The organism is Streptomyces sp. NPDC006134 (genome assembly GCF_040628835.1).
GTDB lineage: Bacteria > Actinomycetota > Actinomycetes > Streptomycetales > Streptomycetaceae > Streptomyces.
In genome coordinates this window covers 58,294-154,233 of sequence record NZ_JBEXTV010000013.1, presented here as the reverse complement: position 1 = coordinate 154,233, position 95,940 = coordinate 58,294, and the positions used below count along the sequence as shown (strand labels likewise).

Here is a 95,940-nt window from a genome sequence, read left to right as displayed (position 1 = left end):
GTTGATAGGCCGGATCTGGAAGCCAGGCAACTGGTGGAGGTGACCGGTACTAATAGGCCGAGGGCTTGTCCTCAGTTGCTCGCGTCCACTGTGTTGGTTCTGAAACCACGAACAGCCGTGTTGGTTGTTGTCTGTTTCATAGTGTTTCGGTGGTTATAGCGTAGGGGAAACGCCCGGTTACATTCCGAACCCGGAAGCTAAGCTCTACAGCGCCGATGGTACTGCAGGGGGGACCCTGTGGGAGAGTAGGACGCCGCCGAACAATTATTCCGGGGAACCCCGCATCGTATGATGCGGGGTTTTCCGCATTTATAGGGAGAAATAGAGAGAACGGGGCCTTGCGGCCTTGATTCCCTCCAGGTCATAGGCGGCCTGCTGCCTTCAGGGACAGGTAGGCGTCGGACAGTGCTGGGGCCAGGTCGTCCGGCAGGGCATCGACGACCGTGACGCCGTGGCGGCGGAGTTGCTCCGTGGTGCGGTGCCGTTCGGCTTGAGCCTGGGCGGCGGCTGCGGCCTCGTATACCGCCTCTGTGTTTCCCCGGGCCTTGGACATGGCCGCGACGTGCGGGTCTGCCACGGATGCCAGCAGAACCGTATGGCGCTGCGTGAGTTGGGCGAGGACAGGGAGGAGGCCCTCTTCGATCGGGGCCGCGTCGAGTGCGGTGAAGAGAACGATCAGCGAGCGGCGGGGTGCTGTGCGCAGGGCCGTGGCGGTGAGGCCCCGGGCGTCCGTTTCGACCAGCTCCGGTTCCAGCGTTGCCATCGCGTTGACCAGGGAGGGGAGGACGTCAGCTGCCGCGCGGCCCTGGACGAGGGCGCGGATGCGGCGGTCGTAGGCGAGGAGGTCGACGCGGTCGCCGGCGCGGGAGGCGAGGGCCGCCAGCAGCAGAGCCGCGTCCAGGGAAGCGTCGAGGCGGGGCGCGTCGCCCACGCGGCCGGCGGAAGTCCGGCCGGTGTCGAGGACCAGCAGGATGTGACGGTCGCGTTCGGGGCGCCAGGTGCGTACCGCGACCGTGGAGTGGCGGGCCGTGGCGCGCCAGTCGATGGAGCGGGTGTCGTCGCCCGGGACGTACTCGCGCAAGCTGTCGAATTCCGTTCCCTCGCCGCGGGTCAGGACGCTTGTGCGGCCGTCGAGTTCGCGGAGGCGGGCCAGTTTCGAGGGGAGATGCTTGCGGCTGGTGAAGGGAGGCAGGACGCGGAGTGTCCAGGGGACCTGGTGGGTGCCCTGGCGGGAGATCAGGCCCAAGGGGCCGTAGGAGCGGATGGTGACGCGGTCGGCCTGGCGGTCGCCGCGGCGGGTGGGGCGCAGCCGGGTGGTGAGGCGGCGGCGTTCGCCGGGAGGGATCGTCACGCGGTGGCGGGAGACCGCCGGTTCCGTGCCGGGCTGCCAGCTGCTGGGGGGCCAGGCGTCGCGGAGGTGGGCGCGGAGCGGGCGGCGGGACGGGTTGGTGACCGTGAGGGTGACGTCGGCGGTGTCGCCCAGGCGGACGGAGGTGTCGCCGGAGCGGGACAGGCGCAGGCGCCGTACGGGGGCCGCCAGGGCGTAGTCGCAGGCGCAGGCGAGGGCCAGGGGGGCGTTGACCGCGAGGATGCCCGTCCAGCTCGGTTCCCAGATGCCGACGGGGAGCGAGCCCAGGGCTGCGAGGAGTGCGGTGCGTCCGGTGAGTGCCATCAGCGGGGGACCGGGACGTGGGCCAGGACCGCGTTGATGACCGAGTCGGCCGTCACGCCCTCCATCTCGGCTTCCGGGCGGAGCTGGACGCGGTGGCGCAGGGTGGGCAGGGCGAGGGCTTTGACGTCGTCGGGGATGACGTAGTCGCGGCCGGTGAGCCAGGCCCAGGCGCGGGAGGTGGAGAGGAGGGCGGTCGCGCCGCGCGGGGAGACGCCGAGGGTGAGGGAGGGGGATTCGCGGGTGGCGCGGCAGATGTCGACGACGTAGGCGGTGATCTCCGGGGAGACCGTGGTCTTGGCGATCGCGGTGCGGGCCGCTTCCAGGTCGGCGGCGTTCGCCACCGGGCGTACGCCGGCGGCGCGCAGGTCGCGTGGGTCGAAGCCGGCGGCGTGGCGGGTGAGGACGTCGATCTCGTCCTGGCGGGAGGGGAGAGGGATGGTGAGCTTGAGGAGGAAGCGGTCCAGCTGGGCTTCCGGGAGGGGGTAGGTGCCTTCGTACTCGACCGGGTTCTGGGTGGCCGCGACCAGGAACGGGTCGGGGAGGGGGCGTGGGGTGCCGTCGACCGTGACCTGGCGTTCCTCCATGGCTTCGAGGAGGGACGACTGGGTCTTGGGGGGCGTGCGGTTGATCTCGTCGGCGAGGAGGAGGTGGGTGAAGACCGGGCCGGGCTGGAAGGAGAACTCGGCGGTGCGGGTGTCGTAGACGAGGGAGCCCGTCACGTCGCTCGGCATGAGGTCGGGGGTGAACTGGACGCGTTTGGTGTCGAGTTCGAGGGCGGAGGCGAGGGCGCGGACGAGGAGGGTCTTGGCGACGCCGGGGACGCCTTCGAGGAGGACGTGGCCGCGGCAGAGCAGGGCCACGACGAGGCCGGTCACCGCGGGGTCCTGGCCGACCACGGCCTTGGCGATCTCGGCGCGCAGGGCCTCCAGGGCGGCGCGGGCGGTCTCCGCGTTCCCGGCCGGCCCGGCGTTGTCAGTGGTCGGGTCCATCATGGACGGCGTACCTCACTTTCGAGGGCGTCGAGTTGGTCGGCGAGGGTGATCAGGGCCGCGTCGTCGCCGGGCGGCGGGCCGAAGAGGAGGGTGTGCAGCCCGGGTCCGTCGCCGGGTTCGCCGCGCAGGTGGGCGGAGAGGGCGGGGAGCAGGGCCTCGGGCGTGTGCGCCTGGGATGCGGGGATGCCTACGAGAGGGGCGAGGCGCGTGCGGGTGGCGGAGCGAAGAGCGGCGGCGGCGCGGTCGCGGGCGTCGGCGGCGCGGTAGAGGCGGGCGCGGCCTTCGACGGTCTCGGAGGCGCGGATCGCGACGGGGAGTTTCTCGGGCACCAGGGGGCCCAGTCGGCGTGCCCGCCACAGGGCGGCCAGGGCTGCCGCGACGAAGAGTTGCAGGGTACCCCAGAGCCAGCCCGGGGGGAGCAGGTCGAAGAAGTCGCGTTCGTCGTCGGGGGTGACGGCCGACGTGTCGGAGGGGGAGGGGAGGTACCAGACCAGATGGGGGCGGGAGCCGAGGAGCTGGAGGGCGAGCGAGGCGTTGCCCTGCTCGTCGAGGCGGTCGTTGAGGAGGATGTCGGGCGCGCCGAGGACGACGGTGTCGCCGCTTCCGGTGGCGTCGGGGAGGCGCAGCAGGGTGGCCAGGCGCCGGCTGGGGTAGCAGGCGTCGGCGTCGGGGCGGGTGGTGGTGTAGCGGATGCCGCCGGTGTCGGCGGTGCCGGCGCGGCGGGCGGCGGGCAGGTCGCAGTCGGGGGACAGCGTCGAGTCAGGGCTGGTGGCGGGGGCGGCGGTGACGCCGGGGGCGAGCCGTTCGACGGACGGGCTGCCGGGGGCGACGAGGACGGTACGGCCGCCGGAGCCGGTGGTCGCCGAACGCAGCTCGTTCTGCCGGCGTTCGGTCAGGAGGTCGGGGACGGCGACCAGGAGGGTGGTGTCGCGGCCGGTCGCGGCGCGGGCCTCGGCGAGCGTGGTGACCACGCGGGTGGTGACGCCGCGGTCGGCGAGGAGTTCGGCGACGGCGCGGCTGCCGTGGGGGTCGGCGGAGCGCGGGTCGAGCTCGCCGTGCCGGGCGTCGGAGCGGACCACGGCGATCGCGACGGCCCCGGCGAGCAGCAGGAGGAGGGCGAGGGCGACGCCTCGCGTGCGGGTCCACACCTGGCGCGCGGTGGGCGGGGCCGAGGTGGTCGGGAGCGTGGCCTCGGTGGTCATCCGGCGGCTCCCTGGCGGGTGGGGCGGTCCGCGCTGTGGGCGCTGTCGCTCGTGAGCCGGGGTTTGGTGTGTTCCAGGTCGCGGTCGAGGGCGGCGAGGTGCCGGTACGACTGCTCCGTCGCCGTTCGGCCGCCGTACGTCACGTCGTCGAAGGCGCGGGCGGCGGCGCGCAGCCGGTCGGTGTGGGCGGGCAGGGCGCGGCCTGCTTCCTTGGCTGCCTCGTCGGCGGTGCGGCCGGGGTGGATGTCGAGGAGGGCGCGTTCCTCCAAGGCGCGGACGACGGCCCGCATGCGTTCCTGGACGGCCTGGTTCCAGTGTCCCTGGGCGGCGTGTGCCTCGGCGGCGGCGCGGTGCTCGGCGGCGCTGCGGGGGCGGTCGTCGAACACGGTGGCGGAGAGGGCGGGCCGGCGGCGGGGGGTGCCCAGACGCCACCACAGGGCGCCCAGCACCGCCCCGATGGCCAGGACGACGACGATCAGGCCGAGTGTGCCTCCGGGGGTCGCGCCGGAGGCGGCGCGGAACAGGTCGTCGACCCAGTCCCAGAAGGCGTCGAGGGCCCGCTGGAACCAGCTGGGGTCGTTCTCGTGGTACATGCGCTTGGTCAGCTCGCGTCGCGCCGCCTCCCGCGCGGGGTCGCGCGGGATCGTCAGCGGCGGCTCGTCGCCGGAGTGCGGCAGCGCTCGTACGGAGGTGTCGCCGGCGCGCAGCGACGTCCGTACGGCGGTGCGCGGCAACGCCTCGGTGAGAACTCCCCCCGCCCGGATCACCGCATCAGCCTCCCGGGGTGGCGCCGGGGGCGCCGGAGCCGTGGCCCTGGACACCGGCGGCGCGGGCCAGTTCGAGGTCGAGTGCCTCGCGGCGGATGCGCTGGTCGATGTAGAGGAGCACGGTGACGCCGGCCGTGATCGGCATGGTGATCACGGAGCCGATCACCGCGCCGATGCCGGTGATGACGAGGAACGTCCAGTCGTAGGTGCCGGCGCCCTCGATGAAGCCGGAGAGCCCGTCGCCGTCGAGGGCGGCGGCGAGGAAGGTGAAGGGGACGACGATGATCGACGCGACGATGTTCGTGATGACCACCGCGAGCAGCTGGATGCCGAAGACGCGCCACCAGGATCCCCGCACCAGTTTGACGGAGCGGCTCAGTGCCTTCTTGACGCCCTGCTTCTCCAGCATCAGCGCCGGCGAGGCGAGGGAGAAGCGGACCATCAGCCACAGGGAGAGCACGGCGGCGCCGAGCAGGCCCAGGAGGGTGAGGGCGACGCCCGGTGCGCCGCCCGCCGTGACGGTCACGAGGATGCCGGGCAGGGAACCGGCGGCGACGACGCCGGCGGTGATGAGCATCAGCAGGAGGATCAGGCCGAACAGCTTCGGTATCCGGGGGCGGGCGTCCCGCCATGCCTCGCCGGTGGTCACGGGCTTGCCGAGCACGGCGCGGCTGGTGACGGTCGTGAGCAGGGCGGTCGCCACGACCGTGCCGATGAGGGTGATCAGGGACACGACGCCCGCGCCGAGCATGGCGTCGGTCATGGCGCGCGTCAGTTCGTCGAGCGTGGCGCTCGGGTCGTCGAGGACCTGGGTGCCGGTGTCGTCCAGGACCAGGCCCTGGAGGAGCACGACGACGATCTCGGTGACGACGGCGACGGTCAGGGCGATGCCGAGGACGGTGCGCCAGTAGGTGCGCATGGTGGAGACGGCGCCGTCGAGGATCTCGCCGACGCCGAGCGGGCGGAGCGGGATCACGCCGGGCTTGGCCGCGGGCGGGGGACCGCCCCAGCCTCCCCAGCCGCCGTAAGGGCCGTAGGGGCCGGGGGCTCCGTATCCGCCGCCGGGCGGGCCGTATCCGCCGGGGCCGGGGTGACCGCCTCCGCCGTGTCCGCCCGCGGGGCCGCCGGGGGGCGGGGTGCCCCAGCCGGGGCCGGGCGGCGGGGGCGGCGGGGACTGGTCCGGGGCGGCCTGGCCGACGGGCGCGGACCACTGGCCCGGTGGCGGCTGTTCCTTGGACCACTTGGTGCCCGGGTCCGCCGGCTGCTCGTCCGGCCGGCCGGCGGGCTGCGTGGGCTGGTCGGGGCCGGGGCGGTCGGCGGGTGCGGACGCGCCGGGGTCCCGTCCGTCGGACGGGGTGGATCCGGGCGAGGCCCAGCCCGGAGTGTCGTTCATCGTCGCTCCTTCACGATGCCCGTCCGCGGTCGCGGCGGCAGGTTGGCAGCCATCGTGCCATGGGGTGGTCCGGTGAGGATCGGCCGCGGTAGGGGCCGTGCACCTTCAATTGTCCGCCGGACAGCGGGCAGACTGACGGCATGGCTGATCAGTACGCGCACAGCGGCGAGGACAAGCGGCCGACCGAGACCCCGGCGATCCGCTGGGAGGAACCCCCCGAAGGACCGGTGCTGGTCCTGCTGGACCAGACCAGACTGCCGGCCGAGGAGGTGGAACTGGTCTGCACGGACGCGTCGGCACTGGTGGAGGCGATCCGCTCGCTCGCCGTGCGCGGGGCGCCGCTGCTCGGCATCGCGGGAGCGTACGGCGTCGCGCTCGCCGCCGTGCGGGGCTTCGACGTGGACGAGGCCGCGACGGCCCTGGCGGGGGCCCGGCCCACCGCGGTGAACCTCGCCGTCGGGGTGCGCCGTGCCCGGTCCGCGTACCGGGCCGCGCTCGCCGAGGGGGGCGACGGGCGGCGGGCCGCCGAGGCCGCGCTGGCCGCGGCGCGGGCGCTGCACCGGGAGGATGCCGAGGCCAGCGCCCGCATGGCGGAGCACGGGCTGGCCCTGCTGGACGAGTTGCTGCCCGGCGGCGGGCACCGGATCCTCACCCACTGCAACACCGGTGCGCTGGTGTCCGGCGGTGAGGGGACGGCGTTCGCGGTGGCGCTGGCGGCGCACCGGGCGGGGCGGCTCAGGCGCCTGTGGGTGGACGAGACGCGTCCGCTGCTGCAGGGCGCCCGCCTGACGGCGTACGAGGCGGCCCGCAGCGGCATGGCGTACACCCTGCTCACCGACAACGCGGCGGGTTCGCTGTTCGCGGCCGGGGAGGTGGACGCGGTGCTGATCGGGGCGGACCGCATCGCGGCCGACGGTTCGGTGGCGAACAAGGTGGGGAGCTACCCGCTGGCGGTGCTTGCGCGGTACCACCATGTGCCGTTCGTCGTGGTGGCGCCGGTGACGACGGTGGACCCGGACACGCCCGACGGCGCGTCCGTCGAGGTGGAGCAGCGCGCCGGGCACGAGGTGACGGAGGTCATGGCGCCGCAGGTGCCGGCGGCGGGAGCGGGGGGCGGGATCCCGGTGGCGCCCCTGGGGACCCAGGCGTACAACCCGGCGTTCGACGTGACACCGCCGGAGCTGGTGACGGCGATCGTCACCGAGGAGGGGGTCGTCTCGCCCGTGACGGGAGAGGCACTCGCCGCGCTGTGTGCCAGGTCACGCCGGGTAACGATTTAGCTAATGGGATGATGTCGTTTATGAAGGGACGAGTCCTTGTCGTCGACGACGACACCGCACTGGCCGAGATGCTCGGCATTGTGCTGCGTGGTGAGGGTTTTGAGCCGTCTTTCGTAGCCGACGGCGACAAGGCGCTGGCCGCCTTCCGTGAGGCCAAGCCGGATCTGGTGCTGCTCGACCTGATGCTGCCCGGCCGGGACGGCATCGAGGTGTGCCGCCTGATCAGGGCGGAGTCCGGGGTGCCGATCGTGATGCTGACGGCCAAGAGCGACACCGTCGACGTCGTCGTGGGCCTGGAGTCGGGCGCCGACGACTACATCGTGAAGCCGTTCAAGCCGAAGGAGCTGGTGGCCCGTATCCGGGCGCGGCTGCGCAGGTCGGAGGAGCCGGCGCCGGAGCAGCTCGCCATCGGCGACCTGGTCATCGACGTGGCCGGGCACTCCGTGAAGCGGGACGGGCAGTCGATCGCGCTGACGCCGCTGGAGTTCGATCTGCTGGTGGCGCTGGCGCGCAAGCCGTGGCAGGTGTTCACGCGTGAGGTGCTGCTGGAGCAGGTGTGGGGCTACCGGCACGCGGCCGACACCCGGCTGGTCAACGTCCATGTGCAGCGGCTGCGCTCCAAGGTCGAGAAGGACCCGGAGAAGCCGGAGATCGTGGTGACCGTCCGTGGCGTCGGTTACAAGGCCGGGCCGAGCTGACATGTCCGGGGACAGCGCCGCTCCGGCGCCCGGCCGGTCCGGGACCCGCGCCGGGCGGCCTGTCGGCCGGAAGGGGCCCGGTTCCCGCTGGGGCCGTCTCCTGGAGGGCGGGCTGCTGCACGGCGGGGTGCAGGGCAGCCCGGTGCTCCGTCTGTTCATGCGCTGGGTGCGCCGCCCGCTGCTGCCCGTCATCCGGCTGTGGCGGCGCAACCTCCAGCTGAAGGTCGTCGTCACCACGCTGCTGATGTCGCTGGGCGTGGTGCTGCTGCTGGGCTTCGTCGTGATCGGGCAGGTCCGCAACGGCCTGCTGGACGCCAAGGTGAAGGCGTCGCAGAGCCAGGCCACAGGTGGTTTCGCGGCGGCCAAGCAGCGGGCCGACGAGGCGGCGGCCGCGGCCGGCGACCCCGGCACGCCGGTCGGCGACCGTCCCTCGCAGAACGTCATCCAGTGGATGAGCGACCTGGTGTACTCGCTCTCCAGCGGCGGCCAGGGCGCGTTCGACGTGGTCACCCTTCCCGTGGGCGGTGACAGCGGCGGCGGGCGCGGTCCGCGCTCCTCCGGCGACGTCGCCCCGTCGGCCAGCATCCCCGAGAGCCTGCGGGAGCGGGTCGACAGCAGTACGGCCGCGGCCCAGAGCTACACCCGCATCTTCTACAACTCCTCCGAGGATTCCCAGCCGGCGCTGGTCATCGGCAAGCGGGTCAACGATCCCAACGGGGACCCGTACCAGCTGTACTACCTCTTCCCGCTGGCGCAGGAGGAGAAGTCGCTCAGCCTGGTCAAGGGGACGCTGGCGACGGCCGGGCTCTTCGTCGTCGTCCTGTTCGGGGCGATCGCGTGGCTGGTCGTGCGGCAGGTCGTCACGCCGGTGCGGATGGCGGCGGGGGTCGCCGAGCGGCTGTCCGCCGGGCGGTTGCAGGAGCGGATGAAGGTCACCGGCGAGGACGACATCGCGCGGCTCGGCGAGGCCTTCAACAAGATGGCGCAGAACCTGCAGCTGAAGATCAGTCAGCTGGAGGACCTGTCGCGGATGCAGCGGCGGTTCGTGTCCGACGTCTCCCACGAGCTGCGGACGCCGCTGACGACCGTGCGGATGGCCGCCGACGTCATCCACGAGGCGCGCGAGGACTTCGACCCGGTCACCGCCCGGTCGGCGGAGCTGCTCGCCGACCAGCTGGACCGGTTCGAGTCGCTGCTGGCGGACCTGCTGGAGATCAGCCGGTTCGACGCGGGCGCGGCGGCGCTGGAGGCGGAGCCGATCGACCTGAGGGAGGTCGTCCGGCGTGTCGTCGGCGGTGCCGAGCCGCTCGCCGAGCGCAAGGGCACGCGGATACGCGTCGTCGGCGACCAGCAGCCCGTGGTCGCCGAGGCCGACGCCCGGCGCGTGGAGCGCATCCTGCGCAACCTCGTCGTCAACGCCGTCGAGCACGGCGAGGGCAAGGACGTCGTGGTCAGGCTGGCCGCGGCGGGCGGCGCGGTCGCGGTCGCGGTGCGCGACTACGGTGTCGGGCTCAAGCCGGGCGAGGCGACCCGGGTCTTCAGCCGTTTCTGGCGGGCCGACCCGGCCCGCGCGCGGACCACCGGCGGGACGGGCCTGGGGCTGTCGATCGCCCTGGAGGACGCCCGGCTGCACGGGGGCTGGCTGCAGGCGTGGGGCGAGCCGGGTGGCGGCTCGCAGTTCCGGCTGACGCTGCCGAGGACCGCGGACGAGCCGCTGCGGGGCTCCCCGATACCGCTGGAGCCCGCGGACTCGCGGCGCCGTGGCGGGGCGGACGGGCCGGATGGGACGGATGGGCGGGACGGGACCGCGGTGCCGCACGGCGGGGAGAAAACCGTCACCGTTCCGGCGCAGCAGACGGCCGGCCGGGCGGACGCGAGACCGGTCCGGGGCCCGATCCCGCCGCGGCCGGCCGCGGCGGCGCCCGCGGCGGACCCGACGGCGCTGCCCGGCAGCGGCGCGCGCGTGGTGCCGCGGCCCGTGCCGGTGACCCGGCGCCAGGACGGTCCGGCCGCCGACGGCCCGGTCACCGCGCAGAGCGACGGACGCCCGGCCGGCCGGCCGGAGGAGGACCCGAACAGCCAAGGGGAGGCATGTCGTGGCCGCTGACCGCGAGGGGAGCCGTCGGCGGGCGCCGGTGCGCGCGGTGGCGTACGCCGCCGTCGGGGCCGTCCTGCTGGCGGGGTGCGCCACCATGCCCGACAGCGGGGATCTGCGGGGCGTGGAGTCCACGCCCCGCCAGGACACGCAGGTGCGGGTGTTCGCCATGCCGCCGGCCGAGGACGCCCCGCCCTCGGAGATCGTGCAGGGCTTCCTGGAGGCGCTCACCAGCGACGACCCCCACTACGAGACGGCGCGGGAATACCTGACGGAGGCGGCGCGCAAGACGTGGCGGCCCGAGCTGGCCACCACGGTGCTCGCCGACGGGCCGGGCACCGAGCCGGGCCGCACGGGCGACCGGGAGGACACCGACGCCTACTCGCTCACCCTGACCGGCACCAAGGTCGCCACGGTCGACGCGCAGCAGTCGTACGCGCCCGCCGACGGGCAGTACCGGGCGCCGGTGCACCTCAAGCGGGACGGCAAGAGCGGGCAGTGGCGGATCGACACGGTGCCGCAGGGCGTCGTGATGGGCAAGTCGGACTTCCAGCGCAACTACATGTCCGTCAACAAGTACTACTTCGCCTCGAACCACACCCCGGACGCCGGGAGCGGGGCGGGCGGGCAGCCGATGGCCGTCGCCGACCCCGTCTATGTGCGCAAGCGCGTGGATCCCCTGACGCAGGCGGTGCGTTCCCTGCTCAACGGGCCGACGCGGCTGCTCGGACGTGTGGTCAGATCCAGCTTCCCCAGTGGTACGGCGCTGGCGAAGGGCGTCTCCTCGCTGACGCCCGACGACCGCAACCGGCTGACGGTGCCGCTGAACGACCGGGCTGCCCGGGCCGGTTCGGACACGTGCGAGGAGATGGCGGCCCAGCTGCTGTTCACGTTGCGCAACCTCACTCCCGCGGTGGATGAGGTCGATCTGCGGGCGGGTGACGAGCGGGTGTGCTCGCTCACCGAGGACCGGGCCGCGGTGGTCGCGGCGCGCGGTTCGGCGCAGCACCCCGACTACCTGTACTTCGTCGACGGCGAGAAGCGCCTGGTGCGGCTCCCCGCCGGCAGCAGCGCCACCCGGGCCGAACCCGTGCCCGGGGCGCTGGGCTCCGGTGAGGTCGGGCTGCGGTCGGCGGCCGTGTCGCGCGACGAGCACAGCGCGGCCGGGGTCGGCCCGGACGGCAGTGCGCTGTATGTCGCCTCACTGGTCTCGGGCGGTTCGCTCGGGGAGCCGGTGCTGGTCAGCCGGGGCCGGACGGAGCAGGAGCGGCTGGCGACGCCCAGCTGGGACGCGCAGGGGGACCTGTGGGTCGTCGACCGCGACCCGGCCCGCCCCCGGCTGCTGGTGCTGGAGCAGGGCAGGGGCGAACCGGTGACGGTGCAGACCCCGGGGCTGGAAGGCCGGGTCCAGGACGTGCGGGTGGCCGCCGACGGGGTGCGCATCGCGCTCGTCGTGCGCGACGAGGACGGACAGCGGTCGCTGCTCATCGGGCGGATCGAACGCGACGGGAAGGCGCAGGGACGGCCGGTGGTCACCGTCCGCGAGCTGCGCTCCGCGACGCCGGGGCTGGAGGAGGTCACGGCGATGTCCTGGGCCGGGGACAGCCGGCTCGTGGTGGTGGGGCGCGAGCACGGGGGCGTGCAGCAGATCGGGTACGTCCAGGTCGACGGGTCCACGCCGGAGACGCAGGCGCCCGCGGCCCTCACGGGCGTGCAGGAGATCGCCGCGTCCGAGGACGAGCGGCTGCCGCTGGTGGCGTACTCGGAGGACGGGATCGTGCGGCTGCCGTCCGGGACGCAGTGGCAGAAGGTGACGGACGGGACGGCGCCGGTCTATCCGGGGTGAGGGCGGCCGTGGCCTGCGGCGGCCGGGGTTTCCCGGTTCTGCGGTGTCCGGGTGCCCAGGTGTCCGGGCGCCAGGTGTCCGGGTTTCCGGGTTTCCGGGTTTCCGGTTGTGCGGGCTCCGGGTTTTCCACAGGCGGTGACGGGCGGTGGCCGCCGGTTGTCCACAGGGCTGGCCGGGCGGTGCCGGTGTCGGCACAGTGGTGGGCATGCGGGGGTGGTGGCAGGACCTGGCCGACTTGGTGCTGCCGGCCGAGTGCGGAGGCTGCGGCAGGGCGCGCACGGTGCTCTGCCCGCGGTGCCGTGCCGCTCTGAGCGGGGCAGCGCCGCGCCGGGTGCGGCCGGCGCCGGAGCCGCCCGGGCTGCCGGCGGTGCACGCGGCGGCCCGGTACGCGGACGAGGTGCGGGCGGTGCTGCTCGCCCACAAGGAGCGGGGCGTGCTGGCGCTCGCGGGACCGCTCGGCACGGCGCTGGCGGGAGCCGTGCGCGCCGGGCTGCGGGACGCCGTGCGGGAGGGGATGTACGGGGCTGGGGACGCCGGGTGGGAAGGGGGGCACCGGGCCGGGGGCACCGGATTCCGGGAGGCCGGGATCGGTAGGGGGAGCGGGGGCGGGGCGGGGGCCGTGCTGCTCGTTCCCGTCCCCTCCGCCCGGCGGGCGGTGCGGGCGCGGGGGCACGATCCGGCGCGGCGGATCGCCCTCGCCGCTGCGGGAGAGCTGCGGAGGACCGGGACGCCCGCCCGGGTGCTCGCGGCGCTGCGGCAGCGGCGTGCCGTGGCCGACCAGTCGGGGCTCGACTCCAGGCGGCGACGGGACAACCTCGCGGGCGCCCTCGCGGTGGTGCCGGGGGCCGGGCGGCTGCTGCGCGGCGCCGGTGCCGTCGTACTCGTGGACGACCTGATGACGACCGGGGCGTCCCTGGCGGAGGCGGCGCGTGCCGTGCGGGCGTCGGCGGGCGGACCGGAGGGGGCGGCGGGAGAGGACGCGGCCCCGTGCGCACGGGCCCCGGGGCCGGACCCGTACCCGGCGGAGACGGCGGCCGTGTATTCGCGAGCCATGGGGGAAGGCAGAGGGGAACGGAGGGACATGGCGCCGGGAGAGAGGACGAGCCGGTGGCCCACCGGACCGGAAAGGGCGGGCGTGAACGGGGACGGCGAGACGGCCCGCCGTGTCATGTATGCGGCCGTGGTCGCGTCGTCACCGGATTCTTTCGAAATGAACTGGAACTGATCGACTGGTGTTGTCGTTGCAGGTAATGACGGGGAGAATTCGCCTGAACGGAGGTATGTCGAGGTAGAGGGTGACGACATCCGTCCGGGCGAGATATGTTCGGGTGAGAGGGAAAGCCGCAGGCCACACCTCTCATATCGGAATGCCGGCCGCGGGAATTTTTCATCATCACCCGCACCGGTGGAATGCAGATCTTGCCCACGGGGGAGGAGGTGGAAGTCACCGAGTCCGAGGTCCCGGGGCTCACCGGGACCTGGTGCAAAAGGGAGATGCTCCGCCGTCGGAGCGGAGTGATCCGGGAACGGAGTTCTGCGTGGACATCGTCGTCAAGGGCCGCAAGACCGAGGTGCCCGAGCGGTTCCGGAAGCACGTGGCCGAGAAGCTGAAGCTGGACAAGATCCAGAAGCTCGATGGCAAGGTGATCAGCCTCGACGTCGAGGTGTCCAAGGAGCCCAACCCCCGACAGGCCGACCGCTGCGACCGGGTGGAGATCACCCTCCGCTCCCGCGGTCCGGTGATCCGGGCGGAGGCAGCGGCGAGCGATCCGTACGCGGCGCTCGACCTGGCGGCGGAGAAGCTGGACGCGCGGCTGCGCAAGCAGCACGACAAGCGCTTCTCGCGGCGTGGCGCGCGCCGCATCTCGGCGGCCGAGGTCGCCGACCACGTCCCGGACGCGGCGACGCTCAACGGGGCGGGTGCCGTCGTCCCGCAGGAGGACCAGGACAGCGTGCCCACCAAGAAGATCGGCTCGCTGGAGATCCAGGGCGAAGGCCCTCTCGTCGTCCGTGAGAAGACCCATGTGGCCGCGCCGATGACCCTCGACCAGGCGCTCTACGAGATGGAGCTGGTCGGGCACGACTTCTACCTGTTCGTCGACTCCGAGACCAAGGAACCCAGCGTCGTCTACCGGCGGCACGCGTACGACTACGGCGTGATCCACCTCAGGACGGACACGATGGTCACCCAGGCGCCCTCCCCCGAGGCGGGCGGAGCGCTCGGCGGCTGACCGCGCCGGGTGACCCGAGGGCCGGTGCCCCTGGAGCGCGTGTGCGCCCCCAGGGGCACCCGTGTGCGCCCCCGTCGCGCACCGCTGAGTCACCCCGGTGCCGTCCGGGCATGAAATCATGGCCGCAACGGCTCAACCGGTGGGTCGTTGCCTTGCGTTGGCGATGGCTCACGACCACAGGCCACAGCCTTCAGGGGGAGGAACGATGGCGGACAGCTTCGGACCGATGCGGGACGAGGACGCGGGCGAAGGCGTCGTCGGCATGGGCCCGGAGGCGGGCTCTGCGCGCGAGGAGCCGATCAGGGTCCTGGTCGTCGACGACCACGCCCTGTTCCGCCGTGGCCTGGAGATCGTGCTCGCGGCCGAGGAGGACATCCAGGTCGTCGGGGAGGCCGGCGACGGCGCCGAGGCCGTCGAGAAGGCCGCCGACCTGCTGCCCGACATCGTGCTGATGGACGTGCGGATGCCGAAGCGGGGCGGGATCGAGGCCTGCACCTCCATCAAGGAGGTGGCTCCCAGCGCCAGGATCATCATGCTGACGATCAGCGACGAGGAAGCCGACCTCTACGACGCGATCAAGGCGGGCGCGACCGGTTACCTCCTCAAGGAGATCTCCACCGACGAGGTGGCCACCGCCATTCGCGCGGTGGCCGACGGACAGTCGCAGATCAGCCCGTCCATGGCGTCGAAGCTGCTCACCGAGTTCAAGTCGATGATCCAGCGGACCGACGAGCGCCGGCTGGTGCCCGCCCCGCGGCTGACCGACCGCGAGCTGGAGGTCCTGAAACTGGTGGCCACCGGGATGAACAACCGGGACATCGCCAAGGAACTGTTCATCTCCGAGAACACCGTCAAGAACCACGTGCGCAACATCCTGGAGAAGCTGCAGCTGCACTCCAGGATGGAGGCCGTCGTGTACGCGATGCGGGAGAAGATCCTCGAGATCCGCTGATCCGGGTGATCCGAGTGATCCGGGTGATCCAAGTGATCCGCTGATCCGGGTGATCTGCTGATCCAAGTGATCCGCTTGTCCGGGTGTTCTGAGCGATCCGGGCGATCCAGGTGATCCAGGTGATTCAGACCAGGAGGCGGGCCAGCTCCCGTACCAGGGAATCGCGCAGATCCGGAGCGTCGACCCGCTCCACGCGGACGTTCGTGCAGTCCACCCAGCCCGCCGCTTCGACCAGGGCCTGCGCCACCGCCGGGACCGCCTTCGGGCCGTCCAGCGTGACCTGCCTGGCCACCAGGGTCCGTCCCTCACGGGCCGGGTCCACCCGGCCGACGAGACGGCCACCGGCGAGGACCGGCATCGCGAAGTAGCCGTACACCCGCTTGTGCTTGGGGACGTATGCCTCCAGGCGGTGGGTGAACCCGAAAACGCGTTCCGTGCGCGCCCGCTCCCACACGAGGGAGTCGAACGGCGACAGCAGCGTCGTGCGGTGCCGGCCGCGCGGGGGAGCCGCCAGAGCCGCGGGGTCGGCCCAGGCCGGTCTGCCCCAGCCCTCCACCGTGACCGGGACCAGCCCCGAGTCGGCGATCACCGCGTCGACCTGCTCCCCCTTGAGCCGGTGATAGTCCGCGATGTCGGAGCGGGTACCGACGCCCAGGGCCTGTCCGGCCAGCCGGACCAGCCGGCGCAGGCACTCGGCGTCGTCCAGCTCGTCGTGCAGCAGGTGCTCCGGAACCGCGCGTTCTGCGAGGTCGTACACCCGCTTCCAGCCGCGGCGTTCGACGCACACCACCTCGCCGTACATCAGGGCGCGTTCGACGGCGATCTTGGAGCTGGACCAGTCCCACCACTCGCCGGTCCGCTTGGCGCCGCCCAACTCGGTCGCCGTGAGCGGCCCTTCGGCGCGCAGCTGCTTGACGACCTGGTCGTAGGTGCCCTCCGGGAGCTCGTGGTTCCAGTGCGGGCGGTCCCGGTAGGCGCGGCGGCGGAAGGCGAAGTACGGCCACTCCTCGATGGGCAGGATGCAGGCGGCGTGCGACCAGTACTCGAAGGCGTGCGTGTCCTTCCAGTAGGCGTCCTCGACGGTCTCGCGGCCCACCGCGCCCAGGCGGGCGTACGGGACGAGTTCGTGGGAGCGGGCGAGGACCGAGATGGTGTCGAGCTGGACCGCGCCCAGCCGGCGCAGGACGCCGCGGACACCCGAGCGGCGGTCGGGGGCACCGAGGAAACCTTGGGCCCGCAGGGCTATGCGGCGGGCCTCGTCTGCGGAGAGCTCTGCGGTGGGGCGCGGGGTCGTCATGCCTTCGCACGATAGGGGGTGGGACTGACAGCGGGGGCGCGTTCGGCCGGACGGCGGCGGCACCGCCCGAGGTCACCGGGAAGGTGCGGGCACGTACGGCGCCGTCGACGGCAGGCCGAGGTCCGAGGGCAGCAGGGAACCCACCCAGCAGTCCCGGCGTACGCCCTTGTTGTCGATCGCGCAGCGCAGGGTGCCCTCCAGGGTGAAGCCCGCGCGTTCGGCCACCGCGCGTGAGGGCGTGTTGCCGACCTCGGCGCGCCACTCCACGCGGTCTACCGCGGCCTCGGTGAAGGCCCAGCGGCTGACGGCGAGCACCGCCTCGGTGACGTAGCCCCGGCCGCGGTGCTCCTTGGCGCCCCAGAAGCCGATCTCCGCCGTGCCCGGGGAGAGCACGGTCAGGCCGAGCATGGCCACCAGGTCGCCGGTGGGCAGGAAGACGCCGAAGGTGAACGCCGTGCCGGCGGCCCAGCCGGACGGGACGATCTGTTCGGTGAAGCCCCGCGCGTGTTCGGGCAGGTACGGGGAGGGGACGACGGTCCAGCGCTGGATGTCGGGGTCCTGGCAGGCGGCGTACACGGCGTCGGTGTCCTGCGGGCCGACGGCGCGCAGCAGGAGACGGCCGGTGGTGAGCGTGACGGGTTCCATCGGCCGATTCTGCTCGCAGGTCCGGGTGGGGCACCATCGGTTTGCGCTCCGTGGAGCCGTGGTCACGTTTCACGATTCGCCGGACGGCGGCGGCACCATCCGGGGGCGCCGGGCGTTGTCCTGGATGGAAGCGCAGCGCGGCTGACGGGAGGAGACATGCGGCGGACGGTCGTCGCGGCAGCCCTCCCGGGGCGACGGGGTCCTCGCATACGATGGCCGTTGCTCACTCACGTCAAACGGAAACCGACCGTCCCAGGCCCGACCGGCAAGGAGACCAACCCCCGTGTCCGTCCTCTCGAAGATCATGCGTGCAGGCGAAGGCAAGATCCTGCGCAAGCTGCACCGCATCGCGGACCAGGTCAACTCCATCGAAGAGGACTTCGTCGACCTCTCCGACGCCGAGCTGCGGGCCCTCACCGACGAGTACAGGCAGCGCTACGCCGACGGTGAGAGCCTGGACGACCTGCTGCCCGAGGCGTTCGCCACCGTCCGCGAGGCCGCCAAGCGCGTCCTGGGCCAGCGCCACTACGACGTGCAGCTGATGGGCGGCGCCGCCCTGCACATGGGCTACGTGGCCGAGATGAAGACCGGTGAGGGCAAGACCCTCGTCGGCACGCTGCCCGCCTACCTCAACGCCCTCTCCGGCGACGGCGTGCACATCGTCACGGTCAACGACTACCTGGCCGAGCGCGACTCCGAGATGATGGGCCGCGTCCACAAGTTCCTGGGCCTCGACGTCGGCTGCATCCTCGCCAGCATGACGCCGGCCCAGCGCCGCGAGATGTACGCGTGCGACATCACGTACGGCACGAACAACGAGTTCGGCTTCGACTACCTGCGCGACAACATGGCGTGGTCCAAGGACGAGCTCGTCCAGCGCGGCCACAACTTCGCCATCGTCGACGAGGTCGACTCCATCCTCATCGACGAGGCCCGTACGCCGCTGATCATCTCCGGCCCGGCCGACCAGGCCACCAAGTGGTACGGCGACTTCGCCAAGCTGGTCAAGCGCCTCAAGCGCGGCGAGCCCGGCAACCCCCTCAAGGGCCTGGAGGAGACCGGCGACTACGACGTCGACGAGAAGAAGCGCACGGTCGCCATCCACGAGGCCGGTGTCGCCAAGGTCGAGGACTGGCTGGGCATCGACAACCTCTACGAGTCGGTGAACACCCCGCTGGTCGGTTACCTGAACAACGCCATCAAGGCCAAGGAGCTCTTCAAGAAGGACAAGGACTACGTCGTCATCGACGGCGAAGTCATGATCGTCGACGAGCACACCGGCCGTATCCTCGCCGGCCGCCGCTACAACGAGGGCATGCACCAGGCGATCGAGGCGAAGGAAGGGGTGGAGATCAAGGACGAGAACCAGACGCTCGCCACGATCACCCTCCAGAACTTCTTCCGCCTCTACAACAAGCTCTCCGGCATGACCGGTACGGCGATGACCGAGGCCGCCGAGTTCCACCAGATCTACAAGCTCGGCGTGGTCCCGATCCCGACCAACAAGCCGATGATCCGCAAGGACCAGTCGGACCTGATCTACCGCACCGAGGTCGCCAAGTTCGAGGCGGTCGTCGACGACATCGAGGAGAAGCACCGCAAGGGCCAGCCGATCCTCGTCGGCACGACGTCGGTCGAGAAGTCCGAGTACCTCTCGCAGCAGCTCTCCAAGCGCGGCATCCAGCACGAGGTGCTCAACGCCAAGCAGCACGACCGGGAGGCGTCGATCGTCGCCCAGGCCGGCCGCAAGGGCGCCGTGACGGTGGCCACCAACATGGCCGGCCGCGGTACGGACATCAAGCTCGGCGGCAACCCCGAGGACCTCGCCGAGGCGGAGCTGCGCCAGCGCGGCCTCGACCCCGAGGAGCACATCGAGGAGTGGGCCGCCGCCCTGCCCGAGGCGCTCAAGCGCGCCGAGGAGGCCGTGAAGGCCGAGAAGGAGGAGGTCGAGCGCCTCGGCGGCCTCTACGTGCTGGGTACCGAGCGGCACGAGTCCCGCCGGATCGACAACCAGCTGCGCGGCCGCTCCGGCCGTCAGGGCGACCCCGGCGAGTCCCGTTTCTACCTCTCCCTCGGCGACGACCTGATGCGCCTGTTCAAGGCCCAGATGGTCGAGCGCGTGATGTCGATGGCGAACGTCCCCGACGACGTGCCGATCGAGAACAAGATGGTCACGCGCGCCATCGCGTCCGCCCAGTCGCAGGTCGAGCAGCAGAACTTCGAGACCCGCAAGAACGTCCTGAAGTACGACGAGGTCCTCAACCGGCAGCGCGAGGTCATCTACGGCGAGCGGCGCCGCGTCCTGGAGGGCGAGGACCTGCACGAGCAGATCCAGCACTTCATGAACGACACCATCGACGCCTACGTCCAGGCCGAGACCTCCGAGGGCTTCCCGGAGGACTGGGACCTGGACCGGCTGTGGGGCGCGTTCAAGCAGCTGTACCCGGTGAGCGTGACCATCGAGGAGCTGGAGGAGGCGGCCGGCGACCGGGCCGGCCTGACCGCCGAGTTCATCGCCGAGTCCATCAAGGACGACATCCAGCGGCAGTACGAGGCGCGTGAGGAGCAGCTCGGCTCCGAGATCATGCGGGAGCTGGAGCGCCGGGTCGTGCTGTCGGTCCTGGACCGCAAGTGGCGCGAGCACCTCTACGAGATGGACTACCTCCAGGAGGGCATCGGCCTGCGCGCGATGGCGCAGAAGGACCCGCTGGTCGAGTACCAGCGCGAGGGCTTCGACATGTTCCAGGCCATGATGGACGGCATCAAGGAGGAGTCCGTCGGCTACCTGTTCAACCTGGAGGTCCAGGTCGAGCAGCAGGTCGAGGAGGTCCCGGTCGAGGACGCGAAGCCGTCGCCGTCCCTGGAGAAGGCCCCGCAGGACGCGGTGCCGGCCCAGGCGGGCACCCGCCCGGAGATCCGTGCCAAGGGGCTCGACGCCCCGCAGCGGCGGAACCTGCACCTGACCGCGCCGACCGTGGACGGCGAGGGCGGCGTCATCGAGCGTGACGTCAGCCCCGAGGACGAGCCGGTGCGCTCCCCGGCCGACGGCCTCACGCGCGCGGAGCGCCGCAAGCAGGCCAAGGGAGGCGGCCGGCGCCGCAAGAAGTGACGGCGGCGACGGCGCCGTGGAGCGGGCAAGGGCCGGGTCCCCTCGGGGCGCCCGGCCCTTCGGCCTGTCCGGGGTCGGCTCGGGGGCCGTCCGGGGCTGTCCGATGCCTGTTCGAGATGGTCCGATGCCTGTTCGGGGCGGTCCGGGACTCGCCCGGGACCCGTCCGGGCCGGTCCGGGACTCGCCCGGGACCCGTCCGGGCCGGTTCGGGATCCGTTCCGGGTGGTCCGGTGCCGGGTCAGGCGTCGTCGGTGCGGGGCATGCGGGGGCCGCCCAGTTCGACGGCCGTGCAGCGCCAGCGCAGGTCCCGGCCGCGTTCCAGACGGAAGGCCAGGGCGCGCAGCCGGTCACCGGCGCCGATGCGGGCGAAGACCTCCACGGCACCCGGGCGGGGCTCGAACCAGCCGATGTCCCGGACCACGGGGTGGGTGCCGCGCGTGCGCAACGGGTGGTGTTCGGCGAGCCACACCAGTTCGTCGTAGGCGCGTCCGGCGGTGTGCCGGAGCATCGAGTGGACGGGACGCCGGCCGCTGAGGACACCGAGGAGCCGCTCGGCGAACATGTCGGTGGGCCGGGGCTGCGGAAGAGGGCCGTGGGGGAGCCGGACGGGGACGGCCGGGCCCGCTTCCCGGGCCGTCGGCGGACGGGTGTCCAGGGGCCTCACACGGGCGCGCGGCGGCTCGCCGGGGGAGCCCGGCCGACGGCCGCCGGGGGCGGCGGTGCGGAGGGCGCCTCCGCCCGGCGTGCGGGGCGGGGAGCCAGAGCCGGGCGTACGGGACGGAGCGGTCCCCGGACGGCGGGAGTCGTGGCGGTTGGACGGACGGGTGCTGCCGGGGCGCTGATGGGCCCTGGTCATGACCTTGTGCATGGGGAGTCCCCGTTCGGCGGCCCGGTGGATACCGAGCAGTAACTTCGTGGTGTGGATCTTGTACGGGGTGGTGCGGCGCGGCGGCAAGGAGGCGGGCGGCCGGGCCGGGGCGGGGGAGGGATTCACCTATCCGGGGGAACGGCCGCCGGGAGGCGCCCGGCGCCGCACGGCCGGACCGGGTGAATCCCGGGCCGGGGGTGGACGTCCCGGGCGTCACGGCCACGGACCCGAAAGGGGACACCCGCACGTATCCTGAAGTCCCTTGCAGCGGAGCCCCGACCACGAAAGCGGCCACTCATGCGCGTCTACGTCCCCCTGACCCTCCCCGGTCTCGCCGAGGCGTACAGGACGGGCGAGCTGGGGGCCGCGCCGCTCGTGGCGTACGCCGTCACGCCCGCCCTGCGCGAGTGGTACCTGTCCGACGACATCGAGGAACTGGAGTACGCGGCGCTGAGCCGCGCCGCGCTGGCCTCGCTGCGGCTGCTGGCGGCCGACCCCGGGGCGCCGCGGCGCCGCGTCGTGGTCGCCGTCGACGTGCCCGACAAGGCGGCGAGCGCCGACCCCGACCGGGGGCTCGACCCGGCCGCGCTCGGCGAGGTACGGGTCGTCGGCGCCGTACCCCTGGCGAAGGCCGCCTCGGTGCACGTCGACGCGGACGACGCGGAGGCCGACGTGGCCGCCGCCGCCGAGGCGCTGAAGGCGGCGGACGCCGGGGACGACGACGCACAGTTCGTCGTGGACGGTGCCGAGGACCACGAGCTGCTGTGGTACGCGACGCAGGAGATCCCGAACCTGGTGGGGAACGCGGGCTGACCCGTTCCGGCCCGCGGCCCGCGCCCCGGGCGACCTGGTGATCCCTTGACTGTCGGTGGCGGCGGGTACGTTGTCGGACATGGGGATGCAGACAGCCGCGCACATCGTGTGGGACTGGAACGGGACGCTGTTCCACGACAACGACGCGGTCATCGGGGCGACGAACGCGGCCTTCGCCGAGCTGGGCCTGGAGCCGATCACACTGGAGCAGTACCGGGCCATGTACTGCGTGCCGGTGCCGAAGTTCTACGAGCGGCTGCTGGGGCGGCTGCCCAGTGACGCCGAGTGGGAGGTCATGGACCGGGCCTTCCACCGGCACTACGCCGAGCACCGGGTGCGCTGCGGGCTGGCCGAGGGCGCGGCGGAGCTGCTCACGGCCTGGCGGTCGGCGGGGCGCAGCCAGTCGATCCTCAGCATGTACGGGCACGAGGAGCTGGTCCCGCTGGTGCGCGGATTCGGCATCGAGGCACACTTCATACGGGTCGACGGGCGGACCGGTCCCTCCGGCGGCAGCAAGGCCGAGCACATGGTGCGGCACCTGGCGGCCCTGGCCGGGGCGCACCGTGTGAACCCCGCGCGGACGGTGGTGATCGGGGACGCCGCCGACGACGCGGTGGCCGCCCGGCACGTGGGGGCGCGGGCCGTGCTGTACACCGGGGGCTCGCACAGCCGGGCCAGCCTGGAGTCGGTGGGGGTGCCGGTGGTGGACACGCTGCGGGAGGCGGTCGCGGAGGCGGAGCGGCTGGCGGCGTGACGTCCGGACAGTGTGACGCCTGGGTGGTGCGGCGTCCGGGCGGTGAGGGGCGTCACCGTCCGGACCCTCGCGAATACGCCGAACCGGCCCGCCGCGTCCCTGTGCAGAACGTCAAACTTCCCCCCTCTGTTTTGTACACATACGGCTCATGACGGGCCCCCCGCCAAGAGCGATAGCCTTGTGGCGTGATCAGCGCGATAGTCCGCGGGGGCACCGGCGCCCCTGCCCTGCGCCCGGTGAGCACGGTGAGCATCCGTGACCGGGCGGCACTCGCTGGTCTTCGCGGGCGGGACGGGGCACCGAGGGTCCCCCGGACGCCGAGCACTCCCCGGACGACGACGGCGCCGTGTGCGGTGTCCTCTCCGGCGAGCGTGTCGAAAATGGCTGATACGCCCCCGCTCATCTCACCTTGCGGCATAGCGTCTGAGCAGACCGGAAACCCCGGGTCGAGGCGTTACGCCGGAAGGCAGGAGACCGTACTTCCTTCTACGTCACGCAACGGCGCGCGACAGGAGCCAGAGGACAATGCAGACCAAGCTGGACGAAGCCAAGGCCGAGCTGCTCGAAAGGGCCGCCCGGGTAGCTGAGAACAGCCCGGTCGGGGGGCACCTACCGACTGGGACGACGAGCGAGGGCACCCCGGACACCCCGGACCGCGAATCCGTGCTCGCGTTCCTCCAGCGCTACTACCTGCACACCGCTCCGGAGGACCTCACCGACCGCGACCCGGTCGACGTCTTCGGAGCCGCCGTCTCGCACTACCGGCTGGCGGAGAACCGCCCGCAGGGCACCGCCAACGTGCGGGTCCACACCCCGACGGTGGAGGAGAACGGCTGGACCTGCAGCCACACCGTCGTGGAGGCGGTGACGGACGACATGCCGTTCCTCGTCGACTCCGTGACCAACGAGCTGACCCGGCAGGGACGCGGCATCCACGTCGTCGTCCACCCGCAGTTCGTGGTGCGGCGCGACGTCACCGGCAAGCTGATCGAGGTGCTCACCACCCCGCCCACCGGCGACCTCCCGCACGACGCGCACATCGAGTCCTGGATCCACGTCGAGATCGACCGCGAGACCGACCGCGCCGACCTGAAGCAGATCACCGCCGACCTGCTGCGCGTCCTGTCCGACGTCCGCGAGGCCGTCGAGGACTGGGGCAAGATGCGGGAGGCCGCGACGCGCCTGGCCGGCTCGCTGCCCGAGGAGCCCCTCCCCGGCGACCTGCCGGCGGCGGAGGTCGAGGAGGCCGCCGAGCTGCTGGACTGGCTGGCGGACGATCACTTCACGTTCCTGGGATACCGGGAGTACCAGCTGCGCGACGACGACTCCCTCGCCGCCGTCCCCGGCACCGGCCTCGGCATCCTGCGCGCCGACCCCCACCACGCCGGTGAGGACGACCACCCGGTCAGCTCCTCCTTCGAACGGCTCTCCGCCGACGCCCGCGCCAAGGCCCGCGAGCACCGGCTGCTGGTGCTGACCAAGGCCAACAGCCGCGCGACCGTGCACCGGCCGTCGTACCTGGACTACGTCGGCGTCAAGAAGTTCGACGAGAACGGCAACGTCGTCGGCGAGCGGCGCTTCCTCGGCCTGTTCTCCTCCGCCGCCTACACCGAGTCCGTCCGCCGCGTGCCCGTCATCCGGCGCAAGGTGCAGGAGGTGCTGGACCGGGCCGGTTTCTCGCCCAACAGCCACGACGGGCGGGACCTGCTCCAGATCCTGGAGACCTACCCGCGCGACGAGCTGTTCCAGACCCCGGCCGACGAGCTCCAGGCCATCGTCACCTCCGTGCTGTACCTCCAGGAGCGCCGCCGGCTGCGGCTCTACCTGCGCCAGGACGAGTACGGCCGCTACTACTCCGCCCTCGTCTACCTGCCCCGCGACCGCTACACCACCGGCGTGCGGCTGCGGATCATCGACATCCTGAAGGAGGAGCTCGGCGGCACCAGCGTCGACTTCACCGCCTGGAACACCGAGTCGATCCTGTCCCGGCTGCACTTCGTCGTCCGCGTTCCGCAGGGCACCGAGCTGCCCGAGCTGTCCGACGCCGACAAGGAGCGCATCGAGGCCCGCCTCGTCGAGGCCGCCCGCTCCTGGGCCGACGGGTTCGCCGAGGCGCTGAACGCCGAGTTCGGCGAGGAGCGCGCCGCCGAGCTGTCGCGCCGGTACGGCAACGCCTTCCCCGAGGGCTACAAGGCCGACCACAGCCCGCGCGCCGCGGTCGCCGACCTCGCCCACCTGGAGCAGCTCGACGAGGACCGGACGTTCGCGCTCAGCCTGTACGAGCCGGTGGGCGCCGCGCCCGAGGAACGCCGCTTCAAGATCTACCAGAAGGGCGGTTCGGTCTCCCTGTCCGCCGTGCTGCCGGTGCTCAGCCGGCTCGGCGTGGAGGTCACCGACGAGCGGCCCTACGAGCTGCGCTGCGCGGACCGCACGACGGCGTGGATCTACGACTTCGGCCTGCGCATGCCCAAGGCGGTCACCGGCAACGGCGACTACCTCGGCGACGACGCCCGCGAGCGGTTCCAGGACGCCTTCGCCGCCACCTGGACCGGCAAGGCGGAGAACGACGGCTTCAACGCCCTCGTCCTGAGCGCCGGGCTGACCTGGCGCCAGGCGATGGTGCTGCGCGCCTACGCCAAGTACCTGCGCCAGGCCGGTTCCACCTTCAGCCAGGACTACATGGAGGACACCCTCCGCAACAACGTCCACACCACCCGGCTGCTCGTCTCCCTGTTCGAGGCGCGGATGTCGCCGGAGCGGCAGCGCGCCGGACGGGAGATCGTCGACGCCCTGCTGGAGGAGCTGGACGCCGCCCTCGACCAGGTGGCGAGCCTGGACGAGGACCGCATCCTGCGGTCCTTCCTCACGGTCATCAAGGCGACGCTGCGCACCAACTTCTTCCAGGAGGCGGCGCCCGGCCGGCCGCACGACTACGTCTCCATGAAGTTCGACCCGCAGGCCATCCCCGACCTGCCGGCGCCCCGCCCGGCGTTCGAGATCTGGGTGTACTCGCCGCGCGTGGAGGGCGTGCACCTGCGCTTCGGCAAGGTCGCGCGCGGCGGCCTGCGCTGGTCCGACCGGCGCGAGGACTTCCGCACCGAGATCCTCGGCCTGGTCAAGGCGCAGATGGTGAAGAACACCGTCATCGTGCCGGTCGGCGCCAAGGGCGGCTTCGTCGCCAAGCAGCTCCCGGACCCGTCCGTGGACCGCGACGCCTGGATGGCGGAGGGCATCGCCAGCTACAAGACGTTCATCTCGGCGCTGCTCGACATCACCGACAACATGGTCGCCGGCGAGGTCGTGCCCCCGAAGGACGTCGTCCGCCACGACGAGGACGACACCTACCTCGTCGTCGCCGCCGACAAGGGCACCGCGACGTTCTCGGACATCGCCAACGAGGTCGCCGGGAAGTACGACTTCTGGCTGGGCGACGCCTTCGCCTCCGGCGGCTCCGCCGGCTACGACCACAAGGGCATGGGCATCACCGCCCGCGGTGCCTGGGAGTCCGTCAAGCGGCACTTCCGCGAGCTGGGCGTGGACACCCAGAGCCAGGACTTCACGGTCGTCGGCATCGGCGACATGTCCGGTGACGTGTTCGGCAACGGCATGCTGCTGTCCGAGCACATCCGCCTGGTCGCCGCCTTCGACCACCGGCACATCTTCATCGACCCGGCCCCGGACGCGGCCGTCTCCTACGCCGAGCGCCGCCGCCTGTTCGAGCTGCCCCGCTCCTCCTGGGCGGACTACAACACCGAGCTGCTGTCGGCGGGCGGCGGGATCTTCCCCCGTACGGCCAAGGCGATCCCGGTCAACGCGCACATCCGCGAGGCCCTGGGCATCGAGGAGAAGGTCTCCAAGATGACCCCGGCCGACCTGATGAAGGCGATCCTCAGGGCGCCGGTGGACCTGCTGTGGAACGGCGGCATCGGCACGTACGTCAAGGCGTCCGCCGAGTCCCACGGCGACGTCGGCGACAAGGCCAACGACGCCATCCGCGTCGACGGCGCCGACCTGCGGGTCAAGGTCGTCGGCGAGGGCGGCAACCTGGGCCTGACCCAGCTCGGCCGGATCGAGTTCGCGATGCACGGCGGCCGGGTCAACACCGACGCCATCGACAACAGCGCGGGCGTGGACACCTCCGACCACGAGGTGAACATCAAGATCCTGCTCAACGGGCTCGTGGCCGACGGCGACATGACCGTCAAGCAGCGCAACAAGCTGCTCGCCGAGATGACCGACGAGGTCGGCCGGCTGGTGCTGCGCAACAACTACGCGCAGAACACGGCGATCGCCAACGCGCTCGCCCAGTCCAAGGACATGCTCCACGCCCAGCAGCGCTTCATGCGGCACCTGGTGCGCGAGGGCCACCTGGACCGGGCCCTGGAGTTCCTGCCCACGGACCGCCAGATCCGCGAGCGGCTCAGCTCCGGACAGGGCCTGACCGGCCCGGAGACGGCCGTCCTGCTGGCCTACACGAAGATCACGGTCGCCGAGGAGCTGCTGCACACCTCGCTGCCCGACGACCCGTACCTGAAGGGCCTGCTGCACGCCTACTTCCCGGCCCCGCTGCGCGAGCGGTTCGGCGACCGGATCGACACCCACCCGCTGCGCCGCGAGATCACCACGACCGTGCTGGTCAACGACACGGTCAACACGGGCGGTACGACGTACCTGCACCGGCTGCGGGAGGAGACCGGCGCGTCCCTGGAGGAGATCGTCCGGGCGCAGACCGCGGCCCGCGCGATCTTCCGCGCCTACCCGGTGTGGGACGCGGTGGAGAGCCTGGACAACAAGGTCGAGGCGGAGGTCCAGACCCGGATCCGGCTGCACTCGCGCCGCCTGGTCGAGCGCGGCACGCGCTGGCTGCTCAACAACCGGCCGCAGCCGCTCCAGCTCGCCGAGACGGTCGACTTCTTCGCCGACCGCGTCGAGCAGGTCTGGCAGGAGCTGCCGAAGCTGCTGCGCGGCGCGGACCTGGAGTGGTACCAGCACATCTACGACGAGCTGACCGGCGCCGGCGTCCCGGACGAGCTGGCCACCCGCGTGGCCGGGTTCTCCTCCGCCTTCCCGACGCTCGACATCGTCTCGGTGGCCGACCGCATGGGCAAGGAACCGCTGGACGTCGCCGAGGTCTACTACGACCTCGCCGACCGGCTGACCATCACCCAGATGATGGACCGCATCAGCGCCCTGCCCCGCGCCGACCGCTGGCAGTCCATGGCCCGCGCGGCGATCCGCGAGGACCTGTACGCGGCCCACGCGGCGCTCACGGCCGACGTCCTGGCGGTGGGCAACGGCGGCTCGACGCCCGAGCAGCGCTTCAAGGTGTGGGAGCAGAAGAACGCGGCGATCCTCAGCCGGGCCCGCGCCACCCTGGAGGAGATCCAGAGCTCCGACACGTTCGACCTCGCCAACCTGTCGGTGGCGATGCGGACCATGCGGACGCTGCTGCGAACGCATTCGTAACGCCGTACCGACTCGTACGTACGCATCGATTCGCATGCACTGATTCGTACGCACTGATTCGTACGTGCCGACTCGTACATGCCGACTCGTACGGGGCTGAGGGCGCCCCGGGCCATCGCGGCCCGGGGCGCCCTGCCGTCGCGGCCACGGATCGGAGCTGTCCTGGCATATCCGGCGTTATCCCGATATGGCGGATAAAGTGACCGCGTGATGGGGCGTTCCGGCGCGACGCGCACCACGCTGCCGCGCGCGGCGGCCCTTCCCCGGGCGGCCGCCGCGCTCGTCTTCTGCCTCCTGCTGCTCCTGCTGCTTCTGCTGCTCTTGGTGATCGCGCGGCTGCCGTGGGCGGGTGACCTCGGCATGCACGCGGCGACCGTGGAACGGCTGCGGCACAGCCTCCGCGATCCCGGCAACCCGCTGGTCGACGCGGACACGCCGAGCCCCTACTACTCGCCCTGGACGCTGCTGCTCGGCGTCGTGGCCCGGATGAGCGGCTGGTCGGTCTTCGTCGTGCTGCGCCTCGGCGCGCTGGCCGGGCTCGGGCTGCTGGTGACGGGCGTGTGGCGGTACACGCGCACCCTCAGCGCCCACCGGGCCGCCCCCGCGCTCGCTCTGCTGAGCCTGCTGCTGCTCTGGGGCACGGCCCCGTTCGCCTGGAGCGGCTTCCTGGGGCTGCACTCGCTGGCGCTGACCGTGGCGTACCCGAGCGTGCTCGCCCTCGGGCTCGCCTTCCACCTCTGGGCCTGGCTCGCGCGGGCCCTGCGCGACGGCGAGCGGGCCGGGTGGGGGACGTGGCCCGGGCTCGGGGTGCTGTGGGCGGTGATCCTGCTGTGCCACCAGTTCTCCGGGATCGTCGCCTCGCTGGGCGCCCTCGCCGCCGTACTCGCCGCGCGGCCCTCGCGGGCGGTGGGAGTGAGGATCGGCGCCGGACTGCTGACGGGCGGGGCGGTCCTGTGGCTGTGGCCGTACTACGACTTCTTCGCGCTGTCCGGGGCCGGGGACGGGCTGGAGGCGGTGCACCGGCCGCTGTACTCCGGCCTGCCCGGCCGGTTCGGGCTGGTGCTGCTCGGGGTGGCCGCCCTCGTCCCGCGGTGGCGGCGGGACCGGCGCGACCCGCTCGTGCCGTTCTTCGCCCTCGGCCTGCTGGTGTTCGCGGCGGGCGGGCTGAGCAGCCACCACTCCTGGGGGCGCGCGCTGCCCGCCGCGCTGATCCCGGCGCAGCTCGCCGCCGCGCTGGAGGCGGTGGAGGCCGGCCGGCGCGCGGTGCGGGCCGGGTGGGCGTGCCTGCTCGCCGGGGCGCTGGCCGTCGGCGCGTGGGCGCAGGCGGGCACGCTCGGGTACGTCGTCGCGCGGGACGCGCTGCCGGGAGCGGTCGCGGCCAAGTACCGGCAGCCGTGGGCGGGGTACCACTGGATCACGCCGTGGGTGCGCTACGGGGACGTCGTCATGGCCCGCACCTTCCCGTCCCGGCAGATCCCCGCCTACGGGGCGTACACCGTGGCCCCCGGCTACCCCGACTTCTTCCTGCCGGACGAGGAGCGGCGGGCGGCGGCGGTGCGGCGGTACTTCGCGGCGGGCACGCCGGCCGGCGAGCGGCGGGAGATCGCGCGGGAGTACGGCGTGCGGTGGGTGGTGGACCGTGGGACGGCGCTGCGGGCGGCGCCCGGACTGCGGGAGGTGGCCCGGGGGCCGGGCGGGCAGGTGCTGTACGAGGTCGTCGGCGCCGGGTGAGGGTGCGCGGCGCAGCGACTCCGGCGGGGCGGGCGGCGCCGGGACTTCGGCGGGGGCGGCGCCGAGGGGTCAGCGCAGCACGCTGCGCACCAGCCGGACCACCCGCCTCACCCGCGGCCGCGCGAGGTGCCGTACCGCCGGCCGCAGGATCCGCGCCGCCGTCCCCGTCGGCTGCCACCGCACCTGGAGCCGGCCCGGGGCGTGTCCCTCCGGCTCGACGGTGACCCGGTGCGGGGCGGCGCCGGAGCGCTGGGCCACGCGGGTGGTGAACGACGGGAAGGCGGGCGGCGCCAGCAGGATGCCCGTGTGGCTTTGGCCCTGGTGGCGCAGGCGGAGCACGGGATGGCGTACGCCGCCGAACCCGTGCAGGGGGAGCCGGGCCGCCGCCAGGTCCAGGCGGACCCGGCCCTCGAAGACGCCGGGGCGGACCGGGGACAGCCGGAAGCCGGCCGCCAGCCGGTGCCGGCCGGGCGTCAGGAGCAGGGTCGCGCGCTGGGGGCCGACGGGGAGGCACAGCCCGGGGTCGTAGGTGCGGACGGTCAGGTCGAGCGAGGCGCCGGGCCCCCGGGTGAGCTCCGTGATCTCGTGCCGGAACCAGGCGGCGAAGAACGGGCGGGTGTCCGGCTCCAGGTCGGTGACGTCCAGTTCGCGGCGGGCCCGCTCGGTTTCGGGGACGTGGTCGCCCCAGTACGTCCGGCCGTCCGCGCCCGTCGTCACCCGCGGGGGCGCGACGTCGTGGCCCAGGCCGCGGGCGGCCGTCCGCGCGTCGGCCAGGCGGCGGTCGCGGACCAGCTCCACCACGACCCGCTCGGCGCGCGGCAGCCGGGCGTACGCCCCCTCGGACAGCGTGTCGAGGTAGGGGTTCACCGTGTCCGCGAAGGACGCCAGCCACGCCTCGTCGCGCAGTGGCAGGTCACCGGCGTACATCCGGAAGTCGTGCTTGAGGAACTTGTAGTCCTTGTCCTCGCGCAGCGACTCGTGCCCGCTCTCGGCCAGGAAGGCGTCGATGAGCCGCTGCACGTGGATCCGGTCGCGGACGTTGGCGATCTTGTGCCGCTGGTTGGAGATGGAGGCCGCGCCGGAGGCGGCGTACGGGGTCACGTACCAGCGGTAGACCGGCTCGGGGACGATGGTGAACGCCTTCGCCAGGCAGTACGCCTGTGCGGAGAAGAGCTGGTCCTCGTAGTGGATGCCCTCGGGGAAGCGCAGGCGGTGCCGGTCGAGGAAGGCGCGGGCGTACATCTTGCCGGTCGACAGGTGCTCGAAGAACAGGCGCGGGTCGGCCTCGATGCCCTCCAGGGTGCGGCGCTCGGCCACCAGGTGCGGCATCCACGTCGAGCGGCGCCCGGTGTCCGTCCGGACACGCTGCACCGCGCCCATCGCGAAGTCGATCTCCCGTTCGCGGTGGGCGGCGAGCAGTACCTCGACCGCGCGCTCGGGCAGCTCGTCGTCGCTGTCCAGGAACATCAGGTACGGCGCCCGCGCGATCTCCACGGCGCGGTTGCGGGGGGCGCTGCACCCGCCGCTGTTCTCCGCCAGGCGCAGGTACCGGATCCGGGGGTCGCGGGCGGCCAGGTCCCGCGCCACCCGCGGCGTCGCGTCCGTGGAGTGGTCGTCGCTGACGACGATCTCCAGGTTCGCGTGGGTCTGGCGGCGGACGGACTCCACGGCGCGGGGCAGCCGCTCGGCGTCGTTGTAGACGATGACGGTGACGGTGACGTCGGGGGCCGCCGGGCCGGGGGCCGCCGGAGAGGTGCCGGGGTTCACGAGACCTCCTCGGGGCGCGGCGCCGGGGTGCGCTCCTCCAGGGGGAGCACCGGCGGCAGCGTCTCCTCGTCCTGGCCGAGGAAGACGCGGCGCACGACGCGTTCGGCGGCGCGCCCGTCGTCGTACTCGCAGAACCGGCGGCGGAAGGCGGCCCGCGCCTTGGCCGCGGCCTCGTCGCGCCAGGCGTCCGTGGTGAGGATCTCCGCCAGGTCCTCCTGGGTGCGGGCGACCGGCCCCGGGGCGTCGGCCATGAGGTCGAAGTAGACGCCGCGGGTGGTGCGGTACGTCTCCCAGTCGTCGGCGTACACGACGATCGGCCGGTCCAGGTTGGCGTAGTCGAACATGATCGACGAGTAGTCCGTGACCAGGGCGTCGGCGGCCAGGCAGAGCTCCTCGACCGGGTCGTAGGAGGAGACGTCCACGATCCGGCCCGTGCGGCGCAGGCCGGTCAGGGGGGAGGGCGTGCCGCCGTAGAAGTAGTGGGCGCGCACCAGGAGAATCGTTTCTTCGCCGAGGTGGTCGGCGAGTGCGGCGAGGTCCAGGCGCGGGGTCCACCCGGCTTCGTAGTCGCGGTGGGTGGGCGCGTACAGGACGGCCCGGCGGCCCGGCGGGATGCCGAGGCGCTCGCGGACCGCGCGGACCTCGGCGGCGCCCGCCGTGTAGAAGACGTCGTTGCGCGGATAGCCGTGGTCGAGGGAGACGTAGCGGGCGGGGTAGGCCCGCTGCCACATGCGGGTGGTGTGGCTGTTGGCGGAGACGCTGTAGTCCCACTTGTCGACCCGCTCCAGCAGGGCGCGGAAGTCCAGGCCGCGGGCGGCGGCCGGGTACGGCATCTGGTCCAGGCCCATGCGCTTCAGAGGCGTGCCGTGGTGGGTCTGGAGGTGGACCGCGCCGGGGCGTTTGACCACCGCGTTCGGGAAGTTGACGTTGTTGACGAGGTACGTCGCCCGCGCCAGCACGTCCCAGTAGCGGGCGGTGCCGGGGACGACGTGGTCCGTGCCGGGCGGCAGCAGCGCCGCGTTGCCGGCGCTCACCACCCACACCGGGTGGATCCAGGGGGCGAGTTCGGCCAGTTTGGCGGCGATCGCGGCCGGGTTGCAGGCCACGCCCCGGTTCCAGTAGGCGGAGAACACCGCCAGGCGGGGGTCGAGCGGGCGGCCGAGCGCCCGGTGGTACTCCAGGTCGCGGAACCGGACGCCGGCCTGCCGCCTGCGCGTCCGCACGGTGGTCCGCACCGCGCGGCGGACGCGGTTGGCGGCCTGGAGGGCCCGGTAGCCGGTGTACGCGTCCTCCTCCAGCAGCGCCCGGCGGACCCCTTCGAGGCCGGCGGGGCGTTGGTGGCCGTCGGGGTGATGGCGCCGGGCCGCTATGGAGGCGCGGTGGAAGAACTCCCGTGCCGTCTCCTGGGACATCCCGGCGCGGACGAAGGTGCGCAGGCAGTCGCGGACCATGACGTCGTAGAGGACGGCGTGGACGGCCGGGCGGTCCCGGGTGAGGTCGAGCAGGCTCTCGTAGCGGTCGACGAGCGCGTAGCGCTGCCGGGGAGTGAGGGGCGGGAGACTCTCGGGGCGCAGCAGGCGGTCCTCGTAGGCGGGGTGGGGCAGACAGGCCAGTCGGCCGGCCAGCAGGAGGGCCGCGTACGCCGCGAACGGCTCGTCGTCGGTGGTGAGCCGTTCCTCGTGCCGGCGCCAGAAGTCCGCGCGCAGGACGCGGGTGCCCAGGAGCGGGGCCAGGCGCAGCAGGCGCGGCTGGTCGTCGAGGGTGGTGCCGGTGCGGCCCGCGCGGGCCAGCAGGGGGCCGTCCCGGGAGGGCAGGGCGGAGGTCTGCCAGGTGCTGCGGACGTGGTCCAGCAGCAGGACGTCGACGGCGTCGGGGAGCCCGGCGGCACGTTCGGCGACCAGGTGCGGGGCCCCGGCGGGCAGCCCGTCCTTGGCGTGCACGAAGTGCAGCCAGCGGCCCGTCGCCCGCGCGGCCCCCGCCGTCCGGGCCGCGGCGTCGCCCGTCCCCTCCGGCAGCGACAGCACCTGGAAGGCGGGGTTGTGACGTTCGGCCGTCTCCCGGGCCCAGTCTCCCACCGCCGCCACGATCACCTCGGTGTCCGGCAGGGGGTGTGCGGCCAGCGAGTCGAGGAGTCCGGTCAGGTGGTCCTGGAGGTTCGGACCGTGGACGACGAGACTCAGAGCGGGGGCGGGAACGGAAGAGGGGACGGGGGCGGTTACGGGAGTCTCGGGCATCGGGGGGCTCCTTCGCCTGTATCGCCTGCATCACCTGCATCGCCTGCATCACCGTCGGCGCTCCGGGCGCGCACCTCATTCGGTCATAGTGGCATCTATGGGGTGAAAACGGGGGATGTTGTTGCGCCTCGGGAGGGAAGGGAGCCCCGTCGCCGTGGAGGGCTGTCAGGGCGGTTGTGGAGGGTCGTCAAGGCGGTCGCGGAGGGACCTCCGTCAGGGCGGTTGTGGAGGACCCCCGTCAGGGCGGTTGTGGAGGACCCCCGTCAGGGCGGCCGTGGAGGACCGTCAGGGTGGTCGTGGAGGGGCGCCGCCGTGGAGGGCCGTGCCCGGGAGTGCGCTCAGGACTTCGGCCTGGAGGCGGTCCTGTCCGGGCCGCCCGTGAACGCCTCGTACTCCTCGAGCACCTCCTCCGTCGGCCCGTCCCTGCGCAGCTCGCCGCGCTCCAGCCACAGCACCCGGTCGCAGGTGTCGCGGATCGACTTGTTGCTGTGGCTGACCAGGAACACCGTGCCCGCCCGCTCGCGCAGCTCCCGGATGCGCTCCTCGGAACGTCTCTGGAAGGAGCGGTCACCGGTGGCCAGCGCCTCGTCGACGAGCAGCACGTCGTGGTCCTTGGCGGCGGCGATGGAGAAGCGGAGCCGGGCCGCCATGCCGGAGGAGTACGTCCGCATCGGCAGGGTGATGAAGTCGCCCTTGTCGTTGATGCCGGAGAAGTCGACGATCTCCTGGTAGCGCTCCTTGATCTGCTCGCGGGACATGCCCATCGCCAGCCCGCCGAGGTGGACGTTGCGCTCGCCGGTCAGGTCGTTCATCAGCGCGGCGTTCACGCCGAGCAGGGAGGGCTGGCCGTCGGTGTAGATGCGGCCGTTCTCCACCGGCAGCAGGCCCGCGACCGCCTTCAGCAGGGTCGACTTGCCGGAGCCGTTGGTGCCGATCAGGCCGATCGCCTCGCCCCGGTACGCGACGAAGGACACGTTCTTCACCGCGTGCACCCGGCGCGTGCCCGCCGCCTTCTCGGCCTGCTTGCGGCGCAGGATGCGGTTGAGGGCGGCGGTGGCCGAGCCGCGGCCGACGGCTGCCCCGTTGACGCGGTAGACGATGTCGACGCCGTCGGCGACGACGGTGGGGATCCGGTCAGCCACGGCCGTACCTCTCCTCGGCCTTCCAGAAGTAGACGAAGCCGCCGGCGCCGGCCAGCAGCGCCCAGCCCGTCGCGAGCGCCCACACGTGCGGCGGCAGCTGGCTCGCCTGGAACGTGTCGATCAGGGCGAAGCGCATCAGGTCGATGTAGACGGCGGCGGGGTTGAGCTGGAGGAGGGGGCCGACCCAGGACGGCAGACCGCTCTGGCCGCTGGTCATGTGGTCGATGCTCCACATCACGCCGGACGCGTACATCCAGGTGCGCAGCACGAACGGCATCAGCTGGGCGATGTCGGGAGTCTTGGCGCCCAGCCGGGCCACGGCCATCGACAGGCCCGCGTTGAACACGAACTGCAGGAACAGGGCCGGGACCGCCAGCAGCCAGGAAGGGGCGGGCGGCACGCCGAACGCGAGCAGGATCACGACCAGGGCGGCCATGGAGAACAGCAGCTGCTGGAGCTGCTGGAGACAGAAGGACAGCGGCAGCGAGGCCCGCGGGAAGTGCAGGGCGCGGACCAGTCCGAGATTGCCGGAGATCGCGCGGGTTCCGGCCATCACCGAGCTCTGCGTGAACGTCCAGAGGAACACGCCCGTGACGAGGAACGGCACGAAGTCCGGAACACCCTGCTTGGTCTGCAGCAGCACGCCGAAGATGAAGTAGTACACCGCCGCGTTCAGCAGGGGCGTCATCACCTGCCAGACCTGGCCCAGCTTCGCCTGGCTGTACTGCGCGGTGAGCTTGGCGGTGGCGAACGCGGTGATGAAGTGGCGGCGCGCCCACAGCTGCCGGACGTACTGCGGCAGGGAGGGGCGGGCGCCGCTGACCGAGAGGCCGTGGCGGGCGGCGAGCGCCGCGAGGTCTTCGGCAGGCGGTGCCGTGGTCGGGGGCGGTGTGTGGAGGACCTGGCTCACATCCGCTGCTTTCGTTCGGGGAGGGGTCGGCGGAAGCGGCGAACGGCGTTTTCCCGGGCGGTGCCTCGCGTTCACTTACGTCGGGACGGCACCGTATCGTCGCAACGTGAGCGTAGGTCGTGAAGACGTCGGAACGCAACCGTTCCGTCGTGACGTGCTCGTCTGCCCACCCCCGCGACGGGACGCGACCGTCTCGTCGTGACGCCCCCGTCCGCCCCCCCCCTGCGTCGCGACGGGGCCGTATCGTCGCGACGCTCTATGCTGGTCGGCATGACGACCAACGCCGACGAGCCCCAGCCGCGCCCGCGCCGCCGGGCCCCCGCGGGGGCGGCCGTGCTCCGTGAGGACGTGACGGAAGCCATCCGGGCCGCCGTCTTCGAGGAGCTCGCGGCCGTCGGCTACGCGCGCATGTCCATCGAGGGGATCGCGCGCCGGGCGGGTGTCGGCAAGACGGCGGTGTACCGGCGCTGGCGCTCCAAGCTGCATCTGGTGCTCGACATCGTCTCGGCGCTCGCCGTGCAGGGCCTGCCGGCCCCGGACACCGGCTCCCTGGAGATGGACCTGCGGCTGCTGTACGAGGTGACTTCCCGCGCTCTGCGCCACCCCGTGGCCTCGCAGATCATCCCCGACCTCCAGGCGGAGGCCGCCCGCAACCCGGAGATCGCCGAAGCCGTGCAGAAGGCGTTGCGCGAAGGGCAGGAGGGCGTCGCCAGCCAGATCCTGGTGGCGGCGGAGCAGCGCGGCGAGATCCGCTCCGGCTTCGACGAGGAGCTGGCCCTCGACCTGATCTCGGGCCCGCTCTACTGGCGCTCGGTGGTGATCCGCACCCGGAAGCTGCCCAAGGGCTACCTGGCGATGCTGGCGCGGGCGACGACGGGGGCGCTCAAGGCGTTGTGAGACGGCCGGGCAGCGAATAACCGGGTACCCGGCGCCCGGCCGGGCGGAGCGGACGGGCCCCGCCGGTCCGGCAGAGCCGCCGGTCCCGGCAGGGCCTCGCCCGGGAAGAGGCGGCCCCGCCGGGAAGTGGTGCCTCCGTCAGGAAGTGGTGCCTCCGTCAGGAAGAGGCGCCCTGCGGCCGCAGGGCGCGCAGCCTGGTGTCGAGTTCCCGCCGGTAGAAGTCGAGGAACCCGTCCGGGTCGGGGCCCGCGTTCTGCATGACCAGGTGGTCGAAACCGGCGTCGACGAACTGCTGCGTCACCTGGACGTAGCGCTCCGGGTCGGTGCCGCAGGCGAACTGGCCGAGGATGTCCTCCTCGCGGACGGTCGTGGTGGCGGCGTCGAAGTTGACGGGGTTGGGCAGCTCGCTCATCACCTTCCACCCCGTCACGGCCCACCGGTTCATCTCCAGGGCGGCGCGGGCCGCGGTGTGCTCGTCGGGCGCCCAGGCCATCGGGACCTCGGCGTAGAGGGGCCCGCCGCCGCCCGCTTCGCGGTAGCGGCTCACGATCTCCGGCTTGGGCTCGGTGGCGAAGAGGCCGTCCCCGAGCTCGGCGGCCAGCCGGGCGGCCACCGGGCCGCCGGCGGCGACGGCGATGAGCGGCGGCTCGTCGGGCAGGTCGAAGACGCGGGCGTCCTCCAGGCGCAGGTGCCTGCCCTCGTACGAGCGGTAGCCGCCGCGCCACAGCAGGCGGATGATCTCCAGTGCCTCGCGGAGCATCTCGTGGCGCGTGTGGACGGAGTCGGGGAAGCCCTTGCCGACGACGTGCTCGTTGAGCCTCTCGCCCGAACCGATGCCGAGCACGAAGCGGCCGTCCGACATCAGGGCCAGGGTCGCGGCGGCCTGCGCGATGATCGCGGGGTGGTAGCGCACGGTCGGGCAGGTCACCCCGGTGGCCAGTTGCACCCGGCTGGTCTTCGCCGCGATGCCGCCGAGCACCGACCAGGCGAAGGGCGAGTGCCCTTGATTGTCGAGCCAGGGGTGGAAGTGGTCGCTGATCTCGACGAAGTCGAAGCCCGCTTCCTCCGCCGCGACGGCCTGCCTGATCAGTTCGGTGGGCCCGAAAGCCTCCGCCGCCAGCTTGTAGCCGATCTTGATCTCCATGGGCAGAGGGGTACCCCGTGGCCTATGAGATGAAAAATTCCCATTACGCCGGTCGGCTTCGGCGCAGCAGGCGCCGGAGCCTGCGGCGTGCCACGGCCACGGCCCCACGCACCCCGGGCGCCACCCGCAGGGCCAGCGCGCCGGAGTGCGTGGCGTACGGCTGGACGAGCAGCACGCCGTGCCGGACGCTCGGCAGGGCGCGGCGGCGCAGCAGGCCGGCGCCCGTGAGCGCGTGCGCCGTGACCTCGCGGTGCGCGCCGTCGCGGAAACGCAGCCGCAGGAACAGGTCCCAGGTGCCCGCTCCCGGCGCCGCCAGCGCCGTGAGGTCCACGTCCGTCTCGGCCGACCAGACGGACTCCCCGGCCCCCTCGGCTCCCCCGGTCCTCTCCGGCGCCGGTCTGAAGGCCACCGTCCGGCACGGACCCGGCCGCCCGTCCTCCCGGCGCCGCCACGCCACCTCCACCGCCTCCGGACCGCCGGCCTCGGCCAGACGGCCGTACAGATCATGCAGCCGCAGCCGCAGCCGCAGCCGAGGCGGCAGCCCCCCGCGAGCGCCGCGTGCGTGGAGGCGCAGTTCCGCGTCGACGGCGAGCGGCAGGGACCCGACCGGGCGGGTCAGCAACGGCTCCAGGGCGACCTCGGGCAGGTCGGCCGACCAGACGGGCGTGCCGTCGGGGGCGCGGGCGTACGGGGGCGGCAGCCGGGCCGGACGGGACGCCAGCTCCCGCAGGCGGGGCAGGTCGCGCGGCTCGGGGGAGGCCAGGACGACCCATCCGACGAGGCGCCCCGGTGAGGCCGGGGCGCGTTCCCAGTCGGCCGCGTCGTACTCGGCGAGGTACGCCCGCGTGTGCTCCCACCACGCGCGCTGGTACTGCGCGTCGTGCAACCCCAGTTCGCGCACGTACATCCGCAGCTCGTGGTCGAGGAACTTGCCGCGCGTCGCCCGCGCGAGCTCCTTCTCCCCGGCGGCCAGCAGGATCGCGTGGGCCGTCCGGCACGCCCGCGTGCGTGCCCGCCAGTTGTCGACGCCGGCCCGGTCCAGGGAGATCGACAGCCGCTCGGCGGACCGGCGGACGTGCCAGACGTACACCCGGTCCGGGACGAGCACGATGCGCGGCGAGGCGGCCAGCACGCGCGCGGTGAAGACGACGTCCTCGTACGGGAAGCGGCCCTCGGGGAACCGGATGCCGTGCGCGCGCAGGAAGCCCATGGCGTAGAGCTTGTTGACGCACAGCGTGTCGCGGACCAGGCGCGGGCACAGCGCGGGGCGCTCGACGACGGCCCGCGCCGCGTAGAGCGGCGCCTGCCAGGGCACCTCGCGCCCCGAAGGCAGCTCACGGCGCACGCACAGCCCGCTCGCGACCTGCGCGCCCTCCGCGCACGCCGCCGCCAGCAGCGCCTCCACCGCACCGGGCGCGAGCACGTCGTCGCTGTCCAGGAACATCACGTACGGGGACGCCACCGCGTCCATCCCCGTGTTGCGCGGGGTGCCGCAGCCCCCGCTGTTGACCGGGCGCCGGATCACCCGGAGCCGGGGTTCCGTCGCCGCGAGCCGGGTGAGCAGCTCCGCGCTGCCGTCCGTCGAGCAGTCGTCGACGGCGATGACCTCACGGACGGCCGGGCCCTGCGCCAGCGCCGACCGCACGGCGTCCGCCACATGGCCCGCGTCGTCGTACCCGATGACGACGACGGTGACGGCGCTCTGAGGGCGGGGGGACGTGGACATGACGACCTGCCTTTCTACCCCCCGACCCGCGCCAGCACTTCCCCCGTCCGCCTGCTCCACGCCACCACCACCGCCTCCTCCGGCACCGGATGCCAGCGCGTCAGCAGCAGCCAGCGCACGCGGTAGCGGCGGACGACGGCGGCGCGCTCGGCGGGGGTGGAGTCGCGGGCGAGATAGGCGCGGACGTCGGCGGCCCGTCGCAGGCGCTCCCGTTCGTCCAGGGACGGGTCCGGCCAGGCGGGCGCGGCGAGGTTCGGTCCGTACCCGGCGATGGCGTGGACGGCGTAGTAGCCGTCGGTGATCACGACCTCGCCGGGCCGGATGTGCCGTGCCGCCCAGTCGTACGACGGCCAGCGCGGCGGCTGCGCGAAGCCGACCGGGTCGAGGGCGGACGGCACCACCGCGCCCGCCTGCACCGTGAGGAACCCGGCGCAGGCCCCCGCGGTCGCCGCCCAGCCCAGCAGGCGCCGGCGGCGGCCCCACGGCCGGGGCGCCGCCAGCTCCACGGCCAGGGCGAACTGCAAGGGCACCAGCGTGAGCCCGAGGATCCTGCCGTAGGTGTAGTGGCCGCTGAACCAGCCGTACGCCACCACCGCGCACTCCAGGGCGAACATCAGTACGAGCGGGTCCCGGAAGGAGCGCCGCCCGCGCAGCCACAGCGCCGGCAGCCCGAGCAGCGCCAGCCAGAACTGCCCGGGCAGGTTCAGGTAGAGCGTGCGGTGCATGGCGTCGACGCTGTCGTCCCCGGCCAGGGCCAGCACGTCGAAGTACGGCCAGGACACCGCGACCGCCAGGGCCGCCCCCGCCGCCAGCGCCCAGCGTCCGGCGACCGCGCCCCGCCACCCGCGCTGCCACCCGGCGACGAGGGCCAGGGCACCCAGCACCGCCGCCACCGACGTGATCGGGTGCACCAGCAGGATCACGCCGTACAGCGCGCCGAGCCCCGCGTACCCGGCGAGACCGGGCAGCCCGCTCGGCCCCACGTACCGCAGGCGCCCGGCGTCGCGCGTCCGCGACCCGGTCAGCGCCCAGGCCCAGAAGGTGAGCCCGATGGCGAACGCGGACGGATAGCCAAGGTTGCCCGTCATCGACATCAGCCCGAGGTAACCGCTCCACCAGGCCCGTTCGGTGCCCCACAGCAGCGTCATCGCCGCCAGCGCGAGCACCGGCGCCCAGGGCCGCGGCGTCAGCACCCGCACGAAACGGCCGATGCCGGTCAGCAGCACGAGCAGGTTCAGCGGCCCGGCGAGCCGCAGCACCGCCCACCCGTCGAGCCCCGTCAGCCGGGCGAACGCGCCCTGCGCGACCGCGTACGGCGAGTAGTACGCGCTGCCGGCGCCCGGCAGGTCGGCCATCGGGTGGCGCGGGCGGAGCAGGTCGGCCTTGAGGCGTTCGACGACCGCCGCGTGCTGGCCCGCGTCGCAGCACAGCGGCACCCGCCAGTACGCCAGCGTCATCACCAGCCAGAACAGGAAGCCGGCGGCCTGGTAGGGGGTGGGGCGCCAGATGCGGCCGCCGCGCAGCGCCGTGGCGCCGCGCACGGTCCGCCGGACGAGGACGCCGGCGCTCACCGGACTTTGGAGGGAGGGGACATCTCGGGCATTTGCCGTATGTTCCCGGTCGGGTCAACGGCTTGTCCTCACATCACCTCAACGAGTGAGCCGGGGGTGGCGGGCACCCCGCGGCCCGCTCAGCCCACCGGCTCCGTCCGGTCGGCGTGCCCCTGCGCCGGCACCGGCACCCGGGCCCGCACCACCGGCTCCAGCAGCAGCGGAATCCCCACCACCGGCAGCAGCCACGCCAGGACGATCAGCCGCTCGCCCCAGATGTTGATGTCCGGGTGCGCGGCCTGGGTGAGGAAGCCGGTGGCCGCCGCCGCGACCAGGAAGCCGCCGAACACCGGCCGCCGCAGCGCACCCCACACCCCCGCGCCCAGCGCCGCCACGAACAGCGGCTGCCACGCCTGCCGCCGCAGCCACTCCAGCCAGAAGTTGCCCTGCAACCGCCAGAACTCCGGCCAGGGGTCCGCCCGGTCGGGCCGGGCGAAGTGATCCGTGAGCAGGTCCTGGAGGCTGTCGGACTCCGACGGGTAGTGCAGCAGCCGCGCCAGCACCACCGTCCCGAGCGCCGCCGCCAGCCCGATCGCGCCGAGCGCCGGCACCTCCCGGCCTGGCGGCCGGCCGCGCCGCCACCGCCGTACGGCGATCAGCGCGCCCGCCGCCGCCAGGCACACCCCGAGGAACAGCGCCTGGGAGTGCTTGACGGCGAACAGCGCCGCCAGCGCACCGCCCACCAGGGCGAGCCCCGCCCGCTCCCGCCGCCCCCGCAGGACCAGCGCGCAGCCCCACAGCGCCGCCAGCGTCAGCGCCAGCAGCAGCCCCTCGGTCATCGGGCGCATCGCGGTCGTCCCGCACGGCAGCACGTAGTACAGCGCCTGCCCGGTCAGGGCGAGCGGCACCGGCACCGACAGGGTGCGCAGCACCAGGAAGGCGAGGACACCGCCCGCCGCCGCGACGACCACGCTCGCCGCCCACAGCCCCCACGTCACGCCGAACGCGGTGACGAACGGCACCAGGAACGCCGGGTAGCCGGGCCGCACCTCGAAGATCCGCATGAAGCGCTCCGGCATGAACGGCACGGTGTGCCCGCCGGTCTGCCCGGCCCGCAGCCGCTTCTCCACCGTCTTCCACTCGCGCGCGTGGCACGCCGAGGCGGTGCGCGCGGTGGGGTCGGGCCGGTGGAAGTGCACCACGTGCACGCTCTGCGCGCGGCGTGCCTGCGCCGCCTCGCCCGCGCAGACGTAGTCGATGACGGCCCCGGCGGTCTCCCGCTTGCCCTCGCCGCTCAGGCTCAGGGCGTACGCCAGGTAGTTCTTGGTGTCGGGGGTGTCCCGGCCGGTGACGTTCGCCAGCTGGACCACGGCGAACAGCGCGGCCAGGACCAGCACCCAGGTGCGCGGCCTCACGGCGAGGTCAGCGCGTCGCGGTCGGCGGCGGGCACCCGGCGGGCCCGGGGGACCCCCGTGGGCCCGGTCATCGGCTCGCCCAGCATCAGCGTCCGCACCACCCGCTCGGCGGCCCGCCCGTCGTCGTACTCGCAGAACCGGTCCCGGAAGGCGGACCGCAGCCGTGCCGCCTCCTCGTCCCGCCACGCCCCGGAGTCGAACAGCCACGCCAGCTCCCGGTAGGTGCGGGCGACATGGCCCGGCGCCTCGGCGGTGATGTCGAAGTAGGCGCCGCGGCTCGCCGCGTACGCGTCCCAGTCGTCGGCGTACACGACGATCGGCCGGTCCAGGTTGGCGTAGTCGAACATCAGGGCGGAGTAGTCGGTGAGCAGGACGTCGGAGGCGAGCATCACCTCCTCGACGTGCGGCTCGTCCGTCGCGTCGATCACGATGCCGCGCCGGTGCAGCTCCGCCAGGCCCAGGCCGCGCGCCGGGCCGGTGGCGAGGGAGGGGTGCAGGCGCACGACCAGGGTGTGGCCCTCGCCGAGGTCCCGTGCGAGGCGGGCCACGTCCAGCCGCTCGACCAGCCCGCCCCGGCGGTAGTCCCGCCGGGTCGGCGCGTACAGCACGACGGTGTGGCCGTCGGGGACGCCGAGCCGGGCGCGGACCTCCCGGCCCGCGTCCGGGTCCGCGCCGACCAGCACGTCGTTGCGGGGGCTGCCGGTGCGCAGGGAGGTGAAGTGGCAGGGGTAGGCCCGCTCCCACACCCGCTCCGAGTGCCGGTTGGCGACCAGGCTGTAGTCCCAGCGGTCGGCGCGGCGCAGCATCTGCGGCACGTCGACGCCGAGCCGGGCACCGGGCTTGTCCAGCAGGTCGGCGCCCATGTACTTCAGCGGGGTGCCCTGGTGGGTGTGGATGTGGACGCTGCCGGGCCGCTTGGCCAGCGTGCCGGGCCAGTTGACGTTGTTGACGAAGAACGTGGCCCGCTCGGTCACCCGCCGGTAGCGCGCGGTGCCGAGGACGACGTGCTCGACGCCGGGCGGGAGCAGAGCCGCCTGCTCCTCGTCCCGGACCACCCACACCCCGCGCAGGTGCGGGGCGATCTCCCGGGCCTTGTGGTAGACCGCCGCCGGGTCGCCGAGCACGCCCCGGTGCGAGAACGCCGAGTACACGGCGAGGTGCGGATCGAGGGGGCGGCGGGCGCCGAGCGCCGACCGGGCGCGGCCCAGCCGGGCACCCGCCGCCGCGCGCGCCCGCTGCGCCCGCCGCCCCAGCTCGCGCCGGGCCCGCCCCGACTGCCGCCACAGCACGTAACCGGCCCAGCCGCCCTCCAGCACCCGCAGCCCCTTGGGGACCGGGGCGCCCTCGGGCTTGTGCGCGCGGAACATCTCGGCGGTGCGGCGGAAGAACTCGGCCTTGTCGCGGGGCGGCAGCCGGTCCGGCTTGGCGAGGATGTCCAGGCAGTGCTCGCCCATCTTGGCGTGCAGGTACGGCCGCCACCGCGCCAGCTGCGGACGGGAGTCGACGTACGCGAACACGCGCGCGTACTGCTCGTGGATGTCGAAGTGCTTGCGGCTGGTGGTGGACAGGATGTTGCCCTGGCGGCGCTGCCGGTAGTTCAGGCAGATCCGGTCCAGCGTCGCGATCCGCCCGGCGGTGAGCATCACCGGGAACGTCCACGGCGTGTCCTCGTAGTAGCCCGGCGGGAAGGCGAAGCCCTCCCGCTCGACGAAGTCGCGCCGGTAGACCTTGTTCCACACCACCATCAGCAGGTCGAGGATCTGCGGGTACTCGGCGGCGGTGAACGTGCCCTCACCGGCCTCGGCGAGGAGGTGCGCGAGCACGTTGCGGCGGGTGCCGCCCCACCAGTAGGTGCGGGCGTAGTCGAAGACCAGCACGTCCGGGTCGCCGGTCTCCGCCAGCCGGTCGGCCATCGCGCGCAGGGCGCCCGGGGTGAGGGTGTCGTCGCTGTCCAGGAAGAAGAGGTAGTCGCCGGTGGCGTGCGGCATCCCGGCGTTGCGGGCGCGGCCGAGGCCGACGTTCTCCTCCAGATGCAGCACGCGCAGGCGGTCGTCGCGGGCCGCGTACGCGTCGAGGATGGCGCCGCAGCCGTCCGGCGAGCAGTCGTCCACGGCGATCACCTCGATGTCCCGGTAGGACTGGCCGAGGACCGAGTCGAGGCACTCGCGCAGGAAGCCCTGCACCTTGAAGCAGGGGAGGATGATGCTGAAGCGGGGCACTGCGGGTCAGCTCCTTACCAGGGTGGCGGCGGCGGGGGCCGGGACGCGCTCGGCGAGCGGGACGACGGGCGGGATCGCCTCCGGCGGCTCGCCGAGCAGCACCCGGCGCACGACGCGCTCGGCGGCCCGGCCGTCGTCGAACTCGCAGAACCGCTCCCGGAACGCGGCCCGCAGCGCCGCCGACCCGGCGCCCGCGTAGGAGCCGTCGGCGAAGATCCGCGCCAGCTCCTCGGGCGTGCGGGCCACCGGGCCGGGCGGCGCCGCCATCAGGTCGAAGTAGACGCCCCGGGTCTCGCGGTAGACGTCCCAGTCGTCGGCGTACACGACGATCGGCCGGTCCAGGTTGGCGTAGTCGAACATGATCGACGAGTAGTCGGTGACCAGCGCGTCGGCGGCCAGGCACACGTCCTCGGAGGAGCGGTGCGCGGTGACGTCGATGATCCGGCCGCCGCCGTTCCGGCCGCCCCGGTCGTAGAAGTAGTGGGCGCGCAGCAGGACGACGACGTCCTCGCCGGCCGCCTCGCAGAACGCCTCCAGGTCCAGGCCGCCGGAGCCGAAGCCGGTCCGGTAGTCGCGGTGGGTGGGCGCGTACAGGACCGCCGTCTTGCCCTCGGGGACGCCCAGTTCGCGGCGGACGCGGGCCACGTCGTCGGCGGTCGCCGTGTAGTAGACGTCGTTGCGCGGATAGCCGTACTCCAGCTGCTCGTAGGAGCCGGGGAAGGCGCGCTCCCACATCTGGGTGGAGTGGCGGTTGGAGGACAGGTTGTAGTCCCAGCGGTCCACCCGGCCCAGCAGCTTGGTGAAGCTGCCGCTGGCCGCCGCGACCACCGGGTACGGGGACTGGTCGACGCCCATCGTCTTCAGCGGTGTGCCGTGCTGGGTCTGCAGGTGCACGCTGCCGCGGCGCTTGACCACGCCCTCGGCGAAGTTGGCGTTGTTGACGAGGTACGTGGCGCGGGCCAGTACCCGCCAGTAGCGGCGGCTGCCGATCACCGCGTGGTCGACGCCGTCCGGCACGGTGTGCTCCTGGCCGGGCTCGACCAGGAACACCGCGCGCAGGTGCGGGGCGAGTTCGCGGGCCTTGGCGTGGATCGCGGCCGGGTTGCAGGCGTAACCGCGGCCCCAGTACGCGCAGTACACGGCGAGGTTCGGGTCGAGAGGGCGGCGCAGGTGCCACCGGTACAGCAGGCGGGTGCGCAGCCCGCGCGGGCGGGGCAGGGCCTGGAGCGTGCGCGTCGCCGCCCGGTTGGCGCCGCGCAGCGCGCGGAACGCCGCGTACGAACCGGAGGCCAGCAGCCGGTGCTGCACGCCCAGCCGCCCGGTCGGGGGGCGGAAACCGGCGGGGCGGTGGCGGCGGTGGAGCGCGCAGGCCCGGCGGAAGAAGGCGCGGCGGCCCTTCGGCAGGCGCCGCGGATGCGTGGCCGTCTTCAGGATCGCCGCGAAGAGGTGCTCGAACAGGAAGGTGAGGCGCGCGGTGGGCAGTCCCCGCTCGGCCACCCGCGTGAGCAGCAGGTCCGCCTGGTCGAGCAGGTCGGTGTGGTGCGGGCCCGGCAGGTTCAGCCGGTTGCCCTGACGCCGCACCAGATGCCGTACGACGACGGAGCGCAGGACGGCCATGCGCGTGGCGCACGCCGCGGCCAGGCCGCCGAAGCCGACGTCGGTGAAGTGCCCGTCGGGGAAGCGCAGGCCGTGCTCGGCGAGGAAGGCGCGGCGGTGGGCGGCGCTCCAGGCGGGCAGCTGCACGCCGGTCAGGTGCGGCGCGGCGTCGGGGGAGAAGGCCCCGCGCGGTGTCTTCGCCAGCAGCGGCGCGGCCGGGTTGGCGGGCTCGCCCTCCCACCAGGGCACGCGTTCGTGCTCGAAGTACAGCACGTCGACGTCGCCGGTCTCGGCCAGCCGCGCGTCCAGCGCCGCCAGCGCCCCCGGCGCGAGGACGTCGTCGCCGTCGAGGAACAGCAGATACGCGCCGGTCGCCGCCCGCATCCCGGCATTGCGCGCCCCGGCCAGACCGGCCGACGGAGGGGAGTGCACGGGCGCCACCCGCGAGTCCCGCTCGGCGAGGGCGGCGGCGACGTCCGCCGCCGCGCAGTCCGGCGCGTCGCAGACCGGGATCAGCTCGAAGTCGCCGAAGGACTGGGCGAGGACCGAGTCCAGCGCCTGGGACAGGCGGCCCGCGACTCCGTGGGACGGGACGATGATGCTGAAGCGGGGCATTCTGCTCTCTCTGTCGTCGTTCTTCACGAGCCGCCGCCTCAGCCGGCGCGGCGGCGGCCGGGCCGGCCCGCCGGCCGCCGGATGGGCGGCCGGGTCGGAGTGGGCCGCGACGAGCTGCGGGGCATGCGGACTCCCGAAGGGACAACGGCGGTCAGAGGCTCTCGGTGACGGTGTGGGGACCGGCGGGTTGCGGCACGGTGGCGGGCGGGACACCCGCGGCGGACGCCGCGGCGCCCGGGACCGGCCGCCGGGCGGCCGGCGGCACGAGGGGCGGCAGGTCGCTCTCCCCGAGCACGACCTGCCGTACGACGCGTTCGGCGACGCGCCCGTCGTCGTACGGGCAGAAACGCTCGCGGAAGGCCCGGCGCAGCTCGGCGGCGCGCGCGCCGCGCCAGTGGCCGCCGGTGAAGACGTCGGCCAGCTCGTCCTCGCTGTGGGCGACCGCGCCCGGCGGGCAGGAGCGCAGGTCGACGTAGGCGCCGCAGGCGGCCTCGAACGCCTCCCAGTCACCGGCGCACAGGACGATCGGCCGGTCCAGGACCGCGTAGTCGAACATCAGGGGCGAGTAGTCGGTCAGCAGGACGTCCGAGGCCAGGCAGAGCGACTCCACGCGCGGGTGGCCGCCGACGTCGATGACGCGGTCCGTGCCGGGGACGAGCGGGCCGCCGTACGGGGAGCGGGAGCGGGCCAGCACCACGAAGTGCGGGCCGAGGCGGCGCAGGACGCGCCCCAGGTCGAGGCCGGGGCGCCGGGAGCGGCCGTGGTGGCCGGGGCCGGCCGGCGCGTACAGGATCGCGACCGCGCCCTCGGGGACGCCGAGCACCGAGCGCAGCCGGGCCACGTCCGCGGCCGTCGCCCGGTGGAAGACGTCGGTGCGGGGACGGCCGTACTCCAGCGTGGTGTAGCGGCCGGGGTGGACGCGCTGCCAGGTCAGGGTGGAGTGGCGGTCGGCGGACACGACGTGGTCCCAGGTGTCGGCCTCGCGCATCAGCCGGGCCGCGTCCGCGTCGCGGGCCGCCGGGTGCCGGAGGAGGTCCAGTCCGGTGTGCCGCACCGGGGTGCCGGGCGGGATGTGGACGACGATCTGGCCGCGGCGCTTGGCCAGGCGGCCGTCGAGGTGGGTGTCGTGCACGACGTACCGGGAGCGGGCCAGCGCCGTGAGGGCGGCGGCCGTGCCCGGGGTGAGGCGGCGCGGGCCGGGCGGGAGGGTGTGGTGGAGTGCGGGAGGGGCGATCCAGGCGGTGCGCACGTGCGGGGCGAACTCGCGGAACGCCTGCTCCAGCGCGCCCGGGTGGCCGCCGTAGCCCCGGCCGTCGTGGGTGAGGAAGACGGCGCGGTCGGCACGCACGGGCAGGAGGCGCTGGAGGCGGTGGTGCAGCCGCAGGGCGACGGCGCGCAGGGCCCGCAGGAGGGCGGCGAGGCCCTTCGGCACGCCGCGCACCAGGGCCGACGTCCGGCGCAGGGTCCGGTGGGTGCGGTGCAGGCCCAGACGGAGCAGGGCGTGGCGCAGGCGGGCGCGCGGCCCGGTGGCGGCGCGGGGGACGCGGTGGCGGCGGCAGTGGTCGCGGGCCCGGCGCAGGAACTCGGCCCGCACCCCGCGCGGGAGGAGGCCGGGCCGGTCGGCCAGCGCCGCCAGGTGGCCGGCCATGCGGCGGTACAGCACCGGCCGCCAGTGCTCCAGGCCCGGGTCGGAGTCCAGGAACGCGAAGAGGCGGTCGTACTGCGCGAAGACGTCGAAGTGGTGGGCGCCGGGCGTGGCCAGGGCGTCGCCGTAGCGGCGCCGCCGGTGGTGCACGCACACCCGGTCCAGGGTCGCGATCGACTCCGCCCGCAGCAGCACCGGGCAGCTCCACGGCGTGTCCTCGTAGTGGCCCGGCGGGAAGGCGAAGCCCTCCCGTACGACGAACGCGCGGCGGCAGACCTTGTCCCAGGCCGGGGCGGGCGGCGCCAGCAGCCCCGGGCGGTCGGCCAGGCGGAACGGGGCCGGGCCGGTGCCGGCCGGCCGGGCGGCGGCGTCGTCGTCGCGGACGGGCTCACCCGTCCAGTCCACCCGCGCCCAGCCGTGGACCAGGACGTCCGGCCCGCCGGTCTCCCGCAGCCGGGCGGCGACGGCCCGCAGCGCGCCCGGGGTGAGGGTGTCGTCGCCGTCGAGGAAGAGCAGGTAGTCGCCCCTGGCCCGCTCCAGCCCGGCGTTGCGGGCGGGGCCCGGGCCCTGGGTCCGCGGCAGGTGCACGGGCCGTACGCGCGGATCGCGGGCCGCGAACTCGTCGATGATCTCGCCGCAGGCGTCCGGCGAGCCGTCGTCCACCGCGATCAGCTCCAGATCGGACCACGACTGGGAGAGCACCGATTCCAGGCATGCGTGCAGATACGCCTGGACCTGGTACGCGGGGACGATGACACTGAACCGGGGCACGGGGACATCCATGGGTCGTCGCGGGCGTTCGGCCCGGGAACGGCCAATGGAGTGACGGGGTTACGGCTCCTACGGCTTACGGGGGACCATACGGGGGATACGGGGGATACGGGGGATACGGGGGGGATAGGGGGGGATACGGGGGATACGGGGGATACCGGGGATACGGGGGCGGCGGGAAACAGGCGGTGCGGGTACGGCGGAGCGCGGCGGCACGAATGCGGCGGAGGCGGCGGCACGAATGCGTCGGGGGCGGCGGCACGAATGCGTCGGGGGCGGCGGCACGAATGCGTCGGGGGCGGGCCGTGGCCGGCCCGCCCCCGACGGCGCTCTGTCACCGCCTACTTGACCGCGCCCGCCATCACGCCGGACACGAACTGCCGCTGGAACGCGAAGAACACGACCAGCGGGATCACCATGGAGATGAACGCGCCGGGCGCCAGCACGTCGACGTTGTTGCCGAACTGCCGTACCTGCGTCTGGAGCGCGACCGTGATCGGCTGGTTCCCGGAGTCCGTGAAGATCAGTGCGACCAGCATGTCGTTCCACACCCACAGGAACTGGAAGATGCCCAGGCTCGCGATGGCCGGCCCGCCCAGCGGCATCACCACCCGCGCGAACAGCCGCAGTTCGCCGGCGCCGTCCAGCCGCGCCGCCTCCAGCAGCTCCTTGGGGATCTCCGCGAAGAAGTTCCGCAGCAGGAACACCGCGAACGGCAGACCGAACCCGACGTGGAACAGGATCACGCCGACGATCGAGCCGAACAGGCCGATCTTCCCGAAGAGTTCGGCGATCGGGATGAGCGCCACCTGCACCGGCACCACCAGCAGCCCGACCACGCCGAGGAACCACCAGTCGCGGCCGGGGAACTCCATCCACGCGAACGCGTAGCCCGCCAGGGAGCCGATGACGACGACGAGCACGGTCGCCGGGACCGTGATCAGCGCGGTGTTGACGAGCGAGCCGGTGATGTCGCCGTTCTGCAGGAGCTGTTCGTAGCTCTCGAACGTCAGCCGGGACGGTTCGGTGAGCACCTTCCACCAGCCGTCGGCCGCCATGTCCTGCGGGGTGCGCAGCGAGGACAGCAGCAGGCCGATCGTCGGCATCAGCCAGAACAGGCCGACGATGAGGAGGAACACGCGCACCAGGCCGCCGCTGACGCCCTGTGCGAGGCGCGCGCCCAGGGACCGCTCCGCCGTGACCGGCCCCGCCCCGGCCGCCTTCGCGACCGCCCCGGACCGTTCCTGCGCCTGTGTCCGTGCCTGTGCCTGCCCCTGTTCCTGTGCCGTCATCGCCGTACCTCCCGCCTGAGCCGACGGATGTTGAACCACATCACCGGGATGACGAGCAGCAGCAGGAACACCGCGATGGCGCTGGCGATGCCCGGCTGGTCCACCGCGAAGCCCTTGCGGTACAGCTCCAGGGCGAGCACGTTCGCGTCGTCCTGGGAGGAACCGGGGGCGATGATGAAGACCAGGTCGAACACCTTCAGCACGTTGATCATCAAGGTGACGGTGACGACCGCGAGGACCGGCGCGAGCAGCGGCACCGTGATCTTGCGGAACACCTGCCACTCGCCGGCGCCGTCGACCCGGGCCGCCTCCAGCAGCTCCCGGGGGACGCCCGCCAGGCCGGCCGCGATCAGTACCATCGCGAAGCCCGCCCACATCCACACGTACGCCCCGATGATCGCGGGCGTCACCAGCGACGGGCCGAGCCACTCCAGGCCGTTGTAGGGCTCCTTGAAGTTGTCGGCGGGCAGCCGCAGCAGCGCCCCGTCGGCCGCGGCGGGCAGCGTGAACGTGCCGTCGGCGGCGGCCTTCGCCGACGCGACGACCTCACCGTCCTTGACGGCCTCGATCCTCATGCCGGGGTAGCCCAGCTCGGAGGCGTCGACGCCGCCCAGCGTGCCCACGCCCTTGCCGCGGGTGAAGTCCTGCCAGGTGGTGCCGGTGACCTTGCCCGGCTCGGCCTCGGGCGCCGCGGCCCGCTTCGCGTCGTCGGGCATCACGTCGGGGGCCACGCCGACCAGCGGCAGCATGACGGGCTCGCCGGCGCGGACGGGCTCCTTGGTGACGAACGCGCCGCCGCCCGCGGCCTCCAGCGGCGACTGGCGGCCCGGGTGCGCCTTCGGGAACGCCGACGACTGCGCGAACGTGTCGTGCACGCCCACCCACACCGCGTTCGCCACGCCCTTGTCGGGGTCCTGGTCGTACACCAGGCGGAAGATGATGCCGGCCGCCAGCATCGAGATGGCCATGGGCATGAAGACGACCAGTTTGAAGGCCGTGCCCCAGCGCACCCGTTCGGTCAGCACCGCGAAGATCAGGCCGAGCGCGGTGGAGACCGCCGGCGCGAACACCACCCAGACGATGTTGTTCTTCAGGGCGGCGCGGACGCCGTCGTCGGTGAACAGGGCCCGGTAGTTGTCGAATCCGGCGAAGCCGTCGCCGGACTGGTCGTAGAAGCTGCGGACGAGCGAGTACCCGATCGGGTAGACCACGAGCGCGCCGAGCAGCACCAGCGCGGGCAGCAGGAACAGTGCCGCCACGGCCTTGCGGGTGCCGGTCACGCTCTTGCGCGACTTGGGGGCGGCAGGGGCCGGCGGGGCCCCTGCCGCGCTGGCCGGCGTCATCGCGTCAGCCTCCGTAGGCGGCGGCCGCGTCGGCCTCCAGCTTCCGCTGTGTGCCCGCGACGTCCTTCGGGTTCTTCAGGAAGTCCTGAAGGGCCTTCCACTCGCCCTTGCCGGGGGTGCCGCCGAAGGCCTGCGGGGCCTGGTCCGACATGTCGAAGCGGAAGTCGTCGCCGGCCGCGATCAGCGCCTCGGCGATCTTGCGCTGCACGTCGTTGGGGTACGCCGACGTGTCCACGTTCTTGTTCGGGGAGAGGTAGCCGCCCAGCTTCGCCTGGATCGTCGCCGCGTCGGGGGAGGCCAGGAAGGTGGCCAGGGCCTGCGCCGCCTTGGAGTCCTCCAGGATCACGGCCGCGTCGCCGCCGGAGACCACCGGCGCGGTGTCACCGACCGCCGGGAACGGGAACACCTTGGCGTCCGTGCCGACCTTCGCCTCCGTCTCGCCGATGTTGACCTGCACGAAGTCGCCCTCGTAGACCATGCCCGCCTTGGGCTGGTCGCCGCCGGTGAAGGTCTGGGTCACCGAGGCCGGGAACTCCGTCTGCAGCGCGCCGCGCGGGCCGCCCGCGAGGTAGTCCTTCTTGCCCCAGATCTCGGCGAGGGTGGTCAGGGCCTCCTTCACCGAGGGGTCCGTCCACTTGATCTCGTGCCTGGCCAGCTGGTCGTACTTCTCCGGGCCCGCCTGCGAGAGGTACACGTTCTCGAACCAGTCGGTGAGGGTCCAGCCCTCGGCGCCGCCGACGGAGAACGGGGTGACGCCGGAGTCGTAGACCGTCTGGGCGGTGGTCAGCAACTCGTCCCACGTCTTGGGTTCCTGGGCGCCGGCGTTCTCGAAGACCCGCGCGTTGTACCAGATCAGGGACTTGTTGGCGGCCTTGTAGTACACCCCGTACTGCTTGCCGCCGACCTTGCCGATGTCCTGCCAGCCCTGCGAGTAGTTCTCGCCGAGCTCCTTGAGCGCCTCGGCGCCCAGCGGCTTGGCCCAGCCCTTGTCGACGGCCTGCTTGATGGCGCCGGGCTGCGGCAGCATCGCGATGTCCGGCGGCTGACCGCCCGCGATCTTCGAGCCGAGGAAGTTGATGATCGGGTCCTGGGCGGGGACGAAGGTCACCTTCGCGCCCGTGCGCTTCTCGAACTCCGCGAGGACCTTCTTGAAGTTGGCCTGCTCGGTGCCGGTCCAGACGGCGGCGACCTCCAGGGAGGCGCCGTCCAGCTTGGGGAGGGTGACGGAGGCGGCCGTCTCCTTGCCGCCGCCCGGCCGCGCGCTCTCCTTGCCGTCGCCGTCGCCGTCGCCGCCGCCGCACGCGGTGAGCGAGAACGCGAGCGCTCCCGCGGCGAGGGCGGTCACGGCCCGGGTGCTCCTGCCCGTGGTCCCGCCTGTGGTCCTGCGTGTCCGGATGGTGCTGCTCGTGGTGCGCATCACTGCCCCGTTCTTCGTTCCTCGTCGAACGTTCGGCGCTCTTCCGTGCGCTCTGTGTACGCCGCGGGAGTTGGGGGCGGCAAGAGCGCGACCGGGGTCCGGCGAGAGATCGTGATGCCCTCGTGACCAGGCACGGGCGCGCCACGGCCCGGGCGGACACCGGCCTTGCGTCGGTGGTGCCGCCGGCCTTGCGTCAGCGGTGTCGCCGGCCTTGCGTCAGCAGTGTCGCCGGCCTCGTGTCAGTGGTGCCGCCGACGCTCGCATCGGGTGCCGTCCGCGCTCGTGCCGGCGGTGTGGCCCGCGCTCACATCAGGGGTGCCACCACCGCCGCCGACACTTCCCGCGCCGCCCGCTCCAGCGCGCTCGCCAGCAGCGCCAGATCCGTCGGGCCGTTGCCCAGCTCCCGCACCGGGCGCCGGGCCGGCGGATCGCCCATGCGGTGCCACTCCAGCGGTACGACGGTGGGGCGCAGGGTCGCCGTCCGCGGGATGCGCCCGGTCACCCGGCCGCCCTGGAACGGCACGGTCCGCTCGTCCGCGCGGGCCAGCCGCCCCCGCCCCGGCGCCGGCTCGTCCGGCCCCGGCACCGGGGCGTCCAGCGTGACGCGCAGGGCCGCCCGGCGGGCCGGTTCCGACTGCGCCGTACGGTCGTCGGGGCCGGTGGCGGCCACCAGGTGCACGCCGAGCCGCTCGCCGTCCCGCGCGACGGCCTCCAGCGCCCGCATCACCGAGCCCGCCGCGGGCCGCCCCGGCGAGCCGAGCGCGGGGGCGACCAGGGCGTCCAGGTCGTCCACGACCACGATCAGCCGGGGCAGCGGCGGCGCCGCGTCCTCCGCGCGCCGCCGGGCCGCCCCCGGGCGCAGCCGCAGCGTCGTACTGGGCGGGGTGTCGAGGTCCCCGGCGCCGGTGACCCCGGTGGCCGGGGGAGAGCCCGGCGCCGTGCGCTGGGCGACCATCCGGCCCGACACCTCGCGCCGGGTGTGCCACTCGGTGAAGTCCGACCGCCCGAGCAGCTCGGCGCGCCGCTTCAGCTCCGCGCTCAGCGACTGGGCGAACTCCCGCATCCGCACCGGGTCGTTGGCGGTGAGATGCGTGGTGACGTGCGGTACGTCCGTACAGACCCGCAGCCCCTCGCCGGCTTTGCCGCCCGCCGCACCCACGCCGTCCCGGCCGTCGATCAGGACGATGCCGAGGCGGTCGGGCCGCTCGGCGGAGGCCAGCGAGGCGACGACGGCCCGCAGCAGTTCCGTACGGCCGCTGCCCTGCGGCCCCTCGATCAGCAGGTGGGGTCCCTCGGCCGCGAGGTCCACGCCGACCGGGCCGCGCGGTCCGGCGCCCAGCACGGCGTGCGCCCGCCCGCCGAGCGCCGCCGGGTCGTCGGCCGCGGCGGCCCACCGTGCCATCAGCGACGCCGGAGTGGCCCGCGCGAGCCCGAGTTCGTCCAGCAGCCGGGAGGCCTGGGGCAGCGGCGCGGACACGCGCGCGTGCCGGGCGCCCTCGGCGCCGTCGGTGCCGTCCGTCCGCAGCGGTGCCAGCGCCCGCGCGAACCGCTCGGCCCACGCGGGGGAGACGGCGTCCACGGTGGCGACGGTGCCGTGGCCGACCGGGCCGGCCGGGGCCCCGCCCGTGCGGGCGACGCGCAGCAGCCGCAGGGCCGTCGCCACGTCGCCGCTGAGCAGCGCCACGGCCCCGCACTCCCGGAAGACCGGCGAGGCCGCGCAGGCCGCCTCGTACGTGTCCGCCACCGGGGACGCCGGGGACGCGGCGGGGGTCTCGGCGAGGCACACCAGGTGGATGCCGGCCCGCGGCCCCTCCAGCGCCAGCCGCGCCAGCGCCTCGCGCACGTCGGCGGAGCCGGGGTCCCCGTCGACGACGACCACGGTGTACGGGCCGGGGAAGGGGGTGGGGGACGCGGAAGGGGATGTGGAGGAGGACGCGGGGGAGGACGCGGGGGAGGACGCGGAAGGGGTGCCGGTCGCGTGGGTGCCGCCGGGGGCGTCGGCGGCGGCTGTTCCCGGGGGCCCGAAGGTTCCGGTGGTCCAGCCGGTCGCGGTGGTTCCGCCGGTGCCGGCGGAATGGCTCGTCCCGCCGGGCCCGCCGGGCCCGCCGGTCTCGCCGTCCGCGCGGGCCCACGCGGGGCGCCGGGCGGGGCTCCGGTCCCGGCCGGGCGGCGGAGTGCGGTCCTCGGCCCCGCCGAGGTCACCGGACATATCTGGCATACCTGGCATACCCGGCATGCCCGCGGTGCCGCCCGGCGTGCCGGGGCCGCCGACGCCACGCGTTCCGCCCGGTGCACCGGAAGCACCGGAGGTACCGGATGCGCCGGTTCCGGCGGGCCCGCCGTACGTGGCGGCGGTCGGCTGGGCGGGGATGGCGGGTGCGGGTGCGGGTGCGGGTGCGGGCGTGGATGTGGGCGTGGACGTGGTTCCGCTCGTGGGCCGTCCCGAGTCCGTGAGGTGGTCCTCCAGGCGCCGCAGCAGTTCCTGGGCGCGGGCCGCGGCCTGCTCCCGGTCGTGGGCGAGCAGCAGACGGCAGTCCTGGCCGTGTCCCGGGCGCACATGCGGCAGCCAGCCCAGCCAGGACCACTCCGCGGTGCGCTCCTGGAGGGGACGGGCGCCGTCCGCGCTGATCAGGACGATCTCCAGGACGTCGGGGGAGTGCAGCGCGGCGAGCTGGGCCAGCACCGCGCGCGCCAGCCCGGCGAGCCGCGCCCGGGGCCCGGCGAGCCCCAGGGACCCGACCTCGCGCAGCCCGGCGGTCACCGGTACCGCGGGCAGCAGCCCCGAGCCGTCGGGCGCCGCCCGGTCGGCCGTGCCGAGCCGGACGGCGAGCGCCTCGGGATGCCCCGGCCCGCGTTCCCACAGCCGCGGCCCCGGTCCCAGGGCCGTCAGCAGCAAGGAGGCCGGGTCCGGCCAGGTCTCCGGCGCCGGGGAGGCGACCGACGGGGCCTTCGCGGCCCCGGCCGCGTCCTCGCCGTACGCCTCCCGCCCCGTGGCACCGGTTTCGCCGCGTCCGCCGGTCAGGCGCCGTGCCCACGCCGCGAGGCCGCCGCGTCGCCGTACGCCCGGCGGCACCTCGGTCCCCCTCGGCGGCGTGCCCTTGCGCGCCGTGCCGTCCGTGCCCGGGTCCATGACACCGGAGACACCGGAGACATCGGTGACACCGGAGGCGCCGGGGTCGTCGGTGGGGAGCGCGTCGGAAGAACGTCCCGCGTGCGTGTCGCCCGCGCCGGGCACCGGCCGCGGCACGGCCCCCGGTGCCGCCGCGCGCGGCGGGTGCGCCACCGGCCCCGTGCCGTGGTTCTCGATCCGCGGTGCCCCGCCCTGGCCGGGGACGAGCGGCGGCGCGACCGGGCCGCCGTGTCCCTGCGCGCCCGCCTCGCCGGGGCCGTGGCCGGCCGGGCCGTAGGCGTGGTGGGTCCGTCCGGCGGGGTCCGCCGGGCCCCCGGCGGGACCGCCCGCCCCGTCGGGCACGCGCGCGTGCGCCACCTCCCCGCCGCGGGCCGCCGGGCCAAAGGCGCCGCCCGTGCCGTCCTCCGGGCGGGACAGCCGCACATGGCCCTCCCCGTCCGGTGTCGTCCCGGTCCGCGTCCCGGTCCCCCGGGCCGCCGGGACCAGCCGCAGCGCCGACTCCCCGATCCGCAGCAGCGCCCCCGGCGCGAAACGGACCGGGTGGTCGCCCACGCGGGCGCCGTCCAGGGTCGTGCCGTTGGTGGAGCCGAGGTCGGCGACCGTGACCCGGCCGTCGGCGGCGACGGTCACCGCGCAGTGCATCCGGGAGACGTCGGGGTCGTCGAGCGGGACGTCGGCGTCGGCGGAGCGGCCGATGTGGACCCGGCCGCCGTGCAGCAGGTGGACGCCGCCCGCGTCGGGGCCGGCGACCACGTGGAGCCGGGTGGGGGCGTCGGCCGCCTCGGGATGGGGCTCGGGGTCGCCCGGGGCGCCCACGCAGAGCACGGCGCCGTCGATCAGCGGGGGCTCGCCCAGCGTGCAGCGCTGTGCGTCCAGCCGCTGCGCACCGGCGTACAGCACGGGGGCGCCGGAGCCGGAGCCGTCACCGCCCGGGACCGCCGAGGCCAGCGCCGACGCGACCGCGGCCAGGGCCGTGCCGGCGGGCGCCGTCACCAGCACGTCACAGCTCGCGGCGCCGCTGTGCGCCGATGGCGCCGATGGGGAGGGGCCCAGCGGGTCTACGACGGTCAGCCGGATCTGCATCGCCGTCAGCGGTCCCTTCTGCGCGGGCACCCGCGGACCGGGGACGAAGCCACCTGACGCGGTCCCCCACCGCGGACTTCCCCCACCGCCCCACGAGCGCGTCGGCCAGTACTGGAGGGCATCCTCGCACCTGCCGCCGACAACGTGTCCGCCGACCGCCGCCAAATGATCTTGATTGGTCTGCTCTGACCGTAAAAATGCCCGGCGAGTGCCGCGGTGGTGATCGGACGGCGGTGACTTGAGATCGGTCACGTCCGGGTCCGGCAACCAATGGACCGGGTCGGGCGTCTTCCCAGGGCACGCGGGATACCGGGGAAAGGCGGCGGCGAGCCGTGCGGGAGGCGCGGGAAGACGACGGCCTGTGCGGCGCGGGGCGGCACTACAGTGGGTCGGAACCACCCCGTGGCACCCCGGCACGACGGACGGCACGACGGACAGCACGATGGTTCGCACGGTTCGCATGGACCACGGTGCACGGGCCAGCCAAGCAAGCAACAGGGAGCGCATGACGTGCGGCCGGTAGGCAGCAAGTACTTCCTCGAGGAGCCGCTCGGCCGCGGCGCCACGGGGACCGTCTGGCGAGCCCGCCAGCGGGAGACCGCGGGCGCCGAGGCGGCCGTGCCCGGACAGCCCGGCGAGACGGTCGCGATCAAGGTCCTCAAGGAGGAGCTCGCGAACGACGCCGACGTCGTGATGCGCTTCCTGCGGGAGCGGTCCGTGCTGCTGCGGCTGACCCACCCGAACATCGTCCGGGTCCGCGACCTGGTCGTCGAGGGCGACCTGCTGGCGCTGGTCATGGACCTCGTCGACGGCCCCGACCTCCACCGCCACCTGCGCGAGAACGGCCCCTTCACGCCCGTCGCCGCCGCGCTGCTCACCGCGCAGATCGCCGACGCGCTCGCCGCCAGCCACGCCGACGGCGTCGTCCACCGCGACCTGAAGCCGGCGAACGTCCTGCTCAAGCAGGACGGTGACCGGCTGCACCCGATGCTCACCGACTTCGGCATCGCGCGCCTGGCCGACTCGCCCGGCCTGACCCGCACCCACGAGTTCGTCGGCACGCCCGCGTACGTCGCGCCGGAGTCCGCCGAGGGCCGCCCGCAGACCTCCGCCGTCGACATCTACGGCGCCGGCATCCTCCTCTACGAGCTGGTCACCGGACGCCCGCCGTTCTCCGGCGGCTCCGCCCTGGAGGTCCTGCACCAGCACCTGAGCGCCGAACCGCGCCGCCCCTCCACGGTCCCCGACCCCCTCTGGACGGTCATCGAGCGCTGCCTGCGCAAGAACCCCGACGAGCGGCCCGGCGCCGAGAACCTCGCCCGTGCCCTGCGCGTCGTCGCCGAGGGCATCGGCGTGCACGCGAGCGCCGCGCAGATCGCCGCCGCCGAGAACGTGGGCGCGCTCCTCGCCCCCGACCCGGCGCCCGCGCCCGTGCCCGGCACCCCCGGCGCCGCCGACCCGACGCAGGTCCTGCCGCAGAACCCGAGCGGCGTGTACGACCCCAACGCCGCCACCAGCGTCCTGCCGCACACCGGCGGACCCGACGGCTCCGGCGGCCCCGGCGGAGACGCCGACCCCACCGCCGTCCTGCCGCACCGGGGCGCCGCCGACCCGACGGCGGTCATGCCGCCGGTGCCCCCGGGGCAGCAGCAGGGCGGACCGGGGCAGCCCGGGCAGCCGGACGAGCCGCACCCCTGGCAGAACCAGCTGCGGGCCGCCCGCGACCGCAACGAGCAGACGCAGATCCAGTACCTCGACCCCGACGAGGACCCGCTGCGCCGCCGCCCCCAGCGCCAGGTCGCCCGGCCGCAGCAGCAGCCGCCGCGTCCCGCGCCGCGCCGCCCCCAGCAGGGCGGATACGGCCATCAGCAGCCGTACGCGACTCCGCAGCCCCAGCAGCCCCCACAGCCCCAGCGACCGCCGCAGCCCCAGCCGCAGCGGTACGCCCCGCCGCCCCCGCCGCCCGCGCCGGAGCCCCGGCGGCCCGCGCGGGAGCCCCGGCCGCCGAGGCAGCGCAGCGCCAACCCGATGCGCATCCCCGGGCTCGGCTGCCTGAAGGGGTGCCTGTTCACGCTGGTCATCCTGTTCGTGGCCGGCTGGCTGGTGTGGGAGCTGAGCCCGCTGCAGGAGTGGATCGGCACCGGCAAGTCCTACTGGCAGCAGATCAGCGACTGGGTCGGCGACGTGACCGGCTGGATCCAGGACCTGGGCGGCGGCGACACCGGCGGCGGCACGAGCGGCGGCACGGGCACGGGCTGACCTCGGCGCGGGCCGACACCGGCGCCCGGACCGAGGCGCCGGTCCCGCCCCGTCCCGGCCCGCCCGGCGAGTCTGGTGATTTGTCGACAACCAGCGGGTGATTTCCGCCTCCCCGGTGAAGGCCGGCTCCCCGGACGCGTAGTTTTGTCGGCAACACGCGTCGGTAGGAGCAGACTTGGCACGGAAGATCGGCAGCCGGTACACCGCCCACCAGATCCTCGGACGGGGCAGTGCCGGCACGGTGTGGCTGGGCGAGGGACCGGAGGGCCCCGTCGCCATCAAGCTGCTGCGCGAGGACCTCGCCTCCGACCAGGAGCTCGTCGGGCGCTTCGTGCAGGAGCGCACGGCCCTGCTCGGCCTGGAGCACCCCCACGTCGTCTCCGTGCGCGACCTGGTCGTCGACGGCAACGACCTCGCCCTGGTCATGGACCTGGTCCGCGGCACGGACCTGCGCACCCGCCTGGACCGGGAGCGGCGCCTGCCGCCCGAGGCCGCGGTGGCGATCGCCGCCGACGTCGCGGACGGGCTGGCCGCCGCGCACGCCGCCGGGGTCGTCCACCGGGACGTCAAGCCGGAGAACGTCCTGCTGGACATGGAGGGCCCGCTGGGACCCGGCGGCGCGCACCCCGCGCTGCTGACGGACTTCGGGGTGGCCAAGCTCATCGACACCCCGCGCCGCACCCGCGCCACCAAGATCATCGGCACGCCCGACTACCTGGCCCCGGAGATCGTCGAGGGCCTCCCGCCCCGCGCCTCCGTCGACATCTACGCCCTGGCCACGGTCCTGTACGAGCTGCTCGCGGGCTTCACCCCGTTCGGCGGCGGCCACCCGGGTGCCGTCCTGCGCCGCCACGTGACCGAGACGGTCGTCCCCCTGCCCGGCATCCCGGACGAGCTGTGGCAGCTGATCGTCCAGTGCCTGGCCAAGGCCCCGGCCTCCCGGCTGCGCGCCTCGGAGCTGGCCGCGCGGCTGCGCGAGCTGCTGCCGATGCTGGCCGGCATGCCGCCGCTGGACGTGGACGAGCCGGGCGCGGAGACCGCGGAGGAGGCTCCCGAGGAGCCGCCCGCCGGGCCCGCCCCCGCCGGGGAGCCGGTGCCGCGGCGGGGCGCGGTCCCGCTGGTGCCGGGCTCCAGGCCCGCCGACGCCAACCGGGACACCCACACCTCCATGCGCGTCCCCGGCCCCGACGAGCTGGCCGGCGGCGCCCGCGGCACCGCCCGCGCCCCCCGCACCGCCGGTGCGCCCCGGCCGGGCTCCGCCCGCAACCGGGCCGCCACGCGGCGCCGCCGGGCGGTGCTGGGCGCGGGCGCCGTGGTGCTGGCGGCGGCGATCGGGTTCGGCGCCTGGGCGGCCACGGGCGGCGAGGACGGCGGCACCGGCACCGGGGACACGGGGAACTCCGCCCCGGCGTCCCCCTGAGACACCGGCCGCCCCTGAGACACCGGCCACCTCCGGTGGCCTGGCGGTCCCGGTGGCCTGGCGGACCCACCCCGGCCCAGCGGGACCCCCACCCCGGCCCAGCGGGACCCCGGCCCCGGCGGGACCCGCGGCCCCGTCCCTGCCCTTGTGAGTGCCGTCACCCGGCGCCCGTCGCCTGGCGGAGCCGTTACGCTGGATGCGTGGCAGTCGTCGATGTATCCGAAGAGCTCAAGTCCCTCTCCTCGACCATGGAGTCGATCGAGGCCGTTCTGGACCTCGACAAGATGAGGGCAGACATCGCCGTGCTCGAGGAGCAGGCGGCCGCGCCGTCCCTGTGGGACAACCCGGACGAGGCGCAGAAGATCACCAGCAGGCTCTCCCACCTCCAGGCCGAGGTCCGCAAGGCGGAGGCCCTGCGCGGGCGGATCGACGATCTCGCCGTGCTCTTCGAGATGGCCGAGGAGGAGGACGACCCGGACACCCGCGCCGAGGCCGAGGCGGAGCTCGCCGCGGTCCGCAAGGCGCTGGACGAGATGGAGGTCCGCACGCTCCTCAGCGGCGAGTACGACGCCCGTGAGGCGCTCGTCAACATCCGCGCCGAGGCCGGTGGCGTCGACGCCGCCGACTTCGCCGAGAAGCTCCAGCGCATGTACCTGCGCTGGGCCGAGCAGCGCGGCTACAAGACCGAGATCTACGAGACGTCGTACGCGGAGGAGGCCGGCATCAAGTCGACCACCTTCGCCGTGCAGGCGCCGTACGCCTACGGCACCCTCTCCGTCGAGCAGGGCACGCACCGGCTGGTGCGCATCTCGCCGTTCGACAACCAGGGCCGCCGGCAGACCTCCTTCGCGGGCGTCGAGGTGCTCCCCGTCGTCGAGCAGTCCGACCACGTCGACATCGACGAGTCGGAGCTGCGCATCGACGTCTACCGGTCCTCCGGCCCGGGCGGCCAGGGCGTGAACACCACCGACTCCGCGGTGCGCATCACCCACCTCCCGACCGGCATCGTCGTCTCCTGCCAGAACGAGCGCTCGCAGATCCAGAACCGGGCGACCGCGATGAACGTCCTCCAGGCCAAGCTGCTGGAGCGGCGCCGCCAGGAGGAGCAGGCCAAGATGGACGCCCTCAAGGGCGACGGCGGCAACTCCTGGGGCAACCAGATGCGTTCGTACGTGCTGCACCCCTACCAGATGGTCAAGGACCTGCGCACCGAGTACGAAGTCGGCAACCCCGAGGCCGTGTTCAACGGCGAGATCGACGGCTTCCTGGAAGCCGGAATTCGCTGGCGCAAGCAGCAGGAGAAGTAGGACCCGGCGAATACGCCGTTTTGTCGACAAGGCAACTGCCGCCCACCGGGTGGCAGTTGCCTTTTCCGTTCCCTATGTCGGGGTTCCACATCACACTCACACACCAACCCGTCCGGCATTCCCCCCTTACCCGGACATCACGTACGCAATGACCTTGACGTTGCTTTGAAAAATGGGAAGGGTGAGGCGCGGCATGCGTATTTCTGGGGCGCATGTGAACCGGGGGGCTTTACTTCAGCTACCTCCGTCGATCACGGCCCCGAACGCCGCCTCACTGACGATGAGCTACTGGGGGTAGCAACCACATGACGAAGAAGATGCGGATCCGTGTCGCTCGGATAGCGGCCGGTGCCGTGATCGCGGCCGGCGCCTCGCTGACCGCCGCGGGTGCCGCTTCGGCGCTCGAGATCGGCGTGAACGTCGGCGCCGGTGACGACGGCCTGGACGCCGGCGTCAACATCGGCCTCGGCGGTGGCGAGGAGGACCCGAACACGCCGCCCACCGACCCGGGCATCCCGACCGACCCGAACCCGCCGACCACCGACCCGGGCACGCCGCCCACCACCGACCCGGGCACCCCGCCCACCACCGACCCGGGCACGCCGCCCACCACCGACCCGGGCACCCCGCCCACCACCGACCCCGGCACCCCGCCCACCACCGACCCGGGCAACCCCGGCGGCGACAACCCCGGCGGCGGCAACCCGGGTGGCGACAACCCCGGCGGCGGCAACCCGGGCGGTGACAACCCCGGTGGCGGCAACCCCGGCAACAACTCCGGTGGCGGGCACGGCGGCAACAACACCAACCCCGACGGCGGCTCCAACGCCTCCACCCAGGAGCAGGGCTCCTCGGCCCTGACCGACACCGGCGCGGACCCCGTCCCGGCCGCCAACGCCTCCGCCCAGAACGGCGGCGGCAAGGAGCTCGCCGAGACCGGTGCCGCGGAGACCACGTTCCTGCTGGTCGGCGCCGCCACGATGATCGCCGGCGGTATCGGCTTCCGTATGCTGCCGCGCCTGGTGGGCGGCCGCGGCGGCGCCACCGCCTGACGGTAGTCACCCGCGTACCCACCGTACGCACGGCACAGGCCAAGGGGCCCGGAGCGCAGCCGGCGCGCTCCGGGCCCCCGCCGCGTCCGGGGCCGCCTCAGGCGGTCTGGTGGGCCAGCAGCGCCACCGCCGCGACCAGCACCGCCAACAGCGCGACCAGCGCCATCGGGTTCAGCCCCGTGAAGAAGTTCTCCTGCTGCAGCCGCTCGCGGTTCGCCCGGCACACCGGGCACCGGCCCTCGCTCACGGGCGCCGCGCAGTTCGCGCACACCAGCCGGTCGTACGTCATGCGCTCGCCCTCCTTACACCGGTTCCACGTACACAACGCCCACGCCACCGCGAACGTTCCCTTTCCACTGTGCCAGGTTCCGCGGACCGCTGCGCGCGCTCCCCGGGGAGCGCGCGCCCGGGACCGAGAGACCGGGAGGCCGAGGGGCCGAGAGACCGAGAGACCGGAAGACCGGGACCGGGCGCCGGACAAAACGTGCAACCCTTGCGCAACCCCGACCGGTGACTGCGGCCCCTACCCCGGTTCGCGTATGGTCACGCTCATCTACCCCCGGCGACCCGTGGTGCATCCGTGATCCGATTCGACAACGTCTCCAAGGTCTACCCCAAGCAGAACCGGCCCGCCCTCAGGGATGTCTCCCTGGAGGTCGAGAAGGGCGAGTTCGTCTTCCTCGTGGGGTCCTCCGGCTCCGGCAAGTCCACCTTCCTGCGGCTGATCCTCCGCGAGGAGCGGGCCAGCCACGGGCAGGTGCACGTCCTGGGCAAGGACCTCGCACGCCTCTCCAACTGGAAGGTGCCGCAGATGCGCCGCCAGCTGGGGACCGTGTTCCAGGACTTCCGGCTGCTGCCGAACAAGACCGTCGCCGAGAACGTGGCCTTCGCGCAGGAGGTCATCGGCAAGTCCCGCGGCGAGATCCGCAAGTCCGTGCCCCAGGTGCTCGACCTCGTCGGCCTCGGCGGCAAGGAGGACCGGATGCCCGGCGAGCTCTCCGGCGGTGAGCAGCAGCGTGTCGCGATCGCCCGGGCCTTCGTCAACCGGCCCAAACTGCTGATCGCCGACGAGCCGACCGGCAACCTCGACCCGCAGACCTCCGTCGGCATCATGAAACTGCTCGACCGGATCAACCGCACCGGTACGACCGTGGTGATGGCGACCCACGACCAGAACATCGTGGACCAGATGCGCAAGCGCGTCATCGAGCTGGAGAAGGGCCGCCTCGTCCGCGACCAGGCCCGCGGCGTCTACGGCTACCAGCACTGATCCCCCGTCCACGGAAAGGCCCGAAGAAGACGCCATGCGCGCGCAGTTCGTTTTCCAGGAGATTGGTGTCGGTCTCCGCCGCAACCTGACGATGACCTTCGCCGTCATCGTCTCCGTCGGCCTGTCCCTGGCCCTGTTCGGCGGCTCCCTGCTGATGAGCGACCAGGTCAACCAGATGAAGGGCTACTGGTACGACAAGGTCAACGTCTCGATCTTCCTCTGCAACAAGAGCGACGCGGAGTCCGACCCGAACTGTGCCAAGGGCGCCGTCACCACCGAGCAGAAGCAGCAGATCAAGAACGACCTGGACAAGATGGCGGTCGTCGACGAGGTGCTGTACGAGTCGCAGGACGAGGCGTACAAGCACTACAAGGAGCAGTTCGGCGACTCCCCGCTGGCCAGTTCGCTCACCCCGGACCAGATGCAGGAGTCGTACCGCATCAAGCTGAAGGACCCGGAGAAGTACCAGGTCATCGCGACCGCCTTCAACGGCCGCGCGGGCGTGCAGTCGGTGCAGGACCAGAAGGGCATCCTGGACAACCTCTTCAAGCTGCTGGGGTACCTCAACTGGGCCGCGCGCGGCGTGATGCTCGTCATGCTGGTCGTGGCGCTGCTGCTGATCGTCAACACGGTGCGCGTCTCGGCGTTCAGCCGCCGCCGCGAGACCGGCATCATGCGCCTGGTCGGCGCCTCCGGCTTCTACATCCAGGCGCCGTTCATCATGGAGGCCGCGGTCGCCGGCCTCGTCGGCGGCACCATCGCCTGCTCCTTCCTCGTGCTCGGCCAGTACTTCGTCATCGACAACGGCATGGCCCTGTCCGAGAAGCTGCCGCTGATCAACTTCGTCGGCTGGGACGCCGTGCTCACCAAGCTGCCGCTCATCCTCGCGGCGAGCTTCCTGATGCCCGCGCTGGCCGCGTTCTTCGCGCTGCGCAAGTATCTGAAGGTGTGACACATGCCGCGAGGGGCCGTACGGACAACCGTCCGTACGGCCCTTTTCGTTGTCCTAGACTCACCGGCATGTCAGGTCGTGACCTGTTCTGTCAGCCCCGCCGCTACCGCCACGGGGCCGCCCTGACCTTGGTGTTCGCGAGTGTGCTCGCCGCGGGGGCGGCCACCGGATCGTTTCCTCAGACGGAGCGGGCGGACCGGGCGGACCGGAAGTCCGCGGCGGGTGAGACCCGTTCGGCCGTGCCCGTCGGGCACCGGCAGGACGTGGCCCGGGCGGCGGCCGAGGCGATGGCCGACGGCAAGTCGCCCGTGGAGGCCGCCGAGCGCGCCGTCAGCCGCAGCGGCGACCGCTGGGCCGCCGTCTACTCGCGGGGCGAGTACGAGGAGCTGGAGGAGGCCCTCGACGGCCGCTACACCGGCGTCGGCCTGTGGGCGCGGCGCGAGCGGGACGGCCGGATCGAGGTGACGAAGGTACGGGCCGGCTCGCCCGCCGGCACCGCCGGGATCCGCGCGGGCGACCGGCTGCGCAGCGTCGACGGCGAGCCGGTCGACGGGCGTCCCGTCACCGAGGTGGTCGCCCTGCTGCGCGGCGACGCCACCGGCGCGCCCGCCGGCACCACCGTCCGGCTGGGCCTGGAGCGCGGTACGCGCGCGTGGAGCCTCACCCTGCACCGGGCCCGCCTGTCGACGGACTCCGTCACCGTCCGGGAGCTGCCCGGCGGGGTCACCGTCATCAAGGTCGCCACGTTCACCCGGGGCACCGGCGAGCGGGTCCGCACCGCCGTGCAAAAGGCCCCGCCCCGCGACGGGGTCGTCCTCGACCTGCGCGGCAACTCCGGCGGCCTGGTCGCCGAGGCCGTCACGGCCGCCTCCGCCTTCCTCGACGGCGGCCTCGTCGCCACCTACGACGTCGACGGCGAGCAGCGCGTCCTGCACGCCGAGCCCGGCGGCGACACCTCCAGACCCCTGGTCGCCCTCGTCGACGGCGGCACGATGAGCGCGGCCGAACTCCTCACCGGAGCCCTGAAGGACCGCGGACGCGCGGTCGTCGTGGGCTCCCGCACCTTCGGCAAGGGCTCGGTGCAGATGCCGAGCCGGCTGCCCGGCGGCTCGGTCGCCGAGCTGACCGTCGGCCACTACCGCACCCCCTCCGGCCGCGGTGTCGACGGCACGGGCATCACGCCCGACCTGGAGGTCGACCCCGGCGACCCGGAGGCCCTCCAGCGGGCCCGGACGGTGCTCAGCGGCCTGGGACAGGAACCGCCACCCGCGTAAATCGGCTTCCCGCGAGCCCCCTGTGTAGTGCGAAAATGGTCGGCACTATGGCTAAGGAAAAAGGGCGCAAGCTGATCGCGCAGAACAAGAAGGCGCGGCACGACTACCACATCCTCGACACCTACGAGGCCGGTCTCGTCCTCACCGGGACCGAGGTGAAGTCGCTGCGCCAGGGGCGGGCGTCGCTGGCCGACGGCTTCGTGCAGCTGGACGGGCACGAGGCGTGGCTGCACAACGTGCACGTGCCGGAGTACAGCCAGGGCACCTGGACCAACCACAGCGCCCGCCGCAAGCGGAAGCTGCTGCTGCACCGCGTGGAGATCGACAAGCTGGAGTCGAAGTCCCAGGAGACGGGGCACACGATCGTGCCGCTCGCGCTGTACTTCAAGGACGGCCGCGCCAAGATCGAGATTGCGCTGGCGCGCGGCAAGAAGGAGTACGACAAGCGCCAGACCCTGCGCGAGAAGCAGGACCGGCGTGAGGCCGAGCGGGCGATGTCGGCGATCCGGCGGCGGCAGCGGGCGTGACCCGCCTCACCCCGGGCACCCGGGCACCCGGGAATGATCCGCGGCCGGGGCGCGTTGGACCCGGTACCGCGGCGGGACGACCGTCGAACGAACCGGCAGGGCGATCGCCGGGGAACGGCGGGGCGACCGCTGGGAATACGGTGGCATCGATGGGCGTTGGTCCCTTACGATGGCACCTGCACCTCACGGTGGGTGCGCACCTTGAGAAATCAACATGGGGATGATCGGTTTCGACAGCGGCTGTCGAAGCAGGGGAAGCGTGTCGAGGAAGCGGCCATGATCTCGTAAACCACAGGCCGAAAAAAATAATCGCCAACACCAAGCGCGATTCCTCCCAGCAGGCCTTCGCCCTCGCTGCCTGATCTCAGGTAGCAGAGCGAGCCTCCTATCAAGGGAGTGTCAGCCCGGGGCTGTTCCCGACCCGGATCCTGGCATCAGCTAGGGAACTAAACCTCTAGACCCGGTCACGGGGTGTAGAGGGAAATCAAACAGTGACTGAGCCCGTCGGAGACTTGTCCGCGTGATCTCCGGGGCCGAGAAAAGCGAAGCGGACTGCACACGGAGAAGCCCTGGTTCTGCACCGTTGGACGCGGGTTCGATTCCCGCCATCTCCACGATCGGGAGGCCACCGGCCTCCCACCCATGTGGGCGAAGGCCCCGCCGCGTCGAACGGCGGGGCCTTCGTCATGTCCGCAGGTCAGCGCGTTCGCCGCGTGCCGCGGCCGGTCCGGGCCCTCCGTGCGGGCCGCCGGTGGCCCGGCTCGCGCACCGCCGCCCCGGCACGGCGCCGGGTCGCCGCCGAGGCCGGGCGCTTGCCGCTGAGCGTGCAGGAGACGGTGCTGGGCGCCACCCCGGCGCGTGTCAGTGGTCCGCGCGGGAACCGGACCGGGAACCGGGCAGCGGCAGCAGGGTGATCAGCAGGGCCAGCGCGGCGGCGGCCGGCGGAACGCCGTACCCGGCGGCGGCCGAGAGGTGTTCCGCGACCCAGCCGCCGGCCGCGCTGCCGCAGGCGATGCCGCCGAGCAGGCCGGTGACCGCGAGGGTCATGCCCTCGTTCAGACGGCCCTCGGGGGTGCGCCGCTGGACCAGCGTCATCGTGGTGACCATCGTCGGGGCGGTCGCCATCCCCGCGAGCAGCAGCGCGCCGCCCAGCAGCGGGAGCGAGCCGGGGCCGGCCGCCGCGAGCGCCGGCAGCGTCAGCAGGGCCGTCATCGCGGCGATGCACCACGGCAGGCGGGACCACGCGGAGCCGGCCGGACGCACCGCCCCGTACAGCAGGCCCGCCGCGCACGAACCGGCTGCCTGGAGGGCGAGGACCACACCCGCCGCCGTACCGTGCCCGCGCGCGTCCGCGAACGCGATCGTGACGACCTCCATCGACCCGAACACCGCGCCCGTCGCCAGGCACACCGCCAGCAGCGGCGGTATGCCCGGGGACCGCAGAGGGGACTTCGGCCCCGCCCCGGCCGTGCCCCGCGCCCGCGCGGCGGGCGGTTCGGTGGCGCGCTGGGCCGTGAAGAGCAGCATGCCCGCCAGCAGCAGGAAGGCGCCCACGAGCGTGCCCGCCTCCGGGAAGAACGTCCCGCACAGGAAGACCGCCAGCACCGGGCCCAGCATGAAGCACAGCTCGTCGGTGGCCTGCTCGAAGGAGTTCGCGGTGTGCAGGGCCGCCGCGTCGCCCTTGAACAGGTGGTCCCAGCGGGCGCGGGACATCCCGCCGGTGTTGGGGGTGGTGGCGGTCGCGGCGTACGCGGCGAACAGCGTCCAGTCGGGGGCGCCGTGGCGCACGCACAGCAGCAGGGCGAGGGAGCCGAGCACAGCGACCAGCGTGGCGGGCAGTGCCACCCGGGCCTGCCCGTGCCGGTCGATCAGCCGCGCGGTCCACGGGGCGACCAGCGCGGTGGCCGCCAGCCCCGTCGCGGTGACGGCGCCGGCGAGGGCGTAGGAGCCCCGCGTACCGGCGATCATCACGACCGCGCTCACGCTGAACATGCCCATGGGCAGGCGGGCGACGAGATTCCAGGCCGTGAACGCGCGGGCGCCGGGGGCGGCGAACAGGCGGCGGTAGGGGCCGGGCGGGCGTCCGGCGCCGGGGCGTGCCCGGTCCGGGGCGCGGGACCCGAAGTCGGCGGCGACGAGGGTGTCGCCGGTGACGGTGAGCAGGGGAGCGGGCGTGGACGGGCGGGGGGACCTCGGCTGCGGCATGGAGCAACGGTCACCCGGGGCCGATCACGGGGTCCAACACCTTCTCCGCACCGATTCACTCACCGCCGTTGTGAATCCGGTACGTTCACCGGATGCCGCCGCCACGCCATCTCGACCCCCGCCTCCTGCGCGCCTTCCTCACCGTCGCCGAGGAACTGCACTTCACCCGGGCCGCCGCCCGCCTGTACGTCGCCCAGCAGGCGCTGAGCCGCGATGTACGGCGCCTGGAGCGGGAGTTGGGCGCCGAGCTGTTCGTCCGGACCACCCGCCAGGTGACGCTCACCCCCGACGGCGAGCGGCTGCTGCCCCACGCGCGCCGTCTGCTCCAGGCCCAGGACGACCTCCTCGCCGCCTTCGGGCAGGCCCGCCCCCTGCTGGTGGACCTCAACTCCCCGGGCCTGGCCACCGGGCGCCGCGTCCTGGAGCTGGCCCGCGAACTCGCCCCCGCCCAGGAGCTGATGGCCCGCTACGAGAGCGGCCTGACCGGCGCCGCGGCCGAGATCCTCGCGGGGCGCCTCGACGTGTCGTTCGGACGCCTCGCCGGACTGGACCCGGCCCTGCGGGCCGGACTCGGCCACCAGCCCGTGCGCTACGAGCCCATGGCACTCGTCCTGCCGGAGGACCACCGGCTGGCCTCCCGGGAGGAGGTGCCGCTCGCGGAACTGGCGGGGGAGACGGTGTACGCCGGGGCCGGGAACCCGCGCACGCCGGAGTGGACCGACCTCGCCCGCCGCCTCTTCGAGGGACGCGGCATCGAGGTGGCGCCCCCCGCTCCGCTGGCCGTCGGCGACGAGGAGTTCCAGAGGCTCATGGCGAAGACACGCCACCCGGTCCTGGCCGTGGTGGACTTTCCGGCCCTGGCGCGGACGGTGGTGCGGCCCCTCGTCGATCCGGTGCCGCTGTCGCCCGTGTCGCTGGTCTGGCGGAAGGGGCTGGTGCACCCCGCGCTCGACGCCCTGCGCCGGGCCGCGGGCCGGCTCGCCGCCGAGGAGGGCTGGCTGAAGCGGCCCACGGGGGGATGGATTCCGGCCATTGACGCGCGAGTGATGTCCGGTCACACCTGACACCTGGCGCACACACCTTCCACGTGTGCGCTACATTCATGTTCTGAGCACGGTGTGGTAGAGGGGGCGCTCGGACCCGGTGGGGGCCTGGTCCGGTCGGCGGGTGCTCGGGGTCGTAGGCGCTTCCGGAACCGACCCGTGGGGGGAAGTGCGCGCGTGAACAAGTGGCAGAAAGACGCCCAACCCGAAGGGACCGAGGCCGCGTCCTCGCCCCGGCGTCTCCCGGAGCCGCCGGAGGAACGGGAGGACGAGGGCGTCATACCGGCGTCGCCGGAAACCGCGGTCGGGGACATACGCCGCGCCCGCCTGGAGTTCGCCGGGAACGCCCCCCGCCCGGGGGCCGTCGCGAGCGGCCCGCGCGCGGAGGCCGCCACGCGTGGGGCGCCGTCCGCCCGGCGGGTCCCGGACGACGCGGAGAGGACCACGACGCTGCGGCTGCCGAGGGCTCCGGAGGCCGGGCAGGCCGCCGTGCCACGCCCCCGGAGTGCTCCGGACGCCGGGGAGACCGCGGTGTTGCCGGTTGGGCGGCGTGCGGGTGCCGAGGGGGCTGCGGTGTCGCGTTCTCGGGGTGTCTCGGGTGCCGAGGGGGCTGCCGGGGTGCCGGTTGGGCGGCGTGCGGGTGCCGAAGAGGCTGCCGTGTCGCGTCCTCGGGGCGCCTCGGACGCCGAAGAGACCGCCGTACTGCCCACCGAGCGGCGTGCGGACGCCGACGGCGCCGTGGGGCCGCGGGCCCGGACCGGTGACGTGGACGGTGACCCGGCCGGCCGGCCGGACGTCCTGTCGGCGGTGGCCGAGACGCGCGTCCTGCCGGAGGCCGGCGGCCTCTCGGAGACCCGGGCCTTCCCGGCGACCGGGGCCTTCCCTGAGACCCGGGCCTTCCCGGCGACCGGGGCCTTCCCTGAGAGCCGCCCCCTGTCCGGAGCCCGCCGCCCTTCCCGTCCTTTCACCGTCGCGGGGCCCGTCGCCTTCACGGAGGCTGACGCCTCCGCGACCCCCGTCGCCCCTACAACCCCTGCGGCCCCTACGGCCCCCGCAACCGTCCGGGACCCCTGGCAGGGTGCCGAGACGACCGGGGCGGCCGAGCACACGCACGATCCGCACGAGGTGACCGTCCAGCTGGACGCCGTACGGCTCGGCGACGGGCGGCTGGTACGGGCCGCCCCTGGCGGACCGGACGGACCCGGCGGACCCGGCGGACCCGGCGGGCCGGACGGCACGTCCGAGGAGTCCGACGGGCCCGTCTTCGTCGACGAGTCGGGCCGCCGCGTCCGCCTCTTCCGCCGCCTCGGCATAGCCGTCGGCCTCGCCTGCGCGATGTACGCCGTCGTCATGGTCGCCACGCTGCTGTCCGGCAGCTCCGAGGCGCCCTGGCTGCCCGTGCGGGAACCGAAGGAGAGGCCGCCGGCCGGCCAGGCCGACCCCGCCCCCCTGCCCTCCCGGCCGGCCCGGCCGTCCGCCTCCGACGCTCCCACCGCCGAGGATTCCGCCCCGCCGGCCACGGACGCCGCGACGCCGACGCCCGGCCCCGGCACCACCGCGCCCGGCACCGTCCCGGCCCTCCCGCAACCGGACGGCACCACCACCCCCGAGCCCGCCCCGGCCCGGACCGTTCCCGGGCCGGGCGGCGGCGCGGCCGAACCCGGCCCGACGGGAACGAGCGGTCAGCCGTCCACCGGCACGCCGGACCCGTCCCCGACCCAGAGCGGCGGGCTCCCGACCGTCCCGAGCACGGGCATCGGCACCCTCCCCGGCGGCGGCACGCCGGCCGGCGGACCGAACGACCGATCCTCCCGCGCCACAGGCGCCTCCACAGCACCCGGCGCCCCCGCCGCATCCGCACCGTCCCCGGAGTACCTCCTCTGATGGCCTTCCCCACCCGCCGTCACGGCACCGCGACCGCGGCCCGTGGCGGCTCCCGGCGTCGCCGCCTGCCCCTGCGCCTGCTGCTGCCGGTGCTCGTCCTCGTCGCCCTGATGGCGATGCTCATGCTGCGCGGGTATGTGCACAACGAGATCCTCGCCGACCACCGCGTCCAGCCACCCGCCCCCACCGACCGGGTGCCGCAGGAGATCCTGGAGGGCGGCCCGGTCATCGACACCCGCGGCGGCCGCACCGACAGCCTCGGCGTGCCCGGCCACCGCCTCGTCCTCACCTTCGACGACGGCCCGGACCCGGTCTGGACACCGAAGGTGCTGGACGTACTGAAGAAGCACGACGCGCACGCGGTGTTCTTCGTCACCGGCACCATGGCCTCCCGCCACCCGGACCTGGTCCGGCGCATGGTCGACGAGGGCCACGAGATCGGCCTGCACACCTTCGACCACCCCGACCTGTCCTTCCAGTCGAAGAAGCGCATCGACTGGGAGCTGTCGCAGAACCAGCTCGCGATATCCGGCGCGGCCGGCATCCGCACCTCCCTGTTCCGCCCGCCGTACTCCTCCTTCGCCGACGCCATGGACAACAAGTCCTGGCCGGTCACCGAGTACATCGGCAGCCGCGGGTACCTCACCGTCCTCAACAACACCGACAGCGAGGACTGGAAGAAGCCCGGCGTCGAGGAGATCATCCGCCGCGCCACGCCGAAGGACGGCGAGGGCGCCCTCGTCCTCATGCACGACTCCGGCGGCGACCGGCACCAGACCGTGCAGGCCCTGGACCGGTTCCTGCCCGGCCTGCAGAAGCAGGGGTACGAGTTCACCAACCTCACCGAGGCGCTGGGCGCGCCCAGCGCGCACACCCCGGTCACCGGCCTGGACCTGTGGAAGGGCAAGGCGTGGATCTTCTTGGTCCAGGTGTCCGAGAAGGTCACCGGCGTCCTGGTGGTGGGCCTGGCGGTCGTCGGCTTCCTCGTCATCGGCCGCTTCGCCCTGATGATCGTCCTGTCCGGCGCCCACGCCCGCCGGGTGCGCCGCAAGGGCTTCCGCTGGGGCCCGCCGGTCACCGAACCCGTGTCGGTGCTGGTCCCGGCGTACAACGAGGCCAAGTGCATCGAGAACACCGTCCGCTCGCTGATGGCCGGCGAGCACCCCATCGAGGTCATCGTCGTCGACGACGGCTCCTCCGACGGCACGGCCCGCATCGTGGAGGCGATGGGCCTGCCGGGCGTCCGGGTGATCCGCCAGCTCAACGCGGGCAAACCGGCCGCCCTCAACCGCGGCCTGGCCAACGCCCGTCACGACATCGTCGTCATGATGGACGGCGACACGGTCTTCGAACCGTCCACCATCCGCGAGCTCGTCCAGCCCTTCGGCGACCCGGAGGTGGGCGCCGTGGCGGGCAACGCCAAGGTCGGCAACAAGGGCACCCTCATCGGCGCCTGGCAGCACATCGAGTACGTGATGGGCTTCAACCTCGACCGCCGCATGTACGACGTCCTGCGCTGCATGCCGACGATCCCGGGCGCCGTCGGCGCCTTCCGCCGCTCCGCCCTCGAACGCGTCGGCGGCATGAGCGACGACACGCTCGCCGAGGACACCGACGTCACGATGGCGCTGCACCGCGACGGCTGGCGCGTGGTCTACGCGGAGAACGCCCGCGCCTGGACCGAGGCGCCGGAGACCGTGCAGCAGCTGTGGTCGCAGCGCTACCGCTGGTCCTACGGCACCATGCAGGCGATCTGGAAGCACCGCCGCGCCGTCGTCGAGAAGGGCCCCTCGGGCCGCTTCGGCCGCGTCGGCCTGCCCTTCGTCTCCCTGTTCATGGTCCTGTCCCCGCTGCTGGCGCCGCTCATCGACATCTTCCTCCTGTACGGCCTGGTCTTCGGCCCGACCGGGAAGACGATCGCGGCGTGGTTCGGCGTCCTGGCCATCCAGACGGTCTGCGCCGCGTACGCCTTCGTCCTCGACCGCGAGCGGCTCACCCCGCTGATCTCGCTGCCGCTGCAGCAGATCCTCTACCGCCAGCTGATGTACGTCGTGCTCCTCCAGTCCTGGATCACCGCGCTCACCGGCGGCCGGCTGCGCTGGCAGAAGCTGCGGCGCAAGGGCGGTGTGTCCGCGCCGCCGGGCGCGGGGGCCGTCCCCGCCCAGCGGGCGGCGGCCCTGGACGGGCGGCCGGCCGGATGACGGCACCGCCGCCCTCCGGCCCCGTGCCCACCGCCCCGTATCCCGACCCCGATCCCGTTCCGCGTACGACCGCGGCCCGGAAGGCACCGCGTACGACCGCGGCTCAGAAAGCCCCGAGCACCACCGCACCCCAGAAAGTCCCGGACATGACCGCTCCGCCCGTTCCCTCCGTGCCGCCCGCGGGGGCGGAACCCGCCCTGCCGGCGACGGCCGCACCGGCCCGGCGGGCCCCCGTCCGGGACCGCTACTTCGACCTGCTGCGCGCGCTGGCCCTCTTCCGCGTGGTCCTGTACCACCTGACGGGCTGGGCCTGGCTGCCGGTCGTGTTCCCGTCCATGGGCGTGATGTTCGCCCTCGCGGGCAACCTCATGGCCCGCTCCCTCAAGCGCCCGCCGGTGCAGGTCGTGCGCAGCAGGATGCGCCGCCTGCTGCCGCCGCTGTGGCTGCTCGGCGCGATCGGCGTCACCGGCATGCTGCTCCGGGGCTGGGGCCCGGACGCCGACGGGCAGCCGGGCTGGTGGTGGTTGCACCTGGCGTTCTGGATCCTGCCGCTGAGCGACCCGCCCTACGCCGAGGGGCTCCAGGGCGTCCACGGCCTCCTCGGCGACGACTGGGCCGCCGAGCTCGCCGGGCCGCTGTGGTACATCCGCGCCTACCTCTGGTACGTCCTGCTCTCCCCGCTGCTGCTGCGCGCCCTGCGCGCCGTGCCGTGGGTGACGGTCCTGGCGCCGGTCGCCCTGTCGGCCGCCTTCGAGTTCGGCTACCTGGACCTGCCCGGCGAGCGGATCCCCTCCGCCCTCACCGACTTCAGCACCTTCGGGGCCTGCTGGATCCTCGGCATGGCCCACCGGGAGGGCCTCCTCAAGCGCCTTCCCCGGTACGTCGTCCCGCTCGCGGCGCCGGTCATCGCGTGCGCGGGCCTGGGGTACGCGCTGACCCACGACTTCGGGACCGGCCACGACCTGGACAGCATCCCCTTCGCCCAGGCCCTGTGGTCCCTGGGGACGGTGATGCTGCTGCTGCACATCAGCCCCTCCTGGAGCGAGTGGCCGCGCCGGCTGCGCCGCTGGGACCGGCCGATCACCCTGCTCAACTCCCGGGCCGTGACGATCTACCTCTGGCACAACGTGTGCATCCTGGTCGCCGCGACCCTGTGGGACCGGCTGTGGGGGATCGACGTGCTGGAGCAGCACTTCTCCTGGCTGCTGGAGAGCCCCTGGCCGGTCCTGGCCCTCGCCTGGGTGCTCATCGGGGGCTGTGTCGTCGGGTTCGGCTGGATGGAGGACGTGGCCGCCAAGCGCAGGCCGCGGCTGTGGCCGGACGGCGGGAAGCCCACCGCCCCGTAGCCCCGTAACTCCGCCCGGGCCGGGAGCCGTTCCGCGCCCACGGGTCCCCATGGCAGACTGCCCGCGTTGCGCGAGTGAACAGGGTGGCCCGTGGGGAGCAGGTGGGGATGAGCAAGCGGCAGATCCAGAAGATGCTGCAGCTGATGGCGAGTGGGGAACCGGTCGAGCTGGCCAGCCCGATGGCGTCCGTGAAGAAGCTCGCCCGGCTCGCCTTCATCGCCCAGCAGTTCGGGTACGAGTACGCCGACGTGCGGCAGAGCTCCGGAAACGGCGCGCTGACGATGCTGATCGTGCCCGACCCCGGCCCGCAGGCGCAGGCCCGGGCGGCGCAGAACCGGGCGCAGTACCCGAACGCCGGCGACGGCGTCTCGCTGCCGCCCCTCGTGCCGGACGCCTTCGAACTCCTCAAGGCCCGGATCAACTTCGACCTGACCGGCAAGAGGGCCGAGAAGCGGATGGCGTACGGGGCGCTCGGCATCACCCTCGGGTGCGTGCTGTTCGCCTTCCGCCTGGGCGGCGCTCCCGCGGACTTCGGCGTGGCCGCGGCCGTCTGGCTGGTGCTCATGGCGCTCTTCGGCATCGCGTTCGCCGTCACCCGCAAGCGCAACGCCAAGTTCGCGGCCCGGCTGCGGGCGGCCGGGTACCTGCCGGTGACCGACGAGACCGGACGGGTGCGGTACCTGCCGCCGGGGGCGCAGCTTCCCGGGCACGGCAACCCCTTCGCAGGCGCCGCGCCCGGCGGGCCGTACGGATATCCGGCTCCGGGAACGCCGGGAGCCCCGGGAGCCCCGGGAGCCCCGGGAACACCGGCCGTGCCCGGCGCCCCCGGCCCGTACGCCGCCGCGCCTCAGACTCCCGGCCCGTACGCCCAAGGCCCGTACGCCCAAGGCCCGTACGCCCAGGGCCCGTACGCCCCCCAGGCCCCCGCGCAGCCGTATCCCCAGCAGCCCCACCCCCAGCAGCCGTACCCGCCCCAGGCCCCGCAGCAGCCCTACGGCGGACCCCACCAGCCGTACCCGCCCCAGCCTCAGCCCCAGCCGTACCCGCCCCGGCAGAACCCCCACCCCCAGCAGAACCCCCACTGGCAGCCCCGGCCCCCGCAGGGCTGACGGCGGCGCCCGAACGCGACCTCTCATCCCGCCGCCCCGCGGGGTGAGAGCAACGTTCCCTTCCGGTCACCCACCGCCACAGGGCGGAAACGCGCCCTCCCTAGCTTCGGAAGCCAGTCGAGCTCCGGAGCACCGTGGAGGCGTCATGACAGCCCCGAGCACAGCCCCCGCATCCCCGAGCAGGGGTGGCCGCTGGATCCAGCACTGGGACCCCGAGGACGAGACGTTCTGGAAGGAGACGGGGGAGAGGGTCGCCCGGCGCAACCTGCTCTTCTCCGTGCTCTCCGAGCACATCGGATTCTCGGTGTGGACCCTGTGGTCCGTGCTGGTGCTCTTCATGGGGCCGGAGTACGGGCTGACCCCGGCCGACAAGTTCCTGCTGACGTCCGTGGTCACGCTCGTCGGCGCGGTCGTGCGCGTGCCCTACACCTTCGCCATCGCCGTCTTCGGCGGCCGGAACTGGACGGTGATCTCCGCCGCCCTCCTCCTCGTGCCCACGGTCGCGGCATTCACGGTGATGGAGCCGGGCACCTCCTTCTCCACCTTCCTCCTCGTCGGCCTGCTCGCCGGCGTCGGCGGTGGCAACTTCGCCTCCTCCATGACCAACATCAACGCCTTCTTCCCGCTCCGGAAGAAGGGCTGGGCCCTCGGCCTGAACGCCGGCGGCGGCAACATCGGCGTGCCCGTCATCCAGCTCGCCGCCCTCGCGATCATCGGGGCGGGCGGCGGTCCGCGCGTGCTGCTCGGCATCTACATCCCGCTGATCGTCGTCGCCGCGGCTCTCGCCTGGCTGAAGATGGACAACATCGCGTCCGTGAAGAACGACACCGGCGCCGCCAAGGACGCCGCCCGCGACCCCCACACCTGGATCATGGCGTTCGTCTACGTCGGCACGTTCGGCTCGTTCATCGGCTACAGCTTCGCCTTCGGGCAGGTGCTGCAGAACCAGTTCGGCCGTACGCCGCTGGAGGCCGCGTACGTCACCTTCATCGGCCCGCTGCTCGGCTCGCTGATCCGGCCGCTGGGCGGATCGCTCGCCGACCGGTATGGCGGGGCGCGGATCACGCTGTGGAACTTCGTCGCCATGGGCGCCGCCACCGCGGTCCTCGTCGCCGCCGCCACGCGGGAGTCGCTCGGGCTGTTCACCGTCGCGTTCGTCGTGCTGTTCGTACTCAGCGGACTGGGCAACGGCTCCACGTTCAAGATGATCCCGGGCATCTTCCAGCGCAAGGCCCTCGCCCGGGGGCTGGCGGGCGAGGAGGCCGCCCGCTACGGCCGCCGGCTCTCCGGGGCCTCCATGGGCCTGATCGGCGCGGTCGGCGCGCTCGGCGGCGTCGGCATCAACCTCGCCTTCCGCCAGTCGTTCCTCTCCTACGGCTCCGGTACCGGCGCCTTCCTCGCCTTCCTCGCCTTCTACGCCGCCTGCTTCGCCGTCACCTGGGCCGTATACCTCCGCCGCCCGGCCGCCCGGGGCGGGACCGACCGGAGGACGGCGGAGGAGACGCCGCAGTTGAGCTACGCCGAGGTGTGACGTAACACGGGGGACACGAACCCGATCCGGGCCTGTCATGATCCGTTGACAGGCTCGTGCGGCACCTGAGCGTGGATGACCGAAGCGGGACGAGAGCCATGGACGACGAACAGCAGCGACCCGACCACGGCCCCCTGGCCGGCTTCACCGTGGGGGTGACCGCCGCCCGCCGGGCCGACGAACTGGGGGCCCTCCTCCAGCGGCGCGGAGCCGCCGTCCTGCACGCCCCCGCCCTGCGGATCGTGCCGCTCGCCGACGACAGCGAACTGCTCGCGGCGACCAAGCAGCTCATCGACCGGGCGCCGGACGTGGTCGTGGCCACCACCGCGATCGGGTTCCGGGGGTGGGTGGAGGCCGCCGACGGATGGGGGCTGGGCGAGGCCCTGCTGGAGCGGCTGCGGGCGGTGGAGCTGCTGGCCCGCGGGCCCAAGGTCAAGGGCGCGGTGCGCGCCGCCGGGCTGACCGAGGAGTGGTCGCCGTCGTCGGAGTCCATGGCCGAGGTGCTGGACCGGCTGCTGGAGGAGGGCGTCGACGGCCGCCGTGTCGCCGTCCAGCTGCACGGAGAGCCGCTGCCCGGGTTCGTGGAGGCGCTGCGGGAGGGCGGTGCCGAGGTCGTCGGGGTGCCCGTCTACCGGTGGCTGCCGCCCGAGGACCTCGGCCCCGTCGACCGGCTGCTGGACGCCGCCGTCTCCCGCGGCCTGGACGCCCTCACCTTCACCAGCGCGCCCGCCGCCGCGTCCCTGCTGAACCGGGCCGAGGAGCGCGGCCTGCTGCCCGAACTGCTCACCGCCCTCGGCCACGACGTGCTGCCGGCCTGCGTCGGCCCGGTCACCGCGGTGCCGCTCCAGGCGCGCGGCGTGGACACCGTCCAGCCCGAACGCTTCCGCCTCGGCCCCCTCGTCCAGCTGCTGTGCCGCGAACTTCCTTCCCGCGCGCGGATGTTGCCGGTCGCCGGGCACCGGGTGGAGATCCGCGGGCACGCCGTGCTGGTCGACGGCGAGCTCAGGCCCGTACCGCCCGCCGGGATGGCGCTGCTGCGGGCCCTGTCCCGGCGGCCCGGCTGGGTCGTCTCCCGCGCGGAGCTGCTGCGCGCGCTGCCGGGCGCCGGGCGCGACGAGCACGCGGTGGAGACGGCGATGGCCCGGCTGCGCACCGCCCTCGGCGCGCCGAAGCTGATCCAGACCGTCGTCAAGCGCGGCTACCGGCTCGCGCTGGACCCGGCCGCCGACGCCAAGTACGCCGACACCTGAGAGGCGGGCGCCTGAGAGGCCGACACCTGAGAGGCCGACGCCTGAGAGCCGGGCGCCGCCGCGCGGAGGGGGTTCCGGGCGCCGGGGAGGGCGGGCACTGTAGAGGGAGCGGTGCGGCTCCCCGGCTCCCGCTGCGCTTCCTCTCCGGTCCTCTCCGGCTCCTCACCGGGGCGAGCCGGTTCCCCACCGGGGTGACCCTAGGCGGTGACAGGCACATGGCACTGGGTTCGGCCACGGCCCCCTACGAGCTGCGGTTCGACACCGGGCGGATCTGCCTGGACCTCCTCGCCACCTCCCACCCCGCCGAACGGCTCGACTCCGTCGCGGTCCTGCGCGCCTGGGTCACCGGATCGGGACTGGTCCCGCCGGGCACTCCGCTGACCCACGCCGACGACTCCTGGCCACCGGCCTTCCGCGAACTGCGCGCCCACCTCGGCCCGTTGATCCGCGGCCGGGCCACCCCCGGCACCCCTCTCCACGACCGGGCCCTCGCCCGCGTCAACGAACTCGCCCGCGCCGCGCCCCCGGCCCCGTGCGCGGTCCGCGGCGAGGACGGCACGCTGATACGGCGGCTGGCGCAGCCGCCCGGCCGCGCCGCGCTGCTCGGCGCCGTCGCCCGGGACGCCGTGGACCTGCTCACCGACCCCGTCGCACGGGCCGGCCTGCGTCAGTGCGAGGGCGACAACTGCCCCATCGTCTACCTGGACACCTCCCGGGGGCGCCGCAGGCGCTGGTGCTCCAGTGAGCTCTGCGGCAACCGCGAACGCGTCGCCCGCCACCGCCACCGCCGCCGCGCCGCCCTCCCGCGCACCCGGAAGGCGTGACCTCCCTCACCCCTCACCCCGCTCGCCGCCCACCCAGGACCCGCCCCCGGCCCGTCGCCCCCTTCCCGCACCCGGCGCCCCGGGCACCTCGGACGGGCAAGCCGTCCCGGACGGACAAGCCGTCCCGTGCGGGCAAACCGTCCCGGACGGGCAGCCCGGACGGGCCGGGCGCCGCTGTACGCACACGGCGGGTGCCGCCCCCGCACCCGCCGAGACCGGCCGCTTCGAGGCCGTGACCTTCGGCGGGACGCGGCCGGCCGAGGGGGACGCGTAGCCTCCACCGGCTCCCTTCGCGTACGGTTGACGGCTGCCCAGCACGTCAGAAGGGGGCCCGGTGGCCGCACAGGCACAGCAGGAATCCGCGGTCGACTCGGTACCGGACGGCCACGACTCCGTCCGCGAGCGAGAGATCCGCGTCGAACAGGAGCACCTGGACCGGGTGTACCACCGCCTCGAGGAGAAGATCCACGAGGCCGAGTTCCTGATGGACGACGCGGCCCGGCTCGGCCAGGTCGGCACGCCCGGCGCGCTCGCCGAGCGCGACGCCCAGGTCTTCCGCGCGGGCGTCCACCTCAACCGCCTCTACAACGAGTACGAGGACTTCCTCTTCGGCCGGATCGACCTGCTGCTCGGCAAGGACGGCAAGAAGGGCCCCGACGGGGCGTACACCGCCGTGGAACCGGCCGAGGGCGCCCTCCGCGAGGACGGTACGGCCGACATCGCCGAGACCCTGCACATCGGCCGCATGGGCGTCCTGGACGAGGACTACGCCCCGCTGGTCATCGACTGGCGGGCCCCCGCCGCCGCCCCCTTCTACCGCTCCACCCCGGTCGACCCCGGCCGGGTGGTGCGCCGCCGCGTCATCCGCTCCAAGGGGCGGCGCGTCCTCGGCGTCGAGGACGACCTGATGCGCCCCGAGCTGAAGGCGTACCTCGACGGCCGGGAACTGGCCGTCATCGGCGACGGCGCGCTGATGGCCGCCCTCGGCCGGTCCCGCGGCCACACCATGCGGGACATCGTCGCCTCCATCCAGGCCGAGCAGGACCTGGTCATCCGCGCCCCCGCCGCCTCCGTGACGTACGTCGAGGGCGGCCCGGGCACGGGGAAGACGGCCGTGGCACTGCACCGCGCGGCCTACCTGCTCTACCAGGACCGCCGCCGCTACGCCGGCGGCATCCTGATCGTCTCCCCGACCCCGCTGCTGGTGGCGTACACCGAGGGCGTGCTGCCCTCCCTCGGCGAGGAGGGCCAGGTCGCCATCCGCGCGATGGGCTCCCTGGTCGACGGGGCGGAGGCCACGCTGTACGACTCCCCGTCCGTCGCCCGCGCCAAGGGCTCCTCCCGCATGCTGAAGGTGCTGCGCAAGGCCGCGCGCGGAGCCCTGGAGCTGAACGATCCGCCCGAGCGGCTCCGCGTCGTCGCCTTCGGCCGGCGGCTCGAACTGGAGGCCGAGGAGCTGGCGGAGATCCGCCGCACCGCCCTCGGCGGCACCGCCCCGGTGAACCTGCTGCGCCCCCGCGCCCGCAAGCTGCTGCTGGACGCCCTGTGGGCCAAGTCCGGCGCCGCCGGCCGCCACACCGACCCCGAGCTCGCCGCCGAGCTGCGCTCCTCCTTCGACGAGGACGTCACCGGCGAGGACTCCTTCCTCGCGTTCCTCGGCGCCTGGTGGCCGGAGCTGACCCCGCGGGACGTGCTGGCGGCCATGGCGGACGACAAGCGGCTGGGCCGCTGGTCCCGGCGGGTGCTCAACCCGGGCGAGGTCCGCAAGGTCGCCCGCTCGCTCCAGCGGGACGGGTACTCCGTGCACGACATCGCGCTGCTGGACGAGCTCCAGGCGATCCTCGGCGCCCCCGCCCGCCCCCGCCGCAAGCGCGAGATCGACCCGCTCGACCAGCTCACCGGCCTCCAGGAGCTGATGCCGGTGCGCGAGGAGACCCAGCGGGAGCGGGCCGAGCGCCTGGCGCAGGAGCGCGTCGAGTACGCCCACGTCATCGTCGACGAGGCCCAGGACCTCACGCCGATGCAGTGGCGGATGGTGGGCCGGCGCGGCCGGCACGCCACGTGGACGATCGTCGGCGACCCGGCCCAGTCCTCCTGGTCCGACCCCGACGAGGCCGCCGCCGCCCGCGACGAGGCCCTCGGCAGCCGCCCCCGCCGCCGCTTCCGCCTCACCGTGAACTACCGCAACCCCGCAGAGATCGCCGACCTGGCCTCCCGGGTGCTCGCCCTCGCCATGCCCGGCTCCGAACCGCCGACCGCGGTGCGCTCCACCGGCGTGGAGCCCCGCTTCACGGTCGTGGGCGACGCCCCCGGCTCCCTGGCGGCCACCGTCCGCGAGGAGGCCGCGCGGCTGCTGGAACGCGTCGACGGCACCGTCGGCGTCGTCGTCGCCATGCAGCGCCGCGAGGAGGCCCGGCGCTGGCTGGCCGGGCTCGGCGACCGGGTGGTGGCGCTCGGCAGCCTGGAGGCCAAGGGCCTGGAGTACGACGCGACGCTCGTCGTCTCCCCGGCCGAGATCGCCGACGAGTCGCCGGCCGGCCTGCGGGTGCTGTACGTCGCCCTGACCCGCGCCACGCAGCAGCTGACGATCGTCTCGGGGCAGCGGGACGAACCGGACGCGTCCGGGGTGCCGGACCTGCTCAGGGACTGAACTCCGGGGCCCGACGGCCCGGACGGGAACACGATCCGGCCCGGGCGGGAACAAGGACCGGCCCGGACGGGAACAAGGACCGGTCCGGGCGGGAACGCCATTCGGTCCGGAGGAGAGCGCGATCCGGCCGGACGGGAATGGCTCACCGGATCGGTTTGTTAGCCTGGATGTGGCACCGGCCCGATCCAAGCCCCCGGGCCCAACCTTAGTCGCTACGAGCGACCACTTGCCGCGAGGCGAGCATGGCGGGTCGGTGTCACCCAACGCGTCACGCTTCCTCACGCTCAGGAAGCGCCGAGGAGCATCGAGAAGCACCGAAGAGACCCACATCACCGTGTGTGATGTGGGTCTCTTTCTTTGTCCGGCCATATCTCGTATGGTGGAAGTCAGTTTCCGAAAACGGCGCCTTCGGTCGAACGGCACGCGAACAATACGTTCGCAATCCGGGGCGGCTACCACGTACTGCGCGGTAGGTGCGACGATCGGACGGCATAACTTCGCGACACGGTGAAAGCAGAGGAAGTCGGCCATGGCAACGGCGCCCAGCGTCTCCTACTCGATGACCATCCGGCTGGAGGTGCCCGCGAGCGGAACCGCCGTCTCGCAGCTCACCACTGCCGTGGAGTCCTCCGGAGGCTCGGTGACCGGCCTCGACGTCACCGCGTCCGGCCACGAGAAGCTCCGTATCGACGTCACGATCGCGGCCACCTCCACCGCGCACGCCGACGAGATCGTGGGCAAGCTCCGCGGTATCGAGGGCGTCACGCTGGGCAAGGTCTCCGACCGTACGTTCCTGATGCACCTCGGCGGCAAGATCGAGATGGCGTCGAAGCACCCCATCCGCAACCGTGACGACCTGTCCATGGTCTACACGCCGGGTGTGGCCCGCGTCTGCATGGCGATCGCCGAGAACCCCGAGGACGCCCGCCGCCTGACCATCAAGCGCAACTCCGTCGCGGTCGTCACCGACGGCTCCGCGGTGCTGGGCCTGGGCAACATCGGCCCGAAGGCCGCGCTGCCGGTCATGGAGGGCAAGGCGGCCCTGTTCAAGCGGTTCGCCGGCATCGACGCCTGGCCGATCTGCCTGGACACCCAGGACACCGACGCGATCGTCGAGATCGTCAAGGCGATCGCCCCGGGCTTCGCCGGCATCAACCTGGAGGACATCTCCGCGCCCCGCTGCTTCGAGATCGAGGCCCGGCTGCGCGAGGCCCTCGACATCCCCGTCTTCCACGACGACCAGCACGGCACCGCGATCGTCGTCCTCGCCGCCCTGACCAACGCCCTGCGCGTCGTCGACAAGTCGATCGAGAGCGTCCGGGTCGTCATGTCCGGCGCCGGCGCCGCCGGCACGGCCATCCTGAAGCTGCTGCTCGCCGCGGGCGTGAAGAACGCCGTCGTCGCCGACATCCACGGCGTGGTGCACGCAGGCCGCCAGGACCTCGTCGACGCCGCCCCCGAGTCGGCGCTGCGCTGGATCGCCGACAACACCAACCCCGAGGGCCTGACGGGCACGCTGAAGGAGGCCGTGCGCGGCGCCGACGTGTTCATCGGCGTCTCGGCCCCCAACGTCCTGGACGGCGACGACGTGGCCGCGATGGCCGACGACGCCGTGGTGTTCGCGCTCGCGAACCCCGACCCCGAGGTCGACCCGGCGATCGCCCGCCAGACCGCGGCGGTCGTCGCCACCGGCCGCTCCGACTTCCCCAACCAGATCAACAACGTGCTGGTCTTCCCGGGTGTCTTCCGCGGCCTGCTGGACGCCCAGTCCCGCACGGTCAACACCGAGATGATGCTGGCCGCCGCGAAGGCGCTGGCGGACGTGGTGACCGAGGACGAGCTGAACCCGAACTACATCGTCCCCAGCGTGTTCAACGACAAGGTCGCGGGTGCCGTGGCCGGCGCGGTGCGGGAGGCGGCGAAGGCCGCGGGAGCGACGGCCTCGTAAGATCGTCGGGCGAGGGCCGGCACCGTGACCGCCCGGTGCTGTGAGCATCGCCACGGCCGGCCGGCCCGCCCTACCGGCGCGTCGCGGAACCTCGGGTTCCGGGACGCCCTCTAGGGTGTCGGCCAGGCTTCGCCCGCTCTTCGTGTGACTCCCAAGAGTGTTCTCACGACTCCTGCGGGTGCCGGATTGGCTTTCCCGCCGCAGGTAGAGGCAGGATGCCACCCTGGGCGCGAGGGTCTGACGACGGACCCGGGTCCGGGGACTCACCGGGGACCCTGGCAGCATCGGCTTCGCCGTGCCCGACATGCGGCCCAGCCGCGTGGCACGCCTCAACGGCAAGAAACATACGGGAGTAACAACATGAACCGCAGTGAGCTGGTGGCCGCGCTGGCCGACCGCGCCGAGGTGACCCGCAAGGACGCCGACGCGGTGCTGGCCGCGTTCGCCGACGTCGTCGGCGACATCGTCGCCAAGGGCGACGAGAAGGTCACCATTCCCGGCTTCCTCACCTTCGAGCGCACCCACCGTGCCGCTCGCACCGCTCGCAACCCGCAGACCGGTGAGCCGATCCAGATCCCGGCCGGCTACAGCGTGAAGGTCTCCGCGGGCTCCAAGCTCAAGGAAGCCGCCAAGGGCAAGTGACCCTGGCGCCCGTACGCCGTGGAGCGGCGTACGGGCCTCATGGACGCCGACGGGGCGGCCACCCTCCAGAGGGTGGCCGCCCCGTCTTCGTACGGACTTCCACGGCCCCTGTACGGCACCCGTAGGGTCCTCGTGCGGACGTTCCCGTACGAGAACCCGCGCCCGGGCCCGGAACGCCTCAGCCGAGCGCCTTGCCGGGCAGCTCGACCTCGGCCCCCGGCTCCACCGGCTTCTCCATGCCGTGTCTGCCCGGGGGACGACCCCCGGACCCCCGGCAGAGGGCCGGTGGGCCGGGCCGGAGCCGGGCGGCTGCCCCGGTGGGGCTCAGCCGAGCGCCTTGCCGGGCAGCTCGACCTTGGCCCCCAGCTCCACCAGCTTCTCCATGAAGTTCTCGTAGCCGCGGTTGATGAGTTCGATGCCGTGCACGCGGGACGTGCCCTGGGCGGCGAGGGCGGCGATGAGGTAGGAGAAGCCGCCGCGCAGGTCGGGGATGACCAGGTCGGCGCCCTCCAGCTTGGTCGGGCCCGACACGACGGCGGAGTGCAGGAAGTTGCGCTGGCCGAAGCGGCAGTGGGAACCGCCCAGGCACTCGCGGTAGAGCTGGATGTGGGCGCCCATCTGGTTCAGCGCGGAGGTGAAGCCGAGGCGGGACTCGTAGACCGTCTCGTGGATGATGGACAGCCCCGTGGCCTGCGTCAGCGCCACCACCAGCGGCTGCTGCCAGTCGGTCTGGAAGCCGGGGTGCACGTCCGTCTCCAGCGCGATGGACTTCAGCTGCCCGCCCGGGTGCCAGAAGCGGATGCCCTCGTCGTCGATCTCGAAGGCGCCGCCCACCTTCCGGTAGGTGTTCAGGAACGTCATCATCGAGCGCTGCTGGGCGCCGCGGACGTAGATGTTCCCCTCGGTCGCCAGCGCCGCGGACGCCCAGGAGGCGGCCTCCAGGCGGTCCGGCAGGGCACGGTGGGTGTAGCCGCCGAGCGTGTCCACACCGGTGATGCGGATGGTGCGGTCGGTGTCCATCGCGATGATCGCGCCCATTTTCTGCAGGACGCAGATCAGGTCCTCGATCTCCGGCTCGACGGCCGCGTTGGACAGCTCCGTGACGCCCTCGGCGAGCACGGCCGTCAGCAGCACCTGCTCGGTGGCGCCGACGGACGGGTACGGCAGCCGGATCTTGGTGCCGCGCAGCCGCTGCGGGGCCTCCAGATACTGCCCGTCCGCCCGCTTCTCGATCTTCGCACCGAACTGCCGCAGCACGTCGAAGTGGAAGTCGATGGGCCGGCCGCCGATGTCGCAGCCGCCCAGGCCGGGGATGAACGCGTGCCCGAGGCGGTGCAGCAGCGGGCCGCAGAACAGGATCGGGATGCGGCTCGACCCCGCGTGGGCGTCGATGTCGGCGACGTTGGCGCTCTCCACGCGGGTCGGGTCGAGCACCAGCTCGCCCGGCTCCTCGCCCGGACGGACCGTCACCCCGTGCAGCTGGAGCAGCCCGCGGACGACCCGCACGTCACGGATGTCCGGAACGTTGCGCAGTCTGCTCGGCGCACTGCCCAGCAGGGCGGCGACCATGGCCTTCGGCACGAGGTTCTTCGCACCGCGGACCCGGATCTCGCCCTCCAGCGGTGTTCCGCCGTGGACAAGCAGTACGTCATCAGAGCCGTTGACGGTCATGAATCTCGCGTTCCGTGGAGTGGGGCAGGGGCACAGGAGGGAAAGGGTAATCGCCTTCGGCGCCCCTTCCGTAAGCCCGTTGGCCGCCGAAGAGCGCCACGGCCGCGTCTCGACACGAACCGTTTCCTCACGAGTACGCCGGGTCACGGTGGCGGGCGCGCGGGCGGGGGCGCGCCGACCTGCCGTGAGCTGCCTTCACTCCGCTGCCCCCGATTGCCTCCCCACGGAAGGGGAAGATGCGGGATCATGTCTGGCATGACCGAGGTGTCCTCGCTCACAGGGCGGCTGCTCGTGGCCACCCCCGCCCTGGCGGACCCGAACTTCGACCGTGCTGTGGTGCTCCTTCTCGACCACGACGAGGAGGGCTCCCTCGGTGTCGTCCTCAACCGCCCGACGCCGGTCGGCGTGGGCGACATCCTGGAGGACTGGGCGGACCTCGCCGGCGAACCCGGCGTCGTCTTCCAGGGCGGCCCGGTCTCCCTCGACTCGGCCCTCGGCGTGGCCGTCGTCCCCGGCGGCGACAGCGGCGAGGCCGCCCCGCTGGGCTGGCGCCGGGTGTACGGCGCGATCGGCCTGGTGGACCTGGAGGCCCCGCCGGAGCTGCTCGCCTCCGCGGTGGGCTCGCTGCGGATCTTCGCCGGGTACGCGGGCTGGGGCCCCGGCCAGCTGGAGGACGAGCTGGTGGAGGGCGCCTGGTACGTCGTGGAGTCCGAGCCCGGCGACGTCTCCTCCCCGGCGCCCGAGCGGCTGTGGCGCGAGGTCCTGCGCCGCCAGCGCAACGAGCTGGCGATGGTGGCGACGTACCCGGACGACCCTTCGCTCAACTGATCCGTGTGACCTTCAGTACCCTGGCATGCATGAGCACTCTCGAGCCCGAGCGCGGGACTGGTACGGGGACCCTCGTAGAGCCGACGCCGCAGACCTCCCATGGCGACGGCGACCACGAGCGCTTCGCCCACTACGTCCAGAAGGACAAGATCATGGCGAGCGCCCTCGACGGCACCCCCGTCGTGGCGCTGTGCGGCAAGGTCTGGGTACCGGGCCGCGACCCGAAGAAGTACCCCGTGTGCCCCATGTGCAAGGAGATCTACGAGTCCATGGGTGCCGGCGGGGACGAGGGCAAGGGCGGCGACAAGAAGTAGCGGCTCTTCCCGTCCGAGGCCGGTGAGGCCCCCGAGCGCGCCGTGACGCGCTCAGGGGCCTTTGTGCTGTCCGGGCGTGCTGTCGACGTGCATGTCCGGGTGCGCTGTCCGGGGCTGTTCGGACGTGCCGACCGGGGCTGTTCGGACGTGCCGACCGGGGCTGTCCGGGCGTGCCGATCGGGGCTGTCCGGGCGTGCCGACCGGGGCTGTCCGGACGTCGCGCGGAGGGTGTCGTGGGGTCACAGAGTGGTAGAGACCTCTTGTCGTCATGTTCATGGAGTCTCTAGCCTCCGAAGTGTTGTGCAGAGCAAAACCTTCATTGCACATGCTGCAACGCTCGGAGGACCGCTTCATGAAGCTCCCCGCAATACGCCCTGCAAGACGCCCCGCCGTACGCCCCACGCGCCGCCCCGCCACCCGCCTCGCCCGCCCGGCCGTGCTGTTCGCCGCCGCCGTCCTGACCGCCACCGCCGCCTGCGCCCCCCAGACGTCCGGCAACTCCGCCTCCGGCAAGGACGAGAAGACCGGCACCCTGCGCCTCTGGCTCTTCCAGGAGGTCAACAACCAGCCCAAGGAACGGGTCGTCGACACGGTCCTGGCCGACTTCGAGAAGGCCCACGAGGGCACCGACGTCACCGTCGAGTACATCCCCGTCGAGACCCGCGCCCAGCGCATCAAGGCCGCCTTCAACGACCCCGCGAGCGCACCCGACGTCATCGAGTACGGCAACACCGACACCGCCGGCTACGTCGAGGACGGCGGACTGGCGGACGTCACCGAGGAGTTCGGCGCCTGGGAGGAGGCCCGGGACACCGACCCCACCGCCCGGCAGTCGGTCACGGTCGACGGCAAGGTCTACGGAGCCCCCTACTTCGTCGGCGTCCGGGCCCTGTACTACCGGACGGACATCTTCCGGGAACTGGGCCTGGACGTGCCGGAGACGATGGGGGAGCTGGCGTCCACGGCGAAGGCGATCCGGGCGGCCGAGCCCGGCCTGTACGGCCTCGCGGTCGGCGGCGCCTACACCTACGGGGCGCTGCCGTTCCTGTGGGCCCACGGCGGCGAACTCGCCACCGGAAAGGGCGGTTCGTACGCCTCCGCCCTCGACAGCCCCGCCGCCCGCAAGGGCATCGAGGCGTACACCTCCCTCTTCGGCGACGACAACTGCCCCGCCGCCAAGTGCGCGGGCATGGGCGGCAACGACACCGTCACCGCGTTCGCTTCGGGGAAGGCGGGCATGGCGATCGGCGGTGACTTCAGTCACCAGGCCGTGGAGGCCGGGAAGGTGAAGGGCAAGTACGCCGTCGTACCGCTGCCGGGCGTCGAACCGGGCTCCATCGCCCCGGCGTTCGCGGGCGGGAACAACATCGGTGTGCTGAAGAGCACCTCGCACCGCACCCTCGCCGTCGACCTGATGAAGCGGCTGGCGTCGAAGAAGGCGCAGGGCGCGCTGTTCGACGCGATGGGCTTCCTGCCGACCTTCACCGACGTGCGGCAGCGGGCCGCCGCGAAGCAGCCGTTCGTGAAGCCGTTCGTCGAGACGCTCGCCGCGGGCACCAGGTTCGTGCCGGCCTCGCCCGCCTGGGCGCGGATCGACTCCTCGCTGGTGCTGCCGACCATGTTCCAGGAGATCGTCAGCGGCAGGAAGGACGTGGCGGCGGCCTCCGGGGACGCGGCGAAGAAGATGAACGACGCGTTCGGCTCCGCGGGGTGAGGGGGGTGACCACGGGGGCGGCGCGTGCGGTGCGCCGGCGGGAGCGGGCGCCGGGTGGCCGGCCGCGCGGTACCCCGCACCCCCGGGGGCGTTCGGCCACCGCCTGGCTGTACCTCGCCCCCGCCCTCGTCGTCCTCGGCGCGCTCCTCGTCTACCCCATCTACCAGCTCGGCCTGATCTCGTTCCTGGAGTACACCCAGGCCCAGGTCAGCGGCGGCGCACCGACCACCTTCCGGGGCCTGGGCAACTACGCCGAACTCTTCGGCGACGACCAGTTCTGGCAGGTGCTGCTGGCGACCGTCCTGTTCGCGGCGGCCTGCGTGGTCTCCACGCTGGCGGTCGGCTGCGCGCTCGCGGTGCTGCTCACCCGCGTGCGGGCCCTGCCGCGGCTCGCGCTGATGCTGGCCGCGCTGGGCGCCTGGGCCACCCCGGCGATCACCGGCTCCACGGTCTGGCTGTTCCTGTTCGACCCGGACTTCGGCCCCGTCAACCGGATCCTCGGCCTCGGCGACCACTCCTGGACCTACGGGCGCCTGAGCGCCTTCTTCCTCGTCCTGCTCGAAGTGGTCTGGTGCTCCTTCCCGTTCGTCATGGTCACCGTCTACGCCGGCATCCGCGCCGTACCGTCCGAGGTGCTGGAGGCCGCCGCCCTGGACGGCGCCTCGCAGTGGCGGATCTGGCGGTCCGTCCTCGCGCCGATGCTGCGGCCCATCCTGACGGTGGTCACCATCCAGTCGGTCATCTGGGACTTCAAGGTCTTCACACAGATCTACGTCATGACGGGCGGCGGCGGCATCGCGGGCCAGAACCTCGTGCTGAACGTCTACGCCTACCAGAAGGCGTTCGCGTCCTCGCAGTACAGCCTCGGCTCGGCGATCGGCGTCGTGATGCTGCTGGTCCTGCTCGCCGTGACGCTGGTGTACCTGCGGCTGCTGCGCCGCCAGGGGGAGGAACTGTGAATCTTCCGCGCCCGCTCGTACGCGGCCCGCGCGCACGTCACCCGCTCGTACGCGGCCCGCGCCTACGCCAACCACTCGTGCGCCGTCCGCGCGTGCGCCGTCCGTGGCGGCCGGCCGCCGAGACCTCGGCCCTGCTGATCGCGGCCGTCGTCGCCTTCCCCCTGTACTGGATGGTGCTGAGCGCCTTCAGGCCGGCCGGCGAGATCGAGTCGGACCGGCCGCGGCCGTGGACCCTGTCACCCACCCTGGACTCCTTCCGGCGGGTCTTCGGGCAGCAGGAATTCGGCCGTTACTTCCTCAACAGCCTGCTCGTCGCGGGCACTGTCGTGATCGCCTCGGCGCTCATCGCGTTTCTCGCCGCGACGGCCGTGACACGATTCCGCTTCCGCTTCCGGACCACCTTGCTGATCATGTTTCTGATCGCCCAGACGGTGCCGGTCGAAGCCCTCACGATCCCGTTGTTCTTCCTCATGCGGGACGCCGGTCAGCTGAACACGCTGGGGTCGCTGATCCTGCCCCACATCGCCTTCTCGCTGCCGTTCGCGATCTGGATGCTGCGGGGTTTCGTGAAGGCCGTTCCCGAGGCCCTGGAGGAGGCCGCGTACATCGACGGGGCGAGCCGGGCGCGCTTTCTGTGGCGGATCCTTTTCCCGCTGGTCCTCCCGGGTCTGGTCGCCACCAGCGTGTTCTCCTTCATCTCGGCCTGGAACGACTTCCTGTTCGCCAAGTCCTTCATCATCAGCGACACCTCCCGGTCGACTCTGCCGATGGCGCTGCTGGTGTTCTACAAGCCGGACGATCCGGACTGGGGCGGGGTGATGGCGGCGTCCACGGTGATGACCATTCCGGTGCTGGTGTTCTTCGTGCTCGTGCAGCGACGGCTCGTCTCCGGCCTCGGCGGAGCGGTGAAGGGTTAGCCGTACCGGCACCAGCCATACCGGCACCAGCCGTACCGGCACCAGCCGTACCGGCCCTCACAAGACGAGGTGTGACATGACTTCTCCCACCGAACTGGTCCCGGCGCCCCGCGCCGTCGAGAAACGGCCCGGTGAGCAGGGCTTCCTGCTGACCGAGGACACCACCGTGTGCGCCGCGCCAGGCACCGGCACCACCGAGCGGTGGCTGCGGGCCGTGCTGGGCCCCGCCCTGGGCCTGCCGCTGCGCCCCGGACCGTACGATGCCCGCGACTCCCACGACGGCCGCAACGGCGCCTGTGACGCCCACGGCACCCTGCGGCTGCGTCTCGACGCCGCCCTCGCCCCCGAGGAGTACCGGCTCACCGTCGGCGCCGGGTCCGGCGTCGACATCGCGGGCGGCGGCGCGGCCGGCGTCTTCTGGGGCGCCCAGACCCTGCGCCAGCTCCTCGGGCCGGACGCCTTCCGGAAAGCCCCCCTGCGGCCCGGCGCGCGGTATGCGATCGAGCCGCAGGTCGTCGAGGACCGCCCCCGTTTCCGCTGGCGCGGCCTCATGCTCGACGTCGCCCGCCACTTCCTGCCCAAGGACGGTGTGCTGCGCTGTCTCGACCTGATGGCCGCGCACAAACTCAACGTCTTCCACTTTCACCTGACGGATGACCAGGGCTGGCGCATCGAGATCGAGCGGTATCCGAAACTGACCGAGATCGGTTCCTGGCGGGCCCGCACGAAATTCGGCCACCGCGCCTCGCCGCTGTGGGAGGAAAAACCGCACGGCGGCTACTACACCCAGGACGACATCCGGGAGATCGTCGCCTACGCCGCCGAACGGCACATCACCGTCGTCCCGGAGATCGACGTGCCCGGGCACTCGCAGGCCGCCATCGCCGCGTATCCGGAACTCGGCAACACCGACGTCGTCGACACCACCGCCCTCACCGTCTGGGACACCTGGGGCGTCTGCCCGAACGTCCTCGCCCCCACGGACCACACCCTGCGCTTCTACGAGGGGGTCTTCGAGGAAGTGCTCGACCTGTTCCCGTCGGAGTTCATCCACGTCGGCGGTGACGAGTGCCCCAAGGACCAGTGGCGGCGCTCACCCGCCGCGCAGGCCCGGATCAAGGAGCTCGGGCTTGCGGACGAGGACGGGCTCCAGGCGTGGTTCATCGGGCACTTCGACGCCTGGCTCGCCGCGCGCGGACGCCGGCTCATCGGCTGGGACGAGATCCTGGAGGGCGGTCTGGCCCCCGGCGCGGCCGTGTCGTCGTGGCGCGGCTACGGCGGCGGGATCGCCGCCGCGCGGGCCGGGCACGACGTCGTCATGTGCCCCGAGCAGCACGTCTACCTGGACCACCGGCAGGACGCGGGCCCCGACGAGCCCGTGCCGATCGGGTACGTGCGCACCCTGGAGGACGTCTACCGGTTCGAGCCCGTCCCGCCGCAGCTCACCCAGGACGAGGCCCGCCACGTCCTGGGCACCCAGGCCAACGTGTGGACGGAGGTGATGGAGGACCAACGGCGGGTGGACTACCAGATGTTCCCGAGGCTCGCCGCCTTCGCCGAGGTCGCCTGGAGCGACCTGCCGGCCCCGCGGCAACGCGACTTCACCGGCTTCGAACGGCGGATGGCCGCCCACTACCGGCGACTTGACGCCCTCGGGGTCGCCTACCGGCCCCCCACGGGCCCGCGGCCGTGGCAGCGCCGCCCCGGCGTGCCGGGCCGGCCCATCGACGGCCCGCCACCGGAGAAGTGAAGTCCGAAGAAGCGAAGTAAGGGGAATAAAGGAAGAAAAGCCTCAGACCGCGTCAGAAAAGTCCCATCCGCGTGCACGGCCGATCCATGGTGATGCCATGCGAAAGCGGACCGCCTCCCCGACCGGGCGGACGAACGCCTCCTGACCGACCCCCGCGTTCGGGTCCTGCGAAGATGTGCCAGAGTTGCCACGTCCGCCCTGTCGGCACGTACCGTACGGCAACACAGGTGGGACCAGGTGGGACAGCGGGAAGGGGCAGCCGGTTTGACCACGCACGCACCGCAGGCGGCGCAGGCCGTCACGCTGCCCACGACACTGGACGAGGCGGTGGCGGCCCTCACCGCCGTGCCCGCCGCCGTGCCGGTCGCGGGCGGCACCGATCTCATGACCGCCGTCAACTCCGGGCAGCTCAGGCCCACCGCCCTGGTCGGCCTCGGCCGCATCAGCGAGATCCGCGGCTGGCAGTACCAGGACGGCCACGCGCTGCTCGGCGCCGGGCTCACCCACGCGCGCATGGGGCGCCCCGACTTCGCCGCCCTGATCCCGGCGCTCGCCGCCGCCGCGCGCGCCGCCGGCCCGCCCCACATCCGCAACGCGGGCACCCTGGGCGGCAACATCGCCTCGGCCTCCCCGACGGGTGACGCGCTGCCCGTCCTGGCCGCCCTGGAGGCGACGCTGATCATCGCGGGCCCGGGCGGAGCCCGCCGCGAGATCCCGGTGTCGCACCTGCTGGCCGGTGTGGAGATGCTCCGCGCGGGCGAACTCATCGGCTACGTGCGCGTGCCGCTCCTGCACGCCCCGCAGGTCTTCCTGAAGGCCACCGGCCGCACCGGCCCCGGCCGCGCCGTTGCCTCGGTGGCGCTGGTCCTCGACCCCGCGCGGCGCGGAGTGCGGTGCGCCGTCGGCGCCATAGCGCCCATGCCGCTGCGCCCCCTGGACGCCGAGCACTGGGTCGCCCAGCTCATCGACTGGGACAACGACCGCGTGCTCGTGCCGGACGCCCTGCACGCCTTCGGCGAGTACGTGGCCGCGGCCTGCGTCCCCGATCCGGCTCCGGCCGAGGACGGCTCCGTCCTGCAGCTTCCGCCCGCCGTACTGCACCTGCGGCGCACCGTCGCCGCGCTGGCCCGACGAGCACTGGGGAGGGCGCTGTCGTGACCGACGACCAGCACGGAGAGGGCATGCACCAGGGCGGCGGACGCTGGGACCCGCTGCCCCAGGGCGACTACGACGACGGCGCCACCGCCTTCGTGCAACTCCCCGAGGGGGGCATCGACGCGCTCCTGGCCGCCACCGACAGCCCGCTCGCCGCGCCCGGCCACGGCTACGTGCCGCCGCAGATAACGGTCACGCCGGCCACGACCGCGGGCACCGACCCGGCGACCG

The 95,940-nt window shown here is 73.4% G+C and carries 66 protein-coding genes, 1 rRNA gene and 1 other RNA gene (1 of these 68 only partly in view); 42 read left to right on the top strand and 26 right to left on the bottom strand.

Annotated features, from left to right (window positions below; translation table 11 throughout):
* Window positions 1–145: 145 nt before the first annotated feature.
* Window positions 146–262, top strand: a 5S ribosomal RNA gene (rrf, locus tag ABZ340_RS11510).
* 99 nt (window positions 263–361) lie between these two features.
* Here the strand turns inward: rrf and ABZ340_RS11505 are convergent.
* The 5 genes from ABZ340_RS11505 to ABZ340_RS11485 are packed head-to-tail and all read right to left on the bottom strand — an operon-like array spanning window position 362 to window position 6,026.
* Window positions 362–1,672, bottom strand: a complete 1,311-nt coding sequence (locus tag ABZ340_RS11505; RefSeq protein WP_358781538.1) for a DUF58 domain-containing protein — start codon at window positions 1,670–1,672, stop codon at window positions 362–364.
* Window positions 1,672–2,661, bottom strand: coding sequence for a MoxR family ATPase (locus ABZ340_RS11500; RefSeq protein ID WP_358781546.1), 990 nt, complete (start codon window positions 2,659–2,661; stop codon window positions 1,672–1,674). Before ABZ340_RS11500 ends, ABZ340_RS11505 begins: the two co-directional genes overlap by 1 nt.
* Window positions 2,661–3,866: a DUF4350 domain-containing protein gene (locus ABZ340_RS11495; protein WP_358781537.1), complete on the bottom strand. Its 1,206-nt coding sequence runs from the start codon at window positions 3,864–3,866 to the stop codon at window positions 2,661–2,663. Before ABZ340_RS11495 ends, ABZ340_RS11500 begins: the two co-directional genes overlap by 1 nt.
* Entirely contained in the window at window positions 3,863–4,633 is a 771-nt protein-coding gene (locus ABZ340_RS11490; protein ID WP_358781536.1) for a DUF4129 domain-containing protein, read from the bottom strand. Before ABZ340_RS11490 ends, ABZ340_RS11495 begins: the two co-directional genes overlap by 4 nt.
* A gap of 4 nt (window positions 4,634–4,637) precedes the next feature.
* Entirely contained in the window at window positions 4,638–6,026 is a 1,389-nt protein-coding gene (locus ABZ340_RS11485; protein ID WP_358781535.1) for a glycerophosphoryl diester phosphodiesterase membrane domain-containing protein, read from the bottom strand.
* A gap of 140 nt (window positions 6,027–6,166) precedes the next feature.
* On the opposite strand from ABZ340_RS11485, the gene mtnA reads away from it, so the two are divergent.
* From mtnA to ABZ340_RS11450, 7 genes are all read left to right on the top strand, one after another.
* Entirely contained in the window at window positions 6,167–7,306 is a 1,140-nt protein-coding gene (mtnA, locus tag ABZ340_RS11480; protein WP_358781534.1) for an S-methyl-5-thioribose-1-phosphate isomerase, read from the top strand.
* 8 nt (window positions 7,307–7,314) lie between these two features.
* The gene (gene mtrA / locus ABZ340_RS11475; protein ID WP_009188938.1) at window positions 7,315–8,004 is read left to right on the top strand and encodes a two-component system response regulator MtrA; all 690 of its coding nucleotides are present in this window, start codon (window positions 7,315–7,317) and stop codon (window positions 8,002–8,004) included.
* 1 nt (window position 8,005) lies between these two features.
* Window positions 8,006–10,111, top strand: coding sequence for an MtrAB system histidine kinase MtrB (gene mtrB / locus ABZ340_RS11470; RefSeq protein WP_358781533.1), 2,106 nt, complete (start codon window positions 8,006–8,008; stop codon window positions 10,109–10,111).
* Window positions 10,101–11,945, top strand: coding sequence for an LpqB family beta-propeller domain-containing protein (locus ABZ340_RS11465; RefSeq protein ID WP_358781532.1), 1,845 nt, complete (start codon window positions 10,101–10,103; stop codon window positions 11,943–11,945). Before mtrB ends, ABZ340_RS11465 begins: the two co-directional genes overlap by 11 nt.
* Before the next feature lie 205 nt (window positions 11,946–12,150).
* Complete coding sequence (locus ABZ340_RS11460) at window positions 12,151–13,170, top strand: ComF family protein (RefSeq protein ID WP_358781531.1); 1,020 nt, start codon at window positions 12,151–12,153, stop codon at window positions 13,168–13,170.
* 313 nt (window positions 13,171–13,483) lie between these two features.
* The gene (raiA, locus tag ABZ340_RS11455; RefSeq protein ID WP_358781530.1) at window positions 13,484–14,176 is read left to right on the top strand and encodes a ribosome-associated translation inhibitor RaiA; all 693 of its coding nucleotides are present in this window, start codon (window positions 13,484–13,486) and stop codon (window positions 14,174–14,176) included.
* A 205-nt stretch (window positions 14,177–14,381) separates the two neighbouring features.
* A complete protein-coding gene (locus ABZ340_RS11450; protein WP_358781529.1) occupies window positions 14,382–15,128 on the top strand; it encodes a response regulator transcription factor in 747 nt (248 codons plus the stop codon).
* A gap of 124 nt (window positions 15,129–15,252) precedes the next feature.
* On the opposite strand, the gene ABZ340_RS11445 is transcribed toward ABZ340_RS11450, so the two are convergent.
* The gene (locus ABZ340_RS11445) at window positions 15,253–16,425 is read right to left on the bottom strand and encodes a crosslink repair DNA glycosylase YcaQ family protein (RefSeq protein ID WP_358781528.1); all 1,173 of its coding nucleotides are present in this window, start codon (window positions 16,423–16,425) and stop codon (window positions 15,253–15,255) included.
* Window positions 16,426–16,497: 72 nt separating this feature from the next.
* Window positions 16,498–17,070 carry a GNAT family N-acetyltransferase gene (locus tag ABZ340_RS11440; protein ID WP_358781527.1) on the bottom strand — a complete coding sequence of 191 codons (573 nt, stop codon included), beginning with the start codon at window positions 17,068–17,070 and terminating at the stop codon, window positions 16,498–16,500.
* Between the two features lie 283 nt (window positions 17,071–17,353).
* Between ABZ340_RS11440 and secA the strand changes: the two genes are divergently transcribed.
* Window positions 17,354–20,179 carry a preprotein translocase subunit SecA gene (gene secA / locus ABZ340_RS11435; protein ID WP_358781526.1) on the top strand — a complete coding sequence of 942 codons (2,826 nt, stop codon included), beginning with the start codon at window positions 17,354–17,356 and terminating at the stop codon, window positions 20,177–20,179.
* 238 nt (window positions 20,180–20,417) lie between these two features.
* Here secA and ABZ340_RS11430 read toward each other — a convergent pair whose 3' ends face one another.
* Complete coding sequence (locus ABZ340_RS11430) at window positions 20,418–21,047, bottom strand: Rv3235 family protein (RefSeq protein WP_358781545.1); 630 nt, start codon at window positions 21,045–21,047, stop codon at window positions 20,418–20,420.
* Window positions 21,048–21,344: 297 nt separating this feature from the next.
* Here ABZ340_RS11430 and ABZ340_RS11425 point away from each other — a divergent pair, with 297 nt between their 5' ends.
* From ABZ340_RS11425 to ABZ340_RS11410, 4 genes are all read left to right on the top strand, one after another.
* Window positions 21,345–21,860 (top strand): hypothetical protein, encoded by a 516-nt coding sequence (locus tag ABZ340_RS11425; RefSeq protein ID WP_358781525.1) that lies wholly within the window; start codon window positions 21,345–21,347, stop codon window positions 21,858–21,860.
* Window positions 21,861–21,939: 79 nt separating this feature from the next.
* Window positions 21,940–22,614 carry an HAD family hydrolase gene (locus ABZ340_RS11420; protein ID WP_358781524.1) on the top strand — a complete coding sequence of 225 codons (675 nt, stop codon included), beginning with the start codon at window positions 21,940–21,942 and terminating at the stop codon, window positions 22,612–22,614.
* Between the two features lie 525 nt (window positions 22,615–23,139).
* Window positions 23,140–28,080 (top strand): NAD-glutamate dehydrogenase, encoded by a 4,941-nt coding sequence (locus tag ABZ340_RS11415; RefSeq protein ID WP_358781523.1) that lies wholly within the window; start codon window positions 23,140–23,142, stop codon window positions 28,078–28,080.
* Window positions 28,081–28,290: 210 nt separating this feature from the next.
* A complete protein-coding gene (locus ABZ340_RS11410) occupies window positions 28,291–29,811 on the top strand; it encodes a hypothetical protein (protein ID WP_358781544.1) in 1,521 nt (506 codons plus the stop codon).
* Between the two features lie 69 nt (window positions 29,812–29,880).
* On the opposite strand, the gene ABZ340_RS11405 is transcribed toward ABZ340_RS11410, so the two are convergent.
* From ABZ340_RS11405 to ABZ340_RS11390, 4 genes are all read right to left on the bottom strand, one after another.
* Window positions 29,881–31,578, bottom strand: a complete 1,698-nt coding sequence (locus tag ABZ340_RS11405) for a glycosyltransferase family 2 protein (protein ID WP_358781522.1) — start codon at window positions 31,576–31,578, stop codon at window positions 29,881–29,883.
* The gene (locus ABZ340_RS11400; RefSeq protein ID WP_358781521.1) at window positions 31,575–33,812 is read right to left on the bottom strand and encodes a CDP-glycerol glycerophosphotransferase family protein; all 2,238 of its coding nucleotides are present in this window, start codon (window positions 33,810–33,812) and stop codon (window positions 31,575–31,577) included. The genes ABZ340_RS11405 and ABZ340_RS11400 overlap by 4 nt, the downstream gene beginning before the upstream one ends.
* Window positions 33,813–34,150: 338 nt before the next feature.
* On the bottom strand, window positions 34,151–34,954 hold the full coding sequence (locus ABZ340_RS11395; protein ID WP_358781520.1) for an ABC transporter ATP-binding protein: 804 nt from the start codon (window positions 34,952–34,954) through the stop codon (window positions 34,151–34,153).
* Window positions 34,947–35,864 (bottom strand): ABC transporter permease, encoded by a 918-nt coding sequence (locus tag ABZ340_RS11390; RefSeq protein WP_358781519.1) that lies wholly within the window; start codon window positions 35,862–35,864, stop codon window positions 34,947–34,949. Before ABZ340_RS11390 ends, ABZ340_RS11395 begins: the two co-directional genes overlap by 8 nt.
* 270 nt (window positions 35,865–36,134) lie before the next feature.
* Between ABZ340_RS11390 and ABZ340_RS11385 the strand changes: the two genes are divergently transcribed.
* Window positions 36,135–36,761, top strand: a complete 627-nt coding sequence (locus ABZ340_RS11385; protein ID WP_358781518.1) for a TetR/AcrR family transcriptional regulator — start codon at window positions 36,135–36,137, stop codon at window positions 36,759–36,761.
* Window positions 36,762–36,918: 157 nt separating this feature from the next.
* Here the strand turns inward: ABZ340_RS11385 and ABZ340_RS11380 are convergent, their stop codons facing one another.
* The 11 genes from ABZ340_RS11380 to ABZ340_RS11330 all read right to left on the bottom strand — a co-directional run bounded on the left by ABZ340_RS11380 (window position 36,919) and on the right by ABZ340_RS11330 (window position 57,707).
* Window positions 36,919–37,899 carry a TIGR03557 family F420-dependent LLM class oxidoreductase gene (locus ABZ340_RS11380; RefSeq protein WP_358781543.1) on the bottom strand — a complete coding sequence of 327 codons (981 nt, stop codon included), beginning with the start codon at window positions 37,897–37,899 and terminating at the stop codon, window positions 36,919–36,921.
* A 49-nt stretch (window positions 37,900–37,948) separates the two neighbouring features.
* The gene (locus ABZ340_RS11375; RefSeq protein WP_358781517.1) at window positions 37,949–39,631 is read right to left on the bottom strand and encodes a glycosyltransferase; all 1,683 of its coding nucleotides are present in this window, start codon (window positions 39,629–39,631) and stop codon (window positions 37,949–37,951) included.
* A 14-nt stretch (window positions 39,632–39,645) separates the two neighbouring features.
* The gene (locus tag ABZ340_RS11370) at window positions 39,646–41,202 is read right to left on the bottom strand and encodes a hypothetical protein (RefSeq protein WP_358781516.1); all 1,557 of its coding nucleotides are present in this window, start codon (window positions 41,200–41,202) and stop codon (window positions 39,646–39,648) included.
* A 119-nt stretch (window positions 41,203–41,321) separates the two neighbouring features.
* Window positions 41,322–42,596, bottom strand: coding sequence for a hypothetical protein (locus tag ABZ340_RS11365; RefSeq protein WP_358781515.1), 1,275 nt, complete (start codon window positions 42,594–42,596; stop codon window positions 41,322–41,324).
* Window positions 42,593–44,815, bottom strand: coding sequence for a CDP-glycerol glycerophosphotransferase family protein (locus ABZ340_RS11360; protein WP_358781514.1), 2,223 nt, complete (start codon window positions 44,813–44,815; stop codon window positions 42,593–42,595). The genes ABZ340_RS11365 and ABZ340_RS11360 overlap by 4 nt, the downstream gene beginning before the upstream one ends.
* Before the next feature lie 6 nt (window positions 44,816–44,821).
* Complete coding sequence (locus ABZ340_RS11355; protein WP_358781513.1) at window positions 44,822–47,026, bottom strand: bifunctional glycosyltransferase family 2 protein/CDP-glycerol:glycerophosphate glycerophosphotransferase; 2,205 nt, start codon at window positions 47,024–47,026, stop codon at window positions 44,822–44,824.
* Window positions 47,027–47,177: 151 nt separating this feature from the next.
* Complete coding sequence (locus tag ABZ340_RS11350) at window positions 47,178–49,442, bottom strand: CDP-glycerol glycerophosphotransferase family protein (protein ID WP_358781512.1); 2,265 nt, start codon at window positions 49,440–49,442, stop codon at window positions 47,178–47,180.
* Window positions 49,443–49,783: 341 nt separating this feature from the next.
* The gene (locus ABZ340_RS11345) at window positions 49,784–50,734 is read right to left on the bottom strand and encodes a carbohydrate ABC transporter permease (RefSeq protein WP_358781511.1); all 951 of its coding nucleotides are present in this window, start codon (window positions 50,732–50,734) and stop codon (window positions 49,784–49,786) included.
* A complete protein-coding gene (locus tag ABZ340_RS11340; protein WP_358781542.1) occupies window positions 50,731–52,014 on the bottom strand; it encodes a sugar ABC transporter permease in 1,284 nt (427 codons plus the stop codon). Before ABZ340_RS11340 ends, ABZ340_RS11345 begins: the two co-directional genes overlap by 4 nt.
* Before the next feature lie 67 nt (window positions 52,015–52,081).
* A complete protein-coding gene (locus tag ABZ340_RS11335) occupies window positions 52,082–53,494 on the bottom strand; it encodes an ABC transporter substrate-binding protein (RefSeq protein ID WP_358781510.1) in 1,413 nt (470 codons plus the stop codon).
* 304 nt (window positions 53,495–53,798) lie between these two features.
* A complete protein-coding gene (locus ABZ340_RS11330) occupies window positions 53,799–57,707 on the bottom strand; it encodes an FHA domain-containing protein (RefSeq protein ID WP_358781541.1) in 3,909 nt (1,302 codons plus the stop codon).
* 510 nt (window positions 57,708–58,217) lie between these two features.
* On the opposite strand from ABZ340_RS11330, the gene ABZ340_RS11325 reads away from it, so the two are divergent.
* The 4 genes from ABZ340_RS11325 (at window position 58,218) to ABZ340_RS11310 (ending at window position 63,745) form a co-directional block, all read left to right on the top strand.
* The gene (locus tag ABZ340_RS11325; protein WP_358781509.1) at window positions 58,218–59,966 is read left to right on the top strand and encodes a serine/threonine-protein kinase; all 1,749 of its coding nucleotides are present in this window, start codon (window positions 58,218–58,220) and stop codon (window positions 59,964–59,966) included.
* Window positions 59,967–60,141: 175 nt separating this feature from the next.
* Complete coding sequence (locus ABZ340_RS11320; protein WP_358781508.1) at window positions 60,142–61,386, top strand: serine/threonine-protein kinase; 1,245 nt, start codon at window positions 60,142–60,144, stop codon at window positions 61,384–61,386.
* Between the two features lie 200 nt (window positions 61,387–61,586).
* Window positions 61,587–62,693, top strand: a complete 1,107-nt coding sequence (prfB, locus tag ABZ340_RS11315) for a peptide chain release factor 2 (RefSeq protein ID WP_358781507.1) — start codon at window positions 61,587–61,589, stop codon at window positions 62,691–62,693.
* 305 nt (window positions 62,694–62,998) lie between these two features.
* Entirely contained in the window at window positions 62,999–63,745 is a 747-nt protein-coding gene (locus ABZ340_RS11310; RefSeq protein WP_358781506.1) for a hypothetical protein, read from the top strand.
* Window positions 63,746–63,842: 97 nt separating this feature from the next.
* On the opposite strand, the gene ABZ340_RS11305 is transcribed toward ABZ340_RS11310, so the two are convergent.
* Complete coding sequence (locus ABZ340_RS11305; protein WP_358781505.1) at window positions 63,843–64,034, bottom strand: hypothetical protein; 192 nt, start codon at window positions 64,032–64,034, stop codon at window positions 63,843–63,845.
* A 291-nt stretch (window positions 64,035–64,325) separates the two neighbouring features.
* On the opposite strand from ABZ340_RS11305, the gene ftsE reads away from it, so the two are divergent.
* From ftsE to ssrA, 5 genes are all read left to right on the top strand, one after another.
* Entirely contained in the window at window positions 64,326–65,015 is a 690-nt protein-coding gene (ftsE, locus tag ABZ340_RS11300) for a cell division ATP-binding protein FtsE (protein ID WP_029385711.1), read from the top strand.
* A gap of 34 nt (window positions 65,016–65,049) precedes the next feature.
* Complete coding sequence (gene ftsX / locus ABZ340_RS11295) at window positions 65,050–65,967, top strand: permease-like cell division protein FtsX (protein WP_358781504.1); 918 nt, start codon at window positions 65,050–65,052, stop codon at window positions 65,965–65,967.
* A gap of 68 nt (window positions 65,968–66,035) precedes the next feature.
* Window positions 66,036–67,241 carry a S41 family peptidase gene (locus tag ABZ340_RS11290; RefSeq protein ID WP_358781503.1) on the top strand — a complete coding sequence of 402 codons (1,206 nt, stop codon included), beginning with the start codon at window positions 66,036–66,038 and terminating at the stop codon, window positions 67,239–67,241.
* Window positions 67,242–67,288: 47 nt separating this feature from the next.
* Window positions 67,289–67,768, top strand: coding sequence for an SsrA-binding protein SmpB (gene smpB / locus ABZ340_RS11285; RefSeq protein WP_164396754.1), 480 nt, complete (start codon window positions 67,289–67,291; stop codon window positions 67,766–67,768).
* A 216-nt stretch (window positions 67,769–67,984) separates the two neighbouring features.
* Window positions 67,985–68,385: a transfer-messenger RNA gene (gene ssrA / locus ABZ340_RS11280) on the top strand.
* Between the two features lie 244 nt (window positions 68,386–68,629).
* Here the strand turns inward: ssrA and ABZ340_RS11275 are convergent.
* The gene (locus tag ABZ340_RS11275; protein WP_358781502.1) at window positions 68,630–69,973 is read right to left on the bottom strand and encodes an MFS transporter; all 1,344 of its coding nucleotides are present in this window, start codon (window positions 69,971–69,973) and stop codon (window positions 68,630–68,632) included.
* Between the two features lie 92 nt (window positions 69,974–70,065).
* On the opposite strand from ABZ340_RS11275, the gene ABZ340_RS11270 reads away from it, so the two are divergent.
* From ABZ340_RS11270 to ABZ340_RS11220, 11 genes are all read left to right on the top strand, one after another.
* Complete coding sequence (locus tag ABZ340_RS11270; RefSeq protein ID WP_358781501.1) at window positions 70,066–71,037, top strand: LysR family transcriptional regulator; 972 nt, start codon at window positions 70,066–70,068, stop codon at window positions 71,035–71,037.
* A 636-nt stretch (window positions 71,038–71,673) separates the two neighbouring features.
* Entirely contained in the window at window positions 71,674–72,900 is a 1,227-nt protein-coding gene (locus ABZ340_RS11265) for a hypothetical protein (RefSeq protein ID WP_358781500.1), read from the top strand.
* Entirely contained in the window at window positions 72,900–75,101 is a 2,202-nt protein-coding gene (locus ABZ340_RS11260) for a glycosyltransferase (protein WP_358781499.1), read from the top strand. The genes ABZ340_RS11265 and ABZ340_RS11260 overlap by 1 nt, the downstream gene beginning before the upstream one ends.
* Before the next feature lie 146 nt (window positions 75,102–75,247).
* The gene (locus tag ABZ340_RS11255; RefSeq protein WP_358781498.1) at window positions 75,248–76,447 is read left to right on the top strand and encodes an acyltransferase family protein; all 1,200 of its coding nucleotides are present in this window, start codon (window positions 75,248–75,250) and stop codon (window positions 76,445–76,447) included.
* A 107-nt stretch (window positions 76,448–76,554) separates the two neighbouring features.
* The gene (locus tag ABZ340_RS11250) at window positions 76,555–77,556 is read left to right on the top strand and encodes a hypothetical protein (protein WP_358781497.1); all 1,002 of its coding nucleotides are present in this window, start codon (window positions 76,555–76,557) and stop codon (window positions 77,554–77,556) included.
* Between the two features lie 145 nt (window positions 77,557–77,701).
* Window positions 77,702–79,087 (top strand): nitrate/nitrite transporter, encoded by a 1,386-nt coding sequence (locus ABZ340_RS11245; RefSeq protein WP_358781496.1) that lies wholly within the window; start codon window positions 77,702–77,704, stop codon window positions 79,085–79,087.
* Between the two features lie 98 nt (window positions 79,088–79,185).
* Window positions 79,186–80,337 carry a uroporphyrinogen-III synthase gene (locus ABZ340_RS11240; RefSeq protein ID WP_358781495.1) on the top strand — a complete coding sequence of 384 codons (1,152 nt, stop codon included), beginning with the start codon at window positions 79,186–79,188 and terminating at the stop codon, window positions 80,335–80,337.
* Between the two features lie 215 nt (window positions 80,338–80,552).
* Window positions 80,553–81,161, top strand: coding sequence for a CGNR zinc finger domain-containing protein (locus ABZ340_RS11235; protein ID WP_358781494.1), 609 nt, complete (start codon window positions 80,553–80,555; stop codon window positions 81,159–81,161).
* A gap of 334 nt (window positions 81,162–81,495) precedes the next feature.
* On the top strand, window positions 81,496–83,811 hold the full coding sequence (locus ABZ340_RS11230) for a UvrD-helicase domain-containing protein (protein WP_358781493.1): 2,316 nt from the start codon (window positions 81,496–81,498) through the stop codon (window positions 83,809–83,811).
* 529 nt (window positions 83,812–84,340) lie between these two features.
* The gene (locus ABZ340_RS11225; protein WP_358781492.1) at window positions 84,341–85,759 is read left to right on the top strand and encodes an NAD-dependent malic enzyme; all 1,419 of its coding nucleotides are present in this window, start codon (window positions 84,341–84,343) and stop codon (window positions 85,757–85,759) included.
* Between the two features lie 360 nt (window positions 85,760–86,119).
* A complete protein-coding gene (locus ABZ340_RS11220) occupies window positions 86,120–86,401 on the top strand; it encodes an HU family DNA-binding protein (RefSeq protein ID WP_029382097.1) in 282 nt (93 codons plus the stop codon).
* A 324-nt stretch (window positions 86,402–86,725) separates the two neighbouring features.
* On the opposite strand, the gene murA is transcribed toward ABZ340_RS11220, so the two are convergent.
* A complete protein-coding gene (gene murA, locus ABZ340_RS11215; RefSeq protein WP_358781491.1) occupies window positions 86,726–88,072 on the bottom strand; it encodes a UDP-N-acetylglucosamine 1-carboxyvinyltransferase in 1,347 nt (448 codons plus the stop codon).
* 255 nt (window positions 88,073–88,327) lie between these two features.
* Between murA and ABZ340_RS11210 the strand changes: the two genes are divergently transcribed.
* The 8 genes from ABZ340_RS11210 to ABZ340_RS11175 form a co-directional block, all read left to right on the top strand.
* Entirely contained in the window at window positions 88,328–88,900 is a 573-nt protein-coding gene (locus ABZ340_RS11210; RefSeq protein WP_358781490.1) for a YqgE/AlgH family protein, read from the top strand.
* Between the two features lie 29 nt (window positions 88,901–88,929).
* Window positions 88,930–89,214, top strand: a complete 285-nt coding sequence (locus ABZ340_RS11205) for a DUF3039 domain-containing protein (protein WP_210925044.1) — start codon at window positions 88,930–88,932, stop codon at window positions 89,212–89,214.
* Window positions 89,215–89,566: 352 nt separating this feature from the next.
* Window positions 89,567–90,928, top strand: a complete 1,362-nt coding sequence (locus ABZ340_RS11200) for an extracellular solute-binding protein (protein WP_358781489.1) — start codon at window positions 89,567–89,569, stop codon at window positions 90,926–90,928.
* A 107-nt stretch (window positions 90,929–91,035) separates the two neighbouring features.
* A complete protein-coding gene (locus ABZ340_RS11195; protein WP_358781540.1) occupies window positions 91,036–91,887 on the top strand; it encodes a sugar ABC transporter permease in 852 nt (283 codons plus the stop codon).
* 77 nt (window positions 91,888–91,964) lie between these two features.
* A complete protein-coding gene (locus ABZ340_RS11190; RefSeq protein WP_358781488.1) occupies window positions 91,965–92,804 on the top strand; it encodes a carbohydrate ABC transporter permease in 840 nt (279 codons plus the stop codon).
* 76 nt (window positions 92,805–92,880) lie between these two features.
* Window positions 92,881–94,554, top strand: coding sequence for a beta-N-acetylhexosaminidase (locus ABZ340_RS11185; protein WP_358781487.1), 1,674 nt, complete (start codon window positions 92,881–92,883; stop codon window positions 94,552–94,554).
* A gap of 264 nt (window positions 94,555–94,818) precedes the next feature.
* A complete protein-coding gene (locus tag ABZ340_RS11180) occupies window positions 94,819–95,712 on the top strand; it encodes an FAD binding domain-containing protein (RefSeq protein ID WP_358781486.1) in 894 nt (297 codons plus the stop codon).
* Window positions 95,709–95,940, top strand: partial view of a 2Fe-2S iron-sulfur cluster-binding protein gene (locus ABZ340_RS11175; protein WP_358781485.1) — the start only. It continues 2,015 nt past the right edge of the window; the window shows 232 of its 2,247 coding nt (coding positions 1–232); the start codon lies at window positions 95,709–95,711; its stop codon lies beyond the right edge, outside the window. The genes ABZ340_RS11180 and ABZ340_RS11175 overlap by 4 nt, the downstream gene beginning before the upstream one ends.

What these genes read in the sequence shown, in the direction of transcription:
- ABZ340_RS11290 (WP_358781503.1), top strand. Translation starts at nt 66,036, where the DNA reads ATGTCAGGTCGTGACCTGTTCTGTCAGCCCCGCCGCTACCGCCACGGG.
- ABZ340_RS11450 (WP_358781529.1), top strand. Translation starts at nt 14,382, where the DNA reads ATGGCGGACAGCTTCGGACCGATGCGGGACGAGGACGCGGGCGAAGGC.
- ABZ340_RS11240 (WP_358781495.1), top strand. Translation starts at nt 79,186, where the DNA reads ATGGACGACGAACAGCAGCGACCCGACCACGGCCCCCTGGCCGGCTTC.
- ABZ340_RS11185 (WP_358781487.1), top strand. Translation starts at nt 92,881, where the DNA reads ATGACTTCTCCCACCGAACTGGTCCCGGCGCCCCGCGCCGTCGAGAAA.
- murA (WP_358781491.1), bottom strand. Translation starts at nt 88,072, where the DNA reads ATGACCGTCAACGGCTCTGATGACGTACTGCTTGTCCACGGCGGAACA.
- ABZ340_RS11375 (WP_358781517.1), bottom strand. Translation starts at nt 39,631, where the DNA reads ATGTCCACGTCCCCCCGCCCTCAGAGCGCCGTCACCGTCGTCGTCATC.
- ABZ340_RS11210 (WP_358781490.1), top strand. Translation starts at nt 88,328, where the DNA reads ATGACCGAGGTGTCCTCGCTCACAGGGCGGCTGCTCGTGGCCACCCCC.
- ABZ340_RS11495 (WP_358781537.1), bottom strand. Translation starts at nt 3,866, where the DNA reads ATGACCACCGAGGCCACGCTCCCGACCACCTCGGCCCCGCCCACCGCG.
- mtrB (WP_358781533.1), top strand. Translation starts at nt 8,006, where the DNA reads ATGTCCGGGGACAGCGCCGCTCCGGCGCCCGGCCGGTCCGGGACCCGC.
- ABZ340_RS11485 (WP_358781535.1), bottom strand. Translation starts at nt 6,026, where the DNA reads ATGAACGACACTCCGGGCTGGGCCTCGCCCGGATCCACCCCGTCCGAC.
- ABZ340_RS11205 (WP_210925044.1), top strand. Translation starts at nt 88,930, where the DNA reads ATGAGCACTCTCGAGCCCGAGCGCGGGACTGGTACGGGGACCCTCGTA.
- ABZ340_RS11345 (WP_358781511.1), bottom strand. Translation starts at nt 50,734, where the DNA reads ATGACGGCACAGGAACAGGGGCAGGCACAGGCACGGACACAGGCGCAG.
- ABZ340_RS11415 (WP_358781523.1), top strand. Translation starts at nt 23,140, where the DNA reads ATGCAGACCAAGCTGGACGAAGCCAAGGCCGAGCTGCTCGAAAGGGCC.
- ABZ340_RS11420 (WP_358781524.1), top strand. Translation starts at nt 21,940, where the DNA reads ATGGGGATGCAGACAGCCGCGCACATCGTGTGGGACTGGAACGGGACG.
- ABZ340_RS11430 (WP_358781545.1), bottom strand. Translation starts at nt 21,047, where the DNA reads ATGCACAAGGTCATGACCAGGGCCCATCAGCGCCCCGGCAGCACCCGT.
- ABZ340_RS11425 (WP_358781525.1), top strand. Translation starts at nt 21,345, where the DNA reads ATGCGCGTCTACGTCCCCCTGACCCTCCCCGGTCTCGCCGAGGCGTAC.
- ABZ340_RS11440 (WP_358781527.1), bottom strand. Translation starts at nt 17,070, where the DNA reads ATGGAACCCGTCACGCTCACCACCGGCCGTCTCCTGCTGCGCGCCGTC.
- ABZ340_RS11270 (WP_358781501.1), top strand. Translation starts at nt 70,066, where the DNA reads ATGCCGCCGCCACGCCATCTCGACCCCCGCCTCCTGCGCGCCTTCCTC.
- ABZ340_RS11220 (WP_029382097.1), top strand. Translation starts at nt 86,120, where the DNA reads ATGAACCGCAGTGAGCTGGTGGCCGCGCTGGCCGACCGCGCCGAGGTG.
- ABZ340_RS11250 (WP_358781497.1), top strand. Translation starts at nt 76,555, where the DNA reads ATGAGCAAGCGGCAGATCCAGAAGATGCTGCAGCTGATGGCGAGTGGG.
- ABZ340_RS11500 (WP_358781546.1), bottom strand. Translation starts at nt 2,661, where the DNA reads ATGGACCCGACCACTGACAACGCCGGGCCGGCCGGGAACGCGGAGACC.
- ABZ340_RS11245 (WP_358781496.1), top strand. Translation starts at nt 77,702, where the DNA reads ATGACAGCCCCGAGCACAGCCCCCGCATCCCCGAGCAGGGGTGGCCGC.
- ABZ340_RS11305 (WP_358781505.1), bottom strand. Translation starts at nt 64,034, where the DNA reads ATGACGTACGACCGGCTGGTGTGCGCGAACTGCGCGGCGCCCGTGAGC.
- ABZ340_RS11255 (WP_358781498.1), top strand. Translation starts at nt 75,248, where the DNA reads ATGACCGCTCCGCCCGTTCCCTCCGTGCCGCCCGCGGGGGCGGAACCC.
- ABZ340_RS11385 (WP_358781518.1), top strand. Translation starts at nt 36,135, where the DNA reads ATGACGACCAACGCCGACGAGCCCCAGCCGCGCCCGCGCCGCCGGGCC.
- ABZ340_RS11260 (WP_358781499.1), top strand. Translation starts at nt 72,900, where the DNA reads ATGGCCTTCCCCACCCGCCGTCACGGCACCGCGACCGCGGCCCGTGGC.
- ABZ340_RS11460 (WP_358781531.1), top strand. Translation starts at nt 12,151, where the DNA reads ATGCGGGGGTGGTGGCAGGACCTGGCCGACTTGGTGCTGCCGGCCGAG.
- ABZ340_RS11275 (WP_358781502.1), bottom strand. Translation starts at nt 69,973, where the DNA reads ATGCCGCAGCCGAGGTCCCCCCGCCCGTCCACGCCCGCTCCCCTGCTC.
- ABZ340_RS11400 (WP_358781521.1), bottom strand. Translation starts at nt 33,812, where the DNA reads ATGCCCGAGACTCCCGTAACCGCCCCCGTCCCCTCTTCCGTTCCCGCC.
- ABZ340_RS11355 (WP_358781513.1), bottom strand. Translation starts at nt 47,026, where the DNA reads ATGCCCCGCTTCAGCATCATCGTCCCGTCCCACGGAGTCGCGGGCCGC.
- ABZ340_RS11335 (WP_358781510.1), bottom strand. Translation starts at nt 53,494, where the DNA reads ATGCGCACCACGAGCAGCACCATCCGGACACGCAGGACCACAGGCGGG.
- mtrA (WP_009188938.1), top strand. Translation starts at nt 7,315, where the DNA reads ATGATGTCGTTTATGAAGGGACGAGTCCTTGTCGTCGACGACGACACC.
- mtnA (WP_358781534.1), top strand. Translation starts at nt 6,167, where the DNA reads ATGGCTGATCAGTACGCGCACAGCGGCGAGGACAAGCGGCCGACCGAG.
- ABZ340_RS11225 (WP_358781492.1), top strand. Translation starts at nt 84,341, where the DNA reads ATGGCAACGGCGCCCAGCGTCTCCTACTCGATGACCATCCGGCTGGAG.
- ABZ340_RS11410 (WP_358781544.1), top strand. Translation starts at nt 28,291, where the DNA reads ATGGGGCGTTCCGGCGCGACGCGCACCACGCTGCCGCGCGCGGCGGCC.
- ABZ340_RS11505 (WP_358781538.1), bottom strand. Translation starts at nt 1,672, where the DNA reads ATGGCACTCACCGGACGCACCGCACTCCTCGCAGCCCTGGGCTCGCTC.
- ABZ340_RS11310 (WP_358781506.1), top strand. Translation starts at nt 62,999, where the DNA reads ATGACGAAGAAGATGCGGATCCGTGTCGCTCGGATAGCGGCCGGTGCC.
- ABZ340_RS11330 (WP_358781541.1), bottom strand. Translation starts at nt 57,707, where the DNA reads ATGCAGATCCGGCTGACCGTCGTAGACCCGCTGGGCCCCTCCCCATCG.
- ftsX (WP_358781504.1), top strand. Translation starts at nt 65,050, where the DNA reads ATGCGCGCGCAGTTCGTTTTCCAGGAGATTGGTGTCGGTCTCCGCCGC.
- smpB (WP_164396754.1), top strand. Translation starts at nt 67,289, where the DNA reads ATGGCTAAGGAAAAAGGGCGCAAGCTGATCGCGCAGAACAAGAAGGCG.
- ABZ340_RS11200 (WP_358781489.1), top strand. Translation starts at nt 89,567, where the DNA reads ATGAAGCTCCCCGCAATACGCCCTGCAAGACGCCCCGCCGTACGCCCC.
- ABZ340_RS11235 (WP_358781494.1), top strand. Translation starts at nt 80,553, where the DNA reads ATGGCACTGGGTTCGGCCACGGCCCCCTACGAGCTGCGGTTCGACACC.
- ABZ340_RS11445 (WP_358781528.1), bottom strand. Translation starts at nt 16,425, where the DNA reads ATGACGACCCCGCGCCCCACCGCAGAGCTCTCCGCAGACGAGGCCCGC.